The sequence below is a fragment of the Sphingobium sp. CFD-1 genome (assembly GCF_024611115.1).
Lineage (GTDB): Bacteria > Pseudomonadota > Alphaproteobacteria > Sphingomonadales > Sphingomonadaceae > Sphingobium > Sphingobium baderi_A.
In genome coordinates this window covers 890,699-999,984 of record NZ_CP084398.1, presented here as the reverse complement: position 1 = coordinate 999,984, position 109,286 = coordinate 890,699, and the positions used below count along the sequence as shown (strand labels likewise).

General features: G+C 61.4%; 133 protein-coding genes, 2 tRNA genes and 2 pseudogenes (2 of these 137 running past the window's edge). 39 read left to right on the top strand and 98 right to left on the bottom strand.

Annotated features, from left to right (window positions below; genetic code table 11):
• From LDB26_RS05150 to LDB26_RS05135, 4 genes are all read right to left on the bottom strand, one after another.
• Positions 1–23, bottom strand: partial view of a 4-oxalocrotonate tautomerase family protein gene (locus LDB26_RS05150; RefSeq protein WP_257540777.1) — the 5' portion only. It extends 229 nt beyond the left edge of the window; 23 of the gene's 252 nt are visible here — the first part of the coding sequence; its start codon is at positions 21–23; its stop codon lies beyond the left edge, outside the window.
• 6 nt (positions 24–29) lie between these two features.
• A complete protein-coding gene (gene nusA / locus LDB26_RS05145; protein WP_257540775.1) occupies positions 30–1,601 on the bottom strand; it encodes a transcription termination factor NusA in 1,572 nt (523 codons plus the stop codon).
• Between the two features lie 13 nt (positions 1,602–1,614).
• Entirely contained in the window at positions 1,615–2,139 is a 525-nt protein-coding gene (gene rimP / locus LDB26_RS05140) for a ribosome maturation protein RimP (RefSeq protein WP_062068675.1), read from the bottom strand.
• 137 nt (positions 2,140–2,276) lie between these two features.
• Positions 2,277–4,010: an acyl-CoA dehydrogenase gene (locus LDB26_RS05135; protein ID WP_257540773.1), complete on the bottom strand. Its 1,734-nt coding sequence runs from the start codon at positions 4,008–4,010 to the stop codon at positions 2,277–2,279.
• A 170-nt stretch (positions 4,011–4,180) separates the two neighbouring features.
• On the opposite strand from LDB26_RS05135, the gene LDB26_RS05130 reads away from it, so the two are divergent.
• Entirely contained in the window at positions 4,181–4,363 is a 183-nt protein-coding gene (locus LDB26_RS05130) for a hypothetical protein (RefSeq protein ID WP_062064513.1), read from the top strand.
• On the opposite strand, the gene LDB26_RS05125 is transcribed toward LDB26_RS05130, so the two are convergent.
• The 5 genes from LDB26_RS05125 to LDB26_RS05105 form a co-directional block, all read right to left on the bottom strand.
• Positions 4,329–5,831 carry a glycosyltransferase family 39 protein gene (locus LDB26_RS05125; protein ID WP_257540771.1) on the bottom strand — a complete coding sequence of 501 codons (1,503 nt, stop codon included), beginning with the start codon at positions 5,829–5,831 and terminating at the stop codon, positions 4,329–4,331. The two genes, LDB26_RS05130 and LDB26_RS05125, sit on opposite strands and share 35 nt — an antisense overlap.
• A 154-nt stretch (positions 5,832–5,985) precedes the next feature.
• Positions 5,986–6,996, bottom strand: a complete 1,011-nt coding sequence (gene epsC, locus LDB26_RS05120) for a serine O-acetyltransferase EpsC (RefSeq protein ID WP_062064509.1) — start codon at positions 6,994–6,996, stop codon at positions 5,986–5,988.
• Positions 6,997–7,104: 108 nt separating this feature from the next.
• Positions 7,105–7,278, bottom strand: coding sequence for a hypothetical protein (locus tag LDB26_RS05115; protein ID WP_257540768.1), 174 nt, complete (start codon positions 7,276–7,278; stop codon positions 7,105–7,107).
• Between the two features lie 3 nt (positions 7,279–7,281).
• The gene (locus tag LDB26_RS05110; protein WP_062064508.1) at positions 7,282–7,524 is read right to left on the bottom strand and encodes a hypothetical protein; all 243 of its coding nucleotides are present in this window, start codon (positions 7,522–7,524) and stop codon (positions 7,282–7,284) included.
• Complete coding sequence (locus LDB26_RS05105) at positions 7,521–7,736, bottom strand: hypothetical protein (protein ID WP_062064506.1); 216 nt, start codon at positions 7,734–7,736, stop codon at positions 7,521–7,523. Before LDB26_RS05105 ends, LDB26_RS05110 begins: the two co-directional genes overlap by 4 nt.
• Before the next feature lie 417 nt (positions 7,737–8,153).
• Between LDB26_RS05105 and LDB26_RS05100 the strand changes: the two genes are divergently transcribed.
• Positions 8,154–8,837 (top strand): CDP-alcohol phosphatidyltransferase family protein, encoded by a 684-nt coding sequence (locus LDB26_RS05100; protein WP_062064504.1) that lies wholly within the window; start codon positions 8,154–8,156, stop codon positions 8,835–8,837.
• 60 nt (positions 8,838–8,897) lie between these two features.
• Positions 8,898–9,080: a hypothetical protein gene (locus LDB26_RS05095; protein ID WP_257540765.1), complete on the top strand. Its 183-nt coding sequence runs from the start codon at positions 8,898–8,900 to the stop codon at positions 9,078–9,080.
• Between the two features lie 61 nt (positions 9,081–9,141).
• Here the strand turns inward: LDB26_RS05095 and LDB26_RS05090 are convergent, their stop codons facing one another.
• The 8 genes from LDB26_RS05090 to LDB26_RS05055 form a co-directional block, all read right to left on the bottom strand.
• Positions 9,142–9,375: a hypothetical protein gene (locus LDB26_RS05090; RefSeq protein WP_257540763.1), complete on the bottom strand. Its 234-nt coding sequence runs from the start codon at positions 9,373–9,375 to the stop codon at positions 9,142–9,144.
• Positions 9,368–9,574: a hypothetical protein gene (locus tag LDB26_RS05085; protein ID WP_062064499.1), complete on the bottom strand. Its 207-nt coding sequence runs from the start codon at positions 9,572–9,574 to the stop codon at positions 9,368–9,370. The genes LDB26_RS05090 and LDB26_RS05085 overlap by 8 nt, the downstream gene beginning before the upstream one ends.
• A gap of 590 nt (positions 9,575–10,164) precedes the next feature.
• The gene (locus LDB26_RS05080; RefSeq protein WP_062064497.1) at positions 10,165–10,371 is read right to left on the bottom strand and encodes a cold-shock protein; all 207 of its coding nucleotides are present in this window, start codon (positions 10,369–10,371) and stop codon (positions 10,165–10,167) included.
• A gap of 147 nt (positions 10,372–10,518) precedes the next feature.
• The gene (locus tag LDB26_RS05075; RefSeq protein ID WP_062064495.1) at positions 10,519–11,046 is read right to left on the bottom strand and encodes a hypothetical protein; all 528 of its coding nucleotides are present in this window, start codon (positions 11,044–11,046) and stop codon (positions 10,519–10,521) included.
• A gap of 297 nt (positions 11,047–11,343) precedes the next feature.
• Entirely contained in the window at positions 11,344–11,703 is a 360-nt protein-coding gene (locus LDB26_RS05070) for a glycine zipper 2TM domain-containing protein (protein WP_231746259.1), read from the bottom strand.
• 691 nt (positions 11,704–12,394) lie between these two features.
• Positions 12,395–12,655, bottom strand: coding sequence for a DJ-1/PfpI family protein (locus tag LDB26_RS05065; protein ID WP_197413580.1), 261 nt, complete (start codon positions 12,653–12,655; stop codon positions 12,395–12,397).
• Positions 12,649–12,951, bottom strand: coding sequence for a hypothetical protein (locus tag LDB26_RS05060; protein WP_197413579.1), 303 nt, complete (start codon positions 12,949–12,951; stop codon positions 12,649–12,651). Before LDB26_RS05060 ends, LDB26_RS05065 begins: the two co-directional genes overlap by 7 nt.
• A gap of 90 nt (positions 12,952–13,041) precedes the next feature.
• Entirely contained in the window at positions 13,042–13,815 is a 774-nt protein-coding gene (locus LDB26_RS05055) for an SDR family oxidoreductase (protein ID WP_062064489.1), read from the bottom strand.
• Positions 13,816–13,951: 136 nt separating this feature from the next.
• Here LDB26_RS05055 and LDB26_RS05050 point away from each other — a divergent pair, with 136 nt between their 5' ends.
• From LDB26_RS05050 to LDB26_RS04960, 18 genes and pseudogenes are all read left to right on the top strand, one after another.
• Positions 13,952–14,854 (top strand): LysR family transcriptional regulator, encoded by a 903-nt coding sequence (locus LDB26_RS05050; protein WP_062064487.1) that lies wholly within the window; start codon positions 13,952–13,954, stop codon positions 14,852–14,854.
• Positions 14,855–15,213: 359 nt separating this feature from the next.
• Positions 15,214–16,278: a site-specific integrase gene (locus LDB26_RS05045; protein ID WP_231746255.1), complete on the top strand. Its 1,065-nt coding sequence runs from the start codon at positions 15,214–15,216 to the stop codon at positions 16,276–16,278.
• The gene (locus LDB26_RS05040) at positions 16,266–17,597 is read left to right on the top strand and encodes an EAL domain-containing protein (protein WP_062064484.1); all 1,332 of its coding nucleotides are present in this window, start codon (positions 16,266–16,268) and stop codon (positions 17,595–17,597) included. The genes LDB26_RS05045 and LDB26_RS05040 overlap by 13 nt, the downstream gene beginning before the upstream one ends.
• A complete protein-coding gene (locus tag LDB26_RS05035; protein WP_139181285.1) occupies positions 17,594–18,004 on the top strand; it encodes a hypothetical protein in 411 nt (136 codons plus the stop codon). Before LDB26_RS05040 ends, LDB26_RS05035 begins: the two co-directional genes overlap by 4 nt.
• A gap of 775 nt (positions 18,005–18,779) precedes the next feature.
• Positions 18,780–19,082: pseudogene (locus LDB26_RS21600) on the top strand (BapA prefix-like domain-containing protein); the annotation flags it as partial.
• Between the two features lie 115 nt (positions 19,083–19,197).
• A complete protein-coding gene (locus LDB26_RS05025; protein WP_257540761.1) occupies positions 19,198–20,883 on the top strand; it encodes a hypothetical protein in 1,686 nt (561 codons plus the stop codon).
• A gap of 47 nt (positions 20,884–20,930) precedes the next feature.
• Positions 20,931–22,682 (top strand): cadherin-like domain-containing protein, encoded by a 1,752-nt coding sequence (locus LDB26_RS05020; RefSeq protein ID WP_257540758.1) that lies wholly within the window; start codon positions 20,931–20,933, stop codon positions 22,680–22,682.
• A gap of 148 nt (positions 22,683–22,830) precedes the next feature.
• Positions 22,831–24,126, top strand: a complete 1,296-nt coding sequence (locus LDB26_RS05015) for a TolC family protein (RefSeq protein WP_062064482.1) — start codon at positions 22,831–22,833, stop codon at positions 24,124–24,126.
• Complete coding sequence (locus LDB26_RS05010; RefSeq protein WP_092957170.1) at positions 24,123–26,339, top strand: type I secretion system permease/ATPase; 2,217 nt, start codon at positions 24,123–24,125, stop codon at positions 26,337–26,339. The genes LDB26_RS05015 and LDB26_RS05010 overlap by 4 nt, the downstream gene beginning before the upstream one ends.
• 3 nt (positions 26,340–26,342) lie before the next feature.
• Positions 26,343–27,602 carry an HlyD family type I secretion periplasmic adaptor subunit gene (locus LDB26_RS05005; RefSeq protein ID WP_021244340.1) on the top strand — a complete coding sequence of 420 codons (1,260 nt, stop codon included), beginning with the start codon at positions 26,343–26,345 and terminating at the stop codon, positions 27,600–27,602.
• A gap of 62 nt (positions 27,603–27,664) precedes the next feature.
• Positions 27,665–32,443 (top strand): CapA family protein, encoded by a 4,779-nt coding sequence (locus LDB26_RS05000; protein ID WP_062064481.1) that lies wholly within the window; start codon positions 27,665–27,667, stop codon positions 32,441–32,443.
• 14 nt (positions 32,444–32,457) lie between these two features.
• Complete coding sequence (locus LDB26_RS21515; RefSeq protein ID WP_306812050.1) at positions 32,458–35,481, top strand: hypothetical protein; 3,024 nt, start codon at positions 32,458–32,460, stop codon at positions 35,479–35,481.
• A gap of 3 nt (positions 35,482–35,484) precedes the next feature.
• Positions 35,485–36,390: an alpha/beta fold hydrolase gene (locus tag LDB26_RS04985; protein WP_062064477.1), complete on the top strand. Its 906-nt coding sequence runs from the start codon at positions 35,485–35,487 to the stop codon at positions 36,388–36,390.
• Positions 36,387–38,255, top strand: coding sequence for a hypothetical protein (locus tag LDB26_RS04980; RefSeq protein ID WP_257540756.1), 1,869 nt, complete (start codon positions 36,387–36,389; stop codon positions 38,253–38,255). The genes LDB26_RS04985 and LDB26_RS04980 overlap by 4 nt, the downstream gene beginning before the upstream one ends.
• Positions 38,230–38,772 (top strand): hypothetical protein, encoded by a 543-nt coding sequence (locus tag LDB26_RS04975; RefSeq protein ID WP_062064472.1) that lies wholly within the window; start codon positions 38,230–38,232, stop codon positions 38,770–38,772. Before LDB26_RS04980 ends, LDB26_RS04975 begins: the two co-directional genes overlap by 26 nt.
• A gap of 336 nt (positions 38,773–39,108) precedes the next feature.
• Positions 39,109–39,185, top strand: a tRNA-Asp gene (locus LDB26_RS04970).
• A 431-nt stretch (positions 39,186–39,616) separates the two neighbouring features.
• Positions 39,617–40,528 (top strand): LysR family transcriptional regulator, encoded by a 912-nt coding sequence (locus LDB26_RS04965; RefSeq protein WP_082635177.1) that lies wholly within the window; start codon positions 39,617–39,619, stop codon positions 40,526–40,528.
• 91 nt (positions 40,529–40,619) lie between these two features.
• On the top strand, positions 40,620–40,925 hold the full coding sequence (locus LDB26_RS04960; protein ID WP_062064470.1) for a hypothetical protein: 306 nt from the start codon (positions 40,620–40,622) through the stop codon (positions 40,923–40,925).
• A gap of 18 nt (positions 40,926–40,943) precedes the next feature.
• Here LDB26_RS04960 and LDB26_RS04955 read toward each other — a convergent pair whose 3' ends face one another.
• Genes LDB26_RS04955 through trbB form a run of 11 tightly spaced genes read right to left on the bottom strand, consistent with a single transcriptional unit; the run spans position 40,944 to position 50,593 of the window.
• The gene (locus LDB26_RS04955) at positions 40,944–41,168 is read right to left on the bottom strand and encodes a DUF2274 domain-containing protein (protein WP_062064469.1); all 225 of its coding nucleotides are present in this window, start codon (positions 41,166–41,168) and stop codon (positions 40,944–40,946) included.
• Positions 41,165–42,406 (bottom strand): TrbI/VirB10 family protein, encoded by a 1,242-nt coding sequence (locus LDB26_RS04950; protein ID WP_062064468.1) that lies wholly within the window; start codon positions 42,404–42,406, stop codon positions 41,165–41,167. The genes LDB26_RS04955 and LDB26_RS04950 overlap by 4 nt, the downstream gene beginning before the upstream one ends.
• On the bottom strand, positions 42,403–43,407 hold the full coding sequence (trbG, locus tag LDB26_RS04945) for a P-type conjugative transfer protein TrbG (protein ID WP_062064466.1): 1,005 nt from the start codon (positions 43,405–43,407) through the stop codon (positions 42,403–42,405). Before trbG ends, LDB26_RS04950 begins: the two co-directional genes overlap by 4 nt.
• Positions 43,404–44,087: a conjugal transfer protein TrbF gene (gene trbF / locus LDB26_RS04940; protein ID WP_062064464.1), complete on the bottom strand. Its 684-nt coding sequence runs from the start codon at positions 44,085–44,087 to the stop codon at positions 43,404–43,406. The genes trbG and trbF overlap by 4 nt, the downstream gene beginning before the upstream one ends.
• A 6-nt stretch (positions 44,088–44,093) precedes the next feature.
• On the bottom strand, positions 44,094–45,431 hold the full coding sequence (trbL, locus tag LDB26_RS04935) for a P-type conjugative transfer protein TrbL (RefSeq protein ID WP_062064462.1): 1,338 nt from the start codon (positions 45,429–45,431) through the stop codon (positions 44,094–44,096).
• Positions 45,428–45,823 carry a putative entry exclusion protein TrbK-alt gene (trbK-alt, locus tag LDB26_RS04930; RefSeq protein ID WP_231746250.1) on the bottom strand — a complete coding sequence of 132 codons (396 nt, stop codon included), beginning with the start codon at positions 45,821–45,823 and terminating at the stop codon, positions 45,428–45,430. The genes trbL and trbK-alt overlap by 4 nt, the downstream gene beginning before the upstream one ends.
• 1 nt (position 45,824) lies before the next feature.
• A complete protein-coding gene (trbJ, locus tag LDB26_RS04925) occupies positions 45,825–46,544 on the bottom strand; it encodes a P-type conjugative transfer protein TrbJ (protein WP_062064460.1) in 720 nt (239 codons plus the stop codon).
• The gene (gene trbE, locus LDB26_RS04920; RefSeq protein ID WP_062064457.1) at positions 46,541–49,012 is read right to left on the bottom strand and encodes a conjugal transfer protein TrbE; all 2,472 of its coding nucleotides are present in this window, start codon (positions 49,010–49,012) and stop codon (positions 46,541–46,543) included. Before trbE ends, trbJ begins: the two co-directional genes overlap by 4 nt.
• Positions 49,009–49,278: a VirB3 family type IV secretion system protein gene (locus tag LDB26_RS04915; RefSeq protein ID WP_062064456.1), complete on the bottom strand. Its 270-nt coding sequence runs from the start codon at positions 49,276–49,278 to the stop codon at positions 49,009–49,011. Before LDB26_RS04915 ends, trbE begins: the two co-directional genes overlap by 4 nt.
• Entirely contained in the window at positions 49,278–49,610 is a 333-nt protein-coding gene (locus LDB26_RS04910; protein ID WP_062064454.1) for a TrbC/VirB2 family protein, read from the bottom strand. Before LDB26_RS04910 ends, LDB26_RS04915 begins: the two co-directional genes overlap by 1 nt.
• On the bottom strand, positions 49,607–50,593 hold the full coding sequence (gene trbB / locus LDB26_RS04905; protein WP_062064452.1) for a P-type conjugative transfer ATPase TrbB: 987 nt from the start codon (positions 50,591–50,593) through the stop codon (positions 49,607–49,609). Before trbB ends, LDB26_RS04910 begins: the two co-directional genes overlap by 4 nt.
• A gap of 252 nt (positions 50,594–50,845) precedes the next feature.
• Between trbB and LDB26_RS04900 the strand changes: the two genes are divergently transcribed.
• Positions 50,846–51,211, top strand: a complete 366-nt coding sequence (locus LDB26_RS04900) for a type II toxin-antitoxin system HigA family antitoxin (protein ID WP_062064450.1) — start codon at positions 50,846–50,848, stop codon at positions 51,209–51,211.
• 69 nt (positions 51,212–51,280) lie between these two features.
• Here LDB26_RS04900 and LDB26_RS04895 read toward each other — a convergent pair whose 3' ends face one another.
• From LDB26_RS04895 to LDB26_RS04885, 3 genes are all read right to left on the bottom strand, one after another.
• Positions 51,281–51,538, bottom strand: a complete 258-nt coding sequence (locus LDB26_RS04895) for a type II toxin-antitoxin system ParD family antitoxin (protein WP_257541981.1) — start codon at positions 51,536–51,538, stop codon at positions 51,281–51,283.
• Positions 51,539–51,651: 113 nt separating this feature from the next.
• Positions 51,652–52,074: a CopG family transcriptional regulator gene (locus LDB26_RS04890; RefSeq protein WP_062064448.1), complete on the bottom strand. Its 423-nt coding sequence runs from the start codon at positions 52,072–52,074 to the stop codon at positions 51,652–51,654.
• An 8-nt stretch (positions 52,075–52,082) separates the two neighbouring features.
• Positions 52,083–54,068, bottom strand: coding sequence for a conjugal transfer protein TraG (locus LDB26_RS04885; protein ID WP_062064447.1), 1,986 nt, complete (start codon positions 54,066–54,068; stop codon positions 52,083–52,085).
• An 82-nt stretch (positions 54,069–54,150) separates the two neighbouring features.
• Here LDB26_RS04885 and LDB26_RS04880 point away from each other — a divergent pair, with 82 nt between their 5' ends.
• A complete protein-coding gene (locus LDB26_RS04880) occupies positions 54,151–54,459 on the top strand; it encodes a DUF1778 domain-containing protein (protein WP_062064445.1) in 309 nt (102 codons plus the stop codon).
• A 15-nt stretch (positions 54,460–54,474) separates the two neighbouring features.
• On the top strand, positions 54,475–54,990 hold the full coding sequence (locus LDB26_RS04875) for a GNAT family N-acetyltransferase (protein ID WP_062064438.1): 516 nt from the start codon (positions 54,475–54,477) through the stop codon (positions 54,988–54,990).
• Between the two features lie 14 nt (positions 54,991–55,004).
• Here the strand turns inward: LDB26_RS04875 and LDB26_RS04870 are convergent, their stop codons facing one another.
• From LDB26_RS04870 to LDB26_RS04800, 15 genes and pseudogenes are all read right to left on the bottom strand, one after another.
• Complete coding sequence (locus tag LDB26_RS04870) at positions 55,005–56,780, bottom strand: DUF3363 domain-containing protein (protein WP_062064436.1); 1,776 nt, start codon at positions 56,778–56,780, stop codon at positions 55,005–55,007.
• A 238-nt stretch (positions 56,781–57,018) separates the two neighbouring features.
• A complete protein-coding gene (locus LDB26_RS04865; protein ID WP_062064435.1) occupies positions 57,019–57,600 on the bottom strand; it encodes a hypothetical protein in 582 nt (193 codons plus the stop codon).
• Complete coding sequence (locus LDB26_RS04860; RefSeq protein ID WP_062064433.1) at positions 57,597–58,304, bottom strand: lytic transglycosylase domain-containing protein; 708 nt, start codon at positions 58,302–58,304, stop codon at positions 57,597–57,599. The genes LDB26_RS04865 and LDB26_RS04860 overlap by 4 nt, the downstream gene beginning before the upstream one ends.
• A 4-nt stretch (positions 58,305–58,308) precedes the next feature.
• Positions 58,309–58,653 carry a DUF736 domain-containing protein gene (locus LDB26_RS04855; RefSeq protein ID WP_062064431.1) on the bottom strand — a complete coding sequence of 115 codons (345 nt, stop codon included), beginning with the start codon at positions 58,651–58,653 and terminating at the stop codon, positions 58,309–58,311.
• Between the two features lie 35 nt (positions 58,654–58,688).
• The gene (locus LDB26_RS04850; RefSeq protein ID WP_062064429.1) at positions 58,689–59,036 is read right to left on the bottom strand and encodes a DUF736 domain-containing protein; all 348 of its coding nucleotides are present in this window, start codon (positions 59,034–59,036) and stop codon (positions 58,689–58,691) included.
• Positions 59,017–59,595: a S26 family signal peptidase gene (locus tag LDB26_RS04845; protein WP_062064427.1), complete on the bottom strand. Its 579-nt coding sequence runs from the start codon at positions 59,593–59,595 to the stop codon at positions 59,017–59,019. Before LDB26_RS04845 ends, LDB26_RS04850 begins: the two co-directional genes overlap by 20 nt.
• On the bottom strand, positions 59,592–60,179 hold the full coding sequence (locus LDB26_RS04840; protein WP_082635175.1) for a DUF2840 domain-containing protein: 588 nt from the start codon (positions 60,177–60,179) through the stop codon (positions 59,592–59,594). The genes LDB26_RS04845 and LDB26_RS04840 overlap by 4 nt, the downstream gene beginning before the upstream one ends.
• A gap of 130 nt (positions 60,180–60,309) precedes the next feature.
• The gene (locus tag LDB26_RS04835; protein ID WP_257540754.1) at positions 60,310–61,092 is read right to left on the bottom strand and encodes a hypothetical protein; all 783 of its coding nucleotides are present in this window, start codon (positions 61,090–61,092) and stop codon (positions 60,310–60,312) included.
• 136 nt (positions 61,093–61,228) lie between these two features.
• A pseudogene (locus LDB26_RS21595) lies at positions 61,229–61,672 on the bottom strand (DNA cytosine methyltransferase); the annotation flags it as partial.
• A complete protein-coding gene (locus LDB26_RS04825; RefSeq protein WP_062064424.1) occupies positions 61,672–62,820 on the bottom strand; it encodes a phosphoadenosine phosphosulfate reductase family protein in 1,149 nt (382 codons plus the stop codon). The pseudogene LDB26_RS21595 and the gene LDB26_RS04825, both read right to left, overlap by 1 nt.
• 304 nt (positions 62,821–63,124) lie before the next feature.
• Positions 63,125–64,009 (bottom strand): replication initiator protein A, encoded by an 885-nt coding sequence (locus tag LDB26_RS04820; RefSeq protein ID WP_062064422.1) that lies wholly within the window; start codon positions 64,007–64,009, stop codon positions 63,125–63,127.
• Complete coding sequence (locus tag LDB26_RS04815; RefSeq protein WP_062064420.1) at positions 64,006–64,272, bottom strand: AlpA family transcriptional regulator; 267 nt, start codon at positions 64,270–64,272, stop codon at positions 64,006–64,008. The genes LDB26_RS04820 and LDB26_RS04815 overlap by 4 nt, the downstream gene beginning before the upstream one ends.
• A 130-nt stretch (positions 64,273–64,402) precedes the next feature.
• Entirely contained in the window at positions 64,403–64,918 is a 516-nt protein-coding gene (locus LDB26_RS04810; RefSeq protein ID WP_231746246.1) for a DUF2285 domain-containing protein, read from the bottom strand.
• Positions 64,919–64,964: 46 nt separating this feature from the next.
• Positions 64,965–65,165, bottom strand: a complete 201-nt coding sequence (locus LDB26_RS04805) for a transcriptional regulator domain-containing protein (protein WP_139181289.1) — start codon at positions 65,163–65,165, stop codon at positions 64,965–64,967.
• Positions 65,166–65,308: 143 nt separating this feature from the next.
• On the bottom strand, positions 65,309–65,575 hold the full coding sequence (locus tag LDB26_RS04800) for a hypothetical protein (protein ID WP_062064418.1): 267 nt from the start codon (positions 65,573–65,575) through the stop codon (positions 65,309–65,311).
• Positions 65,576–65,745: 170 nt separating this feature from the next.
• Between LDB26_RS04800 and LDB26_RS04795 the strand changes: the two genes are divergently transcribed.
• Complete coding sequence (locus tag LDB26_RS04795) at positions 65,746–65,973, top strand: helix-turn-helix domain-containing protein (RefSeq protein ID WP_062064415.1); 228 nt, start codon at positions 65,746–65,748, stop codon at positions 65,971–65,973.
• Between the two features lie 209 nt (positions 65,974–66,182).
• Here the strand turns inward: LDB26_RS04795 and LDB26_RS04790 are convergent, their stop codons facing one another.
• The 5 genes from LDB26_RS04790 to LDB26_RS04770 all read right to left on the bottom strand — a co-directional run bounded on the left by LDB26_RS04790 (position 66,183) and on the right by LDB26_RS04770 (position 68,860).
• Positions 66,183–66,407 carry a hypothetical protein gene (locus LDB26_RS04790; RefSeq protein ID WP_062064413.1) on the bottom strand — a complete coding sequence of 75 codons (225 nt, stop codon included), beginning with the start codon at positions 66,405–66,407 and terminating at the stop codon, positions 66,183–66,185.
• 36 nt (positions 66,408–66,443) lie between these two features.
• Positions 66,444–67,115, bottom strand: a complete 672-nt coding sequence (locus LDB26_RS04785; protein WP_062064411.1) for a DNA methyltransferase — start codon at positions 67,113–67,115, stop codon at positions 66,444–66,446.
• Positions 67,116–67,395: 280 nt separating this feature from the next.
• Entirely contained in the window at positions 67,396–67,788 is a 393-nt protein-coding gene (locus LDB26_RS04780) for a hypothetical protein (RefSeq protein WP_062064409.1), read from the bottom strand.
• 167 nt (positions 67,789–67,955) lie between these two features.
• Positions 67,956–68,273, bottom strand: coding sequence for a DUF736 domain-containing protein (locus LDB26_RS04775; RefSeq protein ID WP_062064407.1), 318 nt, complete (start codon positions 68,271–68,273; stop codon positions 67,956–67,958).
• Between the two features lie 347 nt (positions 68,274–68,620).
• Positions 68,621–68,860: a DUF6429 family protein gene (locus LDB26_RS04770; RefSeq protein WP_062068658.1), complete on the bottom strand. Its 240-nt coding sequence runs from the start codon at positions 68,858–68,860 to the stop codon at positions 68,621–68,623.
• 198 nt (positions 68,861–69,058) lie between these two features.
• On the opposite strand from LDB26_RS04770, the gene LDB26_RS04765 reads away from it, so the two are divergent.
• The 4 genes from LDB26_RS04765 to LDB26_RS04750 all read left to right on the top strand — a co-directional run bounded on the left by LDB26_RS04765 (position 69,059) and on the right by LDB26_RS04750 (position 71,946).
• Positions 69,059–69,304, top strand: coding sequence for a hypothetical protein (locus tag LDB26_RS04765; RefSeq protein WP_139181290.1), 246 nt, complete (start codon positions 69,059–69,061; stop codon positions 69,302–69,304).
• A gap of 116 nt (positions 69,305–69,420) precedes the next feature.
• Positions 69,421–69,711: a DUF1778 domain-containing protein gene (locus LDB26_RS04760; protein ID WP_062064405.1), complete on the top strand. Its 291-nt coding sequence runs from the start codon at positions 69,421–69,423 to the stop codon at positions 69,709–69,711.
• A gap of 3 nt (positions 69,712–69,714) precedes the next feature.
• Complete coding sequence (locus LDB26_RS04755) at positions 69,715–70,224, top strand: GNAT family N-acetyltransferase (protein WP_062064403.1); 510 nt, start codon at positions 69,715–69,717, stop codon at positions 70,222–70,224.
• 39 nt (positions 70,225–70,263) lie between these two features.
• Positions 70,264–71,946: a recombinase family protein gene (locus LDB26_RS04750; protein WP_082635171.1), complete on the top strand. Its 1,683-nt coding sequence runs from the start codon at positions 70,264–70,266 to the stop codon at positions 71,944–71,946.
• 184 nt (positions 71,947–72,130) lie between these two features.
• Here the strand turns inward: LDB26_RS04750 and LDB26_RS04745 are convergent, their stop codons facing one another.
• From LDB26_RS04745 to LDB26_RS04715, 7 genes are all read right to left on the bottom strand, one after another.
• Complete coding sequence (locus LDB26_RS04745) at positions 72,131–72,664, bottom strand: hypothetical protein (protein ID WP_257540750.1); 534 nt, start codon at positions 72,662–72,664, stop codon at positions 72,131–72,133.
• Between the two features lie 69 nt (positions 72,665–72,733).
• A complete protein-coding gene (locus tag LDB26_RS04740) occupies positions 72,734–73,156 on the bottom strand; it encodes a hypothetical protein (protein WP_373886189.1) in 423 nt (140 codons plus the stop codon).
• Between the two features lie 8 nt (positions 73,157–73,164).
• Complete coding sequence (locus LDB26_RS04735; protein ID WP_257540746.1) at positions 73,165–73,839, bottom strand: hypothetical protein; 675 nt, start codon at positions 73,837–73,839, stop codon at positions 73,165–73,167.
• Positions 73,840–73,842: 3 nt separating this feature from the next.
• Positions 73,843–75,207, bottom strand: a complete 1,365-nt coding sequence (locus LDB26_RS04730; protein ID WP_257540744.1) for a hypothetical protein — start codon at positions 75,205–75,207, stop codon at positions 73,843–73,845.
• Positions 75,204–76,001, bottom strand: a complete 798-nt coding sequence (locus LDB26_RS04725) for a hypothetical protein (RefSeq protein ID WP_257540741.1) — start codon at positions 75,999–76,001, stop codon at positions 75,204–75,206. The genes LDB26_RS04730 and LDB26_RS04725 overlap by 4 nt, the downstream gene beginning before the upstream one ends.
• Entirely contained in the window at positions 76,001–77,455 is a 1,455-nt protein-coding gene (locus tag LDB26_RS04720) for a hypothetical protein (RefSeq protein ID WP_257540739.1), read from the bottom strand. The genes LDB26_RS04725 and LDB26_RS04720 overlap by 1 nt, the downstream gene beginning before the upstream one ends.
• Positions 77,456–77,585: 130 nt before the next feature.
• Positions 77,586–77,912: an excalibur calcium-binding domain-containing protein gene (locus LDB26_RS04715; RefSeq protein ID WP_257541979.1), complete on the bottom strand. Its 327-nt coding sequence runs from the start codon at positions 77,910–77,912 to the stop codon at positions 77,586–77,588.
• Positions 77,913–78,179: 267 nt separating this feature from the next.
• Here LDB26_RS04715 and LDB26_RS04710 point away from each other — a divergent pair, with 267 nt between their 5' ends.
• The 3 genes from LDB26_RS04710 (at position 78,180) to LDB26_RS04700 (ending at position 79,261) form a co-directional block, all read left to right on the top strand.
• Positions 78,180–78,800: a hypothetical protein gene (locus LDB26_RS04710; RefSeq protein WP_257540737.1), complete on the top strand. Its 621-nt coding sequence runs from the start codon at positions 78,180–78,182 to the stop codon at positions 78,798–78,800.
• A gap of 90 nt (positions 78,801–78,890) precedes the next feature.
• Entirely contained in the window at positions 78,891–79,091 is a 201-nt protein-coding gene (locus LDB26_RS04705; protein WP_257540734.1) for a DUF5818 domain-containing protein, read from the top strand.
• Complete coding sequence (locus LDB26_RS04700) at positions 79,088–79,261, top strand: hypothetical protein (RefSeq protein ID WP_257540732.1); 174 nt, start codon at positions 79,088–79,090, stop codon at positions 79,259–79,261. Before LDB26_RS04705 ends, LDB26_RS04700 begins: the two co-directional genes overlap by 4 nt.
• An 18-nt stretch (positions 79,262–79,279) precedes the next feature.
• Here the strand turns inward: LDB26_RS04700 and LDB26_RS04695 are convergent, their stop codons facing one another.
• From LDB26_RS04695 to LDB26_RS04680, 4 genes are all read right to left on the bottom strand, one after another.
• Complete coding sequence (locus LDB26_RS04695) at positions 79,280–79,627, bottom strand: thermonuclease family protein (protein ID WP_373886166.1); 348 nt, start codon at positions 79,625–79,627, stop codon at positions 79,280–79,282.
• Between the two features lie 173 nt (positions 79,628–79,800).
• Positions 79,801–80,400: an SOS response-associated peptidase gene (locus tag LDB26_RS04690; RefSeq protein ID WP_257540730.1), complete on the bottom strand. Its 600-nt coding sequence runs from the start codon at positions 80,398–80,400 to the stop codon at positions 79,801–79,803.
• 9 nt (positions 80,401–80,409) lie between these two features.
• Positions 80,410–80,772, bottom strand: a complete 363-nt coding sequence (locus LDB26_RS04685) for a hypothetical protein (RefSeq protein ID WP_257540728.1) — start codon at positions 80,770–80,772, stop codon at positions 80,410–80,412.
• A gap of 331 nt (positions 80,773–81,103) precedes the next feature.
• A complete protein-coding gene (locus LDB26_RS04680) occupies positions 81,104–81,295 on the bottom strand; it encodes a hypothetical protein (protein WP_257540726.1) in 192 nt (63 codons plus the stop codon).
• A 200-nt stretch (positions 81,296–81,495) separates the two neighbouring features.
• Here LDB26_RS04680 and LDB26_RS04675 point away from each other — a divergent pair, with 200 nt between their 5' ends.
• Positions 81,496–81,678 carry a hypothetical protein gene (locus tag LDB26_RS04675; RefSeq protein WP_257540724.1) on the top strand — a complete coding sequence of 61 codons (183 nt, stop codon included), beginning with the start codon at positions 81,496–81,498 and terminating at the stop codon, positions 81,676–81,678.
• Positions 81,679–81,747: 69 nt separating this feature from the next.
• Here LDB26_RS04675 and LDB26_RS04670 read toward each other — a convergent pair whose 3' ends face one another.
• The 7 genes from LDB26_RS04670 to LDB26_RS04640 form a co-directional block, all read right to left on the bottom strand.
• Positions 81,748–82,053, bottom strand: a complete 306-nt coding sequence (locus tag LDB26_RS04670; RefSeq protein WP_257540721.1) for a hypothetical protein — start codon at positions 82,051–82,053, stop codon at positions 81,748–81,750.
• Positions 82,054–82,137: 84 nt separating this feature from the next.
• A complete protein-coding gene (locus tag LDB26_RS04665) occupies positions 82,138–83,313 on the bottom strand; it encodes a site-specific integrase (protein ID WP_257540719.1) in 1,176 nt (391 codons plus the stop codon).
• 266 nt (positions 83,314–83,579) lie between these two features.
• Positions 83,580–84,920: a virulence-associated E family protein gene (locus tag LDB26_RS04660; RefSeq protein ID WP_257540717.1), complete on the bottom strand. Its 1,341-nt coding sequence runs from the start codon at positions 84,918–84,920 to the stop codon at positions 83,580–83,582.
• Between the two features lie 364 nt (positions 84,921–85,284).
• A complete protein-coding gene (locus LDB26_RS04655; protein WP_257540715.1) occupies positions 85,285–85,683 on the bottom strand; it encodes a hypothetical protein in 399 nt (132 codons plus the stop codon).
• A 70-nt stretch (positions 85,684–85,753) separates the two neighbouring features.
• The gene (locus LDB26_RS04650; RefSeq protein ID WP_257540713.1) at positions 85,754–86,098 is read right to left on the bottom strand and encodes a hypothetical protein; all 345 of its coding nucleotides are present in this window, start codon (positions 86,096–86,098) and stop codon (positions 85,754–85,756) included.
• Positions 86,099–86,304: 206 nt separating this feature from the next.
• The gene (locus LDB26_RS04645) at positions 86,305–86,544 is read right to left on the bottom strand and encodes a hypothetical protein (protein ID WP_257540710.1); all 240 of its coding nucleotides are present in this window, start codon (positions 86,542–86,544) and stop codon (positions 86,305–86,307) included.
• 8 nt (positions 86,545–86,552) lie between these two features.
• A complete protein-coding gene (locus LDB26_RS04640) occupies positions 86,553–87,080 on the bottom strand; it encodes a DUF4352 domain-containing protein (protein WP_257540707.1) in 528 nt (175 codons plus the stop codon).
• A 482-nt stretch (positions 87,081–87,562) separates the two neighbouring features.
• On the opposite strand from LDB26_RS04640, the gene LDB26_RS04635 reads away from it, so the two are divergent.
• Positions 87,563–87,931 carry a PH domain-containing protein gene (locus tag LDB26_RS04635; protein ID WP_257540705.1) on the top strand — a complete coding sequence of 123 codons (369 nt, stop codon included), beginning with the start codon at positions 87,563–87,565 and terminating at the stop codon, positions 87,929–87,931.
• Positions 87,932–87,948: 17 nt separating this feature from the next.
• On the top strand, positions 87,949–88,308 hold the full coding sequence (locus tag LDB26_RS04630; protein WP_257540703.1) for a hypothetical protein: 360 nt from the start codon (positions 87,949–87,951) through the stop codon (positions 88,306–88,308).
• A gap of 206 nt (positions 88,309–88,514) precedes the next feature.
• Here LDB26_RS04630 and LDB26_RS04625 read toward each other — a convergent pair.
• Positions 88,515–88,593 (bottom strand) — tRNA-Ser (locus tag LDB26_RS04625).
• A 254-nt stretch (positions 88,594–88,847) separates the two neighbouring features.
• Between LDB26_RS04625 and LDB26_RS04620 the strand changes: the two genes are divergently transcribed.
• A complete protein-coding gene (locus LDB26_RS04620) occupies positions 88,848–89,057 on the top strand; it encodes a hypothetical protein (RefSeq protein ID WP_257540701.1) in 210 nt (69 codons plus the stop codon).
• A 64-nt stretch (positions 89,058–89,121) separates the two neighbouring features.
• On the top strand, positions 89,122–89,781 hold the full coding sequence (locus LDB26_RS04615; RefSeq protein WP_257540699.1) for a hypothetical protein: 660 nt from the start codon (positions 89,122–89,124) through the stop codon (positions 89,779–89,781).
• Here the strand turns inward: LDB26_RS04615 and LDB26_RS04610 are convergent.
• The 14 genes from LDB26_RS04610 to LDB26_RS21590 all read right to left on the bottom strand — a co-directional run bounded on the left by LDB26_RS04610 (position 89,774) and on the right by LDB26_RS21590 (position 99,609).
• A complete protein-coding gene (locus LDB26_RS04610) occupies positions 89,774–90,316 on the bottom strand; it encodes a hypothetical protein (RefSeq protein ID WP_257540697.1) in 543 nt (180 codons plus the stop codon). The genes LDB26_RS04615 and LDB26_RS04610 overlap by 8 nt on opposite strands.
• Before the next feature lie 100 nt (positions 90,317–90,416).
• Positions 90,417–90,602, bottom strand: coding sequence for a hypothetical protein (locus LDB26_RS04605; RefSeq protein WP_257540694.1), 186 nt, complete (start codon positions 90,600–90,602; stop codon positions 90,417–90,419).
• Complete coding sequence (locus LDB26_RS04600) at positions 90,595–90,783, bottom strand: hypothetical protein (RefSeq protein ID WP_257540692.1); 189 nt, start codon at positions 90,781–90,783, stop codon at positions 90,595–90,597. Before LDB26_RS04600 ends, LDB26_RS04605 begins: the two co-directional genes overlap by 8 nt.
• Positions 90,780–91,466, bottom strand: a complete 687-nt coding sequence (locus LDB26_RS04595; protein WP_257540689.1) for an N-acetylmuramidase family protein — start codon at positions 91,464–91,466, stop codon at positions 90,780–90,782. Before LDB26_RS04595 ends, LDB26_RS04600 begins: the two co-directional genes overlap by 4 nt.
• Positions 91,467–91,531: 65 nt before the next feature.
• Complete coding sequence (locus LDB26_RS04590) at positions 91,532–91,966, bottom strand: hypothetical protein (RefSeq protein ID WP_257540687.1); 435 nt, start codon at positions 91,964–91,966, stop codon at positions 91,532–91,534.
• Between the two features lie 23 nt (positions 91,967–91,989).
• Positions 91,990–92,190: a hypothetical protein gene (locus LDB26_RS04585; RefSeq protein WP_257540685.1), complete on the bottom strand. Its 201-nt coding sequence runs from the start codon at positions 92,188–92,190 to the stop codon at positions 91,990–91,992.
• A gap of 32 nt (positions 92,191–92,222) precedes the next feature.
• Complete coding sequence (locus tag LDB26_RS04580) at positions 92,223–92,468, bottom strand: glycosyl hydrolase 108 family protein (RefSeq protein ID WP_257540683.1); 246 nt, start codon at positions 92,466–92,468, stop codon at positions 92,223–92,225.
• A gap of 6 nt (positions 92,469–92,474) precedes the next feature.
• Positions 92,475–92,666: a hypothetical protein gene (locus LDB26_RS04575; protein WP_257540681.1), complete on the bottom strand. Its 192-nt coding sequence runs from the start codon at positions 92,664–92,666 to the stop codon at positions 92,475–92,477.
• A gap of 44 nt (positions 92,667–92,710) precedes the next feature.
• Positions 92,711–93,067, bottom strand: coding sequence for a hypothetical protein (locus tag LDB26_RS04570; protein ID WP_257540678.1), 357 nt, complete (start codon positions 93,065–93,067; stop codon positions 92,711–92,713).
• Positions 93,068–93,069: 2 nt separating this feature from the next.
• Positions 93,070–93,903 (bottom strand): hypothetical protein, encoded by an 834-nt coding sequence (locus LDB26_RS04565; RefSeq protein ID WP_257542234.1) that lies wholly within the window; start codon positions 93,901–93,903, stop codon positions 93,070–93,072.
• A complete protein-coding gene (locus tag LDB26_RS04560; protein WP_257540676.1) occupies positions 93,903–94,703 on the bottom strand; it encodes a hypothetical protein in 801 nt (266 codons plus the stop codon). Before LDB26_RS04560 ends, LDB26_RS04565 begins: the two co-directional genes overlap by 1 nt.
• Positions 94,703–95,743: a hypothetical protein gene (locus LDB26_RS04555; RefSeq protein WP_257540673.1), complete on the bottom strand. Its 1,041-nt coding sequence runs from the start codon at positions 95,741–95,743 to the stop codon at positions 94,703–94,705. Before LDB26_RS04555 ends, LDB26_RS04560 begins: the two co-directional genes overlap by 1 nt.
• Complete coding sequence (locus LDB26_RS04550; protein WP_257540671.1) at positions 95,740–99,156, bottom strand: hypothetical protein; 3,417 nt, start codon at positions 99,154–99,156, stop codon at positions 95,740–95,742. The genes LDB26_RS04555 and LDB26_RS04550 overlap by 4 nt, the downstream gene beginning before the upstream one ends.
• Before the next feature lie 90 nt (positions 99,157–99,246).
• Positions 99,247–99,609 carry an HIRAN domain-containing protein gene (locus LDB26_RS21590; RefSeq protein ID WP_373886165.1) on the bottom strand — a complete coding sequence of 121 codons (363 nt, stop codon included), beginning with the start codon at positions 99,607–99,609 and terminating at the stop codon, positions 99,247–99,249.
• A 468-nt stretch (positions 99,610–100,077) separates the two neighbouring features.
• Here LDB26_RS21590 and LDB26_RS04545 point away from each other — a divergent pair, with 468 nt between their 5' ends.
• Both LDB26_RS04545 and LDB26_RS04540 read left to right on the top strand, forming a co-directional pair.
• Positions 100,078–100,368, top strand: coding sequence for a type II toxin-antitoxin system RelE/ParE family toxin (locus tag LDB26_RS04545; RefSeq protein ID WP_257540668.1), 291 nt, complete (start codon positions 100,078–100,080; stop codon positions 100,366–100,368).
• Positions 100,368–100,649: an addiction module antidote protein gene (locus LDB26_RS04540; RefSeq protein ID WP_257540666.1), complete on the top strand. Its 282-nt coding sequence runs from the start codon at positions 100,368–100,370 to the stop codon at positions 100,647–100,649. The genes LDB26_RS04545 and LDB26_RS04540 overlap by 1 nt, the downstream gene beginning before the upstream one ends.
• 25 nt (positions 100,650–100,674) lie before the next feature.
• Here the strand turns inward: LDB26_RS04540 and LDB26_RS04535 are convergent, their stop codons facing one another.
• The 14 genes from LDB26_RS04535 to LDB26_RS04470 all read right to left on the bottom strand — a co-directional run.
• Positions 100,675–101,241 (bottom strand): NUMOD4 motif-containing HNH endonuclease, encoded by a 567-nt coding sequence (locus tag LDB26_RS04535; protein ID WP_257540664.1) that lies wholly within the window; start codon positions 101,239–101,241, stop codon positions 100,675–100,677.
• A 94-nt stretch (positions 101,242–101,335) separates the two neighbouring features.
• Positions 101,336–101,686: a hypothetical protein gene (locus LDB26_RS04530; RefSeq protein ID WP_257540662.1), complete on the bottom strand. Its 351-nt coding sequence runs from the start codon at positions 101,684–101,686 to the stop codon at positions 101,336–101,338.
• A 59-nt stretch (positions 101,687–101,745) separates the two neighbouring features.
• On the bottom strand, positions 101,746–102,198 hold the full coding sequence (locus LDB26_RS04525) for a hypothetical protein (protein WP_257540659.1): 453 nt from the start codon (positions 102,196–102,198) through the stop codon (positions 101,746–101,748).
• Between the two features lie 77 nt (positions 102,199–102,275).
• The gene (locus tag LDB26_RS04520) at positions 102,276–102,743 is read right to left on the bottom strand and encodes a hypothetical protein (protein WP_257540657.1); all 468 of its coding nucleotides are present in this window, start codon (positions 102,741–102,743) and stop codon (positions 102,276–102,278) included.
• Positions 102,744–102,811: 68 nt separating this feature from the next.
• Positions 102,812–102,979 carry a hypothetical protein gene (locus LDB26_RS04515; RefSeq protein ID WP_257540655.1) on the bottom strand — a complete coding sequence of 56 codons (168 nt, stop codon included), beginning with the start codon at positions 102,977–102,979 and terminating at the stop codon, positions 102,812–102,814.
• A 1-nt stretch (position 102,980) separates the two neighbouring features.
• Positions 102,981–103,388 carry a DUF3168 domain-containing protein gene (locus tag LDB26_RS04510; RefSeq protein WP_257540653.1) on the bottom strand — a complete coding sequence of 136 codons (408 nt, stop codon included), beginning with the start codon at positions 103,386–103,388 and terminating at the stop codon, positions 102,981–102,983.
• Positions 103,388–103,948, bottom strand: coding sequence for an HK97-gp10 family putative phage morphogenesis protein (locus LDB26_RS04505; RefSeq protein ID WP_257540650.1), 561 nt, complete (start codon positions 103,946–103,948; stop codon positions 103,388–103,390). Before LDB26_RS04505 ends, LDB26_RS04510 begins: the two co-directional genes overlap by 1 nt.
• Positions 103,945–104,295, bottom strand: a complete 351-nt coding sequence (locus LDB26_RS04500; protein WP_257540649.1) for a phage head closure protein — start codon at positions 104,293–104,295, stop codon at positions 103,945–103,947. The genes LDB26_RS04505 and LDB26_RS04500 overlap by 4 nt, the downstream gene beginning before the upstream one ends.
• Positions 104,289–104,861, bottom strand: a complete 573-nt coding sequence (locus LDB26_RS04495) for a head-tail connector protein (RefSeq protein ID WP_257540646.1) — start codon at positions 104,859–104,861, stop codon at positions 104,289–104,291. The genes LDB26_RS04500 and LDB26_RS04495 overlap by 7 nt, the downstream gene beginning before the upstream one ends.
• Positions 104,861–105,040: a hypothetical protein gene (locus LDB26_RS04490; protein WP_257540644.1), complete on the bottom strand. Its 180-nt coding sequence runs from the start codon at positions 105,038–105,040 to the stop codon at positions 104,861–104,863. The genes LDB26_RS04495 and LDB26_RS04490 overlap by 1 nt, the downstream gene beginning before the upstream one ends.
• Positions 105,041–105,114: 74 nt before the next feature.
• The gene (locus tag LDB26_RS04485) at positions 105,115–106,377 is read right to left on the bottom strand and encodes a phage major capsid protein (RefSeq protein WP_257540642.1); all 1,263 of its coding nucleotides are present in this window, start codon (positions 106,375–106,377) and stop codon (positions 105,115–105,117) included.
• Positions 106,378–106,446: 69 nt separating this feature from the next.
• A complete protein-coding gene (locus tag LDB26_RS04480) occupies positions 106,447–107,028 on the bottom strand; it encodes an HK97 family phage prohead protease (RefSeq protein ID WP_257540640.1) in 582 nt (193 codons plus the stop codon).
• Positions 107,012–108,259, bottom strand: a complete 1,248-nt coding sequence (locus LDB26_RS04475; RefSeq protein ID WP_257540637.1) for a phage portal protein — start codon at positions 108,257–108,259, stop codon at positions 107,012–107,014. The genes LDB26_RS04480 and LDB26_RS04475 overlap by 17 nt, the downstream gene beginning before the upstream one ends.
• Positions 108,256–109,286, bottom strand: partial view of a terminase large subunit gene (locus tag LDB26_RS04470; protein WP_257540635.1) — the 3' portion only. Its footprint extends 475 nt past the window's final position; 1,031 of the gene's 1,506 nt are visible here — the last part of the coding sequence; the start codon falls outside the window, past its right edge — the gene reads right to left on this strand; the stop codon is at positions 108,256–108,258. Before LDB26_RS04470 ends, LDB26_RS04475 begins: the two co-directional genes overlap by 4 nt.

The window sequence follows — 109,286 nt, the reverse complement described above, 5'->3', positions numbered from 1 at the left end:
AGACGGATATCGACAAAGGGCATCAGGCTTTACGCTTCCTCACCCTCGAACCAGTGGGCGCGGGCGGCCATGATGGTCTCATTACCCTGCTCTTCGGAGAGGCCATATTCGGCCAGGATGCCGCCCTTGTCCTCCGATGTTTCGCTCCGGCGGCGGCGCTGGTCGACGCGCTTCTTGGCGATCAGCTCGTCGGTGGCGAGATCGGCCAGATCGTCAAGCGTCTTGATGCCCGCCTTGCCCAGCGTCACCAGCATGGCTTCGGTCAGGTGCGGCATTTCGGCCAGCGCGTCCTCGACGCCCAGAGCGCGACGTTCCTCACGAGCTGCTGCCTCGCGGCGGTCAAGCGCCTCCTGCGCGCGGCTTTGAAGTTCTGCGGCGAGATCCTCGTCGAACCCTTCGATCGCGGCCAGTTCGTCAACGCCGACATAGGCCACTTCTTCCAGTTCGCCGAAGCCTTCGGCCACCAGAAGCTGCGAAAGCGTCTCGTCCACGTCCAGTTCGTTCTGGAACAGTTCGGAGCGGGTGACGAATTCCTTCTGCCGCTTTTCGGACGCGTCAGCCTCGGTCATGATGTCGATGGCCTTGCCGGTCAACTGGCTGGCAAGGCGGACATTCTGGCCGCGGCGGCCGATGGCGAGCGACAACTGATCGTCGGGGACAACGACTTCGATGCGTTCTTCTTCCTCGTCGATGACGACGCGGGCGACCTGCGCGGGCTGGAGCGCGTTGACGACGAAGGTCGCGGTGTCCTCGCTCCAAGGGATGATGTCGATCTTCTCGCCCTGCATTTCCTGCACGACGGCCTGCACGCGGCTGCCCTTCATGCCGACGCAGGCGCCGACCGGGTCGATGCTCGAATCGCGGCTGATGACGCCGATCTTGGCGCGACTGCCCGGATCGCGGGCGGCGGCCTTGATCTCGATCACGCCGTCATAGATTTCGGGCACTTCCTGCGCGAACAGCTTCTTCATGAACTCGGGGTGGGCGCGGCTGAGGAAAATCTGCGGCCCGCGATTTTCCCGGCGCACGTTCAGGATTACCGAGCGGATACGGTCGCCGACGCGGACGACTTCGCGCGGTATCTGCTGATCGCGGCGGATGACACCCTCGGCGCGGCCCAGGTTCACGACGACATGGCCGAACTCGACGGACTTGACGACGCCGGTGATTATCTCACCCACGCGGTCCTTGAATTCCTCGTGCTGACGCTCGCGCTCGGCGTCGCGGACCTTCTGGAAGATCACCTGCTTGGCGGACTGCGCGTCGATGCGGCCTAGGTCGATCGGGGGCAGCGGATCGACGATGAAGTCGCCGATCACGGCGTCCTTCTTCAGCTTCTGCGCCTGCTTGAGGTCGACCTGCTTGAAATAATCGTCCACCGCTTCGACCACTTCGACGACACGCCACAGGCGCAGGTCGCCGCTTTCCGGGTCCAGCTTTGCGCGAATGTCGTTTTCAGCGCCGTAACGGGCACGGGCGGCACGCTGAATCGCGTCCTCCATCGCTTCGATGACGATCGCCTTGTCGATCATCTTTTCGGAAGCGACGCTGTTCGCGATGGCGAGCAGTTCGGCCTTGTTGGCGGAAATGGCGTTGGCCATGGCTAGTGAACCTTTACTCTTCGGTTTCGAACTCGTCCGCCCCATCGGAGGAGAGCGGCATGGTAGCAGAAAGGAGCGCGTCGGTCAGCAGCAGCTTCGCGTCGCCCACCAGCGCAAAGGGGATAGAAACCTCTCCCGCTTTTGCGTCCTTGAACTGGATATTATCGCCTTCAATGCCCTGGAGCAGGCCACGAAAGCTCTTGCGTCCCGCGACGGTTTCGGTCGCCGATATCTTCGCTTCATGCCCGGTCCATTCGAGGAAATCGTGCAGGCGGGTCAGCGGGCGATCGATGCCCGGCGAGCTGACTTCCAGGCGATAGGCCTCCTCGATCGGGTCGGCTTCGTCCAGCACATCCGACAGGCGGCGGGAAAGGGCGGCGCAATCCTCGATGACCAACTGCTTCGTTTCGGGCCGTTCGGCCATGATCTGAAGCGTATGTTCGTCCCCGGAGCCGAACAGCCTGATTCGCACGAGGTCGAAGCCGAGGGCCTTCACCTCCGGTTCGATCAATGCTGTCAGTTCGGCGATGTCCGCCATGGAGTCTCCAAAAACAATATGTGCGGCTTCCACGCCGCGAGCGTTCCCGCCCGCGACCCCGACATGTTTGACGATGTAAGGAAGCAAGCGCGATATAGGCATATCGCGACGCGCCTGCAACAAGTTTCGTTCAATGTTCAGAAGGCGTCGTCGGGCAAGGCCATGATCGACTGCGCGCCTGCGGATAGCGCGGCGGTCAGCCCCTTCACCTGCGGCAACATGCGCCGGGCGAAGAAGTCGGCCACGGCGATCTTGGCGCTGTGGAGCGGCGTGCCCCCCTTCGTCGCAGCGTCGGCCATGCGCGCCCACATCCAGCCCATCGCAACAAGCGCGAAGAGTCGCAGATAATCGACCGCCGCCGCGCCCAGCGCATCCGCATCGGCTCCGCGCAAGGCAGCGGTGGCGTCGCGCAGCAATTGCAGGGCGTCCCGCGTGGCTGCGGCGATAGGCGCGCCCTGCCCTTCCAGATCGGCGGCGATCAGATCGAAGAAGCCCTGCGCCACCGCGCCGCCCTCCAGCGCCAGCTTGCGGCCCACCAGGTCCATGGCCTGCACGCCGTTGGTGCCTTCGTAAATCTGGGCGATGCGGGCGTCGCGGACATATTGTTCCATGCCCCATTCGCGGATGTAGCCATGGCCGCCGAATACCTGCTGCGCCTGCACCGCGCTTTCGAAGCCAAAGTCGGTAAAGGCCGCCTTCACGACCGGCGTAAGCAGCGCGACAAAGGCATCCGCCTTCCCCCGCTCCGCCGCGTCCGGGTGACGGTGGGCGCGATCCAGTTGCAGCGCGGTCCAGCCCGCAAGCGCCCGACCCGCTTCGACAAAGGCGCGTACACTGAGCAGCATCCGCCGCACGTCGGCATGTTCGATGATCGGCACCGGCCCGCGCGTCCCATCCGCGCTACGGCCCTGCAGGCGCTCGCGGGCATAAGCGGCGGCCTGCTGATAAGCGCCACCCGCAATGCCCAGCCCCTGAATGCCGACCATCAACCGCTCCGCATTCATCATCGTGAACATGGCGGCAAGTCCCTTGTGCGGCTCGCCCACCAGCCATCCGGTCGCGCCATCATAGTTCATGACGCAAGTGGGCTGCGCGTGGATGCCCATCTTCCTTTCCAGCGCACCGACCGACATCGCGTTGCGGACGGTGAAGGCGCCGGACGCGTCGGGGAGGAATTTGGGGACGAGGAACAGGCTGATCCCCCTCACCCCTGCTGGCGCATCGGGCAGGCGGGCAAGCACCAGATGGACGATATTGCCGCCAATATCGTGATCGCCCGATGAGATGAATATCTTGGTCCCGCTCACTGCATAGTTGTCGCCGTCCTTTGGCGTCGCCTTGGTCTTGAGCAAGGCAAGGTCGGTGCCAGCGCCGCTTTCCGTCAGCGCCATGGCGCCGGTCCACTCACCACGCACCATGGGCGGCAGGTAGACGGCCTTCAGTGGATCGCTCGCATGGGCCTTGATCGCCTCGCACGCGCCGCGCGTCAGGCCGGGGATAAGGCCAAAGGACAGGTTGGTCGCCGACAGCATCTCGTCCAGCCAGAGTTGCAGGACGAACGGCAGCCCCTGCCCGCCATGTTCCGGGTCGGATGAAAGCGAAGCCCAGCCCGCCTCGGCAAATTCGCGATAGGCATCCGCAAAGCCTTGCGGCAGTTGCACCGCGCCGTCGATCAGGCGGCTGCCCTCCTCGTCGCCCGTGCGGTTGAGCGGCTGGAGCCTTTGCGCGCACATGCGCCCCGCTTCCTCCAAAATCGTCGCGGCGAGATCGCCATCGACCTCCATGCCGATGTCCGCCATCGCCCGGTCGAAATCCAGCACCTGCGTCATCAGGAAGCGATAATCGTCAATAGGCGGGACATAGGTCTGCATGGGCCATCCTTTCTCAAGGCTTTGCTATACCAGATGGCGGTCGTTTTCCCAGAGCGGCACCGAAACGAAACGGCTGCCGCCCGTTTACCGGCTCTTCACCATCGCTCGCTAGATTTCCGCGCAACATTTCCATGCCGAAAACTTCAGGCGCGCACGGACAAAAGGAAGCCATGACCAACGCCGGACATTGCAGGCTCTGCGGAACAGCCGCGTCTCCCGCCAGCAGGGCGTGCGTCCAGTGCGGCTATGAATTTGGCGCGGGCGAGGTGCATATCCGCGGCCCCCGCCGCAAGATCGCGGTGCTGATCGGCCTCTGCCTCAGCCTGTGGGCGACGATCGAGGCGCTGAGCTGACGTCCGGCACTTCGGCCAGCATAAGGTCGCGCCGGGGACGCAATTTGCCATAGACCTTCTGCGGAACGACGACTGCCCAGAACCGGTCCAGCCATGAAGGACGCGCCGACACCGGCCTGAAGCCCGAAACCCCCTTCTCCGACCAGCTTTCGACTTGATCGCTCGATGTCAGGAAAAGGCCAGCTGGCGGTCGGAGGCCTTCGCCGATGATCGTCACGCGGCCCGCCATGCCCCGCTGCTCCAGGAAAAACCGCGCCTTGCCAAGGTCGCTCGTCATCGGGCCATCGCGGCTTGCGGCGAAGGCCGCCAATTGCCGTTCCGCCTCCATCGGGTCTTTCCGGGCGCTGACCAGCGCGGCGTCGCTGACGATGAGGATCGCCAACAAGGCGAAGGCGGGAAGCCGTCCTTTTTCCCGAAGAACATGCCGCAATCCCATCGCCGCCAGGATGCAGGCGCACCATGTCGCGGGCAGGAAATAACGGGGCTGCGGGCGCAGGTTGAGCACATAGATAGTGACGAAAATCCAGAGCAACGCCAGCGCGATCATGATCCATGCGAATTGCCGGATCTCCGGCTGCAACCGCCGGTCGCGCAGCAGCAGAAAGGCCGCGATGATCGCGGCGCTGTAGAGCAGTCCGAAACTCGGGCTGGTCAGAAAATCGATATAGGGGTTCACCAGCCAGTGCACGTCGACCATGCTGTTGGGCACCCATTTCGCCATCAGTTCGGCGTTGAAGGGAGGCCGAAGCCCATGCGCCACGCCGCCCATCATATGCGCGGTCGGTATCTCCAGACTGTGCATATCCACGGCGAAACGGTAGAAGGGGTCGCCCGCGCGGAGGTAATAATAAAGCCACTCCGCCAATATCGGCGGCGCGAACCCGATGCCCATTGCCAGATAACGCGAACGCGGCACGCGGTAGCCGATCAGGAACAGCAGGCCATAGAGCAGGATAAAGGGGGCGCAGCTTGGTCGGATCAGCCAGGCAAAGGCCATGGCGAGACCGGACAGGACGAACCAGCGATAGCGGGACGTTTCCAGCCCCTTCCACAGCAGGGCGAAGGACAGGACGCCATAGAAAAGCTCGCCAACGTCCGGATAGGGAATCTTCGCATAGAGGACGAAAGCGGGTGTGGCCGCGACCAGCAGCCCGGCGAACACCGCCGTCCAGTCGTCCGCCACACGGCGGACCAGCCAGACCGTGAGCGTGATGACGCCCAGGAAAGCCACGACCGTGGGCAATATCATGGCCCCTTCATTGCGCCCGAACAGCGTGAAGGACGCGGCGATCGCCAGCACATGGGGATGCCGCAAATGCCAGTGATTGACGCCCAGGAACCACTGGCCGGACCGCCAGGCGTCCGCCGCGAAAAGATAATGCGCGTCGTCCTCCCCCGTATATCCGGCCTGAGCCAGCATCAGCAGCGCAAGGGCGAGCAAAAGCGCGGGTAGCGCAAGCAGCGGCAATGCAGGCCGCGAAAACGCAGGTGCACGCGCCGGGGCACCGGCATCGGAAACATCCGGCGAAATCAAGGGAGCAGAAAAGGCCAATCCGAAATTTCCCAGTGCGAGAGGAACAGCCTTCCTAGACAGGATTTCCTAAAAAACACTGTCCGCCTCCTTAGCCAGCCAGTCCCCGACTCTCCCCTTCACTGGAAGGAATAATCCGCCGAACCCGATGGGAAGGCATGTCGTCGATCCGGCTGGTGATCTGATTTTCCGCCTTGGCCTGCTGTACATTGCTGCCTGCCGGGACGCTTTGGGTCAGCCAGACATTGCCCCCGATCACCGATCCGCTGCCGATGATGATCCGGCCCAGAACGGTCGCCCCGGCATAGATCACCACATCGTCCTCGATCACCGGATGGCGCGGCTGGGCCTTTTCCAGCACGCCCTGTTCGTCGACGGTGAAGCTCCGCGCGCCCAACGTCACGCCCTGATAGAGCCGCACATGATTGCCGATGATCGCGGTTTCGCCGACCACCACGCCGGTCCCATGGTCGATGAAGAAATGATGGCCGATGGTCGCGCCGGGATGAATGTCTATGCCGGTCTTGGAATGGGCGACTTCCGATATGATCCGCGCCACCAGCGGCGCGCCCAGCCCATGTAGTTCATGCGCCAGCCGGTGATGGATGATCGCGAGGATGGAGGGGTAGCAGATCAGCACCTCGTCCACGCTGCGCGCCGCCGGATCGCCGGCAAAGGCGGCCTCGACATCGGTGTCGAGCAGCACGCGCAGTTCGGGCAGACGGCTTGCAAAGGCGCTGATGATGCGCGCGGCCTCTGCATCCACCTGCGCTGCCGAGCCATCCGGATAGACATAATAAAGTTCCAGCCGGATCTGCCCATAAAGTCTGCTGAGCGATGTCTGAAGCGTTTCGGCGACGAACGCATCCTCATTGTCGATCCGCACGAAGCTCGGCCCCAGCCGCAGGGGAAAGAGCGCGCCGCACAGCGACATCATGATCTTGGAAATATCGCCGCGCGAGGGGAAACCCGCGCCGCCATATTCGGTATGATGCCGCTGTTCCTGTCGCCAGCGCGCCCGCGCCGCCGCCAGATCGCGGACCAGCCCGTCAATATTCCAATATTGACCGTCATCATGCGGGGGTATCGTGTCTTCGCTCATATCCTGCGGCTTCCGCTTGTGGGTTTCCCCATCCGTAACGCCGCCGCCGGTGCATCCTAAACGAGTTTTCCTTGATCGCCCCGCAAGTCAGCTTTGCACCGGCCCGCTTCAGGATCGCTGGGACATCGACAATTCTCGTTTCTTCCGGCTCACCGCATCAATGATCTTCGCATAGGCGCGGGCCTGCTCTTCATGCTGCCCCCTTTTTTGAGGGCAGTTCACAAGAAGCGCCTCGCTCAACTCCTCCGTTCGACGCCGCTTGAGGGCATTATGTTTTTCCACGCCTCATCTCCAACGGGTCGAAGGCGGCAATTGCCGCGCGATGTGGGAAGAGGATCGCGTCACCGTGCCATCGATCAGTTTCGTCTTCATCAAGACGCGAAATGCCTCGGCATCCCTGGGGTCAAGCAACACGACCCTCGAACCGCCAGAAATGAGCGGCTCCACCGTCGACAGCCGGAAAGCATGTTTCACGCAGAGCGCCTCAATCTTCTCGGGCGTTTCCTGCACATTGACGGCCCGGCTCATGCCACGGCGCTTTCGGCGCCGAAGGGGTAGGGATTGAACGACATGCTGCCATCGGCTCTTTTCGTTCGATAGGGATGGCGATGATCCCGGATCCGGCGTGCATATCCTTCGGCAAGCCCCTGATGGGCGGCGCGCGCCGCTGGACCGGGAGCGGTCTGGGAACGCAGCAGTTCTTCCTGCTCGCGTTGCAACAGATAGTTCAGATCTTCCATGAAATGCTCCTGGCTCGGCAAGCGGGAGCACAATGGTCTCTCAGTCACGGCGAATGCTTGCAGCAAGGTTCGCGCAATGGAAACCGTATAGCACACATAGTCGTCATCGTCGCGCTAAAAGACCCGCATATCCGAAAACCCTGTCCAGGGGCGCATCCCGATGATAGGGGGAAACGCATCGGGTTCCCGTTTCGCATGATCCGACAGAGAGACCTATGTGCTCCCGCAAAATGGGAGTTGGGCATGAAAATGGATGATCTCTCTTTTCAGGCCACTGTCGCAGCGGCAATCATCCTATTCGTTTTTTTGAGCTGGCGCATTTTTCGCCCCAGCCATCGGCAAGAGGGCGATTGAAAACGATCCATGTCCGCCGCGACAGGTTCGTATATTGCCCGCCCAACAACCACAGGAAGGATCATGACAATCCAGCCCCAACCGGTCAAATCGCTTTCAAGGATTCAGCAGAACTGGCTTGCCGCGAACGAACGACGCCTGCTCAACTGGCTGTGCAGTCACATGCCGTCATGGGTCACGCCCGATCGCCTGACCGCGACGGGCATGGTTGGCGCCGTCATGATTTTTGCCGGATATGTCGCGAGCAATTTCGCGGCCGCCTGGCTGCTGCTCGCCATTGGGGGCTATTTCGTCCAGTGGTTCGGGGATTCGATGGATGGCAGCCTTGCGCGCTATCGGCATATCGAACGGCCGTCCTACGGATATTTCATCGATCATAGCTGCGACGGGCTTGCGACGCTTCTGATCCTGGCTGGCATCGGCCTCAGTCCGTTCGTGACGATGGATGTCGCGCTGGTTGCGCTTGCCGGCTATTTCCTGCTGTCGATCCACGCCTATCTGTCCGCCCGTGTGCTGGGGGAATTCAAGCTCTCCTATCTTTCCGCGGGACCGACGGAACTCAGGATCATATTGATTACGCTGACCGTCATGATGATGATCCTGGGGTCGGGACCGGGGCTTTTCGGGCGCTGGTCAGGGTTCGACATATTCGTGGGATCGGTAGGAACCATCCTGATCATCCTGTTCATCGGCCAGACTCTGGTGACGGGACGGCGGCTTGCCCGGGCGGACGCCATCGAGACATGACCTCTCCGTAACGCGCATATCTTCCGGTCGCGCAGGCGATCCTATCATATTGGAAATGTCATGACCGGTGCCCTTGCCCACTTCGCCATCGAACGGGATGGCGAAAATTATCGGCTTCAGCTGGTGCTGGAGGACGGCGCCGTTCTGAACATCATCGCGACATTCGAACAGCTTGATCTGCTGGGTGAAGAAATCGACCGCCGCCTGGACGCCGATCAGGATTTGCCAACGCCCGAATTCTGACAGCGGCCAGACTTTTCATCCCGGAAGAAGCCAGAGCGACTCTCCGCAATGGAGAGCGCCTTCATGCTTCCATGCGATGGAGCAGCGCGCGTTCGACGGCAATCAGCCCCTCGGCGCTTTCGATGGCCAGGTCCAGCGGCCGCCCGCCCAGAAGCGCATCATGCCCGTTCAGGAACGCAATCGCGCCCGGAGCGCCCAGCCCTGCGATGGCAGCTTTCGTTATGCTTCCCTGCCTTGCCGCCTGTTGGGGCGAAAGCTTGGCGATATGTGCGTGCTTGCCGAACTGCCTAGCCATCGAACTGCTCCTGAAGGGCGGCTTTGTCCGCCGCATGCTGCATGCGATCCGCTTCGCCTTTCAAGACCCGGTCGGCCATGGCCTGCCACGCAGCCCCGGCCCGCAGGCAGCGTTCGCGCACGTTGATGAGGTCGGTCTCGCCAGCTTCTCGTTCGCATTGGGCAGCGCGGGCCAGATAAAAATCACTGGTAACAGACATGGCGGTCTCCGAGCGGCGCCGAGCGGCGCTATGAAAGCATCGTGCGGAAAAGTGGGAACCGCTTTTCCGCCAAAGCGATACGGCAACAAGCAACTAAGAGCGCGCACCCCGCCCGTTGGAGCGCAGCGCGCTCTAGCCCAGCATTTCCGCTACGATACGGCGCAGATCCCGGGTCGACAAAATGCCTGCGACTGGCGGACATTTGGGACGGAACGGCTTGCGGTTTATAGCGACATTGACTGGATGAGAGGATGTAAAATGTGTCTTGAAATTCATGGTTATCCTTGCGCGAACATTCGCGCATAAATTATTCTTGAAAAATGGGCGCGCCTCGCGGGCGCGGTCTCTTATGCCTGATACAGAAAAGTCAGGCCAGGCATGTGCCTGTCGCCTACCCTGCATCGGCCAAGGGCTCGGAAGGGAGCGAAAGTCGGCCGCGACAAGAAGGTCGCGGATTTCTGAAACGTCCTCCGCATCCCTGTCAGCCGTACAGACATGAACGCGGAGAACGCAATCCGGCAAAGGAGAACCCCTACCGGGCAACATGTTCGATATTATGATATCGGGGACCAAAGTCCCGAAACATGGACTCAGACGGTCTCGAGATTGACCGCGGACTGCTTGCCGCGACGGTCGGTTTCGACCTCGTAGCTCAGCCGCTGATCCTTCTGCAGCGTCGCCATGCCCGCGCGTTCCACGGCGGAGATATGGACGAAGCTGTCATTGCCGCCATCTTCGGGCGCAATGAAGCCATAGCCTTTGTCAGCATTGAAAAATTTAACGGTGCCGATGGGCATGAGATGTTTCCTTTCACGAAAACAGATTACCCGCCCGCAAATGCACGAGCGGAGCTGGTAGCGCGAGAAAGGAAGGAGAACCCAATGGGCCAAATTCCGTCGCAGGCGACGTTAGCGGCTTTTATATCGGCTCAATTCCCGAAAAAGTCAATGCCGGGCTTTTGCAGGCAGCGTGCCGTGCATCAGCCTGTCGCCAAGATCGCGGTAGAAACGGCAGATGGCAATAATGGAATCCGGGGAAAGCAGGAGCCGCTCCTCGGCATGGCCGATGTCACCGCTGGCAGGATCGGACCCTGCCGCAAGGTGGAGATCATTCCTCAACCCGGATGAATGGATCGCACCGGAACAATGATGCAAGCAGGCGGACACCCGCCCGATGGCGCGCAGGCGAAGGTCCGACAGACAGGTCACGCCGATCATCCTCTCCACCGCATATAGCTTGCGGGACGTATTGCGCTGGCGGGCGAAGGCGGAGCCATCATGATCGGGCCCGCCATGACGAAGCGCGATCTCATCCAGAAGGATGGAAAGGAAACGATCCAGTTCCCGCAGGCGATTTCCGGACAGCCGCGTGAACGGTACGCCTTCGCGCTCCCCGATGGGTGAGCCGCCCGATGAAGCCTGCCGTTCCCAGAATGCACAGCCGGACAGCAATGTCACATGGGCATGCGTCAATGAATCCGCGACCGCCCCTGCCCTCGCCCGAGATATTCCCGACTGGCATGATTTCCCGGACTCGCTGACGATCTGCTCCCGTAAAAGATGCGAAGCGGGGGGCTAGATTTCAAGCATGCAGCCGCTTGCATGACTGGCGCATCATCACCCCGAAATCCGATATTTCCTCCATCCGTGCCACCCGGATTTGTGCCATCATCCCGCGCCAGTGGCAAGGGCGCCCCCTTCCGCCTCTTCTACTCTCTTTTCGTGGATAACGCTCCCTCCGGCACCGGCGGGAGCGTCTCCCTTAGCTTATCAGCGGCACTGGACATTGCCGCGATCGATCTCGCGGCCCAACGCTCCGCCCACGCCCGCACCAAGGACGGTGGCCAGCAATGCGGAATCGCCATCGCCCAGGAAATTGCCCAGGATGCCGCCAATGGCAACGCCTGCGATCAAGCCCGTGGTGCCATCGGAACGGCGGCAATAATAACGCCCGTTGCTGCCCCGATATATGCGCGTGTTCCGGGTGATCTTGGTCGGCTTATAATGCGTCCCTTCACGATAGAATTTATCCGCGAAATATTTCCTGTCGCCTGATCCGGGGCGGTTGTAGTCATAATTGCCGAAATTTTGCCAATTGCTTCCATTTGGCCGCGGCTTTTGCTGATGCATGTTTGGATTTGAAGGGACTGGCCGGGAAGGTGCCGGCATGGGCCGGCTTTGATGAGGCCGCTCCTGTCCGGGGCGGTTCTGATGGGAGGAATGTTGACCGGGTCTGGAGGGCTGAGGCCTGTGCTGATCCGGGCGCGCCTGTTGCGGACGGTTGCTTCCTTGCGGATGCCCCTGCCCCGGATGCTGTTGTGCGGTCGCCACGGACGGCAGAAGCATGGCGCCCAGCGCCAGTCCAATCGCAAGTTTCCTCATCTGATCCTCCATTCAAGGCGCGATGCGCGACCTCAGGCCGCGTTTAACTCCGATGTTGCTGAATGTTTCCGGAATGAAACGCTGATGATGGCCCAAGCAGGACATAGGCTCCAGCGCCATCGCGCAGATCCGCACCAAATCGGGAAAGGAATGGCTTTCAGCGCAAACGCACGGCTCCACGCCCGGCGATGCGACACAGCGCAGCAGGCAAGCCGCAAAAAGCACCGACTTCGCATCTTCTAAAGGATTTCAGGGGGATGTGGTGCCCCAATGCGGACGAAAGCGATGAATATGAATCGCCGCTTCTACTACGATAGGGCCGCATTTCTCCGCATCGATCCACCTATTGCCGCCGTTGAATACCTCAGGGCGCTATGACTTAAATTCAGGTCGCAGCCTCACTGTAAGATTTGAAAACTGCTGCATGGGTAGATGCTCGTCAAGGATGCTCTCTTGATGGACAACTCCCCGCCGACATTTCGGCGATTCGTAGCAACAATGGAGGCGGGTCCACAAAAAGCAGCGATGAGCCGTAGCAGATCAGAGTCACGATCTTGCTTTTCTCATAGAAAGCTGCGATCAACGCATGCAGCGCGGTGTCATCCTTGAAGGTGAGAAGCGGACCGCCACCACCGGCGACCCAGACCGCGTCATAATCATCCACATTCACCGCGCTGATCGGCAGCGTGTCCTTCAGCATCGCACCGAACTTGGCGTGATGGGCGAGCCAAGGCTGATGAGATCGTCGGCATGGGCGCCGTCCGGCGTGCGCGGATCGCTGTGGGTATCGAACATCACCTCGCCGCCTTGGGGAGAAGCGAGATCCACGCGTTGCCCGGCTTCCGTGAACATCAGGAAGGCCCGCACCATCTCCTCGGCGAAGAAGCCGACCGGGCAACCCTTCAACTCGGCCGTGTTCGACATGATGGAGAGGATGCGGCGCGGCTTGCGGCGCACGCCGATGCGGGTTTCGACCTTCAGGTCAGATGCGGGCATGGTGTATGAGCCTTGTGTTCAATAGGCTGCGGTTGAGTGCCCGATAAAAGCAGGGCGGCCTGCCGTGGTAGCGGACCGCCCTCTCAGCCCTTACTTGGTGGTGTAACCGCCGTTCACGAGAATGGTCTGCCCGGTCATCCACCAGCCGTCCGACACCATGAAGCGGATATAGGGTACGATATCTTCAATGTCTGTCAGGCCGGTTTTTGAGAACGCCGACAGAGCGGCGGCGGTCTTGTGATAGGCGACCGCATCTTCGCCCTCGGCCGGATAGAAGAACGGCGTGTCCATCGGACCCGGCCCGATCGCCGTCACCGAGATCCCACGTTCGCCGAACTCCTTCGAGGCGGCGCGCGTGAAATGCTCGACCGGGGCCTTGGTCCCGGCATAGCTTGCATAGAAGGGCGTATAGGCGCCGAGCAGCGAGGTGACGAGTGTCACCAGCTTGCCGTTGTCGTTCAGATGCCGGCCTGCTTCCTTGATGAAGAAGAAGGCGCTCTTGGCGTTGACCGCGCTCATCTCGTCATATTCGGCTTCGGTGATTTCAAGGATCGGCTTCTTCAGCACCCTGCCCACGGTGTTGATCGCGATATCCGGCCGTCCGATGGCGGCGACCGCATCGGCGAACAGCTTCTCGACAGCACCCGCACTGGTCAGATCGCCCTGAAGCGCGACAGCTTCGGCGCCCGCGGCCCTGACCGCTGCCACCGTCTCGTCGGCCTCTGCCTTCGATGCGGGGCTGTTAAAGTGGATGGCGATCGCCTTCGCGCCATGGGCGGCGAGATCGCGGGCAATCAATCCGCCAAGATTCTTGCCCCCGCCGGCGATGATGACGGTTTTTCCCTGAATGCTGTGATCGGTCATGAAACGGGTTCCTTTGCCGGAGTGCGACCACCGCGTCGGTCGCTGTCGTCAAAGATCATAACGCCTGCTATTGCACGATAAAGACGACCATTCTGACATCACCTGTCAGAAATTACGCACAATTGAGGACTCCTGGATGGATCGCATCGACCTGTTCCGCATTTTTACGCGCGTCGTCGAATGTTCGAACTTCACGCGCGCGGCCGATACGCTTGGCATGCCGCGTTCCTCCGTGTCGGCGGCGGTGCAGGAGCTGGAACGGCGCGTAGGCGCGCGACTGCTCCATCGGACGACGCGCAAGGTCGCGCCGACACAGGATGGCGCCGCCTTCTACGAGCGTTGCCAGAGCGTGATCGCGGAGGTCGAGAGCACGGAAAACCTGTTCCGGCATGCCGCAGCGCAGCCGTCGGGCAGGTTGCGTGTCGATGTTCCGGGACGGATCGGACGGCTGATTGTCGCCCCGGCATTGCCCGCCTTTCTCGATCTCTATCCGCAGATCGACATTGATCTGGGTGTCACCGATCGCGCAGTGAATCTGGTGGAGGACAGCGTCGATTGTGTTGTGCGTGTGGGCCCCCTCAGCGATTCCGGTCTGATCGCGCGGTCGATCGGCAAACTGCCGCTCATCAACGTCGCCAGCCCTGACTATCTGGAACGTCATGGAATGCCCCGCCTGCCGGGCGAGCTCGAAAACCACTGGGCCGTCAATTACGCTTCCCCTTCCAGCGGGCGGGTTGAGGATTGGGAGTGGGTCGAACATGGAATTCTGCGTACCATGCCCCTGCGCGGGCGCGTGACGGTGAACAGCGCGGAGGCCTATATCGCCTGCTGCCTTGCCGGTCTGGGGCTGATCCAGATTCCGGCGTATGATGTGCGGATCCACCTTGCAGCCGGCGAACTGATCGAGGTCATGCCCGGTTACCGCGCGGAGCCCATGCCGATGACGCTGCTCTATCCGCACAGGGAACATCTCACGCCTCGACTACAGGCGTTTACAGACTGGCTCGAGACGCTGTTGAAGCAACACATGCTGGTTTAATCGTCGATGCTCGCCGACAGAGCGGTCGTTGGAGGTTTCGAAGCCGCTCCCTGAAAGCTGCCGCTCAAGCGCTTCGCGTCCCGCGCGGAGACGACAGGCTTGAACCTAATGGGGGCGGGGCAATCTATGATTGGCGAGGGCTCTAGCTAAACCGGGCGATCAACCGAGAAGCGTTTACGACTGACGAACCTTTCGCCAGCAGCAAAATGATGCGTCTCCGGGCATAGTAACATCTCGCTCCGTCCTTCAGGCGGACCACCGGGCAAGCCGCCCGACGCAACGCAAAGAGTGCCTCGTTTAGGGCGATCCAGGCATTGTGTCACGGCAGGAAGGTGATTTTATCGAACAGGAGAAATTCAATGCCAAATCATGCGCGATACGCTTTAGCCAAAAGTGTATCAATCCAGCGAAATCAGGAGCTTAACGGCCATTCTGGCGCTAGGACCACCTCCACGAAAAAAACGGAGGAATGTCAGCAGATGCTCTGGACGATGTATAACCGCGAGGGTCAGAGAAAATATCTTACGCAGTCGGAGAGGGCAGCTTTCCTTGCTGCTACAAAAAGCCGGTCCGAACGGGTCAGAACCTTCTGCTGTTTTATTGCGGCCACAGGTTGCCGCATCTCCGAAGCCTTGGCGCTGACTGACAGGAACCTCGATTTCGAAGCAGGACAAGCCATCATCGAATGCCTGAAGAAGCGAGGAAAGCAGGTCTTTCGCGCCATTCCGTTGCCGGATGAGTTACTCCAGAGCCTGAAGTTGCTTGTAGGCAAAGTCCAGCGCTCGGGGGATCGTTTGTGGCCGTGGTCGCGCATGACAGGCTATCGGCGGATTCGGGAGGTCATGGAGCAGGCCGGTGTGAAAGGCGCTCAAGCCACACCAAAGGGCTTGCGCCACAGCTTCGGGATATGCGCGATCCAATCGAACGTGCCGTTGAATCTCGTGCAGCGCTGGTTGGGGCATGCCGATATCAAAACTACGTCAATATATACCAGCGCTATGGGCCCCGAAGAAAGACAGATCGCTTCGCGCATGTGGGATGAGGGCTTCTCAGATAATCGTGAGAATACAGAAAACGATGAATATGGCTACGAAAGTGATGCGGGTGTGCGAGAAAACAAAGAAGACCGGAATTTTCACTGCACCGATAAATCGGATCTCTCGGAGCTTATTTTGGCGTTATGTAGCGAATTCATACAGAACTTTTCGGTCAAAAAGTCACCTTTTCGAAAAATTAACAATCATGCCCATGCCGAAGGGCATTGCCATTTGATACACTTTTGGCTAGACCGTCGCATGTTGGTGGGTTCCGCCCATTGCGTTACGGGGGGTGTCAAATGGTTCCAGGGGGTTGGAACGATGAAGGGAGCGGGAGTGCGAATATTCACTTCCTGCATCGGCGTCCGTCGTCCTTGGCTTCCGTAGCGGTTCATTTCATTTTTCGGATCGACAACTACCCGCATCTCCTGCGGGCTTACGGGGCTGAGGTGGCGCGATCGGCACTTGCCGAACTTTACCAGATTTTTGCAGACAGTATCCGCGATGACGGCCTCGTCACGACCGAGTCTGACGGTCGGCTGGAAGTGCTCCTCTGGAACCACACTTTGCTCGGCGAACAGCCGCTTGCAAAGGCCTGCGACAATTGGATTCATTCCTTCTGCTCCGCGATCGCAATGGTGCCTCTCGATTGCTCTGGCGAACGTTTGCTACTCTCCGTATCAGGGGCGTGGGCCGGAGCCGACCTTGGCAAACATGACGAACCTGGCGCACCGGCGTCCAGCGCCCTGCACGCACTTGAGCGTATCCGTTTTCCCGGCGATGCGCCCGGCCACGGCGAAGCGTGGAAAGAGCACTATCGCGCAGATATGGAAGCGGCCGCCGAACTGTTCGGCGCGATTGAAGCTGACGAATCGACCGATGCCTCCATCTCGATAGAGGCTTCGATTCGCTTTTCGCCGGCTCGGCATGATAGCCGTGAGGTCGCCCTCGCATGGCAGCCGGTGAGCGGTGTCGGTGGGGCGGTCGGTATCCTCTACCACGAATGCCTGATCCGTCTGATCAGTTCCGATGGGAAGAGTCATCCGCCCGGTGGTCTGCCAGAAGCGCTGGAACGCCTGGGTCTCGTCCGCGCTCTCGACCATTATGTCATAAAGGCGGTCATCGCCGAGCTTGAGCAGCAGCCAGACGTTACCCTTGGCGTCAACATCTCCGCGCATAGCACGAGGTTTGATGGCTGGTGGCAGGATATTGCGCAGCGTCTGGCCCGGAACCGCCGGGTCGCGCAACGGCTGGTCATCGAAATCACCGAGACGACCCCCATCCCCAGCATTTCTGAGGCAACGACATTTGCATCCCGAATGCGTTCGCTAGGCTGCATGATCGCGATCGACGATTTCGGCACCGGATTCGCGTCAATCCGTCAACTTCTCGCCCTTAAGCCCGATATCGCGAAGATAGACCGCCTCTTCGTCGCCCGTGCAGCACGGTCTGTGCAAGATCGCACCGCCTTCATGCATCTGGTGGGGTTAGCCAATGCTCTCGTCCCGCTCGTCATCGTCGAAGGTATTGAGAATGATGACCAATGCCAGCTGGCGCTCGAAGCTGGCGCTCAATGGCAGCAGGGCTATCATCATGGTGACCCTGGTCTGACGCGGAGGTGGCGATGGGGCGCCGAGAGCACCGGTTTCAGCGGCAGCCTTAACGAACTGCTCACAAACGCCAGCGTCGTGGGCTGGTCATCATGATGACATCCGACGATCTCTCGGCGTGCCCCCGACATGATGACGGCGAGCATCTGCCGGACAGGCGGGCGCTCAAGCATGCGCTGGCAACACTTAAGATTGCGCAGCGCCTGCTCGCGGGCCGCGGTACGGATCTCGCCGGCGAACATGTGCAACTCGCCATCGACCTGATTGCCCCCCTCGCGCGGCATCAACACAGCCTTTCCCTCGCGAGCGATCAGCGATCAAACAGGGGATGCACGGCCCTTGTCCGAAGCCGAGAGCAACATGGCGATTGTCTCCAAGTCCGGACACCTCATCATGGTCATCGGGAAGCATCCGTATCTACGTTTCCGGCGTTGCGGGCGAGCAGTTCGACACTCGCTGCCACGCCTGAATCTGACACTTCAACGCGGATCCTGACGGCATGACGGAGTGGGTCAGCCAAGGAACGAAATGGAGTCAGCGCTCCGTCGCGACGGCGGATGAAGCGGACCTGCCGGCGCTCGACGACCGCAGATTCACGAAGGGTTGCCTCATCGCTGTGCCGCTGAGCCCGATCCTCTGGTGGCTGATCCTCCGGACCGCGAGTGCTATGACATGAATCGTACACACGATTCATCCTCCACAATCGACAATAGAGCCGCTGCCACCGGCGCGCGGGAGCCATCCAATGATGGCGCCTACGCGTGCTGGTCGATACCGGCTCTTCCGGCTCAGGCGCCACTTGTCAGAAATTCATCGTCCACCTGCCACCTGCCAGCGGACGAGGGACCGAGCCCGATCGTCAGGTGGGTCGTGTTCATGATCCCCGCCGTCATTCCTTTCTGGGTCGCGGTCGGATGGGCCGCGTGGCAACTCCTCAAATGAATAACTCTGATCCGATGGCCTCGGCGTTAGCGACGCTGAAATGGTTGCACGCAGGCCTCAACGCCTCGTTGAACTCTGACGTCCTTGCACTTCTTTCCGATTCCCTCGGGTCGCCCCCAGGGAAGGCGAGGCGCAATACCAAACAGCGCAAAAGCGCGTCCCCCATGGTGCTGCGTCTCGCCACCTCCATTTCATGTGCCGGAAATTCACCGGCTTGTTTGGGCAGTGAAATCCATCGGCTTCGCCCTGGTTTTACTTCCCCCTGTGCTGCGTCGAGGGAGCGCAGTCATAAAAAAATAATCCTTCACCAAATAGCATGGAGGAACATATCCAATCATGGCTACTAAAATAATAAGTAGGGCAGATCGATCTGCCACTACTTTGGACCTCAAAGAGGCTGGCAACGTCATCTCCCTTGACCAGGCGAGCGTTGTCGAGCTTCCTTATCATCCAAGGGATGTCCAGTCCTACGCAAAGGAAGGCCAGGATCTCATCCTGACTTTGCAGTCGGGCGAAACAATCCGTATCCGGAATTTCTACGTCCAGGCTTCCAATGGCGACGAGAGCGAACTCGTCCTGGAGGACGATGACGGCAATCTTTGGTGGGGCCGCCATAGTCCTGGATATAGCAACTTCCAGTTCTCCGAGATCAATTCCCTCGATGTCATCTTGGGTTCCGCCGCATCGACCGAGGCGGCCAGCGTTTTTCCAGTTGCGGGCGCATTGGCCGGTCTGGCCGCCTTGGGCGGTGTGATTGCTCTGGCCGGCGACGACGATCACCATAGCCGACCCGACAGCGATGCTGACGCTGACAGCGACGCCGATGCTGACGCCGATGCTGACGCTGATGCCGACGCCGATGCGGACGCGGACGCCGATGCTGACGCTGATGCGGATGCCGACGCCGATGCGGACGCCGACGCTGACGCCGATGCTGACGCTGACGCTGATGCCGATGCGGATGCCGACGCTGATGCCGACGCTGATGCGGATGCTGACGCAGATGCGGACGCTGACGCTGATGCCGACGCCGATGCTGACGCGGATGCGGATGCCGACGCTGATGCGGATGCCGACGCTGATGCTGATGCGGATGCGGATGCCGACGCCGATGCGGATGCCGACGCTGATGCTGATGCGGATGCGGATGCCGACGCCGATGCGGATGCCGACGCTGATGCGGATGCGGATGCGGATGCGGATGCTGACGCCGATGCGGATGCGGATGCGGATGCTGACGCCGATGCGGATGCCGATGCGGACGCGGACGCTGATGCCGACGCCGATGCCGACGCCGATGCTGACGCGGACGCCGATGCCGACGCTGACGCTGACGCTGATGCGGACGCCGATGCAGATGCGGATGCGGACGCTGACGCTGACGCCGACGCTGATGCGGATGCGGATGCTGACGCCGATGCGGATGCCGACGCCGATGCTGACGCGGACGCCGATGCTGACGCTGATGCCGACGCCGATGCCGACGCCGATGCCGACGCCGATGCTGACGCGGACGCCGACGCTGACGCTGACGCCGACGCTGATGCGGATGCGGATGCGGATGCTGACGCCGATGCGGATGCCGACGCCGATGCGGACGCGGACGCCGATGCTGATGCCGACGCCGATGCGGATGCCGACGCTGACGCCGATGCGGACGCCGATGCGGACGCTGACGCTGATGCCGATGCGGATGCCGACGCCGATGCGGATGCGGACGCGGATGCCGATGCGGACGCTGACGCGGATGCGGACGCGGATGCCGACGCCGATGCGGATGCTGATGCGGATGCCGACGCTGATGCCGATGCCGATGCCGACGCTGATGCGGATGCGGATGCGGATGCTGACGCAGATGCGGACGCTGACGCCGACGCTGATGCGGATGCCGACGCTGATGCGGATGCGGATGCCGACGCAGATGCCGACGCGGATGCGGATGCGGATGCCGATGCCGACGCTGATGCCGATGCGGACGCCGATGCGGATGCCGACGCTGATGCCGATGCCGACGCTGATGCGGATGCCGACGCTGATGCCGATGCCGACGCTGATGCGGATGCCGACGCCGATGCTGACGCGGATGCGGATGCCGACGCCGATGCGGATGCTGATGCGGATGCCGACGCTGATGCGGATGCTGATGCGGATGCTGACGCCGATGCGGATGCCGACGCCGATGCGGACGCGGACGCCGACGCTGATGCGGATGCTGATGCGGATGCCGACGCCGATGCTGACGCGGACGCCGACGCTGACGCTGATGCGGATGCGGATGCTGACGCCGATGCGGACGCGGACGCCGATGCCGACGCTGACGCTGACGCTGATGCCGACGCCGATGCGGACGCCGATGCGGATGCCGACGCTGACGCTGACGCCGATGCCGACGCTGATGCCGACGCCGACGCTCAGGATGACTATGCACGTGCTGAGCTGAACATCGAACCAGCGCTGTCAGGACATGATGACAAGTCGGACACTGCTTTGATTCTTCTCGACCTTGGTGGATTGACTCAGGCGATCTTTGACAGTGCGCCGCGCGTCAGTTTCACAGTGCAGGAGAACCATTCAGCTGACGCTACATTTGAAGTGTCAACGAACGGATTGCTGGGCCTGTTCAATGGCGCGGAGGCGCTTGTCCAGGTCAAGGATGCTTCAGGCAATTGGACCAACATGACCTCTATCGGTCAGAATGGTCTTATCGACCTGGTGTATCTTGGCGGGGAAAAGGCAAGTATCACCTTTAATGATCTGCCTGCCGGCGAATATCGCATCATGGGTGCGGCCACTGGCATTACCGGGCTCACCTTGGTCAACGTCAAGGCTGCGATTGACTATTTCGATCATACCACCGTTGGTGGCTATGATGCTGAGTCCGTCAGCGGCAATGTCACCGACAATGATGCACCGGGAACGACCGTAACGGAAGTGAACGGTGTCACGGTCCCGGACGGTGGCAGTGAAACCATCCACGGCGCTTATGGTGACCTCATCATCAATTCCGATGGCAGCTACACCTACACGCCGAATGACACGAGCGGTTCGGGCATTGGTCAGGTCGACCAGTTCACCTACACCGTCCAGGATGGTTCCGGCCAAACCGGCACCGCGACGCTGTATGTGCAGATCGACAGTGATGGTCAGGGCCTGATCTGGTCGGAAGATCTGACGCAGTCGGCAACTCTCGAGATGAACGCAACTGACAATGGCGGCAACGCTGTTATCGACAGCGCTTACCTCGTGGAGTCTGGTGGTCCGAGCGGGTCCGGTACGGCTTCCGTTGCTGGCGGCTTTGGCAGTACCAGTGCTACGGTCACAAGGACCTTCACCGTTGGGGAAAATGAACAGGCAAGCATAAAATTCACTGCCAGTTCCCCCGATGTTGGTCAGGTTGCTGGCGGTATTGATACCGTCAATGATAAGCTGACCGTGACAATTGATGGGCCTGATGGTTATCATCAAGTTCTGACAGGTGCGGGTGGTGCACTCCTTGGCATTGGTGGCTTGGGTATCGATCAGATACTTAGTGACTTGGGTGCAGGCAGCTATACTGTCACTGCATCGTACACCACGCCTACACGGCCAACGTTCGGCGGCACACTGTCCCTCTCGTTCGCGGGGCAATCTGTCACCCATCTTGACGAGTTCGTCACCAACGGCACCCATCCGGCGACGGGGAATGTGCTGGCGGATGACACGCTCGGTTCCTCCTACACCAAGTTCCTGGTGGACGATGGCACCGGCACTTTCGTCAAGGTGGACAATGGTACAACGATCGAAGGCGACCATGGGACGCTGACCATTAATTCCGATGGCAGCTACTCGTACCAGCCGCATTCGGATCTCGGGGATATCAACGGGGTGGATGAATTCGCCTACCGCCTCGAACATCCGAATGGGACGGTCGAGGAGGCATCCCTGGATATCTCGATCGGCCATGGCGATGGGCCGTATGATCCGCCCGTCGCAATGCTGTTGGCGGACTCGATCGAGTTCGACGACGGCCACGCCGACGATGGTCAGTCCGACCATCCGACGCACCATGATGACGATGGTGGCAGCGACGTCGATTATCTGCTCGAAAGCAATGATGGCGATGTCGATCTGGATGCTCTGGGTGTGCCGCAAGGCCATGACACCTCGATCATTCCGGATGCCGACACGGGAAGCGACGATCCGCTCCACTATGCGGATACGGTCACGCTCCCCGAGGATGATGTCGACAGCCACATCTAGGCTCTCGGTCTTTTGACCGAAACTTTGGGAGTGCCGGGTCGACGCCCGGCACTCCTTTTCTCCCAAAAACAAGCAGTTTCAAGGACGCCTGGTGACAAGGCACAAACCCGCAATTCATTTACCGATGGTCCGCAGGATGTCGTTAATCATGAGCGCCGCCCTGGTGTCATTCCCAGGGTTCGCCGTCGTCAACGCCCAGGATACAGCGCCTCTACCGACGGGGCAGCAAACAGTTCTCACATTGGAATCGGCCGTGCGAAGCGCGGTCAAATGGTATCCTTCCATTGATCAGGCCATCGCCGCGCTGTCGGCAAGCGGTCAGGACATCAAGGAAGCCCAGGCAGGATATCGTCCGCAGATCAGCGCTGGCATCGGACCGAGCATGTCGATCACCGGCGGAACAAGCTGGCGACCACGCGCGACACTGTCAGCCTCGCAAATGCTCTACGATTTCGGCAAGGTCGGCAGTTCAGTCGAAAGGGCAAGAGCTGCGGAACGGGTCAGCCGGGCTGAACTACTGCTCGCGGTCGACAATCTCTCCCGTAACACTTCTTTCTCGGTCATCGAAGCGCAGCGCTATCGCGCGCTTCTGGCCATCGCCCGGGAACAATTGACAAGCCTCGAGGAGATCAACGGGCTGGTGCAGTTGCGCGTCCGGCGCGGCGCCAGTACTCGTTCCGATGGATCCCAGGCGGAAGCGCGCATTGAGGCGGCACGCGCGACTATATTGCAGATCACCGCCGAAGTGCAGCGCTGGGAGAGCAATCTGCGCTATCTCGTCGGCTGGGAAGGACGCCTGGACGTTGCTCCCGAAGTGCCAGACTGGCTGGAACGGACATGTCGGGTTCGTGAACCCGATTGGAACCAGCTTCCTTCGGTCATGCAATCGGTCGCCAAACGCGATGAAGCGCAGGCCGCCTATCGCGGCGCCCGCGCCGCCAGCCTCCCTACCGTGTCCATGGGCGCAGATATCGACACCAATCTGCGCGATCCATTTGCCCAACGCAACGACGTGACCGTCGGCATCACGGTTTCAAGCAGCCTTTATCAGGGCGGCGCACGTAAAGCGCGGGAGAGCGCCTCTTTTCACATGCTGGAATCGGCCGATGCGGCGCTCAAGGCCGCGCGCCTCGAGGCCGACCGGACACTGGCCGAAAACCGCGAACAGATCGACAGCCTGACCGAGCGTTTCAACACGCTCGGCAAGCGCCGGGCCGATATGGAAGAAACCGGCACGCTCTATCGACTGCAATATTTCCAGCTGGGAACCAGGACTTTGCTGGACCTGCTCAATGCCCAACAGGAATATCACCAGACACGCTTCGATGAAGTGAATGCGGTGCATGACATGCGCCGCCTCAATGTCGATTGTCTCTATTACAGCGGCGCCTTGCGCGATGCTTACGCGCTGACCGGCACCGTAGTGCGGGGGGTAACTCTATGACCGAAATGTCTGCATCCATCGCATTGCCAAAACAAGGGGACACGTCGTCGCCCTCACCGCTTGCGCGTTCAATCCCTGTCGAGAACTGGGTCTCGGCCCTACGGGTCGTGGCCGACTATTATGGCCTTTCCATGTCAACCCAGGCAGCAACGCTCTCGGGTCAATGGGATGTCAATGAGAACGAGACGGAACGGCTCCGCAATGTCGCGCGCAGGCTTGGGTTAAGAGTCCGGTTCGACGATCCTCACGGCTTCGACCTGACGGCATCCAGCTGGCGCTTGCCTCTCGTATTGGAATTGCGGGACTGCCAGATCGTCGTCGTGCGCTCGCTGGACGAACGCGGCGGCGCACATTGTGTTCTCGTCGGTGATCAGGGCCTCGAAACCACGCTTCCGATCATGGAAATGCTCGATGGCCTGCGTCGGGTTCTCATTCTGAGGCCCGCTCGCCAGGCTGCGGACGCCCGGGTCGATGCCTATATCGAACCTTTTGACAGCCAGTGGCTTCGTAAGATCGTGGTCCGGGATCTGCGACCCTATGGTCATGTGCTGTTGGGGTCGCTGATCGCCAATATTCTGACGCTGTCGGGCATTCTGTTTTCCATGCAGGTTTACGACCGGGTGGTGCCGTCCGGCTCTTTTCCGACGCTCTACATCCTGTTCAGCGGCGTGGTGCTGGCGATCGCGCTCGGGTTCCTGTTGCGGCGGGCACGCACCAGCATCATCGACAAGCTGGGCAAGCGCGCTGACATTCGCCTGTCCGATCAGGTCTTCGGCCATGCGCTCAGAGTTCGCAATCAGGCGCGGCCCACCTCGACCGGTTCCTTCATCTCCCAATTGCGCGAGCTCGAACAGGTACGCGAAATGCTGACCTCGACCACGGTCGGGGCGCTCGCGGACATTCCTTTCTTCCTCATCTTCCTTGTGATCTTCTGGTATCTCGGAGGTATTATGGTGCTGGTCCCGATCGGCGCCTTCATCCTGCTCGTCGTACCTGGGCTGTTGGCCCAGAGGAAACTGCGCACCTATGCGCGAGAGGCGATGCGGGAGTCCTCGCTGCGGAATGCCCTGCTGATCGAGACGATCCAGGGCATTGAAGATATCAAGATGCTGCAGGCCGAAGAACGCTTCCAGCGTCAATGGAATCACTATAATGCAGTGACCGGCGAGGCGCAGCTGAAGCTGCGGGAAGTGACGAATAATCTGACGACCTGGTCCGCTAAAGTGCGCGGTGGGACCTACGCATCCACCGTGTTCTTTGGCGCTCCGCTCGTGATGGCGGGCGATATCACAACGGGAACTCTGGTCGGTTTGTCCATGCTGGGCGCACGCATGATGTCTCCCATGGCACGCGTCACCTCGATCATGAGCCGCCTTCAACAAGCCCGCGTGGGCATTAACAGCCTCAACGCCATCATGAAATTGCCGGTCGACCATCCCGAACGGGAAAGTCGGATTCACAGACCCGTGATCAACGGGAATTACCAGCTCAACGATGCAGTCCTCCGCTACGGTGATGACACCTCTCCCATTGCATTCGAAGCACGCAAGCTACGTATCGCACCTGGCGAGAAAGTCGCCCTGCTCGGCCGCAACGGTGCCGGCAAGTCGACACTGATCCAGGCGCTTTCCGGTTTGTTGGAACCTTCGGCCGGGGAAGTCCTGCTCGATGACGTCGCGCTCGCCCATATCGATCCGGCGGACGTCAGGCGCAACGTGGGCATGCTGACCCAGACGGCCCGTCTGTTCCATGGCACCGTCCGAGAAAATCTCCTGCTCGGCGCGCCACAGGCTTCGGGCGACGACATTCTTGCGGCGCTGACGATGGTCGGCGCGGAGGGTTTCATCCGCCGCCTGCCCAAGGGGCTCGATCATGTCATTCTCGAAGGTGGTAATGGGCTGTCGGGCGGGCAGAAGCAGGCCCTTTTACTCGCGCGACTCATCATCCGCAATCCCTCCGTGGTCCTGCTCGATGAGCCCACGGCCGCAATGGACGAGGCGACCGAGCGTCAATTCATCGCACACTTCGGCGCATGGTGTCGCGGGCGAACCCTGGTTGTCGCAACCCATCGCACACGAGTGCTCGATCTGGTTGATCGCCTGATCGTGATCGATGGCGGAAAAGTCCTGCGGGACGGTCCGCGCGATCAGGTCCTCAAAGGTGGAGGCACCCCGCGCAAAGCTGCTCCCGCAGCGCAGACCGGGATGAACTGAAGTATGATGGACAAACAAAATGACGGCGGCTGGCGCAGGTTGCTTGCCCGGACCGGAATATCCGACCGTTTCAAGATCACCGCCGGAAACCATGATGCAAGTCTAGTTTTTGGGGAAGAAGATGATGTTGGCCTCAGCCGATCAAAGCGCGTCGTGGCGCTTATCTGCGTCGGCCTCGCGGCCTTCCTTGTATGGGCGTGGTTTGCCGATCTCGACGAAGTGGCCACCGGGTCGGGCCGCGTGGTGCCCACCATGCGCGAACAGATCATCCAGTCGCTGGAAGGCGGCATTCTTGCCGACCTCAGGGTCCGGCAGGACGATATCGTTCAGCCAGGCCAGATACTGGCCCGGCTCGATCCGACCTTGACCGAATCCAATGTCGATGAGTCCACTGCCAAATATCGTGCTGCGTTGGCGAGTTCGGCGCGGCTCACCGCGGAGGTCAATGGTACGGCTCTTACCTTCCCCAAGGATTTGAAGGGTAATCTCGACCTGATCTCTCAGGAAACCCGGCTTTATCAGAGCCGGCGAGACAGCGTCGCCGAATCCGTCCGCTGGCTCCAGGAAGCCCTGGCCCAGACCCGTTCCGAGCTCAAGATCACGGAATCGCTGGTCCCCGTCGGCGCCGCAAGCAATGTCGAGGTCTTGCGGCTTCGGCAGAAGGTCGCGGACCTTGAGCTTCGAAAATCCGATCTGCAGTCCCAATACATGGTCGCCGCGCGCGAGGAACTCGCCAAAGCGAATGCTGACATCGAAACGCTCTCGGCGACCATCAAGGGACGTACCGATTCCCTTTCCCGCCTGACATTGCGTTCGCCCGTGCGGGGTATCGTCAAGAATATCGAGGTATCCACCAAAGGCGGCGTGATACCGCCAGGCGGGCAGTTGATGCAAATCATCCCGCTCGATGACCAATTATTGATCGAGGCGCGAATGTCGCCGCGGGACATTGCATTCATTCATCCCGGCCAGAGGGCGACTGTCAAGATAACCGCCTATGATTATGCTATTTATGGCGGTCTCGATGGGAAAGTGTCCAGCATCTCCCCCGACACGATCCAGGATGAAGTAAAACGAGACGAATATTATTATCGTGTCTTTGTCCGCACGCAGACCAACGCGCTCATCAATAAAAACGGCAAGCGTTTTCCGATCGTCCCCGGAATGGTTGCCACTGTTGATGTGCATACCGGTAGCAAGACGGTCCTCGACTACCTTCTCAAGCCGATGAACCGCGCCCGAGAGGCGCTTCGCGAACGATGACCCGGATCATACCCCCTTCAGTGCACGGGCATGCTCCCCGCGCAAAATCCGATGAGATTGACATGACCGATAATCCGATTTCCCTGCTGATGCAGTCCGTTTACGATCGACTGAAGGAGGCTGCCGTTCCCGTGGGCCAGGCGGGGTCAGAATATATTCTCTTCTTTTCTTTTACCGACACCCACAAGCGAGCCCGCGTTGAGACCTATCGCGGATCGACCTTTGACGACGCCTGGCGAAGGGGCGTCTCACGATTGGACCGGATAACGCGGAAGAATCCAAACACGATCCGCTGGCTGCGCGTCGATCTCATTGACGGCATCCGACACAACGATTGGGGAACGCTCAAACAGCAACTCACTCAGGTGAAGCGGAACTATTGTCGGCAGGGAATTTCGCTCGATCCCAATTGCCGCCATGCTTTCCTCGAAACTGAAATCAACGCAAACGCCATGTTCTATGGCGGCCCCAAATATCCGCATTGCGTGGTGAACGAGAAGAATTTCCAGCGCTATGCACGGTTGCGCCACGGCCTTGCCGGCGTGGACTTCAGCGATGCGACATCAGTCTGGATGTTCTCCTCGCGCGGCTTCTTCATTGATCTGGAGAAACGCGATGCAGTGCATGAGATTGCGGGACCAGGCAGGTCGGCTGGCCGACGTATTATCGATACACTGGATGAGGATATCCTAACTGAACTGCTCCAAAGCAGCAGCTCGTTCCTCGCGGGACAGGTTGGGGAGGATGGTCGCTTCATCTATGGCTGGCATCCCTGTTTCGACCGGGAAATCCCGGCCTACAACGCCCTTCGCCATGCGAGCACCACCTATGCCATGATAGAGGCATGGGAAGTGACGCGGGATGCAAGGCTGTGGGCGGCGATAGACCGGTCGCTAGGCTGGCTATGCCACGAAGCGATCCGTACCGCTACGCTCCCTAACGGCACCGAAGCGGCGTTCCTTGTTGATGTTGGCAATGAAATCAAGCTTGGTGCCAATGCAGTGGCTATCCTCGCCTTCACGCGTCATGCTGCCGTGACCGGCTGCATCGATAATCTTCCTTTGCTCGAAAAGCTCGCCCTTGGCGTCCAGTATATGCAGCGGAGCCGTGACGGCTCCTTTGTCCATGTTCTCAACTTCCCGGATCTCACGCTCAAGGAATCTTTTCGAACCATCTACTATGAAGGCGAAGCTGCGTTCGGCCTGATGCGTCTTTACAGCCTCACAAAGGATGAGCGCTGGCTAACGACGGTGGAGAAGGCCTTCGAGCATTTCATCGCAAAGGAGCATTGGCGGCATAATGACCATTGGCTGAGTTACTGCGTCAACGAACTCACCCGCTACCGTCCCGATGAGCGCTATTTTCGGTTCGGCATCCAGAATGTGAAGGATTATCTGGATTTTATTCTTAATCGGATCACAACGTTCCCGACCTTGCTCGAATTGATGATGGCCGCCCAGGCGATGCTGGACCGCATCGAGACGATGCCGGAGATGCGGCATCTGCTGGATGAAATCGATTTGCCCAAGTTCCAACGGGCTCTCCATTACCGTGCGCGCTACCTTCTGAATGGCCATTTCTGGCCGGAATTGGCGATGTTCTTCGCCAATCCGCAACGCATTGTCGGCTCCTTCTTCATCCGTCACCACGCTTTCCGTGTCCGTATCGATGATGTTGAACATTATCTTTCAGGCTTGGTCGCCTACCGGTACTATCTATTAAGCAAATCAGCGAAGGCACAGGAACTGATAGCCGCTCCCCAGAAAAAGGGGCCGGTGTTGGCTTGGGGTGGAGACGTCAATCTCGGCCGCCGGCAGCATTACCGTACCGCTGATCTGGAGGCAGCAAATATCGTGCGCGTTCCCGCGCTGGCGGCCGCTGACATAGCGGTGGTCAACCTAGAATGCGTGGTCACCACCAAGGGTGAGCAGGGCACGAAAAAGGGGGAGAATGGTCCCTACTACTATCGTGCCAGGCCGGAGATGGCTTGTCTGCTCTCGCAGGCGGGCGTCGATGTCGTCGCAACGGCGAACAATCATAGCGGAGATTATGGAGCGGACGCGGTGGTCGATCAGGGCGAATGGCTCGATAGGGCCGGTATCGGCCATGTCGGCACAGGACGCACCGTCGATGAGGCGTTCGCACCACTATTCCGCCAAGCCGGTGATCTTACCGTAGCGATCTTCTCGATCGATTCTACCCAGCACCGATTTGCCGCTACCGACGATCGGCCAGGCTCGGCCTATCTGCCTCCCGAAGCCCCCGGCCTGTGGTGCGAGACAATGACACGTCATATCGCAGCGGCGCGTGAGAAAGCCAATGTAGTCGTCGTAGCCGTGCATTGGGGCACGAATCTCGTCGAAGAGCCCGACGCCGATGAAATTGCAGTCGGCCACGCTTTGATCGAGGCAGGAGCCGATGCCGTTCTGGGGGCTTCCGCCCATGTGCTCCAGGGCGTCGAGATCTATCAGCAGCGACCGATCATTCACGACGCCGGAGATTTATTGTTTGATTCCATCCGCAGCACCGCTTTCGACGCGGGGCTGTTCTCCCTCGAATTGAGCAACAATGGCGTCGAGCGGGTTGTGTTCACGCCGCTGGCCGGAGGCTTTGGCTTCACCAGGCAGTTGGAAGGGCCAGATGCGATCGAGGCGATACGGAAGTTTGGCCAGAAATGCGAAACCATGGGTACGCATTTGCAGTGCGCAGTTAACGGAACGGGCATCATCGAGCTGTCTCCGCCGGTTCGGCGCAGAAAGCCACGCCGTTCCACGAAACCGGCCTCGAATGGCTTGATGACTTCGCCGATTTTGATGGAGTCCGCCTATACGCTGGATGACAGGTGGCTAGTCGATGATGTGCCCGAAGATGCACGTATCGATCCTGTGCAGTTGGGGCCTTTAACTTTGCTCGGCGTGCGGGTGAAACCAAAGCAGATCCAGCGTCGCCGGATGCTGTGGGTCGAAACATTCTGGCGCGCCGATGCACCGGTCGCGGAGGATATCAGACTCGATATTCGCGGCGTGCCCGTGGCCACGACGACCATGAAACCCTGGGGCCTGGGCATGGACCATGACCCATGCGACTGGCTCATGCCGACGACCCGCTGGAAACCGGGGCAGATTTACCGCGACTATTATGGCTTGCGGCCACCCTATATAAAAGACTGGGACAATATCGACCTGCAACTGACAGTCGGTGCGGTTTCCGGGCGAGAAGCAATCATGCCTGTAGCGCTGCCGCTCCGGATCAAGCTGGACGCTCCAACGGGTTCACCCGCCGATGTGACCCGCATGACGCGCAACTACCGAACCGATTTTCCTGCGGACGTCCTCAGGCCCAAGGCGGGGCAGACCTGGACCGCCGAGCAGATCGAGTTGGTGACAGGCGGGAAATGGCTGGTCCGGCCTCCGGCAGGCTGGTTCGTCCGTTCAATCATTCGCGGTTTCGGCCATGTCGACCATGTCGATGATCCGGTTCTCTATGTGGCTTCCCACTATGACGCACTCGCTTTTCACGAGCAGTTCAGTTCAGCGGCCAAGAGTTGGGACACGCATCATGTGCTCGCGCGTCATGCGGGACGTCTTGCGGGCGCTATAGTGGCGCGACCGGTCCCGGGTCTGCCCAAGGGTTTTCCTCTGTTGCAGGTCGATGATCCAATTAGGGCGCTCATCGAACTGGGTTTTGCGGCGCGGCAGCGGTTCGAGGGCGACGTCATCGCGATTACCGGCACGGCCGGAAAGTCGACGACCGTCGGCATGCTAAAGCATCTGCTGGGCAAGGAAACGAGAGCACTGGCGAGTTTCGGTAATTACAACTCGCGTGTGGGCGCGCCAGCGCTGCTCGCTAATCTCGCGGGCTATCATTCCGCGGCCATCGTGGAAATTGCCCAAAGCGCTCTCTGGATGCGGCGGGGACCGATCACGCGCCAGATCAAGCCGACGGTGGCGTTGATAACAGAACTCGGGATATCGCAGGCGCGCAGCGAGCGGATCGCTTCGGTTAAAGATACCGCCAAGTTCAAGTCGCGGATATTCGATGGCCTGACGGGGCCTGCGGTCGCGGTCGTCGGCGAGCATCTTGCCTGCTTCGATACCGTGCTTACGGCAGCACAGGAGCATGCAAAGCGGGTCGTGACTTTCGGCGACAGCCCAAAGGCAACATTGCGCGTACTTGACCGCAAGCACACCGACACGGGCAGTCAGGTGCAATTGGTCACGCCCGAAGGGGAGCTCATAGACCTTCACGTGCCGTTGCCCGGAAGCGGAATGATGAACAACGCGCTGGCGGCGATGAGCGTGCTCTACGCGACGGGGTACGATCTACAGGCCGCTGCGCGGCAACTTGCGGGCTTTGAGCCTGAAGAAGGCCGGCTGCGTCGCCTCGAGTTGCCGATGCGTGACGGTGGTACGGTTGATGTGATCGACGACAGCTGGAACGCGACGGTGAGTTCCATGCTCAACGCTATTTCCGTTCTCAAAGAGGCGCCGACGCGAAGCGATGGACGCAAGATCGCCATATTGGGGCGGATCGTTCACCTGGGCGACCTCAGCCAATCCTTGCACGAAAGCCTCGCCACGCCTCTCCTCGATGCCGCGCCCGACCTGATCTTGACGCACGGTGAAGAGATGCAGTTCCTGCGGGCCGTTCTGCCCCATGGGTTGATGGGACCCCATTTCTCATCAGCTTCGGCACTTGCCGAATATCTCCATCGTGAACTGCGATCAGGCGACCTCTTGCTGATCAAGGGCTCGCGGCGCGATTCCGACTTCGGGGAAGTCTGCGAACGATTGACGCAGCTCGTCCAGAGCCGCGTGGAAACATCGGTCGCGGCGGAATGATGATCGATAAAGAGATGACCGCAGAACCCATTAACTATCCGTTCAAGTTCAGGTGGACCTCAGCGATCGAGGAGTTTTTCCTCAGTCATAATATCTACCTGCTGCACCCGTTCAAAACGCGCGGCATTTATCGCGAAGGCGAAGAGATAACACTGAAAGGTCCGATCTCTCTTGAGCCCTTTGCATCCATGTCGGGCAGGAAAGGCTTCAGCAATTGCGGGGCCTTTTCCTATCTGCATTCGGCCCTTGGCAGCGGGGCTAACGTCGGACGCTATTGCAGCATCGCGCCTTACTCTCGGTTGATCGGCAATGAGCACCCGCTCGACAGGATCAGCACCCATCCTTTTGCATGCCGCGAATATTATACACGCTGGATGGGACGGACATTTGAGGTGGAGGCTGAGGTTCCGCCCTTTGAGAACACCATAAGAGGGCCGCTCGTCATCCAGGACGATGCATGGATCGGGAACGCTACGCTGCTCAGGGGTGGCGTGACTATCGGCTATGGCGCCGTCGTCGCTGCGGGCGCTGTTGTCGTCAGGGATGTGCCGCCCTTCGCCATAGTGGGTGGCTCGCCCGCGAAGGTCATCAAATACAGGTTCGATGAAGCGACGATCGCCCGCATCCTCGACATGGCCTGGTGGCGTTACCATGTGCGCGATCTAGTGGGTCTGGACGTCACCGACATTCATGCGTTTCTCGATGGTCTCCAAAAGCGCATCGAAAGCGGTGAGATCGAGGAATATCGTCCGGCCAGGATCGACCTGGCCACCGCCATCCGTGAAATTTCCGGCAGCGAGTCTCAGCGTTCGCGCGCAACACGGACTGCGATGGCAGCTCCCAAGATGAGGCAGGATTTCGATCCGAGCTCCAATAATCGGATTCTTGAAGGGATCATGGCTGAAGGCGCCAATGATTTTTCCGCGGTGGATGGTCTTGGCGAGGAGCGGAATATCGCTCGCACGCTCATCAGCGATGTGGCTCTGTCGCAAGGATTTGCGGTCGAGACCGTTCGAGGGCTGATTTACCGCGTCTCCAAGGATGGTTATGAAATTTTCTTCCGGCAGAACGCCCCTGAAGTTGCAATAGCTTCGAGTCGGATTACCGCAAACAGGGCTGCGACCAGGGCGCTCCTCACGGATCATGGAATCCCTGTGCCGAGAGGTCGCATTTTTGCCGATCGCAAAAGGGCGCTTACCCATTTCCGTCAATGCATGTACGCGCAGGTTGTAAAGCCCGTCCGGGGTGTTGGAAATGTTGATGCGACCACTGGCCTCGCCAATGAAGCAGCTTTCCTCACCGCCTGGAAGAAAGCCGCATCCAAAGGGCAACGGGTCCTTGTCGAGGACCATGTCGCCGGCACTGAAGTCGAGATGGTATTCGTGGCCGGCAAGCTGGCCGCCGCCGTGTGTCGAGCAGCCCACGACAAATGCATTAGCATCATCGGTCATCTGCATCCCTCGATTGTCGCCCTGGTCGAACGTGCCGCAAACACTCTCTCACATTCTATCCTGCTGGGTCTCAACCTGAGGGTGAAGGATTTCTCCTTGCCCGCGGATCATGACGAGAATGTCTCGGTCATCAGGGTCGATTCCAATCCGGCCATCGCAGTGCCCTGCTTTGCGGACTATGGCCAACCGGCGACCGAACTGCCCCGCATGTTGCTCGACGAGAGCTTCCGGATCGTCAAGGAGCGTGCAACCGGGCTTGATTCCCATGCGCCTCCGGTTATTGATCCAGCTCCCTCTCATGGCGCTACGTGCGGGGGCGATTCGTTCAAACGCGACTATTCGACACAGATGCGCCTCCTCAGGCAGGCGGCGTATGCCCGCAACCTTGAAGTGACGGCACTGACCCCGGAAATCACGCTCCTTTCGGACGGTGAGCGGCAGGTCAGGTTCTTCCAGGGCATGTCCGATGGAACCCTTGCCGTCTCGCGTGCCGCCACCGGCAGCAAGGATTGGACCAAGCGATTGCTGCAGGATGCCGGCGTGCACGTCCCGCAAGGCGATCTTTTTCCCGCAGAACAGATCAAGCAGGCCTGGGCATTCGCTCAGTCACTCGGCATGCCCGCCGTCATCAAACCGGCAAGCGGATCGGGCGGCGCTGGTGTCACCACAGATATCACGACCTTCCCGCACTTCGAGCAGGCTTGGACAGAAGCACTGGAAACCGGATCTCGCACGGTGATCGTGGAAGAATATCATACGGGCAGGGATTACCGGGTTTTGGTCATCGGCAATGTGATCCGCGCTGCCACACAGCGCGTGCCGGCCCATCTGATCGGCGATGGCAGGCACAATATCGACGAACTGATCGCGCTCAAGAATGAACGCCGCAAGAGCAATCCGCATGACGGCTCGAAGCCCGTTAGGCTGACCCCGATGATGCTTCGCAATCTGGCCGAGGAAGGCATGGACGGGCGGACGGTGCTGGAAAGCGGCCATTATCTGCAATTGCATTCCGTGGCAAACATCGGCTCCGGCGGCGAAAGCGTGGATGTATCCGATACCGCCCACCCAGATTGGGCGGAGATTGCCGTTCAAACGCGAAAGGCCGTCTTCAATCCCCTCCATATTGGGTTCGACCTGCTCGCGGAGGATATCGCCCGGTCCCCGAATGACCAGCGCTGGGTGGTGATTGAGGTGAACGCCAATCCGGATATGGGATTGCATCATTTCGTGACCAACGGGCAGGCCCGCGATACGGCGGGCACCCTGATCGAAGCCCTGTTCCCGGATGCCGAGCGGCCGACCGGCGGAAAGCGCAAGGCGGTGCGCATGGTCGCCAGTTGCCGGGGAAAGGTCGATGCCTTCATCCGGCATGTCTGGCGTCATGCCCACTTGCGAGCCCTGGACGGATATGTGCGTGCATTGCCCCTAGGGGGATTTGAACTGGTTTACGCCGGAGCGCAGAACGCCGTCGACGATATGACCGAGACTTGCGCAGTTGGATCCGCCACACTGCCTTTGATATCTGCACAGCATTTTGATCATGATGGCAACGTGCCCGCGGGCTTCATCATGATGCGGAGCTGAGCCATGTTTGCCGGCCACTTGCGGGCGCGACTGGGCCGTGTCCTGTTTCCTGCCCTGGCGCTGCTGGGATGCGGGGCGGCCACGCCCGTCGATCAGTCGTCCGTTCCGCTTGTCTGGGGCGCGCCAGCGGACAAGGCGCAGTGTCCGGTTTCGGATGCGGTCTGGGCCGAATATCCGTCGGGTGAGGACTGCATCCGGTATTTTGTGGGCGGCGCGGTCGATGGCGCAGAACGCGTGATCGTGTTCTTTAGGGCCGACCGGCATCGTCTTGCGCGACGCCCGCCGGCGGATATTCCCGAAAATACGGCTCGACAACAGCAGGCGATCGCGGATCGCATGGCCCGCCGCTATGGCCATCCCGTCATCCTCGTAGAACGGCCGGGAACCTATGGTTCCAGCGGGAACCATCTACGCACCCGGTATAGCGCCGAATTTCTCGCGCTGAATGCGACTCTTGACAGACTTCGGGAACGGTACAAGCTCAAGAGCTTCGTGCTCTATGGTCATAGCGGTGGCGCCACGGCAGCCGCGGCCCTTCTGACCATGGGACGTCGCGACATATCCTGCGCTGTGCTGACATCCGGGGCTTTTTCGCTTCTGGAGCGCGCTCGCTATATGGATGCTCGCGCCGGGAAAACTCCCCGCGCGTCGCTGGCCGCCCACGTCTACGATCCACTCGTCCACGTCGATGGTATCGTACCGGATTCCTCGCGCCGCATCATCATGATCGGGAACGAGCACGACCAGATCACGCCCTTTGCCCTCCAGCGCAAATTTGCCGATGTCGTGCGGAAGAAAGGGCACAGGATCGATCTCATCAATCATGCCGCGATAGGCCCTGATTTTCATAATCTGACCGCGTCCGTCGGAATGAGAACCGCTGCTTCCTGCGCGGGGGGCAAGGCTTGATCATGTTTGACCGATCTTCAGCCGGACAGCCGCTATCCGCGAACCACGCAGGGAATCGCACGAAGCCACGGCATGACTTGCTCCTTGCCTATCGGACCCTGATTGAAGAGACACCTGGCCATGTCCTGATTTTTGCCATCGCCTTCATAGCTTCGCAGGCGGGCTTGCTGGTATCTCTGCTATTGCCGTGGAAGATATTGATAATCCTTGGCTCAGGCCGGATATCACAACTTCTCCCCTCGTTTCTCCGGCACTATGAGCGCGATGAGCTTGTCGCGCTCCTGGGCGGGGCCGCGCTGGGCTTTTTTCTGTTCCATCTGGGGATGGAAACGCTGATCAGGCGAATCTATCGCAGCGGCGCGGATCATATTTGTCGCCAGCACCGGAAAGTCGGTCTGTTCGACCGCCATCACGATCACGCTGTTCGCTATTATCGGTATCTCCTCCACCTGCTTGGATTGATACTATGCATCGTTCTAGTGATCATCTGGCTTGCCCACACATATCCCTTGCTGCTTCTTGCTCTGCTGACCTTTTGTGGTGCGGGTTCGATAGCGGTGCGGTACGGAGCATCTTCCGAACTTGGATCGCAACGGTCGCTTTCTCCCGAAATCGCGAGCAAACTCTGGTCGGGTGGCGCGTTTCTTTATGTCATCAGCTGGGTCGCAATCGATCTGTGGCGCGGCACCGTACCGCACCTGACGATTATTTTCATCTCGGTCCTGCTGGCGCGACAGGCATTGATCTTTTGTGCTGTAGCTTATCGACTACTCGATACGCTGACTTCCCAGAGCGAACGGCTCCGGGTCCTCTTCGACTCAGAAGCCCCCTGGTATCCCAAGGTCAAGAGCGCTGACGGTTTTCACGCTCTGCTGATCAATGTCGAGATCCGGCGATGGCTCGCGCCTCTTTCAAAACAATATGATCCCGCCTTTCCCGCCGCCGTCAACCCGGAGTTCCGCGCCGTTGAAAATGGGAAACTCATATATGCGACAGTGAGATCAGCCCCAGAGGGGGAACAGCGACCCTTTCTTGTGAAACTGTTCCACCATTCCCTTCAGAGCCTTGCAGAACATGAGCGGGAGCTGCTGGCAGTTTCAGCCGATCATTGGCCCGCTCCGCCATTTCTGGGCATGCATGATGTTGATCGGCATCGTGCGACGATGTTCCGTCTGGAACAGGATTTTCGATGGCTCGAGCCCAAAGAAAAAGCGGCCATCCTGCCGACGTTGCGGCAACAATTGCTGGCCTGCGACCTGCCTGCCGACCTTATCGAGCGATATGATCGTGGTAGCCCGCGCCTCGCGGAGAGGCTGGCGATCATTGACTGGCGATATCTGCGACTTTTCATCACGGAAGGGGAGGCAAGCCGATCGATCGACAAAATCCATGAATATTGGCCTTCGATTTTGGACGGGGTAGACCGGCTTCCGCGGCAACTGGTCTTGCCGGGACTCGAGAAGCGCCTGGTCGGTGTCGCCCAGGAGAGCCCAGTCATCTGCAATTGGGCGCGCTGGCGATGGGAGCCGGTTGGAGCTGGATGGCCACAAGGCAGAAATTCGGAGCAACGGATTAAAGCAGCGCTGTCCTTCGCCGGCGAAATCCGGCCGGAGATCAGGGCGATCGCGCCCGAACGCGCCTGTTATGCAGCGCTGCTCTATGAACTGGAACGGTTCTATGCGGTCCGGGATGGATCGGGCGCCCAAAGCCTGATCCCACATATCGCCAATGGGGCGGAGCACTTCTGCAACAAAGCGAGCCGTTGTCTCAATACCGTCGATGTATCGAATGCAGCCTCCGACGATTCAAATGTCGTTATATTTCCTGTGGAGCAATGGAATGTACCATCGCGATCGCAACATTGATCGAACAACGCTGGAGTTTCCCGGACGTGAGGGTCAGGGCAATTGCTTCAACGCCGACGATTTTGCTGAACTCGTCAACACCCTGACGCAGCTCGTGCAAACGCTGCGGCAGTTCATCGAACGGGCGGGAGCACTCGATCGGTCGTTGGAGGCGCTCAAACTCCCTACCCCTTCGGTTTCTGTAGAGAATATCCGCCAGTTTCTCCAGATCGACAGCCCCGGCCCAGCTAGGTTTGTTCAGATCTTGATGGAGATGCAGGGACAAGCGGTTTCAGAAAGGAAAATGACTCAGCTTATGGGGTGCAAGGCGGCATCGATTAAGATGCTGGCAGACAGGGCGCGAGCCGGATTGCGCGAATGTGGCTTCGAACTCGGCATCGCTCGTGGAGGCGGTAGCGGCTATTTTATGGATAAGCTTGAAGCCTGGCACATGGCCAGGCTCTGCAAGGTGGTCGAAATTTACGGCGCCCAATCACCTCGATGTCCTCCAGATCATCGTGAGCGTAAAACGACCTGATAGCAACCATTACGGTTAGCCGTAGGATACGAACGCAGTCGGAAGTCATCGCCAATCAGGAATTTTCGCTTCCGGTAAGACCTGCGTTTGATAAGATTATGTCTCGCCATAGAAACAATGACTGCGAAAGGTAAATAAGTACGAAAAACCAGTACTGAGTAATTGTGCCTGATAATGCAAGGTATATCCGTTTAATATTTAGCAATGCAACCCGATCGCTTCATCTGTTCGGGAATTTTTTCTGTATCTCATAGAATTATGATTGCAGATTATAAATATTAATTATGTTTTTTATTGACGAGACGATCTGTCGGAACTATTCAATCCTGACACATTGCGGGTGTAGCTCAGTTGGTTAGAGCGCCGGCCTGTCACGCCGGAGGTCGCGGGTTCGAGCCCCGTCACTCGCGCCATCAGCAATAGCGGACGGCACGTCACCTCTATTTTTAACAAACTGCGCTGGAGGGGCGATGGGGAAAATTGGACGGTAGACTTTGGCCAGGCCTCGTTTTCGGCGAACGCTGTAACAGCGCCTCAATGTTCTGAAAAGCTTTCCCGATCCGGTCATGTCCACTGTGGCGCGATTGCTCCCATTCATAGGACTTGCACAGCGATCCCTGCTAGTCGCAAATCCACGTGCCAGCGTGACATTCCTTGGAATATCGTCCTTTGCATGCATGACGTTGCGAAGTCGGACTTGCAAGGCGCTTTTTCCAATCATCAAAGCTGATCCTGCCCGGGAGTTCGTACCCGTGATGGACACATCTGTGGCGGAGGCAAAAGATTGCTCGTTCGCGGAGGCTCGGCAAACAACAAATAAGGCGCTAAGAACAAAGGGAAAAGGATGCCATTCGATATCCGACAGCTTCGCTACGCCATTGCGGCGGCCGATCATGGCAGTTTTTATCGGGCGGCCCGTGTGCTGGGGGTGGAGCAGTCTACGCTGAGCAGGAACATCCTCAAGCTAGAGCGTGTGGTAAACGGCGAGATTTTCAACCGTTCCCGCGCCGGCGTCACCACAACCATCGCTGGCACCCACTTCATCCATAGCGCCCGCGCGATGATCGCGAGCGCCGACAAGATGGTGAGGGCTATGCGCGCGGCCGGGCAAGGCCGCGCCGGCGGGTTGACGGTGGGGCACAATAACGCCATCTCGGCCGGCCATCTGCGGGCGACGATGCTGGGTTGGCGCAACGCCCATCCCGATGTTGAACTGGACGGGGTCGAGGCCGGTCGAAGCGCACTGTTCGCTGGCCTCGATACGGGCGAGATCGACATCGCCATCCTGGTCGGCGACGCCAGTTTTGACGGTTTCCGGCATGAGGCACTCTGGAGCGAGCGAGTGATGGTCGCTTTGCCGGCCCATCACCCTTTGGCTGATCACAATCCGCTTTATTGGACGGATTTGCGCCGCGAGCGTTTCCTGTTGCCGGCCGCCGACCCCGGCCCGGAAATCCGCGATATGCTGACAGGCCGTTTGTCGGTTGCCGGCGTCCAGCCCGACGTCAGGATGCACCATGTCAGCCGCGAGGGTATATTGAGCACGTTGGGCGGTGGGATCGGGCTTTCGATCATATGTGAGGGCGGAACCGGCGCGCGCTACCCCGATGTGGTCTATCGGCCTGTGCATGGCGAGCAGGGCGCCGCATTGATCGTCTTTTCGGGCTATTGGCGAACGGATAATGGCAACCCCGCATTGCGGCGGTTCCTGGCCTTTGTGCGCGATCGCTACGCGCTCGCCTTCGATATTCCCTGAGCCACAGCGCTGGGAGAGACATACGACGTTAACCGGCCCGATCGCAACCAACGGGCCGCCTCATTTGACACACTTGGGAAAGGAAATCGTCGTGACACAAGGCAGAACACTCATCATCGTTCTGGTCGCGCTGATCATCGGGTTCGGCGCGGGCTTCGTGCTGCGGCCTCTGATCGCGCCGGTCGAACAGACGGCTATCGTTGCCGGCCCACCCGCCTCGCCGGTTCCGGCCGAACCGCGCGGCAAGCAGTATTTTGCGGCGCATCTCGACGAGGCGCGGCAAGTCATGGCACAATGCGCGGAAGGGACGGTGCGCGGCGACGAGTGTTTCAACGCGGACATGGCTGTAACAGAGGCAGATGCCCAGGCACGGCACAAGCGGTTCTTCGGCAAATAAGACAGGCCGTCGACACCATCAGTTCCCCTGCGCGCGCCGTGCTTTGGCGAACGCCCGATCTGTCGCCATGAACCGGACGAGCATCGGTACGACGAGCTTCTCCGGTGGGACTGGCTGTTGCCCGGTCTCTGCGGCCAGCGCATCGGCATACAAGATGAGATCACGGTGCACGGCAGCGGGCAGTTCGACCGACAGCTTGACGGGCCGATCATCGGCCAGCGGTCCCAGCTTGAGTTTCGTCATCGGCTGCCTCCAATGGGGTCGAGCACAAGATCGCGAGTCAGAACAATCCTGAGCGGATGCCCCGGCCGGATGGTGAGCGTCGGCTGGACATTCAGTTGCCGCCGCACGATCTGCTGGCCCGTCTGGTTGACGGTGTCCTGCGAGCCGCGCCGCAGCGCACGGATCAGATCGTCGTCGCTGTCCGCGCCCAGTTCGGCCCCGACGCCGAGCAGCGTCGAGACGGCGGCGGCTTTGAGCAGGTTGCCCCAATGCTGGTTCACGCGGTCCTGTAAGCCGGCGTAGCCCGCGGCATCGGCGCCGGGCTGGCGTTCGAGGATGATCGAGCGGCCATCCGGCATGATCAGCCGATCCCAGGCTAGCAGCACGCGATTCTGCCCGGCTGCCACTTCGCTGTCATATTCGCCGATCAGCCGCGCGCCCTGCGGAATGAGCAGGATGCGCCCGGTGATGCTGTCATAGACGTTCTGCGTCACCTGCGCGGTGATCTGCCCCGGAAGATCGGAACGGATGCCTGTGATCAGCGCGGCGGGGATGATGCTCCCGGCCTGGATGATGTTGGGCGAGGCCGGCGCGGTCAGCCGCTCGGCGCTCACCGTGCGCTGGCTGGATGCCTGCGCCATGAAGACCCGCTTCGCGCTTTGGTCGGTCTGTGCGGCTTCGGCTGGCGGCGGGGTGGCTGCATCAGCCGTGGCGAGGCCGGGAAGCGCGGGCATGATCGGCATCCCGGCTGCCCCGACGCCACCACCGCCGAGGAATACCGTGCTGGTGCGAGCGGCGTCGCGCTCCTGGGCGATGCGCTGGCGGGCAGCTTCCTCGGCCTGCGCGCGCGGATCGGGCTGTCCGGCTCCCATGGATGGAACAGGCACATTCTCCCCACGCTGCTGTGCAGACAGGATCGGGCGCCCGAGATCGCCGGGGAGCGGCTCGCCGAGTTTGGGCGCCCGGCTATAATCCTTCGGCCCCGAGGTGATGGTCTCCGAGGCGGCGCGGCTGTCGGTGTTGTAGAGTTCCGTTGCCGCCTTTTCTCCCCTGGGTGCGAGCGCATACCAGAGCGATCCGCCGATCCCGAGCCCCGCGACGACGCCAAGCGTGGCCAGCGCCTTTCTCGACAGGCGCATGACACGCGGCGTCGGGCCGCGAAGCTGGAAGGCGGCGGGATTGGTGGGTCCGGGCTGTGGCTGTGGCGCTGCCGGTGCGGTGGCCGGCCCTGCGGGTGCCGTGATGGCGGGATCGCTCACGGCCGCCCCCTTCGCGCATCTTCGCGCAGGATGCGCACGCGCCGCGCGGTGCGCTTGTCGCCGAGCCGCAGTTCGGCGGCGGCGAACAGGCGGTCCACGACCATATAGCGGCCCTGCACGCGGTAATTGACCAGTTCGGCGTCCCCGGCGGCGCCGGTCACGAACAGCGGCGGCATCTCGCCCTGCGCGATCTGGTGAGGAAACTCGATGAACACCTGCTGCCCATCGTCGAACGCACGGGCGGGCTTCCATGACACGCGGTCGCCCTCGATCCGGTAGCGGAAATCGAGCGCGGAGAGATCGAGGCCCGCCGTGACCGGCGCGGCTGTTGCCGCTGCCGCATTCGCGCGGCGTAGCGCGATCAACTGGTCATGGGGATAGGTCCACGACACCGACGCCATGTATGTCGAAGGCGTGGCGCGTAGTTCCAGATGGTAGGTGCGCCGGTCGGTATTGATGACGAGGTTAGTGGAAATGTCCGGCCGGCTCGGCTTCACGAGGATGTGGACACGCGCCGTTGGACCGGCGCCGCTCACCGTATCGCCGATGATCCAGCGCACGGTATCGCCCGCAGCGACCGGCCCCGGCCCGACGAGCTGCTCGCCTTCCTGAAGCGCGATGTCCGTCACCTGGCCGGGCGCGGCATAGACCTGATAGAGCGCGCCTTCGGCCCAGGGATATTGCTGGATCGCGTTCACATAGCCATCGCGGGTGGGCTGGATGCGGGCGGCGGCATTGGCCGCGCCGATGCGCTGGCGTGGATCGGCGGACTCGGGACGCCGCGCGCTGGCCGTAACCGGCTTCAACTGGCCGGGCAGCGGCAGCGGCTCGGGGATCGCCACCACCTCGACCGCGCGCGGCGGCTCGGGCGCGGGGGACGCGGCGATCTCGATCTGCCCGGTATCGGCCGTCTTCGCCGATGTGGTGGCGCAGGCGCCGAGCATGGATGCGGAGAGGAGCAAGGCGGGCATGGCGGCCTTGCACAAGCACGGATTTCTCATTGGGTCAGTTCCTTCGACCAGTTGAGAGCATTGACGAAGACGCCCAGCGGATTCTTGCGCAGCGCGTCGGGGGTGCGCGGCGGCTGCACGACGACGGTGAGGATCGCCGACCAGCGTGTCGTCGCGGCCAGATTGCCGTCCTGATAGCGCCGCTCGGTCCATGCGACGCGGAAAGACTCGGGCGATGCCCGGATCACGCTCGACACATCCACCGCGACCTGGACCCGTCCGACATTGGCGAACGGATCGTTAGCGCGCGCATAGTCGTTGAGCGCCAATGTCCCCTTGTCTGTGGTGAAGTCGTAGGCGCGCAGCCAGTTCTGGCGGATGATGACCGGATCGGCCGGGATCGCGCGCACTTGTTCGATAAAGCGCGCGAGATGGAACGCGATCTGCGGATCGGTCGGCCGGTAGCCCGCTTCGGCCGGGGCGACCGCTTGCGCTTCGCCGAGCCGGTCGACCTCGACCACCCACGGCACGATATGCCCGCGCGCGGATTGCCAGACCAACCCGCCCGCAAGGCCCCCGGACAGGGCAAGGCATCCGAAGAAGGCAAGCCGCCAGTTCCGCGCCTGCACGCGGGCGGAACCGATGCGGTCGTCCCACACTTGCGCGGCGCGCTGATACGGCGTCACAGCTTCGAGCATCTGGCTGTAGCGGATGGAAGGTCTGCGGAACATCGGCGATCACTCCTTTTCCCTGATGTCGGGAGCACCGCCGCCGCCCTGGCTGTCGCCCGCCTTCATGGTGTGGGCGAGGACGGTCGCGCCGTGCGCGGCGGACTGGCGGTTCTTCATGCGCGCGGCCCATGCGGGCTGCGCGGCCGCGGATGGCGATGCGGCCGAAGTCGCGGCTGCCGTTGCCTGTGAGGCCGCCCCCATCCCCGCCCGGGCGCCCGAACGATAATTGTCCTTCATCGATGCGGCCGCCTTGCGTAGCGGCGACATCGCGGCGCTGGCGACCGCACCCGCCGCCTTCTGCCCGACAGCGGCCATGCCGCCCGCCACCGCGCCCGCGCCGCTCTTGCCGAGCGCGCCGACGCTGTAGGCGCCCGCAGCGCCGCCAGCCATCCGGGCGCCGCCGCGTGCCGCCGCAGCGCCCATCCTGCCGCCGGCCGCCATGGTCGAACCGGCAGCACCAACACCCAGCTTTGCCGCCGCCGCGCCACCGGCCAGCGCGCCGCCCACCGCCAGCGCGGTTCCGGCGGCGGCGCCCGCGCCGAGCTGCGGCCCGCCCGAGACGATGCCGTTGGCGATACCGGGACCGAAGATCGCAAGGCCGAGCAGAGACAGCGCGCCGAGCGCGATCGACAGCACGTCCCGCGCCGTGGGATCAGCACCGACCGCGACCGTGAACGTGCTGAACAGCGCGGTTCCGATCCCGGTGATGACCGCGAGCACCAGCACCTTGATGCCGGAAGAAACGATATGGCCGAGCACCTTTTCGGCCATGAACGCGGTGCGGTTCCAGAAGGCGAAGGGCAGCAGGACGAACCCGGCCAGCGTCACCAGCTTGAACTCGATCACCGCGATGAAGACCTGAATGGCGATGATGAAGAAGGCGAGGACGACGACCAGATAGGAAAGCAGCAGCACGGCGATGATCGCGAGATTGGCGAACACCGCCCAGAGGCTGTTGAACGCCTCGGTCGCATCGATCAGCGGCTGCGCCGCATCCAGTCCCTTGGCGGCGATGGTGCCGGGTTTCATGAACTCGGCGAGACTGAGCTTGTCACCGCTGGCCTTGAGGCCCAGATTGGCGAAGCTGTCGAAGACGATGGTGGCGAGCGTCTGGAAATTGCCGATGATGAAAGCAAAGGCGCCGATATAGAGCGTCTTCTTCACCAGACGCTGGATCACGTCCTCGTCGGTGCCCCAGGCCCAGAACAGTCCGGCAATGGTCACGTCGATCGCGATCAGGGTGGACGACAGGAAGCCGACCTCGCCGCCGAGCAGGCCGAACCCTGAATCGATATAGGTGCTGAAGGTGTCGAGGAAGGTATCGACAATCCCTGTATCGCTCATGGCGCGGCGGTCCCGGCCCGATCGGCGGGGACATAATTGCCGGGTAGGTCCGGCCGGATCGCCTCGTTCGCCCGGCTGTCATCGCTCGCCGCGCTATTGTCGGCGGCGGAAACCGGGCCAGCCTCGGCCGGCGCGGGGACGGCGCTATCCCTTCCGAAGAAGCGCCGGCGGTTTTCCGCCCATGCCGTCTCGCAATCCTTGTCGGGCATGGTGAGCGCGGCGCAGCGTTCGAGTTCGCGCGCCAGCAGCGTCCGCGCCTCGCCTTCGTCGAGCAGCGGCAGGACCGCGTCGAGCGGCATGTCGCCCGGTTCGCGGAAGGTCTCGACCGCCACGACGAACATGATGCCCGCGAGCGCGGCTATCCCGGCGATCTTCGCGTTGCGCGAGATCATGTCAGTTCCGCCCGAAGAAGCGGCGGAAGCGTTCGCGCCCCTCCGCCTCGATCGCGGTCTGACGCGCGGCGTCGAGCGCCTGCGCCCGGCCCTGCGCGGCGACCGCGGCGGTGAGGTCGGCGAGCTGCTGCGATTGCAGGGCGAGAAGCTGGTTGCCCGCCTGCGCCGCCTGGAGCGCGCCGGTCGCCGACTGGCTGGCCGTGACCAGACTGTTCATCGTCGTGCGTGCGCCGTCGATATTGCCGACCACGCCGGCCTGCACTTTCAGCGCATCCTGAAACGCGCCGACGCTGTCCTCCCAGCGGGCATCGGCGTTGGCGATCATCTGCGCATTGGTGCCGGTGAGACCCGCGCCCCTATATCGTCCGTTGAACGTCTGCTGGATGTCCTGCACGTCCCAGGCGATACGCTGCGCCTCGCCGAGCAACTGCTGGGTCTGCCGGACCTGCTGCTGAAGCGTGTCCACCGTCGAGAGCGGCAGGTTGGCAAGGTTGCGCGCCTCGTTGATCAGGCTCGACGCTTGGCTCTGGATTTGCGTGATCTGGTTGTTGATCTGTTGCAGCGACCGCGCGGCGGTCAGCACGTTCTGCGCGTAGTTGGTGGGATCATAGACGACCCCGCCGAACTGCGCGTGCGCGGGTGTGGTCGCGGCGATGCCGATTACGGCCGACGTGGTGAGAACGCCGATCATAAGGGCGCGGCGGATGGGAGGCAGTTTCATGATGAAATCTCCATGTCGGACGTGAGAGGAAATTCGGGCTGGCGGCCGGATGCCGGTTCGGGCAGCAGTTCGACGGCCCAGGCGCAGCCGCGATGCCGCAGCCATTGCGCGGCGAACGCGGATGCCCCGTGGGTCTCGATGATGTCGGCAATGGCGAGTTGATCGGTCTTCGACGACGCGGCGGTGAAGGCGAGCGCGACCTCGCCCAGCCCCAGCTCGAACAGGCGGTTTCCCCGCCGCGACTGGCAATAATAATCCCGCTTGGGCGTCGCGTGCCCAAGGATTTCGATCTGGCGGGCGTTAAGCCCGAACCGCTCGTAGATCGCCGCGATCTGCGGCTCGGCCGCGCGCTCGTTGGGCAGGAAGATGCGCGTCGGGCAGGATTCGATGATGGCCGGCGCGATGGCCGAGGTTTCGATGTCGGCGAGACTCTGCGTGGCAAAGATGACGCTGGCGTTCTTCTTGCGCAGCGTCTTCAGCCATTCGCGCAGCTGCGCGGCGAAGGCGGGGCTGTCGAGCACCAGCCAGCCCTCGTCGATGATGATCAGCGTCGGCGAGCCGTCCAGCCGCCCTTCGATCCGGTGGAACAGGTAGGAGAGCACGGCGGCGGCCGCTCCCGCGCCGACCAGCCCCTCGGTCTCGAACGCCTGAACCGATGCGTCACCCAGCCGTTCGTCTTCGGCATCGAGCAGCCGGCCCCATGGCCCGCCGATGCAGTATGGGGCCAGCGCCTGCTTGAGCTGCTGGCTCTGGAGCAGCACGGCAAGGCCGGTCAGCGTGCGTTCGGATTGGGGCGCGGAGGCGAGCGACCCCAGCGCCGACCAGATATGCTCCTTGGCCTGCGGATCGACCGCAACGCCTTCGCTGGCGAGGATCGCTGCCAGCCATTCGGCCGCCCATGCCCGTTCGGCAGGATCGTCGATCCGCGCGAGCGGCTGCAACTGGACGCCGGTATCGGCATCGTCGGACAGACCGCCGCCCAAATCCTGCCAGTCGCCGCCCATGGCGAGCGCGGCGGCGCGGATCGAGCCGCCGAAGTCGAAGGCGAAGACCTGGGCATTCGCGTAGCGGCGGAACTGCATCGCCATCAACGCCAGCAGCACCGACTTGCCCGCGCCCGTGGGACCGACGATGAGAGTATGGCCGACATCGCCGACATGAAGGGAAAACCGGAACGGGGTCGAGCCTTCGGTCCTTGCGTAGAGCAAAGGGGGCTGTCCGAAATGCTCGTCCCGTTCCGGCCCCGCCCATACCGCTGACAGGGGGATCAGGTGGGCGAGATTGAAAGTGGAGATGGGAGGCTGGCGGACGTTGGCGTAAGTGTGACCGGGCAGGCTCCCCAGCCATGCCTCGATTGCGTTCATCCCCTCGGGGATCACGGTGAAGTCGCGGCCCTGGATGACCTTCTCGACCAGCCGCAGCTTCTCGGCGGCGATGGCGGGATTACGGTCCCATACCGTCACCGTCGCGGTGACGTAGGCCATGCCGGCATAATCGGCGCCCAGCTCCTGCAGGGCAGTGTCCGCGTCGGCGGCCTTGTTCGAGGCGTCGCTGTCGAGCAGTGTGCTCGCCTCGTTGGTCATCACCTCTTTCAGGATCGCCGCGACCGATTTGCGCTTGGCGAACCACTGGCGACGGATGCGGGTGAGCAGCCTGGTCGCGTCGGTCTTGTCGAGCATAATCGCGCGGGTCGACCAGCGATACTCGAAGGCGAGCCGGTTCAGCTCGTCGAGCAGGCCGGGGAACGTCACGCTCGGGAAGCCGACGATGGTGAGCGTGCGCAGATGATGCTCGCCGAGCTTCGGTTCGAGTCCGCCGGTCAGCGGCTCGTCGGCGAGCAGCGCATCGAGGTGCATCGGGGTCTCGGGCACGCGCACGCGCTGGCGGCGGGTCGAGATCGTGCTGTGCAGGTAGGTCAGCGTCTCTTGCGTCTGGAGCCAGCGAACTTCCGGGACGAAGCCATCGATCAGATTGAGCAGACGGTCGCTGCGATCCTTGAAGCCCGCGAGCGATTCCCATGGATCGACGCCCGCGCCGGAACGGCCTTCATAGAGCCAGGTTTCGGCGCGGGCGGCGTCCTCCGCTGGCGGCATCCACAGCAGCGTCAGATAATAGCCGCTCTCGAAATGCGCGCCTTCCTCGCGGAACTGTTCTCGGCGCTCCATATCGACCAGCGCCGAGACGGGATCGGGGAAATCGGAATCGGGATAGTCGAGCGCGGGGGTGCGCTGCGCCTCGACGAAGATCGCCCATCCCGAGCCCAGACGGCGCAGCGCATTGTTGAGCCGTGCGGTCGTCGCGACCAGCTCGGCGGGGGTGGCGCTGTCGAGATCGGGACCGCGAAACCGCGCCGTGCGCTGGAACGACCCGTCCTTGTTGAGCACAACGCCTTCGCCGACCAGCGCGGCCCAGGGCAGGAAGTCGGCCAGATGCGCCGCATGCCCACGGTATTCGCGCAGGCTCATCATGGCTGCATCCACGCCGGATATTTGAGATGGCGCCGGGCCACGTCCACAAATTGTGGATCGCGCCGCGCGGCCCATACCGACAGCGCGTGGCCGATGGCCCAGAGGACGAGGCCCGCGATCCAGAGGCGCAGGCCCAACCCGATCGCGCCCGCCAACGTTCCGTTGACGATGGCCAGCGAGCGTGGAGCGCCGCCGAACAATATCGGTTCGGTCAGCGCCCGGTGGACGGGAGCATAGAAACCCGCGATCGGTTCACCGGCTTCCATCAGACCAGCGCCCCGCCGCCGAACGAGAAGAAGCTGAGGAAGAAGGAACTGGCAGCGAACGCGATGCTGAGGCCGAAGACGATCTGGATCAGCCGGCGGAAGCCGCCGTTGGTGTCGCCGAAGGCGAGGGTGAGCCCCGTCACGATAATGATGATGACCGCAACGATCTTCGCCACCGGCCCCTCGATGCTTTCGAGGATGGATTGCAGCGGCGCTTCCCACGGCATCGATGATCCGCCCGCATGGGCGGGCGCCGAGATGGTGAGCGCGATGACGCTGGCGGTGGCGGCGAGCATGGCGCGGCGTGCGCCATGCCGGATGGCATGGATCATGGTTCATCTCCGGGTTGGGTGGTGGAAAGCGGCGTGAGGCGGTAGTCGCCGGTGGCAGCGTCGAGCCCTTCGACACGGGCCAGTTCGGCGAGGCGCCGGCCGTGTCCGTCGCGCACCAGCACGGCGATCAGGTCGATCGTCTCGGCGAGCAGCGCGCGGGGCACCGTGATCACGGCCTCCTGGATAAGCTGCTCCATGCGCCGCAGCGCCCCGAGCGCGGTCCCGGCGTGGATCGTGCCGATGCCGCCGGGGTGGCCGGTCCCCCAGGCTTTGAGCAGGTCGAGCGCCTCGGCGCCGCGCACCTCGCCGATCGGGATGCGATCGGGCCGCAGGCGCAGCGACGAGCGGACAAGATCGGACAGTGAGGCGACGCCATCCTTGGTCCGCATGGCGACGAGGTTGGGCGCGGCGCATTGCAGTTCGCGCGTATCTTCGATCAGCACGATGCGGTCGGCGGTCTTCGCCACCTCGGCGAGCAGCGCGTTGACCAGCGTGGTTTTCCCGCTGCCGGTTCCACCCGCCACGAGAATGTTGGCGCGGGCCGGAACAGCCTGCCGGAGCGTGTCCGCCTGGGCGGACGACATGATCCCGGCGGTCACATAGTCGTCCAATGTGAACACCGCGACGGCGGGCTTGCGGATCGCGAAGGCCGGCGCGGCCACCACGGGCGGCAGCAGCCCCTCGAACCGCTCGCCGCCCTCGGGCAGTTCGGCTGAGACGCGCGGAGACCGGGCATGAACCTCGACGCCGACATGGTGGGCGACCAGGCGCACGATGCGCTCCCCGTCCGCGGCGGCCAGCGTCATGCCGGTGTCGCTGATCCCTTCGCCGAGCCGGTCGACCCACAACCGGCCGTCCGGGTTCAGCATCACCTCGATCACCTGGCTGTCATCGAGCCAGGCCGCGATCGACGGTCCCAGCGCCGTGCGCAGCATTCGCGCGCCGCGTGTCTTCGCCTCGGAACGGATCGGGTGGACGGTCAAGACGAAGCCCCTGCATCGGGCCGGGCGAACCGCCGCCCGGCGTCAGGGGTCGATCAAGAGAGACAGGAAATCACGCGAAGCAACACTTAAGTCAGGGCGTAGTATAGGGGGCGGCAGATACGTACGCGTTGCGGGGCGGCGCTCTGCGTGCTGTGTATGTCAGGCTCCTTTCGGGATCGCGATCGACCGAGTCGCGGCCTGTGTGGCGCGCATCGACGGCGAAGCCGTCGATCAATTCTGAAGGACAGGCACATGGAAATCAGACCAATCAAGAACGATGACGACCATCGCGCGGCGGTCGATGAAATCCGGGCGTTCTGGAACGCGGAAGCGGGCAGCGCCGATGAGGACCGCCTCGATGTGCTGGCGACGCTGGTCGATGAATATGAGCGCAAGCGTTGGCCGGTAGACAAGCTCGACCCGGTGGAAGCGATCGAGGCGGCGATGGAAGCGGAAGGGCGCACCCGCGCCGATCTGGCGACCCTGATCGGCCAGTCCCGTGCGACGGAGGTTCTGGCTCGCAAGCGGGCGCTCTCGCTCCAGATGATCCGCAAGATCGAGCGGGCCTGGCATGTCCCTGCGTCGATTCTGGTCCGCGAATACCAACTATCGCGGTGAGGCCTGGCTGTCTGGTTGCGCGACAGCAGGCTTCTTCCCGGTGATTGGTCCCGACCGGATCGCGGGTCGTCAGACGCTCGGGAGCGCCAGGATGGGAGAAATTCTCCGCGATGCTGCCGCCTGCTCGCCCAATGCGCCGATGAAGTCGCCGAGTCCCTCCTCAGTGATATCCGCATAGCGGCCTGCCGCTATGTCATCCCAACCTGCTGCGACTGCCTTCTTCAAGGCTTCAAGCCTGGCCGCATCTTCCGCGGTGCGTTGTTCCACCAGCCGCAAGCCTTCCCGCAGCACCTCGCTGGCGTTCTGATAGCGGCCTGAGCGAACCAGCGTATCGACCGGCCTGATGGTCGGTCAGAACGACATTGCGGGTCGGCATTGCGCGAAGCTCCATAACGAGCAGGGCATCATAAAGCTTATTGGCAGAATATGCCAATCTGTTGTCATGGTTGATCTGGCGCCTTCGGCTCGACATCCTCCGGTATTTCGTCGAGCAGGCTCTTGCCGCTTGCATAGCGCCGGCCGAGCGTCTCGACAAAACCCTCATAGCGCTTGCGCCCCTTGACCTGGGCGGCCGTCTGATCCTCATCGGGCAGCGGGGGCGTGACCGCCAGCCAGAAACGCACGAACAGCGCCAGCGCCTCGGTGGTGAGGCCGGTGTTGCGTTCGAGCCGCTGGACCTGGCGCGAAAGCCGGTCGAGACGGCGCGCGAACGCGGCCTCCATCCGGTCGGCGCCGTCCGGCGACATCCAGGAGGCGACGGCCGCTTCCACGATCGCCGAGCGCGAGATGCGGCGGCGGATCGCTAGCTCGCTCACCTGTTTCGCCAGCTCGGGCGGAAAATAGACGTTGAGACGGACGCGCATGGAACCTCCTACAATTCGATGCCGTCGTGGGGATCGAGCGACGCCTGACGTGCGACGCCCTGCATCCGTCGCCGCGCCGCAGCCTGGCGCGCGACGTCCTCGGGTTCGTCCTCGACAATGGAAAATTCCTGCGCTGGCGGTGCGGGCGCTGTCTCCTTCACGATGGCGACATGATCGGGAAGCTCGGGCTCGCGGCGCAGACCGCTGTTGGCGGCATCCTCCTGGCGCCGGATGATCGCCGCGATCTCGGCGGGATCGGCCGTGGCGGCGAGCCCCGTCCAGTCGTCGGGACGGACCTCCCGCGGTGGTGATGCGGCCGGATCGGGCGGCGGCATGATCCGCGCGGCGAGACGGGGATCGGCATAATAGGCCGCCTTCTTCGCACGGATCGGCTGAATGCCCGACATCATGACGATTTCCTCGTCGGACGGAAGCTGCATGACCTCGCCCTGGGTCAGAAGCTGGCGCGCGGTCTCCGAACGCGAGACCATCAGATGGCCGAGCCAGGGCGAGAGCCTGTGTCCGGCATAATTCTTCATCGCCTTCATTTCGGTCCTGGTGCCGAGCGCCTTCGACACGCGCTCTCCCGTCTTCTCGTTGTTGGTCGCGAAACTCACCCGGACGTGGCAATTGTCGAGGACCGAATTGTCCTGCCCGTAGGCTTTCTCGATCTGGTTCAACGACTGCGCGATCAGAAAGGATTTCAGGCCATAGCCGGCCATGAACGCCAGCGCGGACTCGAAGAAATCGAGCCGGCCCAGCGCCGGGAACTCATCGAGCATCAGCAGCAGGCGATGACGCCTCGCGCCGCTGGCCAGTTCCTCGGTCAATCGCCGCCCGATCTGATTGAGCATGAGGCGAATGAGCGGCTTGGTCCGTGAGATGTCGCTGGGCGGAATGACGAGGTAGAGCGTCGCCGGCTGCTCGCCCGCGACCAGATCCATGACGCGCCAGTGGCAGGCGCGCGTGACCTGCGCGACGACGGGATCGCGGTAAAGCCCGAGAAACGACATGGCGGTGCTGAGCACGCCCGACCGCTCGTTGTCGCTCTTGTTGAGCAGTTCGCGCGCGGCCGAGGCCACCACCGGATGCACGCCCGCTTCGCCGAGATGCGGTGTCGCCATCATCGCGGCCAGCGTCTGCTCGATCGTGCGCGCCGGATCGGACAGGAAGGCGGCGACTCCGGCCAGCGTCTTGTCCGGTTCGGCGTAGAGCACATGGAGTATCGCGCCCACCAGCAGCGAGTGCGAGGTCTTTTCCCAGTGGTTGCGTTTCTCCAACGAGCCTTCCGGGTCCACCAGCACATCGGCCACATTCTGCACGTCGCGCACTTCCCACTGGCCGCGCCGCACCTCCAGCAGCGGATTGTAAGCGTCCGACGCCGCGTTAGTCGGATCGAACAGCAGGACGCGGCCATGTTGCGCGCGAAAGCCCGCGGTCAGCGTCCAGTTCTCGCCCTTGATGTCGTGGACGATCGCCGAGGCGGACCAGGTCAGGAGCGAGGGCACCACCAGGCCGACGCCCTTGCCCGAACGGGTCGGCGCATAGCACAGAACATGCTCGGGACCGTCGTGGCGCAGATAGGCGCGGCCGAGCTTGCCGAGCACCACGCCATCATTGCCGAGCAGCCCGGCCGCACGCACCTCGTCCTCACTCGCCCAGCGCGCGGAGCCGTAGGTCTCGGCGTTCTTCGCCTCTCGCGCCCGCCAGACCGACATCGCGATGGCGACCGCGATTGACACGAACCCGCCCGACGCGGCGATCCAGGCGCCGGTCTGGAAAATGTCGGGCGCATAGGCGTCGAAGCTGAACCACCACCAGAAAAAGGCGTAAGGCGGATAGACCGGCCAGCCCAGCGCCATGAGCCAGGGTTCGCCAAGTTCGGGCTGATACGCCAGCGCCGCCGCCGTCCATTGTGTTGCGCTCCAGATCGCGGTCAGCACGATCAGGAAGACGGTGGTGATCTGGCCCCAGAGAATTTTCGTTGCGGACATGGGACGTCTCCTGCGAAAGTGATTGTATTGACATTGTCGTTGCAAAACCCCAGATACGCCCGGCAACCGGAGGATCGCGACAATGGCGCAGACGACACCTGCACATCCGAACGGGCGGGCTTCCGCCCGCAAGGACGATGTCATCCAGATCAGGGCGTCGGCGGGTATGAAGGCCATTCTCACCCGTGCCGCCGCGCTGCGCGGTCAGAAGCTGTCCGAGTTCATGCTCGACAGCGCGCGGCGCGAAGCGGAGGACGCCATTCTCGATCAGCGCACCTTCTTCCTCGACGCGGAGCAGCATGAGCAATTCCTCGCCATGCTCGATGCCCCGCCCGCGCCGTCCGACGCTCTGCAGACCCTCATGCGGCGCAAGCCGATCTGGGAACGCTGACGGGCTTTCGGTTCCGTGGCGGACATCCGCATCACGCCACCCGCGCGTCTGACCGCCGATCACGATGTCGCGGGCTTCGCCAATGGCGTGCATGCCTCGCTCGATGACTGGCTGCGGGACCGCGCGCTGGCGAGCGAGGGGAGTTCGGCGCGCACCTATGTCGTCTGCAATGCCGCCGAGCCGCGCCGGGTGGTCGGCTACTATACGATCACGACCGCGATGGAGCAGCGGGCTGCTCTGCCGTCCGCGAAGCTGCGGCGCGGCATGCCCGACCGGGTGCCGCTGCTCCTGATCGGCCGGCTCGCCGTTGATGCCGGGTTCCAGGGCATCGGCCTTGGCGCCGATCTTCTGGCCGATGCGCTCCGGCGCTGCGCCGCGGCAGCCGAGATTGCCGGTGCGCGCGCGGTGATCGTTCATGCGATCGACGAAAAGGCGGCGGCGTTTTATGCGCGGCACGGGTTTATCCCTACCTCGCTCGGCGAACTGGTCATGCTGCTGCCGATCGAGGCAATCCGCTCGCGGCCGAACTGAGACGCGCCGACACATCACAATCCCAGCCCCCGCTTGCGGCCCAATGACCAGCCGATCCCGCCGCCGTCGCGCATGATGCCGGAGACCTGGCGGCCAAGCTGGCGCTCAAGGTCGTTCGACCAGGGGACGAGCCGGAAGCTCAGGCCCCCATCTCCGCTCAGGCTCTCGATCATGGCGAAGCGGCCGGAGGAGAGCGCGAGGCGCTGGCGGCAGGTGCCGGCGATCCTGTCGCCGGGACTGGTGGGCCGGTAGGCGAGCCCCGTCCGGCCCGCGATCTCGGCGCCGGTCGCGTCCAGTTCACGGCGGCGCAGCGTATCGAGAAGTCCCCGCTGGAAGACGACGCGCTCGCCATAGCGCCGCGCCAGTCCCTCGCGCACGAGACGATCGGTGCGCTCGTCCATCGCCCGGCGCACGTCCGCGCCGAAGCCTCCCTCGGCAACGCCGGTCCCGCGCTCGATCAGCCGATGGTCGAGCCAGGTGGCGCCCGGCGCCTTCACCTGTGCGGCGAGATCGAGATCGGAGCGGGTGGCAAGGAACAGGGTCGGTTTCTGTTCGCCGGCCCGGCCGATGACGCGCAGTTCGACGATGCCGCCTATGGCGGGACCGCGCTCCAGGGCCTCGATGCCTGGAAGCCGGACATGGTGGGTGCGTCCGTCCGTGCCGTCGATCACCGCATAGGCCGAGCCGCGCAGTTCGTCGTGCAGCCCCTTGTCGATCAGCCGCCCGACGATGGGCTTTTCGGGCGGCGCGCTCACGATCGCATAGCTGTCGAGCGCCCGGTCCTGGCCGTGATCCTTCAACGCCTGGCCGATGGTGCGGATGATGTCGCCGCGTGCGCCCAGATCGCGCAGCTTCGCTTGCGCGCCTTCGGCCATGATCCATTGGCCGGGTTCGGTTTCGGCGGCGAGCCCCATCGTTTCGAGATGCTGTAGCCGTCCGATCATGAGGCGACGCACGCGCGGATCGTCGGGTCCGGGCTGCTGGGGCCGCAAGTCGATGACGCCAAGCTCATCGGCCGTGCGGCTGATCTCGGCATCCAGCCTCGTCCAGCGTTCGGCCGTCACTTCCCGGTCGAGCGCCTGGCTGATTTCATGTTCGGGCTTCGGGCCGAGTTCGGCCCAGGCCAGTTCCTCGGCGCGCGAACGCAGACCGTGGCTGATATAATCGCGGCTCATGACGAGATCGGCGCCCTGGTCATCGACACCGCGCACCAGAAGATGGACATGCGGGTTGTCGGTGTTCCAGTGATCGACCGCGATCCATTCGAGACGGGTGCCGAGGTCCGCTTCCATCTGGCGGACGAGATCGCGGGTGTATTCGCGAAGGTCCGAAAGGTCCGCCGCATCCTCGGGCGAGACGATGATACGAAAATGATGCCGGTCATCCTTGGCAAGCGCGGTAAAGGCGCGGTCATCGGCGCCGTCGCCATTCGCATCGAACATCCGCGCGGGCGAGCCATCGCGGGTGACGCCCTCGCGTTTGAGATAGGCGATGTGCGCGGACAGCGGTGCCCTGGGCCGTCCGCCTCGGCCGATACGGGTGACGGGCACCATCTTGACCAGCACGCGCCGGCCCGATCCGAACAGGCGGCTGCGGGCGAAGGCCGTGCGGCCCCGGCCGAAGTTCGATTGCCCGCGCGGGCGCGATCCGCCCCAGCCGCGCGACCTGCCTCCACCGCTACGCGCGGCCACACGAAGCACCTGGGCGACAAACCCGCGCGCCTTGCCGCCCGGACGGCCTCTGTCCCTGACCTTGCCGGGCCGGATGCGGAAATCGCCATCCTCGCTCATGGCTGGCGCGCTTTCCGCCGAAAACGGCCCTTGGTGCCGTTCGGCGCGTTGATATTGCTGCCTTTTTCCTTCCGCGCGGCACGCGCGCCGACCGACGCCCCCGCGTGAAGCCACGGAAAAGCCTCGGCTTTTCGGCGAAACGGGGTGCGGCTTATATCTTGCCGTCCCTTCCTTCGGCTTTTTCCTGCCCTTCCAGGCACTTCCACCTTCCAACCGGGCAATCTGAAAACGGGGGCGGTCATGGTGCGCCGGCCTGCCGCCGGCTTGCGGACGGCGCGCTGCCGAGCCGCGGCGATGCTGCAACGGGATCGCCCGGCAGCGCGAATTTGAGGCGCCAGGTGCGCCACGCTTCGGCGACGGCTCCGGTGCCGGGAAACAGGTCGTCGAGCGTGTCGTCGGGACGCGCGGCGACCGTCTCGAAGCACCAATGGCAGACTGCTTCGGGCTTGGCCCCGGTAAGACCGCGGCGCAGCGTGATCGGGCATTCGATCCAGTCGCGCAGGACCAGCCGCTTGCTGACCACCGGCTTGCGCGCGGCCTTCACGATGACGGGTTCCCACGCATAAGCGACCGGCACGTTGCGCTTGAACGCGGCAAAGCCCTTGACCCACGCCATCCACCGCGCGCCGGTTTCACGGACCGGCGGCGCGAGGACGGCGATCGATTCCGGCGTCGCGGCGGCGTGCAATATCCAGCCGTCATAGTCGCGCTGGAGTCGCTCGATCAGCGCGGCGTGATCGACCTCCCCCGCATAGTCGGGATGGTCGCGATAGAGATGCGCGCAGCCAATATAGGGCGGATCGGCATAGGCGATCTTCACGGCTGCCTCCGCCCCGACAGCGCAACGAACAGGCTGTTCGCGGGCGGATCGGCTGAAACGGGACGGTCGTCCTGGTGTCCATCCAGGGCGGCATCCGGCGCAGGCGGATTGTCGTCGGCCCGCGCGGCGAACAATGCGGCCCGGCGCCATGCATGGGGATCGGATGGCGCGGCAGCGGCAAGCTGGATATCGCCCGCGCTGCCGGCGACCGACGCCAGCTTCGCGAGATAAGCGCGCGTCTCTCGCGGAAGCGGGCGGCCACGCGACAGATATTCGTCGTAGCGCCCCGGTCCCGCATTATAGGCGGCCAGCATGGCGGTCGGGTTGCCGTAGCGGTCGTGCATCGCGCGCAGATAAGCGGTGCCCGCCATGATGTTGTCGCGCACGTTATAGGGATCGCGTCCCAGCCCATGACGGACGCGCAGGGTCGCCCAGGTGCCGGGCATGATCTGCATCAGGCCGATCGCGCCCGCCGCCGACACCGCGCGGGAATCGCCGTTGCTTTCGATGCGCATGACGGCCCATATCCATGCCTCGGGAATGCCGAAGCGGCGCGCGGCATCTGCGACATGGAGGGCATAGGGGTGGCTCACCGTCCCCCGTTCCGCCGGCAAGGTTTGCGCGGCGGCGATGACGGGAAGCTGCGCGGCGGCGAACACCGCGATCAGCGCCAGGGTGAACGGATGACGGAGAGGCCGGCGCATCCGTTCAACCTCCGCTGGCCGGTTCGGGCGGGCGGTTCCAGACCAGATAATGAACGTCGCCATGTCCGGCGGTGAGCAGCATGGCGTCGATCGGTCGCGGAAAGAGCGGGCCGTCGATGCGCACCGCAATGTGGAATCCGCCCGGTCCACCGGGGCGATGCCGCGCCTCGCCGATCGGGAATCCCTCGGCATTCTCGCCGAGATAGACACGCATGTCGGGACATTTGCCCTCGTTCTCGCGGGGATCGACCTCGGCGAGATAGATCGGCGCGTCGAGACCGAGCGTCTGGATGCGGCCCTTCCAGGAGCCGTTGTCGCGGCGGAACGTGCCGATGGTGATCTGGTTCATGAGTCTACCTTTCGTTTGCGGGGGAAGAGAGAGCGTCAGCGCCGCGGCTGATCGGCGCGATCATCGCGCGACCGCAGGCGCGTCCACGACAGCCGGAACGTCCGGCCCTTGTCGTCGGCGCGGAACAGCACCGGACGGAACGGCGAGAGAAAAATCGGGCTGTCGATCTCGAGGGCGATGTAGTCGCCCGCGCGTTCGCCGACCCGTTTCCACGCAGCGCCGACCTCGGGACCACCCTCGTCATCGAGATGGATGCGGTAATCGGGCGCATTCTCGATGTCGGTCGAATCGAGCACGACAAGCACGATCGTCTCGTCGATTCCGAACAGCCGGATGCGCCCGGCATAGCCGTCGCCGGAGGGTTCAAAGATATTGGTCGGCATGGCCGATCTCCTTTTCGCTGGGGGGTGAAGTTGTCGGGGACGGCGCGCGCAGGTGCACCGGCGTTGCCGTTCCGATGACGGTCGATGTCGGGAGCGGCCCAAAATAGCGGCCGTCCAGACTGTCGGGGACGGTGGGATTGAGCAGGAACATCTCGTCGGGTCCGAGTGTCCGGCAGCCCCGCCAGACAGGCAGCGGGCGGCCCTGACCATCGCGTTGCCGCGCCACGGCGACCGACTGCCCATCGACGCTCACGACGACATCGATCCGGCAAATCCGCTGCCCGGCTTTCGCCGCGACATGCTTCAGGAGCGGCACGCCCTCGGGCAGATAGCCGCGCCCCGCCAACCAGCGGGCGAGGTGTTCGGGCGGCGTGACGGCGACCAATGCCCCAGTGGGCGGATCGCGGTCGGGATGGATGCGATAGAGGCCGATGGGCGCGCTGGCGCTGGCGTTCCAGATGATGCGCGGGCGCGGATCGGCGACCGCGATGGCAACAAACGAGGCCGCGAAGGCGGATGCCGTGATAGCCGTCGTCATGACATAGCGGCGGCGCTTCATCCCTCGACCTCCCGGCGCTTGAGCCAGGCGCGATGGCGCTCCATCGTATAGGGACGCGGTGGGAGGCCGGCGGCGATGCGGTTGTGGACATGGCGCCAATGATCGGGCGCAGCGTCGCAGGGATCGACGCCCGCCGTCTCCACCGCGTCGATCGCGGCGAGCACCTGCTGGACCTTCGGCCAGCCCTCGATATGCAGGAGAATTTCGCCGCCCGGCCGCACGAAGGGCAACGTGGTGTATGGCTCGCCCGTGGCCACCGCGCGCATGATGTCGATGCGCGAACTGATCGTGCCGTAATCGTTCGCGGACCAGCGGACGAAGGCGAAGATCGCGCCCGGCCGGAAGCTCACGACGCGGGTCTTGCGCGTCAGGATGCGATCCTGGGCGATGCGGCCGAAGCGCATCCAGTGCTCCAGCTTTTTCTCGATCCAGGTGAGTTCCACCTCGGTCAGCCGTGAGCTGGATGCGATCGCGGATGGTATGGCCGGGTTATGGTGGGGCGTTTCCCGCTCCGCCGGCTGCCGGCGCAGCCCGGCCTCGAACGCGCTGAAGTCTATGCGCTCCGGGCGCGCGGGATCGCTCATCGTTCGTCTCCGGGCATGGGGATGGATGTGCGCCCGAGCGCGAGGTCGAGCGCGGCTTCGGTGCGCAGGATCGCGCGGCCGATGGCTTCGGGGATTTGCGGGAGCACGGCGTCGCCGAAGGCTTCGACGATCAGACTGGCCGCAGAAGTCCCTTTGCGAGAGCCGAGCGCAATGCGCGTGCCAGCCACCCAGGCGGATATCCCATCATCCACCCATAGGTGACGGGCAAGGCCGCCGTTCCAGTCAGCCCATGGCTCCTGAGCATCGCCGCCAGTGCGCGGGCGCCCGCCCATTTGTCCGGCGCGCGATCCGTCATCGCGCCGTCCATCACCGCATCCATCGTCGGGGATTTCCTGCGGTCGTAGGCTGGACTCCAGCCGTCCATCCGGCTGTCCCGTTTCGTCGGGGTGGGGAGGATTTCCGCCGCATGGCGCAGCAGGTTCGGCGTGTCGATCTGCGCTTTCGCGCCGTTCGCCCGTTTGCCGGTCTCGATTTCCTGTGCGCTCAACCGGCGCCCGCCGTTCGGTTTCACTGGCGTCGGCATCATGCCGTAAGGTGGCTCCAGGCTGTCGAAATGCAGCACCTCGCCGATCGTCGGCGTCCGGTCGAAATCGTCCTGGTCCGAAGTCATCCGGCCCTTGTGCTTGCGCAGGACACTGCCGCGCGGAGCCGGGTTCGCGGTCGGTGTTCCCATCATCCCGGCATGACGGCTGGCATGGCCCTGCAACTGGCTCAATATGTCGCCGCGTCCGCCCCGATCCGCATCCGACTTGCGCGGCGTCGCCAGGATCATCCGCAGCGGATATGTCGATCCCGCCCCGCCGCCCGCGCCGTCCGTCATCCCGTCCGTCGCCATCGGGGTCGGCAGCATCCGGTCCTGCGCCGCGGGATGCATCATCGTCGGCAGGTTCATGCCGGTTGTCTTCTCGCCGCGCACCTTGCACATTTCCGGCCCATGCGCCGCATCGCTGGATCGCGGCGTGGGCAAGCTGTCCTGGATCGTAGCCGATAAGCCAGGAGCGCTTGCGGACATGGTTGGCACCGACATTGTCAGCACCCACCACGCACGGTTCGCAGGCGTAGCCGAGCGCTTCCAGCGCATCGAGCAGCCGGTCAGCGCCGCGAGTTCTGAGGTTAGCGCTGTTCTCAAAAGCGAACCAGCGAGGGCGGCAATCTCCGACCAGGCGGACGGCTTCGAGATAGAGACCCGACCGTTCGCCCTCGATTCCCTTGCCTTTGGTGTTGGCGCTGGAGATGTCCTGGCACGGCGGGCTGCCGACGATGATGTCGGGGAGGAATCCGAGATCGGAAACAAGGCGAGCTGCCGTGAGTCCGCGGACGTCTTCGTAGAGCCGGACATGAGGATTGTTCTCCGCGTAGAGGATGCGGCGCCACTCGACGATCTCGCAGGCCGCGACGGTGACGAAGCCCGCGCGATGCAGGCCGAGCGACCATCCGCCCGCCGCCGCGCTGAACAGGTCGAGCGCGCGCATCATTCGCACAGCCCGTATTCGCTGTCGCAGCGCAGGCCGTGCTCGTCGGCCTCGCGTTGCTCCTGGTCGATGAACAGGTCGTAGTTGCGGCCGCCCCGGCTGGTGCGCGACCATGCAATCGCCCGGTCGATGGTGGCGCGGCCGTGGTCGGCGGGATCGCCGGGGACGGTCGGCGCGGGCAGCAGCGAGGCCGGGGTGCCGGCTACGGCGCTACGGCGGGAGACGAGGCTGACCAGCCGTTCCCATTCCCGCACGCGATCGACTTCGGCGGGAAAGCGCATGGCCCATGCGCGCAGTTCGCGCTTCCTGACCATGATGCAGGTCGAGCAGCCGACCCGGCTCATGCCCATCGTGTAGAGCGGATTGTGGCGCAGGCCGTGCCGTTCCGAAATCGCGAAGGCATCGGCTGCCGACCAGCGGAAGATCGGCCGGTAGAGCACTTGTCGGGCGCCGGAGGGATAGCGCTTCGACTGGATCGGCGGCTTCTTCGCCCGCGCCGGGCTTTCGTCAGCCCGCTCGCCGATCCAGTCGATGACCGGCACGCCCGCGTCGAGCAGCGGGCGCTTGCGGTGCATCATCGGGATCAGCTTCGTCTCGTCGGTGCAGTAGCGGGTTTTGGTGCCGGGAAACCGGCCGTGCAGCATCGCCATGTCGAGGAACGGGATGCCGGTGGGATGCAGCAGCGCGATCGCGCGGTCGATCAGAGGGTCGGGGACAGGCGGCGAGACCAGGACGGGGCAATCGCACCCGGCGAGCCATTCCGCTCTGGTGAGCAAACCCGCCCGCCATGCGGCGCGGCGCTGGTTGCACGCGCCCTTGTGGCGGGTTCGCCGCTTCTCCTTCGACCATTCCTCGCGCAGCATCCCGCGCTTGCGGGCAGAGGCCGCCTCGTCGGTGAGGCCGGGCACATCGTTCGCCGAGCATATCTCGATCGACAAACCAACGCGCTGCCGGAGCCAGTCGTCGAGATAGGCAATATGATCGAGCGTGATCGGGTTCTCGTGCCCGTTGTCGGCACAGAGGAAGCGCGGGGCGCGGTTGCCGAACGCTGCCAGCCCCTTGCGCTCGATCCGCTCGACCATCAGGCACAGGACGGCCTGGCTGTCCTTGCCGCCCGAGATGCTGCCGAAGTGCTGGACGGCGATCATGGCCGCCCACCGGCAACAGTTGCTCCTACACCCGCGCGGCATTGATAAACGTCACGAAATGGCGTAGTGGTGTAGCGTAGTAGATATGGCGGGTTTTCTGCTGGATATTTGCTCGGACTTGGCGAATTATCCACAACGCGCCGCCGCGTTAGAAAGAATACGAAGTATTCTTTATTGTTAGCATAGTTATAGGGAAGCCGATTCCGCCTTTCGTTCCAATGGGTTACGAGGCGATGCGGTTTTTTATAGGCCGAGTCAGCGGTTTTTAATCGGCCGAGTCCGGCGGTTTTCAATAGGCCGAGTCTCATGGCCTGTTATCCACAAGCGCGGCGCCCAGCCGGCGCATGGCGGCATCGAGCGGATCGACGGGGATCGGCACGAAGGTCAGCCGTTCGCGGCCGAGGGCGCGGTCGATGGTCAGCGCATATCCCGGCAGGGGCTGGCGCCGGACGATGGCGCGCAGCTCGAACGCGAATTGCTTCAATGGCGAGAGCGCGCCGGATTTGAGGTGAAGGTGCTGGACGTCGAAGCTCCAGCCACCTTCCTGCTGGCCGCCATGCTTGCGCACGATCCGGTAGAGCCAGCGTTCCAGCCCTCCGGTCAGATTGAAATAGGCCCGGTCGATGGTGAGCACGAACGTGCGATCGACCACGCCGGCATAGAACCAGTCGGGCAGGATCAGCTCCAGCCCAAGCGGACGCCCGTCGCCGTCCAGCCGCTCCTGCCATTCGTTGATCCACGAGAAGCGATGGCGGCGGCGCTGGTGCTGCTGGCGGATCGAGGTGGCGACCGTCGTCGATTGCAGCCGGTCGAGCGCAGCCTTCAGCCGGTCGTAGTGATCCTTGCCGGTGCCGCGCCCGGTAAAGGTGAGGATTTCGTGGGGGGTGGCGGCCATCAGCCGCGAGGTCGGCTTGCCCGCGTCGCGCGCGGCGACGATCTGGCTCGCCGCCCATATCAGGACATCGGCATCCCAGATGGTCGCCATGCCATGTTCGGGCACGGCCTCGACCGAGATCCATGTGGCGCCCATGCGAAAGTCGATCGGGGTCACACGCCTGCGCTTGGCGAGACTGAAAAACGGCCAGGCCATGAGGTCCTGGGAATCGCGGGGCGCAAGATCGCCGCCGAGCGACGGGAACAGCGTAAGCTGCGCGCGCTCGCTCGAAAGAGAGGCACGGCGGGGCTTCATCGCCGGCTCTGCGCGATGGCCGCATCCCGCCGCGGCATGAGATCGTCCTGACCGGGATCGGACGTGGAATATTTGGTGCCGAGGTCGGCCCAGGCGCGCAGGTCGTCCACGCAATAGACCACCCGTCCGCCGATCCGGCGATAGGCCGGGCCGCTCCCGAAATAGCGGTGCTTCTCAAGGGTGCGGCCGGAGAGGCCGAGGAAGCGCGCCGCCTCGGGGGTCCGCAGGAAGCGCGGGGGAAGGTTGACGGGTGTTCTGGACAAGGGGCGTCTCCTGCGGCGCGGGGTGGCAGGAGGCGATCATGGCGAAGTGCTGACGGCGGGGTGGGGAACGAAGATTCGCAACCTCGCCGATGTGACCACCCCCCCGGGCGCGGACATGCGCCCGGCGCGATCAGCGGATGCGCAACAGCTTGCGGTAGCCGCCTTTCATCATGGCGGTGGCGTCGCGCACGAGGCGGTAGACGAAGGACCGGGAATCCGAGTTCTTGAAGTCGGATGCCGAAAGGTGCGCGGCTTCCTCCCTGTCGAGCGCGATCGCGATTTCGCGGTAGGTTGCCCCGGCGAGCCGCAGATCGAGCGCGCGCAGCATCAGTTCGAGCCGGGATACCCGGATTGCAGTGAGCGGCCAGCCGCGCGGCAACGGGCCAGTCCGCCTGCCCGCAATGAGCCGGTGGAAACGCAGCAGGCTGGCGATGCGGGTGACGAAATCCTTGTCGAGCGGGACGATCGCGGCGAGCGGCCGGCCGGGCGTCGGATCACGCAGCCACAGCCGATGTTCGCCGGCCGCATCCGCGACGACGACATGACGGCCATCGATCCCGGCCCGGTCGGCGAGCAGCGCGCCGAGCGTCAGCGGATCGACCGCCTTTGCGCCGTCATATCCTTCCGGCGCGGCATCGAGGATCACGGTGACGGCGGTCAGTTCGGGCCGCCAGAAGACCGTGCCCGACAGGTCATCCGCCCTGTAGGCGAAAGGATAACCCCCATTTACGGGCTAGCGCGGATCGCGCGCCCGTCGTGGGATTCTGCCCGAGGCTCTCGTGGGCGGCGCGATACTGGCGATTGCGTTGCAGGAACGCGGCGGCGAACTCCGACCGGCCGGGCGTGTCTGGTTTCGGCCCGGAGCGTCGGGCCTGTGACGGCGGTTTTGTCATGGGCATCCTCCCGGTCGCGTCCGGCGCGACTTCTGGAACCTTGAGGATGCAAGGCCGGAGTTTTTGCCGACAGCGCGAAGAACGCGCCGATGCATGCCGGAGCCGCACGGTGAAATAAGTCGATTTTGCTCAGCGCGTTAACGTTATCTGGTGGCGCGCGGGCCGAGCAGATATGCATAGCCGACTTCGGTCATCCACCGCGCGCGGGCGAGATGGCTGGCGTGCATCGCCTTCGCCCGATCCGGTTCGGCGGCGGGGACGATACCGAAGATTTGCGCTGCCGCCTCGGACCAGGGGACACCTTCATCGTCGGCGTCTAGCAGCCGGATATAGTCGGCAAGGTGGTTCTCGTCATAGGCAGTAAGCTGCGGCGCATCAGGCGCGCGATCCGCGAATTGGCTGCTACTCATGGCGCCCCCCATCATGTTGCCCGTTAACTGTTTTACCGCGAATTACGGCGCCGGATACGCGCGTGTCACGCATCATCAGATGCATCTTCTGCCAGCCGGGACTGCGGGTTCCCGTCGATACACCTTATATGGGATAAACCGGATGAGTTGTATCGTCCAGCTTTGCGGCCATGGACATGCGCCGCCTCGTAGGATTGAACTTTGTCAGGCTCAGAAAGGACAAAGGCTTGACCCAGGAGCGCCTGGCCGAAATGTCCGGCTTTACCCAACAGTATATCAGTGATCTGGAAAGAGGACGCCGCAATCCATCTGTTGTGACCTTGTTCCATCTGGCTTCGGCCCTGAACGTCACCCCTGCCGATCTTGTTGCTGAAATCGAGCCGCCCGCGGCCGAGTAGCTTCACAGACGTTGAGCACGAGCCGGGCCATGCCCGGCGACCGCGAAAAATCCGGCCGCATGGACCTGCGGGACATGCGGCCGGATTTCGCGGCTGCGCTGATCGCACATGGCGTGGGAGTGGCGGCCTGCGGCGAACCGTGACTTTCGATCGGTGCCGTCGCCAGCCATGCCCGCCCCCTGTGAGCCGGGCATGGCCTGGGGATGGCTTCATTCAAGCCAGAATTGCGTCGGACTGATTGCGTAAAGACGCCTGCTATCGTCGCCCGGACGAATCCAGTATTCGTAGGTCGTCCATCCCGGTTCGATCCCGTGTCGCCGCGCCCCTTCGATGGTCTCGCCGGTATGTCCAGTGCGATAGTAAGTCACCCCTTCCGGCGTGGTGATGGTCTTGGGCATCCGCTCGGGGCGGAAGGTTCTGATGATATCCGTCATGATCTTGCCTCCGGCTTGTGGGGAGAGATGGGCGACCTATGCGGCCGCCCGGTGATGGCGCTGCGAGGCAAGCCGCCTGCGCGCGGTGTGATAGTGGCCGTTGTCCAGTTCGATGCCGGTCCAGTCGCGGCCTAGCTGCTGCGCTGCCGCCAGGGTTGAACCGCTGCCGCTGAACGGGTCCAGCACAAGGTCGCCCGGCTGCGTGAACGCCTCGATCAACGGCACCAGCGCCTCAATCGGCTTCTGGGTGGGGTGCAGACGGTTGCCGGTATAGGGGAAGTCCAGCACATCGGGGATAGGCCGCGCCGGACGGATGGGATTGCCCTTAGCCAGCAAATAAGCCTGTTCATGTTCATAGCGAAGGAAACGGGCCGATGATGCATAACGCTTGCGAAAAACAAGGTGTCCGACAACACGGAAGCCCGCCGCCTTCCATGCGTCCATGAAAAGGTCGATCTTGTTCCAGCCATAGAAAGAGACGCAAAAGCCTCCGTCCTTCAAGACGCGGTGCATCTCGGCAAAGGCCGGGCGGAGCCAGCGGCCGTTATCGTCGTTCGCCACCTTGCGGCCCTGGCGGTCCCGGTAGCGGGTCACATAGGGCGGATCGGTCAGGATGAAATCCACCGTGCCGTCATCAAAGCTGCGCATCACGTCGATGCAATCGCCGTTGAAGATCACATTGCGGGGAGCCTGTGCATTGCTGGTCATGTCTCAAATCCTCTGGGTCTGAAGTTCAGCGAAGCGGAACGCCGCGCCTGAACTTCTGCCCGTCGGCGAGACCAGGGTAGCAACTGGCAAGGGCGGCCGGGGTGGAGGGGAATCACCCGCCTGCACAAGGCTTGCCGCGGAAGGTGGGGATACCGCCCCGGACGGTTCCACTTCCCTTGACCGGCGCGAGGACGGAGTCCTTAGCAACGATCGCGCCGCCCTGGCGGCGCAGGACGACACGCCGGCCATGCCGGCACACTCAATGTTCAGAAGATGAATTTCAGGCTGCGAGGCGTGCGACTGGCGTGCTGATAGTCCGCGCCGACAGGATGCGCAGCGACTTCACCGCGCAATCGAGCGAACTGGCCAGTCCGCTTTTACCCGATGAAAAGCCGGTGCCCTCGAACAGACCGATCAGACGATGCTCGTCTTCGGAGAGATGCGTGCCCTTACCGACGGCGATCCGCCTGCCGGATACCGCTTCGGCCAGAGTCAGGAAGCTGTCGAACACGGGCGCCAGCATATCGTGACCATCGCGGGACAACAGCGAGAACAGACCGGGTTGGACCGGCTGCCGATTGTCCCACGCTTCCCGCCAGCAACGCGCCGCGGCGATCAGCATCGCGGGCACGATGCCCGCATCATGCGATGGCGGCAAGAAATGGCGGGTCATCGTCGGTCCTTTCGGTTTTGCCCCTCGCTCTCTTTTTGAGAATTGTTCGCAGCGGTAGCGGCAACTCATGACTGGCACAAGACAGCGCGGCTGATTGTATCGCCCCTGGCGCCCGACCGGGCGTCCGAAGGAAGCGCCCCGCCATTGCTGGCGGGGCATGGCGCTGGTCAGCGGGACCAGAGCAGGATGTATTCGCCGGGGTGCTCGTTGCTCTCGACCAGGCTTGCGTAGAGCGGCGCAGGGAAACAGGGATCGTCGATCTTGACCGAAAGGTAGTCGCGCTCGTTGCGGCTGGTCTTGATCCAGGCGGCGCCGACCTCGACCTCGATGTGATCCGCGTTGGCGAAGGTCAGCCGGTAGTCGGGCGCCCGGTCGCTATCCTTCTCCACGGGCACGAACCTCGCGCGGGTGTTGAGTGTGAGGGTGGCGACCTTGCCCTCGATGACGCCGTCCTTGCCCCTGGTGAAAGTGCCGATGGTGCTCATGATGATACTCCGTTCGCTTGTCCGGGCCGCGCCCATCGCGGCCTCGTGGCGATCGGGGATCGGGGACGTTCGGCAGCGCACCGCTGCCCGGAGTTCCGGGCTTGCGGCCCGTGGACGGCCAAAGGACCACTTTTTTGTTTCGCGCTGCAAAGCCGAAGGCGGCGGAAAAAAGTGGTCCGGCGCCGTTGCGCCGACAGGCGGACCCGATCAGATCCAGCCATGAGGAAGGCCGTGAGGGTCGGCCAGGCAGGCAGGACAGAGGACAATGATGCGCCCGGCGTTTCATCGCAGGGCGAGACGGGTCGGTAGCAATGGTCGGTTACGCCCTCAATGTCACCGTGACGGAATCAGCGCGGGGAGAACAGCTCGAAGAACAGGCGCTCGGCCTCGGCCATGCCTTCATCGGTCAGCCAGACGGACTTCGCCTTGCGCACCGGATCGGAAATTAGCCCGCGTTCATGCAGCCGATTCATCGCGCTCCAGTCGAAACCCTTCCAGGCCGTGCCGGTGGCGTCGAGATTGAGCCACAACAGAGCAAGCACCGCCTCGTCGATTCTGCCGGTATCGATCTCTGTCCGCGAATCCATGGACCGAAGGATAGCAAACCGGGAGATATGGCGCATCCGCGATCCCGCCGTCAGCACGTATCTCTGCTACGCTTCGCTTCGCTATTTCCGCCTCGCGCCGCCGTGCGCCGAATCCCACCACCGCCGCCATGGTCCGGCAGACGTTTGTGAAATGGCGATTTTGCTGGATTCCCGCGGGACGTGCGGCAGCTTGGGTGCATGGTACTCTCTCGAAAACGCCGCCGTCGCGCTCCCCGAGGCTGGTCGCAAGGGCTGGAAGACCTGCACGATTACTACATGCAGCCGCCGCCGACGCGCGCGTCAAAGCGCGGCAACACCGCCAACGCGCCGATCATCGTCACCGACGACTGGCCCGAGCAGGTTCCCATCGGCGATGCCGAACTGCGCGTCATCGAAGGCGGCTTGCGCGAGGAACTGGACGCGCTGTTCGGGACGCTGCCGTGATGCAAATCGGGTCTCGCGTCCTGCGTCTTTGCGCTCGGGTGATACGGCCGGCAAACCCTGGTGATATTGACCGGCACGGTATTATGCCGTACATCTTTCTCCAAAGGAGATCAGCTATGTCGGCCCTTCAAAAACGCCGGAAACCGGAGCGCGAGATGAAGCGCGAACGGATCGAACTGCGCGTCAGCGCATCGGCCAAAGACCTGATTCAGCAGGCGACGGCCGTCACCGGCCTGACGGCAGGAGACCTCGCCTATGAAGGCGCGCGTCGCGTGCTCGACGAGCATCAACGCCTGGTGCTGTCCGGCGCGGATCGGGATGCCTTCTTCGAGGCGCTGATGAATCCGCCGGAGCCGTCCGAGCGGCTGATCGCCGCCATGCGCCGTCATCGCGATCTTGTGGGCTGACGATTGGCGATCGTCTTCGAAGCCCTCGGCAAGCACCATGATCGGTCGCGCTTCTCTTGCGGGCAGGCCGATCTGGATGGCTGGTTCCGGCGACGCGCCGGTCAGGATGACCGCCGTCACGTCGCGCGCGTCTTCGTCGCCACGGATTCGGAGATGGGCATTGTCGGTTTTTACAGCCTGAGCGCCTTCAAGCTGGAGCTGGGCGAGCTTCCTGACGAAATCGCCCGCAAGCTGCCGCGCTATGAAAGTGGTTATCCAGCGGCGCTGATCGGACGCCTTGCGCGGGACGTTCGGATGCGCGGCAAGGGCTTCGGTGAAGTCCTGGCGGTGGATGCGATCCGGCGCATTCTCGGCGCCGCCGAGACGCTGGCGGTGCTGGCCATTGTCGTCGATGCCAAGGATGAACGCGCGGCGGCCTTTTACGAGGGACTTGGCTTTACGCCTTTCCCGCGGCAGCCGAACCGGCTGTTCCTGCTGGCGTCGTCGGCGGTGCGGGGACTGGAGAAGATGTAATCGCGGTCGTGGGCCGCTGGTTGATGAAAGGATGTTGTCATGGCGACTGTCGCTCACGCCGAAACCGAAACGCCGCCGCTCGTGGCCACGGCCCGCGCCGCGCTCTACCTGCGCGTTTCCACCCCACGTCAGGCGGAGCATGATCTGTCGATTCCCGACCAGCGCCGCCAGCTTGAGGGCTATTGCCTCTCGAAAGGCTGGGAGGTCGCGGCCGAGTTCGTCGAGCCGGGCAACACGGCTACCGACGATCGTCGCCCATCGTTCCAGGCGATGATCGACGCGGCGATGGAAAAGCCTCCCGCGTTCGACGTGATCGTCGTCCATAGCTTCTCGCGCTTCTTCCGCGACCAGTTCCAGTTCGAGTTCTACGTCCGCAAGCTGGCGAAGAATGGTGTGCAGCTTGTCTCGATCACGCAGGTTCTCGGCGATGATCCGGCGAGCGAGATGATGCGCAGGATCATGACGCTGTTCGACGAATATCAGTCGAAGGAAACCGCCAAGCATACGCTGCGCGCGATGAACGAGAATGCGAGGCAGGGTTTCTGGAACGGCGCCCGCCCGCCGATCGGCTACCGCGTGGTCGAAGCCGAGAGGCGCGGCGCGAAGATCAAGAAGAAGCTGGAAATCGACCCGATCCATGCCGAGACCGTGCGCCGGATTTTCCGTCTGGCGCTGGAAGGCGTCGATGGACGCGGGCCGATCGGGGTCATGGCGATCGCCTGCTGGCTCAATGAGAACAATATCCGCACCCGCTATGGCGGGCGCTGGGGCAAGGGCATGGTGCATCAGGTGCTCACCCGGACGACTTATATCGGCCAGCACCGCTTCAATACCTATGATGCAAAGAAAGGGCGTCGGAAGCCCGAGGCCGAGCACGCGATCATGGAGACGCCGCCGATCGTCACGGTGGCAGAGTTCGAGGCCGTGCAGCGCTCCTTGAAGGCGCGCAGCCCGAAGATGATGCCGCCGCGTGCAGTGGGCGGCACGACGCTATTGACGGGCATCTGCTTCTGCGCGTGCTGCGGGGCCGCGATGACATTGCGCACCGGCACCAGCCGGAGCGGGCTGGAATATCGCTATTACACCTGCGCCACCAAGGCCACGAAAGGGAAGACCGGATGCCCAGGCGTGTCTCTCCCGATGGACCAGTTGAACGAGGCGGTGATCGAGCATCTCGAAAAGCGCCTGCTCGATCCTGCGCGGCTTGAGGTGTTGATGGACCAGCTTATCGCGCGGCGGGAGGAATGGGTGACCGAACGCCGCCAGCACGTCGCCGAGATGGAACGGCGGGCGACCGAGGCCGAAACCAAACTCTCCCGGCTCTACGAGGCGATCGAGAATGGACTGGTCGATATGGGCGATCCGTCGCTCAAGGGGCGCATCGCGGAACTGACCGCCATCCGCGACCAGGCGAGAGGCGATGCCGAGCGCGCGGTCGCGCACATCGAGCGGATCAGCCCGGAGATCACGGTCGAAAGCCTTCATGCCTTCGCGTTGGCTGCGAAGCGGAAGCTCCGGTATGATGATGGTTCCTATGCCCGAAATCATGTGCGGGCCGTGGCTCAGCGTGTCGAAGTCCATAGCAAGACGGACGTGCGAATCCTTGGCACCCGCACCGAATTGCTGCGGACCCTCACCGCCGCCTCTGGCGTAGAGGCGGCGGTGCTAGGGACTCGCGGTTTTGGACCGAAATGGTGCCGCTTACGTGACTCGAACACGTGACCCTCGCATTACGAAGGCCTCTGACGCATTTCTGAAATAGTCAGGTTTTCTGACAAATTTTGGGTGAAACCGGGAGGTAATTCCGCCTTATCCCACGGCAGACCCAAACGCAGCAGAAATCCGGTTTGGGCAGCTTCCTAGTGAAGGCACTTTGGTAGGAAGCGATGTCGAAATTCGACCTGCGCTATACCTGCGGCTCCGGCTGTAATGCGCCGAACAAGCGATGCAATACCGCGTCGAGCGTGGCAAGCCTCTCAAACTTCCTTCGTGGGACAACACGGTGCCCAGGTCGCTCAAACTTCACCCCGTCGGCATTCCCCTTAGTGTGTTTCACTGCCGCAAAATCGCTAATATCAGGCAAGGGGTGCCCCGGCAGGCCGCCGAACCAGAGAAAGGAGTCCATGTCCAACGCTGGTGTAACCACTATCCAAATGACGCAGCCGCTTGGCTTCTGAAGCAGCTTCAGGCTGACACTTGTGCGAGCAGCCTTACCATCAACCATGACCGATTTGAACTGAATGTGCCTTGTAACCTTGCCTCGGCTCATCACCAAGTCGTAACCGCCCGCGTCAAATTCAGATCGCAGAACTTCCACATCGGTTATGCCGCGCTGCCAAAGCCGCCGAAGCACCTCCCCAACAAACACATGCTCCACGATCCGTTCACGCAAAACCGAATGGATGTACTGCTGACTGGCGATGGCCGTCAGATCATCCATCCGATTTTTCCACCGTATCTGTGCATATAATTCGGCATGGACAATGCGATGGTAGTTTGCACAGACGCATCAACATCGGTGGCTTAACCAGTACCGAGGCCATTTCAACACGGCCCCCGATTCCACCATACGACACGACAAATCTCCAACTGTTGGAGAAACACACCATGCCGCTGTCCGATTGCCGCCAGCTCCTCCTACCGAGTTACACCGCATGGTTGGTCCGCGAATCAATACGTGCCCTTCAGGGGCTACGCCAACCGGCCTCCCAAGCAAGCCAACAAGAACATCGCGGGCTGCTGCTGCCGATGCTCTCGGACAAGGCTGGTTAGATCGGCACGTACCATCACTTTCTCGCGCCGCGATCCCGGATAGGCGCAATCGAGGCCCCTCCGCGCACCAAACAGGACCGTCTCCATCCCACACCCGCGTAGGAGTACAGCGAAAAGTCTGACCAGACGGAACAACGCTAACCGAAGCGGCAATAAGCAGAAAAAGGCTCAATGCCGTATCCTCAGGTAAAAAATCTGACCGGCGGCATCTCGGGCGTCTACCATCCGCGTGGTTTCGCGAAATTCGATCGTATATCGACAGTCAGGATACTTCTTTAAAACTCGTGAAAATGTCTGCGTGAACTGCCGAAAGCTCAAGCTTTGAACTTGGCTATAACTCAAATCCACTTCAGATAAGAGGGTGATTAGCTGTGGGGTGGCACCTGTGAAACTGATGGAATTTCCAGAGCCAACTGCCGACGCGAGAGTCTTCGCCCGTCTCTCTCCACCAGCAGATTCGAGTAGGCATGATGGCTTCCCACTGCCCTTCTCAAGTTTCGCCAATCGAGAAAGCGCGTCAGATGTGCCCTTGGCGCCGCCGGATCGATCAATCGCAGCGACCATAGCTTCCACGTCCTTTGCGGAAGAGTCTTTACCCAATACCTGACTCAATCCCTTAAGCCGAACGGGCGCGAGCCTGCTGAGTTCATCAGTCAGCTCGGTCAAATTCGATACGCCGGCCATCTCGATTGCTTGATCGACTTGCTTACGATCGTAAGCTTCCGCATTCGCCTTCCTCGTGACCTGATAAACGACAAAGACAAACAAGCCGAAAAATATGACCTGAACGAGAAAATCGACCAACGTCAGCAGAAAGACGTTATCACTGCCTTTTCGTTGCACAGCTTAGCTTCCGGCTATCACATTTAAGGTGAGTTCATCCGCGTTTGCAGGCACTGCGTTTACAGGCGCTGCCTTTTGCTCAGCGGCCAGAAAGAACCTTTGTGCCGAAAGCTCGATCGATTCCGCTGCCTCAGAAAGCGAATCTTTCAATCCGCCGGTTGAAACAATTAGAGCGGCGTTAAGATTTTCGAGATTGGCATAGAGTTCCGCGACTCTCTCCCGCATCAATTCGAGACCGGCTGTGGACTCTGAGGCGCCCGATTCCAAAGCGGCAAGAGATTGAGCCGCCGCCCTCACACGATCAGCGATGGACGATACGCCGTCCAAGCCTGCGGCAATTTCGCCCAGTCCCGCACTTATTTCAACAGATCGTTTCTCGACGCTTTGAAGTGCCGTAAAAGCGGAAGAAGACTTGTCGGACATACCGGTGATCGAGGCAGATGCCACATCCGCACACATCGCCAGTTCGCGTGTTTTTGCTATTCCAGCTGTGAGCGCTTCATCAAACTTTGCAACAGTCCCGTCGACCTTACCAAGCCTCTCAAGGTTTGCAGCAGCAGCGGTTGCATGTTGATTGACGGCACCAAGAGAGCCAGCAAATTCACCGACACTCCCAGCTCCTGCACGGGTTGAGGTTTGCAATTGCTCCAGCCCATTGGAAAGCGAAGCTACTGTTTTTATCATTGATGTGACGCTTTTCCGGAGTTCGTCACGCTCCCCCCCAAAAGTCACGTCTGTAACAGCACCACGGAGGTCTGCGAGCGCAAGCTTGGCTTCTTCAGCCATTGCGCCAACCGCAAGGCCAAATGCCTTTGTTGCCTCCTCAATAGAGTTTTTCGTTTGGCTCTCAACGCGCGCAGCGAATGATGAGGATTTTTCAATTAGAGTTTGTGCGAAACTTGCGAACTCGGCGGAAGCCATCGAAACATTAGTCACCAGTTGACGTGACTCCTCGATGTACTTGTTCATTATCTCCGCCAATTCCTCCTGGTCCAGGAGCTTAGCAGACGCTGTAAGATGCACTCGCGCCCAGACGGCATAACCAGTTGCTAGAAGCCCAAGACCAAATTGAAATGCGACTACAGCAAAGTCGCCCCCAAAGCCGTTAATCGATAAGTCTAAGGTAGTGGCCCCCAACGCCCCAACCGTCACTAGGAAGCCGTAATAATAGACGCTATCTATTGCTGCTGGCCCCAGCCCGTCTCCCGCCTTCGGCCGGAGGTAAAACAAGTGATACCAGATCAACGGCCCCAATGCCGCGCAGAATGACAGCAGCGAAGGGATAGGGAAAAAAACGCCTCCCATCAGGGCCAAGGCGGAAATCGCCATGCACCGAGTCAGGACACGAGCATAGTTGAATTCGGTCACTTTACTCGTGCTCCCCCTGGCAAATATTTGGTTTCAAGACCGGCATGTGGCCCCGAATTGTCGCCGAAAAACCACATCCAAAATCTGTCTCTGCACGCGACCGCTGCTTTCCCTAAACCTTCCCGTGGAATGATATTGAGTTGGATCGACGTGTTTTTGAAGGTAGGCCGCTCTACAGCACCAGCACGCTTTTCTCGAAAATTTCCAATAACATCCTCATCAGAAAGGCAACCATAAATAGAAGTATTTTCACTATTTTGCATCAAATCTGAAAATATTATCAGCTTATTGGATTTTGCGTCCAGAAACTTGCTCACTGATAGATCAATCACTGCTTCAGCGATCGGCGACATTTCAGAAATAGATGCTTTTCTATTTAACGCCTTTTCAAGAGGATTTTGGAATTTATCTTTATAGAATCTTTGAATAGCGCGCCTATTTTCATAGAGGTCATTTCCATCTTTTTGAGGAGTGCATGCCTCAAATACAGGAGTAAGCCCGGTCCGGCTCGCTTGAGAAATCTCGAATATCGAGACCAACTCATTCGTCTTAGCACCATCATTAACATAACCGCTGATTCGACTTAGTATCTCGTCAATGGTTTGTTTTGGAGTGTCGTCACTTCGATCAAGAATTATTGCAGTTTTATCGACGATAGGTGAAATACAATTTCGCTCATCAGGCTTTGGCTTATTACTGAGGCGATAATTGCCGGCAAAAGCGACCGCCATTAATACGACGACCCCTACAATTATCCACAACCCCTGCTGATCTTTTTTGGACAAATTTTTCATTACTTTTGTGCAGGCATAATTTGAATGTCTTGCTGGACAAGCTGTTGAGCTTCTTTACGCACTGCCTCCACAAACTTTTCGTATGTGTCCGAAAGGATCTGAGAAGCACGCTCCTGAAGCAGCTTGAGCTTTTCATTTAGAGCGTCGCGGTACGTACCCTGCAACGTTTCCACCTCTGCCAACGCTTGACGAAGTTCAACGTGTGCATTCTCAGCCGAATTGGCATTGATTTTCGCGGCCAAATCCGGCTTCCGCGCAAAATACTCCGGCGGTTCAGTTCCTCGCACGGCGAGATTGGCATGGCGGTAGCTATCTAAGACCAAGTGATGATCGCGTTCAATTGCTTCCGCCCGCGATACCAACCCCTGCTGCGCGTGCGACACATCGGCTATCCGTCGGGATAGCAATGCAATCTGGGTTCCGGGCTGAGCCGCCAACCCCTGCACGCGACTCCGATGGGAGAAAAGCGAATCCTTGAGTTTCTGCTTAATGCGTTCTTGGGCCTGCTCTTCGTTCATTTTGGCAGCCTTCAGCCTGCGATCACGGTCGCTATAGCCAGGATAGGGATCGTCTGAAGTATAGCCTTTCCAAAAGGCAATCCCACTCAAGATAATTCCCGACATAAATAGGAGAAAGCTAGAGAAATCACCGAAATGAAAGTCGAATACGAATATTCCAGCAGCTTCTTCCCATGCAGAACGAAAAGCTACTGCCATTTCACCAGTATCACTAGGGTCGATGACGCTCTCATAGGCTGAACGAAAAGCAGAGAATAAGGCATTACAAAATACAGTGAGCAAAAAGAATATCGGCAAACATGCCCATCCAAAATATTTTTGAACGGGGTCCGCAAGATTCTTACGCCTAAATAAAGTACCTAGTATTGCGGCTGAACCCATGTTGACGGAAGCAACAGCAGCAGCAACAATAAATCCGCCTATTAGGCCGTTATTATTCTGATAGAAGAACGCGTTTACTAAAGTCTCTATAAATACAAAAGCAACAATCAAGGACCAGTGCCAGATTTGGCTTTCAGGATAGCGAGGCGAATCCGTGATGCTGTTAGCTGCGCGAAAGCCGCGCCATTCAACCTCGGCGGTTATCCGACTAGCCGTCGCTTGAACGAGTGAATTTCGATCGTTAGACAAATCCGCCTCGACCTGAGAATCGAGCGTGTCATCGGTCAAGGCCTGATCGATTTCAGAACGAAGTTCAATGACCTTCCCGGTGGCCTCGTGCGCTACGCGCATAGCTTCGGTTATAGAAGTGTCAAAAAGCAATTGCTCGTTCGCAATCAGCGATTCGGCCTGTGACTTGAGGGTGATCTCATGGTTGTCCGGATGCGCCGCATTGGTAGCCGGACGATGCTTGGTCGCCTCTTTTTGACCGTGCCCACGGTATTCTTCGATCCGCAACGATAATTGCCCCGCATAGGCGGAAATCGTCTGCATCATGCCCCCCAAGATTGCAGATAAACGTAAACTGAGAACGGTTTAAGTCTATCTGCCTCCAACCGCAACCCGTCGGAACAGAGCTTTTCTCTGGCGATTGTCCACTTTTCTTGAGCTAAGGGAGAACCGGTTGCTAGCGCCCACGATACGGCTCACAGGCAATCCCATCGTTATCTCGGTCCAAATGTGATCCATATCCTGGCTGCCCTCGATACAGCGGCGCTGCTCCAGCGGCCCTCGCCTGAGAACAGGTGCGATATGACCAGTCCGAACCTTCCACCGATGCTGACAAAGATTGGGGTGTCGAAAAGGCTTCGTCGGTCGCCAACCCGCTCGGCCGCTGTGAAGCCAATGCAGCGGGACTGATAGCTGCCTGACTATCCAAAGGATCGTTCGGCGCTCTGCTTTGATCAGAGGCCGATGACGGCAACGGTGCTTCTGGGGCGCGCTTGCTTTCCATGCCACCGACCAAGCCTAATATCACCGCGCCCCCAAAAACAAGACCAGAGAGCCGACTGACTCCAAGCTTATTCGATCTGTAGCGGCGAGGCTTCCTGGGCATCATGCTCTACTTCTTGAATTTCGCGAGTAATGAGAGCCTTTCCCTTATCCCGTCAAGGTTCTCGCTATGACGAGCCTGATTTTCTCGAACAGATATAGACCGTTAACCCTCACTGTGCTTTGAAGCCACCGGGGTCGCAAAAGCGAAATTTCATTTGGGGGTTACATGATTCGAGCATTGATTTGCGCGGCTGCGTTGACCGCGCCTGTTGCCGCGTTTGCACAAAATCCAGTCACTATCGCCGCACCAGTCGATGGCAATGTACTGCGCGCTGGCGTCAAGGTGCCCGTCCGCACCCTTCAGGAACTGACGACGAAGAAGAAGGCGCTGAAGGCTGGCGACCGGATCAACGTCGAGGTCGCTGAGGCTGTCATGTCCGGCACAAACGTCATCATCCCGGCTGGCACGCCCGGCATGGCGGAGATCACCACCGTCCGGAACAAGGGCATGTGGGGGAAGTCGGGCTATATTGAAGGCCGGGTTCTTTATCTTCGCCTTGGTGGCCGACAGGTCCGCCTCACCGGCACGTTCAATGACAAGGGCGTTACTGGAACGGCCGGTGTGGTAGGGGCAATCGCATTCGTCCCCGTCGCTGGTTTCTTTACCACTGGCACCAGCGCATTGATCCCGAATGGCACCATCCTGCCCGCCTTCCTCGACGAAGATTTGGCTTTTACGGTGGCCCCTACACCAGCCGTAGAGCCGATCCGGGCAACGATTGCTGCACCGGCCGAAACCAAGCCTGTCGCGATGGTTGATCCTTCGCTTGAGGTGAAGGTGAAGTAATAGCCGTCCAGCATGGCAACGGCTTTGCCCCGCTTCCATAAACCGGAGCGGGGCTTTGTATCGATTTCGTAATGATCAAAGGCAGGAAATATGCACCGCCCGACACGCCATGAACTGGAGGGCATTCTGCTGGAGAACGGCATTTATCCTATCCTGCGTATGCCCGGTGGCGGCGAGTGGCGACTGGAAATCCTGAAGCGTCACAGACATCTAGTTGGCACTCGGGTCAAAGTGATTGGCACCCGCAGCGGATTTGACCTGCTGGCTGTTGATCGTATCGAACCAGCGTGACCCGCGATCAGGAACTATGGGGCATGGCCTCGATGATGCTGCGTCAACATGGCGAGCTTGCCCCATTGAAGGTTGCTGAGCGTATAGGCGAATTGGCTGCCGTGGGCGAAATGGGCGGCGTCACCCTTTGGCGAGAGGTTGCCCAGCGGCTGGATGCACTAATGGCCTAAGCCCACCGGGCCTGACCCTCAGCACCACGGCTCCCGCTTGCCTGTCCAGGTCCGGGCTAACCCCTCGTTTACCAGCACGTCTCCGAGCGATTGCCCGCCACGGGTCAAGACGCGCAGCTTTCTTCCATATTTGTCGGCATCCCGATCCAGCGTGGTTACGGCGAACGGCCCTGCATTGACCAACTCTTGCAGGCGATGGGTCGCCCGCGTGCCAAGGTCAGCTTCGAGCGCGCAGCGGGACGGATGGGTTTCCGGAGCGTCTATATCAGCGACGCGGATCTTTTGGCCATCGAGCCAGATGGTATCGCCATCCACCACGCAGTTGGTGCCGCCGCCTGTATGACAAAGCGTGAAGGTGCGAGACACCTCGTCCCTAGCGGTAGCGCGATCAGGGACCGACAGAGATGCAACTCCCCCAGCGACAGCAAGGATTGCGAGGCTCGCCAGCAGGACAGGCGAACGTGACGCCTTTTTGCGACGGCGGAATTTGACAACGTTAGACATCGCAGCGGCTTAGGGCTGAAGCGTCCGTGGGTAAATCACCCATTCCCAATCGCCATCAGCTGGCTGGGATAGGCGCAGGCTAGTGATAGTGCATCGTCAACGTCAGCGTGCAACCAGCGGTCGTAATCTTCCGGGTGGAGGATGACGGGGCAAGCCTTGGGATGGATCGCCCCCACGGCATGGGCTGCAGGATCACCCTCATAGCCACAGGTGAGGAAGGAATAGACGGGCACACCCTCGGTGGGTCGCCATATGCCCGCAAAGGCAAAGATCGGCTGGCTGGGGACACGGAACCAGAAGGGCTTTTTCTTCCCAGTGTCGGGCATCGGCTCGACTGACCATTCCTGAAATTCGGTGACGGGCACAAGACAGCGCCGGGAGGGGTTCGTCAGTGCCGATTTCCAGAAAGGGCTGCTGTAGTTGCGGACGTTGGTGACGGGCCTGCCCTGAAAGGGAAAGCCCCAGCTCATAGCAGACAAGATGCGCTGATTGTCCTGCTCCCGCACGACATAGCCCGGCTTGCCGGGGGCAACATAATCCTTCTCCACCGCGATCTGAGCGGCCGGATCAGGGTGGGCACCGAACAGGCGCGCAATCTCTTCCGCGCTGCTCCGGGCCTTATAGAGATTGCACATGATGCCCCTCTAGTTGAGCTTCGTTCGACTCACCCCCAGCATATCCAGCAATTGGTCGCCTGTCGTGTCGTTGCCGTTCTGCAGGATAGCCGCAAAGCCGCCGATCAGCTTGCCGAAATGCTCGCCCGCCATCCGAATGTCGCGCGGCGTCTTGATGCTCTCGTCTGCCGTGATCAGCATGGCCACCCCCATGGCGAGCGCCTCAGCCAACATCGGCATGGCGATCGAAGCATGTGCCTCCTTCACCTCGCGTGAACCCATGGCATAAGTGACAGCCTGAATCGCTACCTGAGCGCAGACATGGCGATATTCGCCGGGCGAGAGATTGTCGGGAATGTCGAAAAGTTCTTCGGGCACCGCTTTGTAGCTCATTGTCCTATCCTCTGAATCGGCTCACCGCTCGTTTCCATTCCCGCTCATCAGGAAGCGGAAAGCAATGGCGCGGTGGCTTGTTGCTTGTCTCTATGATGACCGGGCGCACCTTCCGGCCGTGTCGCTGCGAACAGGCCTTGCAGTAAAAGCGCCGCCGGGCATCCCTGAAATCATCGCTCCAGCCCTTCCGCTCGAATTTCCACCACAGGCCATGGGCCTCGAACAATCCTTCCTGTCGGCATCGGCATTGAACCCGGACAGAATAGTGCCACGCAGCTGCCTCAAAGATGCAGGTTGCCACCCTCAGGCCATCCCGATAGCGGGCCATGGGTCACAACAATGCGCCCTGCTCAACCGGCTGAAAATAGCGGGCTGCGGCAACGGCATTACGATAGTGGATGGTCTGAAGGCGCTCGGCTTCATCAAACGGCACCGGGGTCCATTCTTCCGACGGATAAACCGTATCGTAAATCGCTCGGGCGGCGCTGCGGAGCGGCGTTTGCTGGGGGGTCTGCTTCGTCATCGCAGAATCACCTTTCCTACATGAGAACAAATGTGGAACATGCCTCACGGGAAAGGAGTCGGCAATGGTCATTATCGACGGTGCATTCTTAGTCGGGGTCGCGGCGGTCCTGACAAGCATGGCGACGCTATGGCGCACGGCGCGAGGGGAACCTTGGCGCGAACCGATCGCTTCTCCGCGACAAATTGGAGAACAGCAGCATGAAAAACCTGATCGGAACGGCAGTGGGCGCGGCGATTGATCGGCGCGACGGCGACAGCGGCATCAAAGGAGGCATCCTGGGCTATTTCGCGTCCGGGGCCATCAAGACGGTGGCGAAGCTGGGCATCCTTGCCGCCATTGGCGCGGGCGCTGTTGGACTGGTGAAGCGCGCCAACAGGTAAAAAAAAAGCGGTGTAATAAGTCCCCGCCTATGCGCCAGCCACGAGGCCAGAACATAGGCGGGGAAAGATTCAGGCAGGCAGGCTGTAGATGCCATCCGCATCCTTGCGCCACCGGCACGCAAATGGCGTGTCGCCCTTCAAAACGATCGCGATATGGCGGGGATTGAAACCCAACCTTTTGAGCGCGCCGATAATCGCGGGTCCGGTATTCAACCCTTCCATAATGCACGCTTCGATGAGCATGATCGCCTTCTCGTGCATGTTTCCTTCTGACCCATAGCCGTCCAACAAGCGTTGCAGCCGCTCCATCGGATCGGTCGGCACAGCGATCTTGATATTGGCCACAGATCGCGGCGGCGGTGATTGATCGGTCATGATGATCTCCAAAAAATGATAGCGGAAGGCCGTCGCCCGCCCACACACCAGCCGCAAGGCAGCGCATGAGCGGGGATCGGATCGTCAACGCAGGGCGGGACTGCCCCGCATTTTCTTCGCCCCGGCCTCGACGGCGGCTAGGAGCGTGTCGTGGGCCAGATGTGAATAGCGCATCGTGCTTTTGTGATCGGCATGCCCCAGCACCCTGCCCACCGCGAACAAATCGATGCCCGCGTTGATCATGAAACTGGCGGCGCTGTGGCGAAGGTCATGAATCCGCAAATCCGGCAGAACCGCTTCTTTCCGCGCTGTCTGCCAAGCATGCTTGACGGTGACGAACGGCTTCTTGGTATCCGGGTTGGGCAGGACATAGGGACAGTTGTTGAACCGAGGCACCTGCGCCAGAATATCCCGCGCTGCTTGGGAAAGCGGCACGTGACGCGCCTTCCCCGTTTTCGACATGGGGATCAGCCACACCCCCCGATCAAGGTCAACGTGCTGCCATTGTGCCTGGAGCAGTTCGGACACCCGCGCCCCGGTCAGGAGCAATAGGCCGACGATATGCTTCAGTTGCGGGTTCATCGAAGCTTCCGCAGCGCTCATCAACCGCTTGACCTCTGCGGCATTAAGGAAGCGTTCGCGGGCGTTCTGGAAGGGTTTGCGCGGGATGCCCCTTACGGGATTCTTGTCGCCGCCGGGAATGCCCCACTGCTTCGCCAGTTCGAAGGACCGGCCGAAGATCATGCGAATTTTCTCGACTGTGGCGGGAGCAAGGCCTTCCTGCCCCTTCTCCGCTAGCCATTTCGCCACGTCCTGTTGCTTGATGCTGGTCAGCTTCGCCTTGCCCCACCGGGGAATAATGTGCCGGCGCATGTAGCCATCGATGGTGGTAAAGCTGCGGGCATGAAGCTTGGCATGCTCGAGATGTTGTTCAGCCAGCACCGAATAAAGCGGTACGGCCCTTTTTTCATCGCGCTCCCCCGCAGGGTCGCCGCCGAGAACGACTAGCGAACGAAGGTGCTGCGCTTCCTTGCGGACCTGATCCACCGTGATGTCACCGTAGGCAGCAATCCTTTTCGCCCTCTGCACTCCGTCGGCGTCCTTATATCGGAGCCAGAATGTCTTTCCACCAGATGGCCGCGTTTCAAGAACGAAGCCCGTGATGGCGGAGTCATAATAATCCATGTGGCCGCGCGCCTTCAGGCATTCTGCGTCACGGCAGAAAGCGGCATCCAGTTTGTAGGTCTTTTTCGCTCGCATATTCGTTCCAATCAATGTTTGACGATCCAAGCGGCTCGCACAGCGCCGCCACGGTCGGTTGAAGGGTGAGGGTGCCGGACGCCCGGCGCGGGCCTCCTGGCTTTGGCAAAATGGCTGGTTGGCAAGAGCGCGCCCCTGGAGGGACACACTGCTGGAGCATCCAAGTCGCCGGTGGTGGGGGGAGGGGAGCAACGAACCGAACTTTCGGAGGCATCGGTGCCGCCTGCGGGTCCGATCCACCTTCCCTCCCGATCGCCCAGGAATTATTAGAAAATGGGCTTGCGGTTGGGTCGATCCGCTACGTCCGGCGGAGGATGGTGGATGCCTCCTTCATCAAGGAACGGGACGCGCCATTTCTCTCTGCCCTTGATCCTTTTCGGCTCCCCGAACAGTCTGCGGAGGATCGTTCCCGCTTCTCTGGCTTGTGCATTTGTGGGCCGTTCAATGCCGATCGCAATGAGGACGCCGGATGCCGTGAATGCACCTGCTTTCTCCCCATCGGCCTCAGTGTCGATCGCATTCATCATGAGGTCTTCGACCACACTGGCCATGCGGTGCTGCTGATTTTCCTTTTCCAGCGCCCGTTCAAGGACGCTATCCAGCCACCACTCCGCCCCGCTTTCGAGTTCAACGGCAAGCTGCGCGAAGACCTGCTGCATGTCGATGTCATGCATGTAGTTGATGGCCTTGCACCGGATGGTCCACCAGCGGGTGTTGCCGGTGGGATCGACAAGGAAGTTGGCTTCATTGACGCTCGCCATGAACACTGTCCGACGAGCATATTCAGCTTCACGCCGCGCATAAGGCCTGCGTATCTTGTCCTTGTCGGCGGTGATGAAGCCCTTCAGGCGAGCGATATCCTTCTTGAACGCGGAATCGACTTCACCCAGTTCCACGATGGTGTGGCGGATCGCACCGAGCACCGAATCCTTGTTGCTGGGGTCGAGGTGATGATCCACCTTGATGGCGGAATCACGCAGCAGGGGATCGCTGACAATGCGGCGCAACCAACTCGTTTTGCCGATCCCTTGGGCACCCTGAAGCGTCAAGACACCCCGGCCGTGGAAGCCGCCTGGCAACAGGACCGCCGCGACGACGCTGAGTAGCCACTTGCGAATCAGCTCATCACGGAGAGGCACAGGATAGTCATCGGCAACCTCGATCGTGGCACAAATGTCATCGATCCGCTCGACACCATCCCATGCCTTGCCGCGTATCCAATCCGCAAAGGGATGGTAGGCGTTTTCGTCGGCAATGGCGTCCATATACATCGCCACATTCGCGGTCGACATACCATAGCTTGTGGCCAAGCTCATGACCTGAGCAAGCGAGGTTTCGGCCATGTTGTCGATCGTTCCCTTATGGCTTGGGATACGAACTTCGACCTCCTTCTTCATCATATTATATTTGACGTCTATACCATGACCATCAAGCATGGCTCTCACATTGGCGATAGTGCAGGGAATGAAGCCATCCTTAATCTGCTCGTCTGGAAATGTGAGAACTTTACGCGGCTCAACCTTGGTTGTTTCTTCAAGTGGTTCATTATTCAATGATTGGCGCTGTGCTGCATTGAGCTTTGGCGCTGACTTCTTGACTTCATTCATGCGGAACTCCTGACTTTGAGAGTTCACCGAAACGAGAGGACCTCCCGTCAGGCGATCAAGCGTAGTCAGTCCAGGAACAGGCGATGAAGCACGACAAATGGCCCCGACAAAGCAGGGCTACAGCCGATTATAGCAAGGGAATGGGATAAGGCCCGGCACACTATAAGATACACTTCTTCCGTCAGTTCACTTGGACTGGACCGGAACCCGCTTGGGTGTCGAAGAAGTAGTATGCACTAGGCCCGATGACGATGCCGGTTGTGCTGAAAGCTCACCGCCACAAAGCAGGCGGCAGATAGGTCAGCAGAACACAGACATCAAGAGGGCAGATCAATTTTTCCGCCCCCGGCCGCGAAAGTTGCGTTCACTGCCCCCCTCCCCCCACCTCCCGGCGGCATGCGTCCCGCAGCTCCGGCCAGACGCTCCCCGGCCCGTCCTGCACCAGCAGGACAAAGGCAAAGCCATCATTGCCGACGCAGAAGATCAGCTCGAACCAGCCGCCGTGGTCATGCAGAATATCCCAGCGCGGGATGAAGCCGGGCGAGCCGTGGCGGACGCCTTCGACCTCCAGTGGGCTGAAGCCGATTTCCTTCTGCACCATGGTTTCCGTGTCGCACGGTTCGATCACCAGCAGATGTGTCAGGTCCGCCAGCCCGTCATCGAAGATTTGATCAATGCGCTTGCGCAGCAGCCCCTTGAGGTCGGCCTGCCAAGGAAGGGTCAAGGCGTGGCGCAGCGATGGGCGGTCATAGAAAGAAAGCATGTTGATCTCCTGAAGGCAAAAAAAAATAGCGCCCCGAAGGACGCCGCTTGCGATTGATGATGTTGGTAGGTCAGGTGTGTTCGCGGCAGAGGGCCAACAGCCTTGAATCAATGCCTTCCTGAGCAGGGATGAGGATGATATGGCCTGCGCCATCGTCCGTGAGCACGAAGCATAGCTCCCAACCGCCTGGGTGTTTCTCAATCCACTCCCAAGAGGGCGTGAAATCTGGTTCGCCATAGCGGAGTCCATCAACAAGATTGACGGTGGGGTCAGGTTGGACGTCTTCCGGTCGGTCTCCCGGCTCCACGATGATGAAGGTGGCAAGATCGCTGTATTCGCCCAGCTGATCCAGCCGGGCATTCCGCACATCCGCCAAAACGCCGTGATAGGCGTCAGCATGTTGAACAATGATCATAGCATGTATCCTTTATGGATAGAAAAAAGGCCCCCACGGAGCATGTCCGCAGGGGCCGAATCTTAGTTGACTATCTTCGCTTTAGGAGAAGATATAGCTTATCAGTGAAAATCCGTACGTGAGAATGATGTAGATCATCCCAAGGTTGATCGCCAATATCAGACCTACATACAATCCGACGTACAACGCATATATTAACGCGTCTCTCACTGTTGATTTATTGATTTCAACTCTTCATTCAGCTCTCTTATTTTCTGAATGTTTTTGGCATGCACGTCAGGAGGCACTCCATCGAAGTTTTCCTGAAATAGCTTGTTGATCTGAGCGTGGATCGCCCTCTGCTTGTTGACGCTCTTCTCAAGCTTGCTTGTCGCCGACAGAAGGCTGCCGAACAGCTTGAACTCGCTGAACGGAAGCAGACGGGTGATGATTTTGCCCTTTGGCATGGCTCACCTCAGTTGAGCGAGAAGGTATGCTGCGGACTGGTGTCGGCAACGATCTTCCATGTCGCCTTGTCGAAACCGTTTTTGGCGATCTTCCAGACCATGATTGCCTTGGTCCCGACGCCGGGGTTCAATTCGGTCGACATGGCGGAGTCTGCGGTAGCCATAGCTGCGGCCATCGCCGTTGCCGTGTCGTCGGCGACATAGGTTGCCCCTTCGGCGTCCATGAGATTGAGCTTGGGCCATTCAAAAATGCCGAGCGGTTCCTTGGACGTGTTCTTCAGATGGTAGTTGGCCACCACGTAGGTTTCGCCCTCGCCCAGTTTCGGGCCTACGCCAGCCATGCCAATCTGATTGGTGATCTTCACGGCATTGAGCGTCAGTTCGACGCCCTCAGCCTTGGCGATGTCGCCAATGGCTAGAGGTTTGGCCGGTTCCACGTCACTAATGACGGTCCCTGGGTTATCGAGTTGTGGCGTCGGGGCTTGGTCGCAAGCAGACAGGAACGCCAGACACAGCACGGGTACGATCTTCTTCATGAGATTTCCTTCAAAGATGAGGGATTGAACCGACCCCGGACGGGCACGGCTGAACAGGCGATCGCTATTGCTGCTGATGATCCACGTCTCGCCCCCGCTTGAAAGGCGACGTTCGGCTTCAACCTCGTGCCACCCCTATGTACCTCTCGGAGCGACGGCCGAAGCCGGATGTTGGAAACCTACTTAGCATAGGCGCATGCGCCTTTACCGGCGAACCGGCTGGACATGCGCGCATGCCACCCGGCCTCCGTATTCTGGCGACCGAGTCATGCTAAGAGGGGTTTCCACGCCCCACCTTCCGGCTTTCACGGAAGGCAGAGCTTTTCTGACGGGATTAGAGCAGCTTCGCAATAGGCGTTTGTATCCGCCTCTTCATATAAGATACTGAAATTGCCGCGCGATGGTTGCTCGACCGGAACAAAATCATCTTGCTCTGCGCCAACAGCTGGACAATTAATCCCGTCTGGATTCAGGGGGATGGGATGATTGATTTCAAGAGCGGCGCGCTTTTCAAGTTGAAGGCGAATGAAGAATATCGCCACACTGTAGATAGGCTTTTGGTTCAGGGCGAAACGGTCGTCGGTTCGTTCAAGGGAATCCGTGATGGCGTCGTTTTCACCGACAAGCGCATCATCGCGGTCAATGTGCAGGGCATAACCGGCAAGAAACGGGATTTTTCTTCTCTTCCCTACAGCAAGGTTGTCGCCTTCTCCGTCGAAACAGCAGGCACCTTCGACCTCGACGCCGAGTTAGAACTTTGGTTTTCCGGCCTTGGTAAGGTGAAGTTCGAATTCACCGGTCAGACGGACATTGCCGAAATTTCTCGCTTGATCGCTGGCTACGTTCTTTGACTGTCAGGGAGGCAATAATGAAGAAGGCTTTTATCGTTGTAGCGGCCATCGCGGTTGCCAGCGCCGGAACTGGCAGCGCGCATGAAATCACGGAAACGATGGCAACCCCCGTCCGCGCCACTCTTTCAAGCGCGAAAAGGCCCGCTGACCTGGAACTGTGCGTTGCAGACGCCATTACCCAAATTGGGGGCGCGGTGCCTGTCGCCATCCGTGACGGGGACAACAAAGTTCAGATGCTAGGCTATGGCCACACGCCCAAAATCATCGTGTCATTGATTGGCTCCGATCGGGGGACCACCATCGAATTGCGCACGAAAAGCGGCGACATGGATGACAAGATGGTCAAACATCTGAAAGACGCCTGCCAGATTTCTTGAGGCAGGCCCCACGCTGTTCGGCCTCGGGTCGGAAATGAGATGTCCCAGCAGCAATGACCGGGATCGCGACAATCCCATTTCCGCCCCACGCTTCACCCATTGGGAACCTATTGGATCAAGCCAAAGGCACATAAACAAGGCGACCTCTCCGCCATAAGCCGAAAGGCACTTTCGCTAGGTTTTTCAGAAAGTTCCTACAGAAGGAATGGTGCCGCTTACGTGACTCGAACACGTGACCCTCGCATTACGAATGCGATTTCGACCATGTTTTTCACGGGAAACTGCGCCAAATATGCGCGGTTTTCCGTGAACAAGGCAGGAACGAATGGCAATTTGTGATCCCGGCGCGATCCCAGAAAAGGCAATGCGCGTCGGTGAAAGCGCCCTCCTGCGCGGAGGAACGGAGTGCAAATGTTTATTTACATCTCATCGTCACTATGTAGGCTATCATAGGGAACCCTTTAGGGCTCAGATGAGTCTGTGAATTGACTTGACGGGAGCAGTTTTAGCCGTAAAGGGCCAGCGCACGGAGAATGGGCATGGATAGATTGCAAAGCGCACTTCACCAGCTCGCAGATAATGTGGGCGGTTTCGACAACATCAAATTTCTGCTCTGCGGCAGCGAAGACATGTCGCGCGACCATGTGACGGATCATATCGAGGCGATTCACAATGGCCTTTCGGACGGCAGCATCCGCCCCGCTAGCTTGGGGGAGAGCAGCTTGGATGAAGCTGTTTTTCCGCTGTAAATATTTACAGTTGACGAATATATTAGAACACCGTTAGGCCCCCAGACTTCCGTTTGGGGGCCTTATGTTCAATTACGCGGCCGTGATTAAGCCGATACTTATCGAACTTGACGAAGCGCGTGCCCTTCACCAGCCCGTTCGCGTTGAGGCGGATTTGATTCCGCTTTTTACGAAGCACTCTTCGTTCAAAACCATTGATCTGTATCCTATCCCTCAGGGGCCTATCTGTGGAATGCACCTCAGTAACGCAAAATCCGGTGTTGCACAGATATTCTACCGACGCTGCGAATCTCATTTCGCGAAAGATTTGGTCGCAAGCTGTCCCGAATGCCAACTCGCGCGAGTAACCGTGGCAAAGGAACTGGTTCATGTGCTTGATAGTAATGGCGCCAGAACATCCATCGAAGCGGCGCCGGACCTATTGATAGACCTGTTGTTGAAAGGCGCCCTAGCAGAAAATTCACATGTCCAAGCCGATTCGACGGCGGTATTCTGGGCGATAGAGATGCTTGCCCGTTTTCAGCATCGACTCGTGCAGCTCGGTGGTCCGCTCGGTTCGACCAGCGCCCTGACGAATGCGAAGACCACTGATAATTGGGGGTTGTATGCGACGGGCTATGCCATCCCGACAGGCGTAGCGAGAATAGCCTACAGCGACAATTTTATGAATCTGGCAAAGACATTTCGTGATGCGGTGGGATTGCCGACCATTTGCGTCATTTAGCAAGCGTTTCAGCCGCCAGCGGCTCCACAACCACGCCAGCCTGTTTCACCGCCCATTCCCGCAGCCCTACCAGATTCCATGCCTGCCGCTCTGCTATGGCGAGCTTGGCAAGAAGTCCGTCACAATCGGTCCCTGCATAAGCTCTACAGGTGGCATCGCTGGCGATGGACACTGGAGCGATCTCGGAACTGCTGAGATCGGTTCGGGTGGCGAGTTCCGCGCGCACGCGCTCATAGCGAGCATCAACAGCGGCAAGGCGAGCCTGATAGTCATGGACGGTCCTTTCGGTGATTTGAGCCTGCTCCGCCTTCACGCGCTCGACATTGGCGACGGCTGCGCGCTGGGCTTCCGCGCTGGCGGCGCGATAGTTGGCGACGGTCTGGTCATAGGCCTGCTTTTCAGCCGACGCCTGCGTCTGCCAGCGGTCCCGCTCTGCCGTGCGGGCCTCCAGCTTCAGGATGGTGACGGTCAGGGCGGCAATGAGCGCGGCCATGGGAATGGCCCACCAGAAGCGGCGGATGAGGTTCCATGTCATTGCATGTCCTCCCGCCATATCCGATAGGCCCAGCCCGCGAGCAGGGCGAGGAAGCCTACGACGCCGCAAAACATCCCGGCGACGAACCCGGCGACCCAGCTCATTTCTGAGCCAGCTTGCGGGTGCGGACCTGTCCCCAGATGAAGGGCACGGCGATAACCGCGACGGTGATGATGGCCGTCAGGGTATCCTCTTCCAGCCACCCCCGGCCGATGGCATAGCCGCCCACGGCAAGCGCGATCTGGCGCACCGCAGCGGCAAGCTGCGTCGCATTGACGTCATTCATGGATGTTTCCTTTCTTCGGTGGAGGCGCGATCAGTATCCATTCGCGGGCATTGGTAAGGTCGGCCGTCAGAACAGCGGTCACGCGGTCGCCATAGTTGGACGTGACAACATAAGCGTCAGCCCCTCCGGCGTGCCGCACGATGTCCCCGCGTTGCAGGGAGCGAAATTCCTCGTCGGTCATGCCGCCCTCCGCTTCGCATAGGCGGCCGCCAGCCGCGTGTCGTATTGGTTTTCGCGGTAGGCCGTGCCGTTGTAGCCCTTGGCGAAAGCGGCCCAGTCGCCGCGCTGGAGTGCACCTTGCAGCCGGTTGCCGATCACGAAGCGGACAAAGGCATCCAACTGGTCGCCCTCGGTGCGGGACTGCCGCCATGCGAAGGCCCAAGGATCATGCGCGTCGCAGACTGCATAGTTCTCGCCGAGAATCTGGAAGCCGCCATAGCTGGCCGACATGAACCCGGCATCCACGTCCAGCGAAACGGCTGCCAGCAACTGATCCCACCGGCCTTTCTGGCTGGCCGGATACAGCTTACGGTTCCATGTCCGCGATGAAATGGCGGGATGGCTGTTGTCGTATCGGTGGCCCGTCGATTTGCTGAAGCGGTGCGGCTCGAACAGGATCGTCGGTCGCCCCTCAATGAAAGGCTTGCCGGTCGATTCCACGTCGTAGACCGCCCAGACCTTGGCCGGGTCCACGCCCAGATCGCGCGCTGCCTCCGCCACATCGCTATCGGTAATGGGATAATCCGGCCCATCGGTCAGGCAGGCGAGGATTGCCGCCTTGCTGACCGGCCCGATCTGACCGTCAATCGCGCCCTGATAATAGTCGAGCGAAGCCAGCCGCCGTTGCAGCGCTGCTTGATCCATCTCATTTCCCCATGAAAAAAGGCGCCCCGAAGCGCCTTGCATCCGTTTGATCGTGTCAGGTCGGCTCAGCCGTCCAGCGACCGCTTCCCGCTCGCAATGTCGTGCACGACGCGTTCCGCGCTCATCTCGGTTTGCACCTCTTCACGGATCGCGGCCTTGTGCTGGACCACGCTTTCCATCAGCGCCGCGTCGACCTGGCGAAGGAAGCGGTCGGTATAGAGTTTCACCACCCTATCAGCCCCGACCGTGGCCGCCGCTGTCATCAATGCCGCGCCTTCGCCATGCACGCCCGCCTGACTGACAAGCCAGAAGGCGATCAGGGCCACCATCGGCAGCAACAGAAGGTCCGCCAGCACAAGGACCGGCTTGATCTTCACCCCACGCTTGATCAGCAGCGCATATTTCGCGGCCAGCCCGAACGTCAGGCCCAGCCATATCCAACCATATTTGGCGATCAACGCCTCAGTCCATGGCGTCATCGCCGCATTTCCTTGTGCCATATGCGGTCCCCCGCGATGCTGCGTTATTCTTCGGTTGGTTCAGGCTCGACTAGCGCCTCGATCCGCGAAATCTCGCCATCGACGAGACCCCGCACGTTACGCATGACGCTGATGACATTGCGCGCCTGCTGAGCGGCGACGCTTTCATTGGAGAGGCCGGGCAGAAGCGCCTCAAGGTCATCAGCCAGCGTGGCGACCTTGCCAGCCACAAGGGCGGCCTTCACCGCCTCCTCGCCCACGGCGGGCGAAAGCGCGATCAGCCGGTCGAAGCCAGGCTTGAGGATATAATCCTCGAAAAAACCTGCTGTGCGAGTTCCTTGGGGAAATCCCGCATGTCGCCCTGATAGCCATGCTCACGGGCGACGGCCTGCGTCACGCCATGATGGGTCGGCCCGCCCGGATCGTTCGGATTGTTCACATAGCCGCCTTCCACATGGAAGATGGCCGCAATGATCGCCAGCGCCGCGGCGCTGGCCCCGGCGAGCAGTTTCACCTTGTTCATGAATAGTCAGTCCTTTCGGCCGGTCAGCCGCTTGGCCGTGTCGGTTTCCCATATCCGGATCGCGGTCCAGATGATGGTGAGCGCCGCGGCGATCGAGGGGAGGATGTTGGCCAGCGTGCCGACCATCACGCCGATCGACAGCCCGTCGGCGGCATGCTTCAGTCCCTCATGATCGGTCAGGTTGATTCGTGGCTCCATGGCCCCCGGATGGGCGGCATGTGGGGATAAGAAAAAGGCGGCTCTCAGGCCGCCGGTTCTTCATCGGATTCCTGTGGCGCCGTCTCCCAGGGCGGCGTCAGTATCGCGGTCGGGGGATCGATCATCTCCGCGATCCGCGCATCCAGCATCGCCTTGAGCTTGTCCGCCTCGCTGCCGAGTTGCCCCTCGACCCAAGCCTGCACCTGTTCGGGCGTCAGGCTGTCGAAATCGGTGAAACTGCCCGCGTCCGGGTCCGCGATGCCGACGCGGCCTGTCAGGACGGCGCTATGGCCTTCATCGTCCGTCGCGCTCAGCCGCCAGTCCACGTCCGTCACGACATTGCTCAGCCCGTCCGCATGGCGCGCGACGTGAAAGGCGGGGAAGGTCCATTCATAGATCATGCTCAATACTCCAGGATGATGAGGCCGGGGCCGCCTGTGCCTGCTGCGCCGCCGATGGTGCCGCCGCCACCGCCGCCACCGCCATAGGAGCCGCCCGCGCCGCCTGCGCCGCTGATGCCACCGGTTCCGCCGCCGCCGCCCGGACCATAGGGAACGCCGCCAGTCGTGACGTGCATGGCCGCCATGCCTCCGTCGCCGCCTTTTGTGCCGGAGGTGCCATTGACGCCGCCGCCGCCGCCATTCGTGCCGTTGCCGCCATTGCCGCCCGTGCCCCCGCCTACGCCGGCACCTGTGCCATAGGGGCCGTTGCCGCCATCGCTCGCGCCGCCAGCCGTGGACGCGCCGCCGCCAGATCCACCGCCGCCTCCCGCACCGCCATTCTTTCCTGCGCCGAGAGGCCCCGCCGCTCCACCGCCGCCTCCACCGCTGGAAGACCCACCCGCGCCACCCGAATATTTCACATCGCCCACGCTGGATGCCGCAGACCCGCCCGCCCCGGCTGTGCCCCCGGACGCATTGCCGCCCGCCTTCGCCAGAACGGTCCCGGCCGAAGAAAACCATGTATCCGTAGGCGAGCCGCCCGGCGCGCCGATCTGATAGGTGACGGAGCCGCCCGGCGTCACGGTCAGGCTGGATTTGAACGCATAGGCGCCGCCACCGCCACCGGAGATACCGCTGCCGCCACCGCTCCCCGCGACAGAGCCAGCGCCCCCCGGCCCATAGCAATGGACATCGACCTTCGTGACGCCGGACGGCACGGTCCAGCTTGTGCCGGACGTGAGCGCGACGATCCTCTTGCCGCCGCTGCCCAGCAGCATTTGCCCCACGCCGGACATCAGCTGACCCCCGTGCCGGAAATAAACCACTTGTCGGCCGCGACCTTGACCAGCGTGGCCACGCTGCCGGGGATCATGGTGCGCGATCCCGTCGTCGCCGTGCCAGCCAGCCGCAGCGTGACGCCGCCCGATGGACTGACCGTGATATTGTTCGTCCCGTCGTTGACGATGCTGATCGTCGCCCCGACCGGAAAAGCCGCGCTGGCGTTCGTCGGCAGCGTGATCGTCTGCGCGCCTGTATTGGCCGAATAGACATGACTGCCCTGATCGGCGAGCGCGAGCGTATAGGCCGTGCTCTTTACATTCTGGGGCACGCCCTTGAAGGGCGCGAGGGCTGTCAGGTCGGATTGCAGGGCCGCTATGGCCAGGTTGATCGCATCCAGCAGCGCCGGATTGACCGCCAGCGCAATGACCCAATCTGTTTTCGTGCCCGAACCCGTCACCGCCGTGACGTTCACCACGAGCGCGCCGGTGCCCGCGTCATAGCTGGTGACGGTCCCCAGCATCGCATTGCCGGGGCCGGAAGCGCTGGCGATGGATACGAACTGCCCGGCCTTCAGCAGGCGTCCGGTCGTCGCGGTGAACGATTTGGAGCCGGTGCCGATGACCACGCTGCTGCTGGACGTGGCGTTGTAATTGGTCGCCTGCGCGATCTCCTCCAGCGCCACCACGAAGGCGTTATATTCAGCCACAAGGGTCGGCAGCCAGCCCAGCAGCCCATCGGCGCGCGTGATGAAGGTCGCGGGCGCGTCCGACCGGCTCGGCGGCGTGGGCGGAGGCGTGAGGGGAGGCAAAGCCATCAGGTCAGTCCTTCGATTTCGAGGGTGCAGATGCTCATCGTCGGATAGGCGATCTCGACGTTGAAATCCTTGTAGAAGCCGAACAGCGCGGTTTCGGTTCGCTCCTCAGCGCCGATCCAGACCACCGGCGTGGCGCGGTATTTGACGATCAGGTCCAGAAGGGCCGGGATTTGCATACCACTTGCCCACACCGTGAAGCGCCCGCGCCGGGAGAAGGGGCGTTCGACAATGGTGTAATTGCCGAAATCATCGGCGGCCTTCTTGGAAAAGTCCGTAATGCCGATCTGCGCGCCATATTGAGCGGCCCCCAATTCGCGGGCCATGCCCAGCACCAGATTGCCGATCGACACCTCCGATCCCGGATCGCTCAGCGTCACGGTGACGGTCGGGGAGGCGTAGAGCGGAAGATCGAGCCTGATCGCATTATGCTCGCGGATGACTTCCTCGAAGAAATAGGCGAACCAGTCGGTTATCCCGCTGTCCGACGCGAGGCCTATCGTCTGGTCATAAATCGTCCCGGCCCCGTCAGCGGCCACTTCGATGCGGACGGACGCGCCGGATACGTTCAGAAGGGCGATGCTGTCGATCCGGCCTGCCAGCGCCATGGACACGCTGATGCTGTCCCGCGCCATCGTTTCGGTTCCGTTGACCTGATCGAACATGGCCCAGCGGTTCGACGGGAACGGATACCACCACGCTGCATCTGTGACCGGATGGTTGGTATTCGCCCCCTGAAGGCTCACATATTCGCGATGATTGGCCGCATCCAGAACGCGGTCGCCCTCCGCATAGGTCGTGCCGCTGTTCCATGCGAGGAAGGTTGTGGCGACCGCCCGCCACCAATCTGGGGAGGATGCGGGATCATGGCCCACATTCGCGGCGGCGAGGCTTTCATACACGGCTGCGGCGGACCCGGTGACGACGCTGGCCCGGTCGCCGAGCGCATAGGCCGTCCCACCCGCATAGGCGGCGGGCGCGGTTTCGGGGACGCTGCTGGTGAGCATGGCGGGCGTCACCGTGACGGGGCGGATGATCTTCATGCCGCCTCCACCTGTGTCGCGAGGGCATCGCCCCGGTCGGCGCGGCGCAATATGCGGGCGCTTTCGCCCGTATTGCTGGCGATGGCGATGAGCGCCGATTGCAATTCCGACCGCAGCGCGGCGATTTCCTCTTTCGTGCCTGACTGCGTATCGTTCAGCCGCTCGATGATGCCGTTGATGTCGGTGAGGTTGACATTGACTTCCTGGAGCTGGGGGACCGGATTGGTCAGCTTGTCCATTTCCGCCTGCGCTTCCGCTTCTTCGGCCTGCGCCTTTTCCAGATCGGCAATGGCCTGCCAGACGGTCGTCACATTGTCATTGAGGTCGATGAGCCCCTTCACGCTCGCGGTAAGCTGGTTAAGCTGCCGCTCCGCCATCGATGCGACGCCGTTTGCCCCGGCCTGCGCCTGATCCGCCGCAGCGGCCACGCGGGCCACGTCGCGGGCATAATCCAGCGCGGACCCCGCACGGTCGCGGGCTGCGTCGAGATAGGATTGCGCGTCTCCGGTGAACGCGCTGAGGCTCGCTTCATTGCCCAGCCGGGCCAGATTGGCCGTCTTGTCAAACCGGGAGCGGGCCAGCGCATAGCTGTCCACGCCGGGGACATCGGTGAACAGGCTGGCGCGAAATTCGCTGATCGCCTTGGCGAAGTCGCGGAACTTGTCGGCGGTGGACTGGAGCGACGAGGATTCCCGGCTGTAGGCGGCGGAAAGGGCGTCGCGGGCGTCGCTCACCTTTTGCGCGGCATCCTGATAATACCAGATAGACCGCTGCAACGGCCGCAGGCTTTCATCCATCGCCGCCAGTTCGGCCTGACGCCGCAGGGTCAGCGCCTCGGTTGATTTTCCCATGGCTTCCAGCAGCGTGATTTCCATGGAGCGCCGCTGGGACGCCAGTTCTTCGACCTGCACCTGCTTCATCAGCAGTTTCAGATCGTCCTTGGTCTGGGACAGTTCAATTTCGCGCTGGAGATTGGCAGCCTCCGCCGCTTTCCCCTGTGCCGTCAGCAGCCGCACCTCCAGTTCGCGGCGCTCATTCTCCGCTTGGTCCAGGATGCCTTTGCGCTGGATCGAGAGCAACTGCTCCAGTTGCGTATATTCCTCGGTGGTCGCGCCCGCTTCCGCGAATATCTTCCGCAAGCCGTCAAACTTCTTGGTCAGCTCCTCCAGTTCATACCCAACCGGATCGGTGGCCTGCTTCAGGTCGCTGAACACGCCTTCGAAGGCGAGCGCCTTGCTCAGCTTGGTCTGAAGATCGCCAGACGCCTGTAGCAGAGTTTGGGTGGACTCCCGGATGCCTGTGATGGCTCCGCGCTCGATGGCTACCTGAATGGCATAAGCAATCGCGCCTTCCGCATCGTCGTTGAAATCGGTCGCCCCCTTTTTCACCTTGAGCGATGTGCCGGTGGCGTTGACGCGCCAGTCGCCATGGCGCTGCCCGACGGTGATGTTGCCGAAATCGCCCACGTTACCGCCAAAGGCTTCCGCGATCTGGTTGAGCGACGCCATGATATTGTCACCCACGGAGACAGCCGCCTTTTCCGCCGTGCTGCTGTTCCCGCGCGACGCGGAGACGCCGCTGGATGAAATATCGACCGCGCCCCATTTGACCTTCTTGAACATCCCGCCAATTGCGCCACCAAGGACGCCACCCAGCATGGAGCCAAGTGGGCCGGCCAGCGACCCGAACGCTTCGCCGAACATATCCTTCAGGGGTTTTTCAAGCAGCTTCTCGCCCAGCTTGCCGCCGATGACGCCGCCTGCCGCGCCGCCGAGCTTGCTGCCGCCAGTCACGCTGGCGGCGGTGGAACCAAAGGCGGCGTTGGCGAGGACAGCTTTCAGCCCTCGGAAGAACTCGCCGTTTTCGCGGAACAATTTCGTCAAGTGGTCGGCAATCGTCGTCCCGATGCGTTCCGGATCATTGAGATCATTGCCAGCCGCACCTTTTAGGCTTTCCGCCCAGACGCCGGTGTCAAGGCTGCCGATGGTACCCAGAAGTCCGCCAAGCTTGCCGCCAACACTCATGAAATTGCCCGTCGCCATGCCCTGCACGATGCCGCCAATGATATTGAAAGCGCCGCCCGTCTGGCGGATCGCATCGAGTTGATCGAGATAGACGCCGAGCAGGCGGTATTCGGTTTCTAGCTGGCCTTCGCGGACGCGGGCGGCGGCCTCCAGCGCATCCTTATTCTCTTCGCCCCATGTCTTTTCGCCCTTGCCCCATTCCCGTTGGCGCTTCTCCATTTCTTCGGCCAACTGCCAGACGTTGCCCTGCGCCTCCATGCGGGTGTCAGCGATCCACTTGGCCAGCTTCTCGTATTCCTTGGCCGCCTCACGGGCCAAGCGCACCGTCTCGCTCAACTCCTTGTTATGGGCGCGGGTGGCGGCAGAGGCCGCTTTCTTGGCGTCCGCCGCAGCCTTTTCGGCAGCCTCGGTGGCGACGGTCTGATTGAACCGCTGCTCGCCCAGCCGGACAAGGTTTTGCGAAACGCCCATCTGCTGCTTCAGGAAGTTGAGTTCGCCTTGAAGTTCAGCGACGTTACGAATTAGCGGGGCCGAGCCGCGCCCCCTCGGGTCCACGCGCCTAGAATCATCCAACCGCTTCTGTGCGGCCGAAAGCGCGCCAACCGTCTTGTCCAAGGCAGCGCGATCCGTTTCCAGCTTGATCTTTGCATCTGCGAGCGCTTGGACGCCCGCGATACTCGTCTTGCCCATATTTCCCGCGAGCCGAGCGTAAGCATCAGCCAGACGATCAATCGACGGTTTCGTCTTGTCCGCTGTATCGGCAGTGTTCCACATAGCGGCTGCGAGCGTCCCCAGCACCGTGGTTGCCGCTATGATGATCTGTCCCCAAGGCCCGCCAAGAAAGCCGATGAAGCCCTTACTCCCGGCCGTCATCAACCCAACCGCTCCGACGACCTGAGAAGCCTGCGCCGCAAATATCTGCATGGGGCGGGCGCCCATGGCGAACTGCGTTGAAATGTCGCCGATCTGGTAAGATAGCTGCTGCATTCCAGCCCGCATCGCACCACTCGTTGTAGTGACCGTTCGCCCTGTCCCCCGGTAGACCGACACCGCATTTCGCAACTGATCCACATATTGCTTATGTGTGATCGCGCCTTCCCGAAGCGCCTGCTGGAGCGTTTGAACCTCCTGCTTGTATCGCTGGAGGGACGCCCATGCGGGATCTAGCTGACCTTTCAGCCGGGCCACGTCGCGCGAAAACTGCTGGATACCAGCGCCTGCGTTCCGCCCGATGCCCGCGAGGTTATCGTTCGCCGCGCGAGCGTTCGCCGCGATGTCGCCGCTGGCCGATTTCACCAGACTGCGGACACGGTTCAAATCCTGGGTCAATCTCGCAACCTCCGCGACGATTTCCAAGCTCAAACGGCCTGCGGGGACGGGTCCGGCCATAGAATTTGCTCCACAGAAAAAGGGCCGCCGATGAGGCAGCCCTTGACTGAATTGATGTAATCTCAGGTTTGCAAGACTGCGGATGGTCGGTTAGCGCCGGACCTCTCGCACATTGATCCACAGGCCAACCAAATAAGCATCCGGGGTCGGGTCAAGAGCCGACACGGCCTCTAGCTCCAATCCAGCATCCATCGCTGGCGCAAGGAGGACTGAGTTCTTCTCCTTGACGTAGCCAACCTTGATGCCCCGCACAGAGTGGACAGCGATCGTGTTTTTGTAACGGCGAACGCTTGGCTCGCGGTGGAGGTAAATGCGCTCTCCGAGCGTTATCCTCTTAATCTCAGCCTGCCGGATGTCAGGATCTTCGGATCGTGTGCCAACGATGTGCAATTCACGCCAACCTTCCGCATCCGCCCGAAGCCAACCCCATATCGGATCTTGTATTCTAGCCATCCCGCCCTTCTTAATGATGGAAGCGCGGAGAGCAGCTAGAAACCGTCAACGCTTCTTCCGCCAAGCCCTTAATGTGACCGCTCAACGCTCGCTACGCTGGCTGGCGTCCCGGATTATGTTCCACATAGCGCAGTCGCCGCGAGCCTTCGCGTTCCATTCGTTCGCCTTGTCAAAATGTCTACTATCCGAATAATGCTCGACCAACTTCCGGGCGATCTTGCATTGCTGAGCATGTGCTCCGAGGTCTCTTGATGCAGCTTCATATTGGCCTTCCAGTTGGGAGGCAGTGTTGTCACACCCCGCGAGCGCCAGCAGCCCCATCGCAATCACACCCCGCATTCCCACCTCCCTGAAATTCCAGAGGGATGGATGCCGCAGCGGCGCCCGTTCGGCAAGTCCGACAGATATTTGTGCACTTTACTACACATTTCCCTTGCGTCCTCCTGTGTATTTTGATACACAATCAGCATGAAGACGATCAAGACCACCGCCGTTTATGACAACTGGATCGAAGGCCTCAGGGATCGTCAGGCAGTCGCTCGCATTCGTATTCGCATCGACCGTCTTGCCATGGGCAACCGGGGCGACCACCGCAATCTTAAGGCGGGCGTGGTGGAACTGAAAATCGACTTCGGCCCCGGCTATCGGGTCTACTGCACGGAGCGCGCTGGCGAGATCGTCATCCTTCTCTGCGGCGGCACGAAGAAGGGGCAGGACGCGGACATCGCTCTGGCAGAGAAAATGGCGAAGGAACTGTGATGGCAATCGAACTGAAAAACTATGACGTGGCGGAACACCTCAGCAATGATGAGGAAATTCGCCTCTATCTTGAAGCCGCCTTTGAGGATGGCGATCCGGCGATTATCAAGAACGCTATCTCCAATGTCGTCCGCGCTCGCGGCATGACGGCGATGGCGAAGGAATCGGGCGTCTCCCGTGAAACGCTTTACAAGGCCTTCGCGGAGAACGGGAACCCGACACTGGACACGCTGATGAAGGTGACGAAAGCGCTGGGCGTGAGATTGGCGATAGCGGCGTAAGGAAGCATCAACCCTTCCTCATCGCTTAAGGATATCCGGGGACATTGCGTGTGCGCCCAGATTTTATCATCGAGATTAACGCCTTTGAAACGCCGTATTTATAGGCGAGAACAGTCCCCATCTCTGGTGAGGCGCGGATGTCGGCCACTTCGGATGCACTTAATTTCGCTTGAGGATGCCGTTCCCCGGCGGTCTTGGTGCCGTGCATCTCCCGATCTGCCATATTCTCCCGATGCGTTGCCCACCGCAGGTTGCTTGCGGATGGGTTGCATCGATCCCCATCAATATGTGCAACTTCGTGACCCGGCGGTCGGCGTCCGTGAAAAGCCTCACAGACAATTTGATGCAGCAAGCGCGAGCCTTTCTTACCAATCCCGACCCTGAGATATCCTTTTGGATCAGTATAAGGCTTTAACTGCCTCCCCTGGCAGAGCATAAGATGCGCGCGCTGTCGCCCGCGCCTCTGCACGGTGCGCTCAAGCGATCGAATATTGCCAAGGCTCGAAACCTCATAGAGTCCTTCGCGCCCAACGACCGGCCGCCATTCTTCTTTCACATAATCTGATTGGGCGCTAGATGCACTGTCAGCCATGATGCTACCTCTATAGCTTGTGGTCAGGGCAGCGCGGAGGGCTCAATCTCCGTTGCTGCCCGTCCGTTAAAGCAAATCGTTGGCAACTAAGCAACTATACCCGCGCATTAAACGCTGAAATCAGGCCCTTGAACTGCTCCGCCACTTTGTCCTTGACCTGCGCCTGTTCTTCCGACGCGGTATAGGGCGGCAGACAATGCGGTTTCCGCGCTTCGTGCTGCTGCGACAGAAACTCGCGGGACATGCGCCGGATGGCCCGCGCCTCCCATGGGGCAAGGTCGACGCCCAGCGCCTCCATATCGTTCCTGATCTGCGCGATCGGAAGCGGGGCGTCACCCATCCCGCCGGGTGCTGTCGGGCCTATTTCCAGCCACCAGCCGATCAGGTGACGGTGGGCAACCGGGGGGAGCAAGGGATGCTCGCCCCGGTCCTCCATGGCCTTCAACCGCGTGACTGGCTCCGGCTTTTTGCCCGATCCCTTGTGTTCAACCTCTGGGGCGGTGTTCAGCCAAGCGAGTTGACGGGCGTAGAGGGCAAGGGCTTCGATGCGCTCGTCGAGAAGGCCGACCAGTCGTTTCCCGCCGCACTCAACTGGTCGCGGATATAGCCGATGCCGTCATCCGCATAGGTCGCCCGGAACATGTCGCGCTGCGAGGGGAAATCGCCGGGATAGACCCAGCCGTTGAAACTGACCGTGATCGCGACGAGGAAATCAATCTCGTCGTCGCGGCGATGGTCGATGATCGTGCTGGCGATCTTGCGCGGGTTCTTCTCCGCACGACTGGCCTGCCTGCGGCTGCGTTCAGCGTCGGCCTGCTGCCACGTCTTCGAGCCGGGGCCGCAAAGCGTGACCGACAGGCGGTTGCCATCATCGTCCAGCAGGGGCGCGCCGTCGCCATCGGTGAGATCAATCTTTGCCGTGTCGGCAACGCGCCGCTTCGTAATATCGAACATCATTCTTGCCTTTCAGGGAAGGTTGCCCGGCCCGCCGCCCTGACGGCGGAGCCGGACGCAGTGGTCTATGCTCAGGGAGATTATGCAGGGGCGACGAAAACCACGCCATCGGTCGTGCTGTTGGCGCTGGTATATTCGAGCGTCACCTGACGGGTCGCGATGGTATTCACGTCGCCATAATTCTTGGGGCCGCCCATCACCAGCGCGCGGGCGTAGATCGTCCCAAGCTGCGGATGGCCAATCTTGACCGAGGCCGGGTCATCCGAATTGGTCAATGTGTCGATCAGCGTTTGGCCTGCGTCATCAGGGTCGATGCCGACCGTGATCGTCTGGCTACCCAAATTATAGCCGCCCTTCGATTTGCGGGTGCCGCGTTCAGCAATCGCGTTCCAGTTCACCAGCTCATAGACGCGGCTGGGGATGTCGCCCAGGTCGCTGACCTCGCCAGCGGTGGTGAAGGTCAGGGCTGCATAACCCGCTGCATCGTATGTCGCGGGCGCCGCCGCAGAAAAGCCGAGCGTCGTCCCGGCAGAAGTGTGGACCGTCATTTCATTTCTCCATGAGAAAAGGGCCGCAAAAGCAGCCCTGCTTTATCGCCGGGATCGGCAATGGGGTGTCAGCCAGCTTTCGCGGGCTTGGGTTCGGCCTTCTCGACAGGCGCACGTTCGACCATGCCGGTCGGCTCAAGGTCGTTGAACTGCTGCAAGGGCATCTGCACCTTGTCGCCTTTCTGATAGGTCTTGCCGTTCAACGTCATGCGGCGCTTTGCAATAGTGTCGATCATGTCAGCGTTCCTCACTGTATTTTACGCGCAGATCCTGCGAACCCCGCCAGCCGGAATAGTCCTGATCGAAGAAATCCGGCCCCGCGCTATCGGTGTGGATCGTGACGCCGGAAATGCCCGCGACTGCCGGGTTGATCTTGTCGGCGGCGGCGTGGCGCACGGCGCGCTGCAACTGCTTCTGCTGCGGATAATTCTGCGCCACCCATGTGACCTGCACGCGCTCCGTCACGAACCGCTGTGCGCCGGGGGACGGGATATTCCGGTCAACGATGGAGATGCTTTCCAGCATGACGAACGGCAGCACCGTGCCCAGCGGAGCCGGCCCAGCGAAGATGCGCGTGGCGGGGACCAGCGCCAGCAGATCGCCATCCTCCGCCAGCACGGACCTGACAGCCGCCACGCCGTCCATCAGGCGGCCTCATCCAGAGGCGCGGCAAAGCCCGTCTTGCCTTCCAGATAGCTCCTGATCTTCGCGGCGAACGCCTGCACGGCTTCATCTGCCTTTGCGTCCAGCGCCGGGCGCATGAAGGGATGCGCGGCGTGGCCGGGATGCAGAATCTGACCCGATATGAAATTGTCGCCGATCTTGAGCGCCCCCGTTTCTACGTCGGAACTGCCTTCCCGACGAACCGCTTGCGTCAGCTTTCGCGCGGAAAGGTCGCTATCGCCCGCCGCGATGTAGTGCGGTCGGACGCCATATTCGTGGAACAAGCCAAGGAAGGAATGTTCACCCTCCAGCCGGATCGAAATCGAGAACGTGCCGTCTGGGTTCTGACGCGGCGATCCGGTCTTGATCGCCTTCGCCATCTTGCCACTTTCCTTCGGCGCGAGATTGCGCGCCTCGTCGCGAACCGGCTTCGCAGCGGCAGTTAGCGCCTGCCTATAGGCCGCCTTCTGCATATTCATCGGCAGCGCCGCGAGAAATCCGTCCAGTTCCTTCAGGCCGGGAAGGGGCTTATCCCTGCTCATGGCTCTTGCCCCTCTGTCGAAAGCTCTTCGACCATAATCTCCAGCGCCTCGCGCCGACCGAGTTCCGCAGGCCCGGAAACAATCCGCATCGCGCGGTCGCCATACTTGATCCGCATGTCGCTGGTGATGTCGCCCCGATACCGAATGCGAATGCGCGCCGGACGGCGGGAAATGCTTACGCTGTCGTCAAGGCTTTCAGCGCGGGACGGCAGCACGTCCCGAACCTGCGCCCAGACTTCGGCATGTGTCGCCCAGCCGTAGACCGGCGTTCCATAGGTCGGGTCGGTGCCCGTGACGGCCCGCGCCTCGATGATGATGCGGCGGTCCAGATCGCCCGCGCTCAGCATGAATACACCCGATGATTGCAGAGCAAGGCGTTGACGCCGTGCGGGATTTCCTGCGCCTCGCCATTGCCCGTTTCGCGCGCGCCGGCCTCCCGGTATTTGTGCCAGTGGCCGACGAGAAGCAGGATCGCCAGCTTAATGTCATCGGGAACAGCGGCGTATCCGACATTCGCCGTCACAGTGATGCGCGAACCCGACTGGATGGCGGGCCACGTTGCGCCATAGGCGAGCGCAATGGCTGCGGTCAGGCCATCCGCGCGAAGTTCGTAGACGCTGGCGTCAAGGATCTGAGTCTCACCTTCCGCATCGACATAACCGATGGCCGAAACAGCAGAGACCGGCACGACCGGAAACTGCGCGAAGTCACCGAAACCATCGCACTTCACTGAAATCGTGCGGCTCACAAAGGGTGTGCCGCAATATGCTTCAGCATGAGCGCGTGCGCCCGCGATATACGCCGTCAAACTCGCGTCATCGTCCGCTCCGTCCACCCGCGTCTGCGCTTTCGCTTCGTCGAGCGTGATAGGCTCATCGTCTGGCGCGACTGTAACGACGGACGGATACCACATCAGCGCGTCTCTTTGGCCGGGGTCTTTTTGGTGGCGGTCTCGCGCTTTTCCGCTGCGACCGGGACGGCGTAGCCCGCCTCGATCAAGCTCACAGCCTCATCCTGCGGAAAATCGCGCTCATCGCCGTTCGACAGGCAATATGCCGGTCCCGACAGGCTGGTCAGCATCCTGATTTTCATGGGAGTCTCCTTTTCTGGAAAGGCGTGCACGCCGTTCAAGAAAAGGGCGGGACCGTTAGCCCCGCCCTCCGGTATCACGATGCCTTGGTAATCATGTGCTTGATGGCGGCGGTGTCGCCCAATTCGCCATCGAAGCGGATCAGGCCCGCAATGCCCATATCGGGCCAGAAACGTTCGCGCAGCACGCCGATGATCGGCGATCCGACCTTGCGGACGAAATATTTGCTGAAATCGCCGAATAGCGCGACCTTGGTAGCTGCGGCGACAGCGGGCACGGACGCAACCGACTGATTGATGTGGTAGCGATAGCCCAGCAGTGTGCCGGGGACGCCCTGCTGAACATTGCCCATCTGCCAGAGATAGTTGCCTTCGCCGTCCTTGAGTTTGCGGATCAGCTTGAGCGTATTGTCGTTGAACATGAACCCGACCTTGGGGCCGGTGCGATAGGCCGGGTCGACCGAGTGGATAAGGTCGATCAACTCATCTGCCACAATCGCCGTCCCCGACGCCGTGGTGACGCCCGCCGAAGATGCGGTAACGATGCCGTTCGGATCGCCCGTGCCATCACCGATCGTCAGTTCCTGGTTGGCGATGCGGCCAAGGCGTTCGCCCAGCAACTGACCAAGCAACGCTTCCATGTTGAAGATGCTGTCCTGATCCAGTTCCCACGACCAGCGCACGAACTCGGTGTCATAGGCATAGGCGTCGAGCGACTTCTGCCCGAAGGTAACATCCTTGCCGCCGTCGTCGGTGAGTGCGGTTGCCTCGGTGTGCTTCCCCGCCGTCACCGCCGTGTCATCCACGGTCGGGATTTTGATCGGATTGCCGCTGGACGTCACCATTTCGGTCGTAACGCCGGGATCATACATCGGCCCATAAGCGAGCATGGAAACAATGATTTGATTGGCCAGTTCGGTCGGGACGGTGAAACCGCCCGCCGTGGTCGTTCCAGCGGTCTGCGCGCGAAACTCCGCCCGCCCCTGTTGCAGGACGGCGCGCTCTTCCGGCGTCAGGTCTTCCAGCGGGCCGCACAGCGCCTTGGCGAAGGCCATGCGATATTCGACCGTCTCGCCATCATCGGCTCCACGCACTTCGGTGTTCGGCTGATGCGGGCGCTGGCGTTCACGGTTTTCGGCGGCGCGGGCCTCAGCGGCAGCGGTGCGTTCTTCCCGCGCGATATTCGCCTCGACCTGATCGAACTCCGCCATAATCGTGTCATGGCGCTGCTCCAGTTCGGCGGCGCGGCTCTCGTCGGTGTTGCTCTTGATTTCCTCAAGGGCGGCGCGAGCCTCGGTGACAAGGCGACCGCGCGTTTCCTGCAAAGCTGCAAGGGACATAATTATTCACTCCTTATGTGATGACGAGGTTTTCAGCCCCTCATGGCCTCCGGCGGTCACCGGGGAATCTCAGATGCCGCGGAACTTCTGTTCCATGGTAGCGCGGCGCGCATCGATGCGGCGCTTGGCTGGATGATCCCGACGTTCCTGACGAGCCTCATCAAGCGAGCGCAGGCCGACGCTTGTATCTGGATAGGCCGGGAAGGCAGTTACGGTCACTTCAAGCAGGGCGGCCTCTGAAATCGTGCGCTTCGGAGGGTTCGCCGTGTCGTCCCACATTTGCCGGGTAGCGGTGAAACCGAACGACATGCCGGTAATGTCGCCGCGCTCCACCGAAACGGCAAGGTCGCGACCATCCGTCGTATCGGGAAGGTCGATCTCATAGCGCAGGCCGTGGCTGTCTTCCGACAGCCGCAGAGTGCCCGCGCCGACCCGCCCCAGAACCCGCGAGCGGTCGTGCGCGATCAGCGCGCAAATCGAATCGTTGAATGACCGGTGGAAGGCGCCGGGCAGGAATACCTCTGTCCATGCATCCCCAATATCCGTCGGCGAGTTGAACACAGCGGCATAGCCGACCAGGGTCCGTCCCGTGTCGGTAGCGCGCAGTTCGGGACAGCCTGTCAGCAGCCGGGTTTCAGTCTTGACCGTCATTCGGCCCTCCGTTCGCGGCATCCTTGCCATATGTGTTCGTGCCCAGCGGGGCCATCGCGCCCTGCATGTAGAGCCGCGCCCCGTTGCCCGTCGGATCAGCCGGGCGATTATCCAGCGCGCGACCTTCGTCCGGCATCAGAAGTCCGTTCTGCACGCCCATCGCCAGCGCCTGCATTCGGCCAAGGAAGTCACCGCGCATCAGGCCGTCCAGCGAATGTTCGACATAGCGACGGTTGTTTGCCGCCCCGAACAGCTTGAGGTTCAACTCATCCTCAAATGCCTTCGCCCATTGCGCGATCAGGTGCTTGATAAGGTGCAAGTCCTGCTGCTCGACATTGGCGAACGTCCCACGGCTCAGGTCTTGCAGGAAGACCGGAGGAATGTTGTAGACGCGGGCGATCTCCTGAATCTGGAACAGCCGCGCCTCGACCATCTGGCCCTTGGCGGGATCGAAGCCGACCTGTTTCAATTCATGGCCGGGCGGCATCGGGAAAATGGGCTTCTCCGACTGCTTCGCCGCATCGATGGCGCGGTTGATGTCCGCCATCGCCCGCCCCATGGCCTCCTTGCCTTGCGGCAACGGCCCTGACAGAGAGAGCGGCGGCACCCCGCCACCAGCAAAGAAATTGCTACCATAGTCGTTCATGGCGATGGCAAGCTGGATCGCCTTCGCTCCCATGACAATCGGGCTATAGGATGAAAGCTGGTCGCGCTTCAGCAGGAATGGCACGTCGATCACGTCCGACGCCGGATACTGCTTCGCGCCGCTGAAAGTGTAGATGCGGCGACCGTTGACCATCGAAATTACGGTGGAGGCCGGGTCCATGGGCCAGATGCCGAGAACGGTATTGCCCGCCCTTTCGATCCACGAAACGCCGCGTCCGCCAGTGAAAACCTGCGTCCAGAAATATTTGCGCCAGCCGAAGGACGACCATTCATCATTCGGGGCTTCGTTGAGGATACGCTGCAACGAGCCCCCAACGCGCTCCCCACTGTTTTTTGCGGCCCGATAGGCGTGCAGCGGCAGATTGGCGAGGCTGGACGACAGGAACGTCACCGCTGCCGACACAGCCGGAACCGTAAGCGCGCTATCGATCGTCACAGCAGTCAGGTTGCCCGACTGGATGCCGAAGAACGACAGGAAGTTCTCCGCGCTCACCGGCACTGTCGGATTTTCGATGGCCGCGCTGCGCGTTTCAGCGCCGCGCGCAAACTCAAATGCGATCCTCATGCCGACACCAGCGAGAACGCGGGGTCATCCCAAGGCGAATAGGGCACGGCCTCCTGATACATCGCCTCAACCCCTTCAGCCATTGCCAGTGCCACCATGCCGTCGATACGGCCCGTCGCCTTGCTCTTGTCCAGTTTCCGATTGCCAGCGGGATCGGGGATCGCCACCGCATTCGCCGCACACATCGCCAGCACAGGATGCCCGCCGTGTCGGACATTGTTCCGCAACAGGTCTGCCTCCAGCGCATCCAGCGCGGGCGACATGCTCACATATCCTTGCCCGAAAGATTCCAGCGGCAACGCCACGCCAGCCCCGTCGAGAGCGATTTGCATCCGGTCCATGCGCCATCGGTCGAAACCGATCTTCGCGACAGGCAAATCCGCCGTCAGCACTCCGATGTCCCGCGCCACGAATGCGTAGTCGATCACGCGACCCGGCGTCGTCCGCAACAACCCCTGCCGCACCCAAACGTCATAGGGCGCTCGGTCCCGCTTCGCCGCATCGATCACGCTGTCCTGCGGCATCCAGAAATAGGGACGGACATGCAGCGCGCCCTCCCTGTCACGAGCCGTCAACACCAGCGCGGTAAGGTCCGTAGTGGCCGACAGGTCCAGTCCGCCATAGACCGGGCCAGCCAGAAACACTTCATCATCCGGCGTCAGGTTGCCCTCTTTCCAGACGCCCGGCGACACGAACGCCGCGACCATGTTGACGCGCTGATTGAGCGTGAGAACGCGAAATCGCGCTTCATCTGTCGGCATCCGCGAGGCGGAAGCGGCTTGCTCTGCCACGTCCTCCTTCGAACGAAACAGGCCCAAGGCCGGGTTGGCCGCCGCCCATGCGTCCTGATCGTCAAGAGCGCAATCCTTGGGCGCGGAATAAACATGGCTCACGGTCGAAGGTGTCCCGGCTCTCTCCGCATCGTCCAGCCATCGCGAAAAAAGATCGGCGTCCGTTGGCGCCTGTGTCGAAATGGCGATCAGCAGCGGGTCGGAATAAGCGCCCTGCGAAGTGACGATGGCGTCGA

Bases quoted from the DNA above. Each gene is read 5' to 3' on its own strand.
- LDB26_RS04555 (WP_257540673.1), bottom strand. From the start codon at position 95,743: ATGAAGATCATCCGCCCCGTCACGGTGACGCCCGCCATGCTCACCAGC.
- LDB26_RS04660 (WP_257540717.1), bottom strand. From the start codon at position 84,920: ATGAATGAAGTCAAGAAGTCAGCGCCAAAGCTCAATGCAGCACAGCGC.
- LDB26_RS04720 (WP_257540739.1), bottom strand. From the start codon at position 77,455: ATGATGCAGACGATTTCCGCCTATGCGGGGCAATTATCGTTGCGGATC.
- LDB26_RS05065 (WP_197413580.1), bottom strand. From the start codon at position 12,655: ATGCTGAAGGACACGCTGCCGATCAGCGCGGTGAATGTGGATGATTAT.
- LDB26_RS04725 (WP_257540741.1), bottom strand. From the start codon at position 76,001: ATGAAAAATTTGTCCAAAAAAGATCAGCAGGGGTTGTGGATAATTGTA.
- LDB26_RS04520 (WP_257540657.1), bottom strand. From the start codon at position 102,743: ATGACGGTCCACACTTCTGCCGGGACGACGCTCGGCTTTTCTGCGGCG.
- LDB26_RS04490 (WP_257540644.1), bottom strand. From the start codon at position 105,040: ATGAAAATCAGGATGCTGACCAGCCTGTCGGGACCGGCATATTGCCTG.
- LDB26_RS04670 (WP_257540721.1), bottom strand. From the start codon at position 82,053: ATGACCGATCAATCACCGCCGCCGCGATCTGTGGCCAATATCAAGATC.
- LDB26_RS04880 (WP_062064445.1), top strand. From the start codon at position 54,151: ATGGCGCAGACGACACCTGCACATCCGAACGGGCGGGCTTCCGCCCGC.
- LDB26_RS04605 (WP_257540694.1), bottom strand. From the start codon at position 90,602: ATGAATGACGTCAATGCGACGCAGCTTGCCGCTGCGGTGCGCCAGATC.
- LDB26_RS05015 (WP_062064482.1), top strand. From the start codon at position 22,831: ATGAGCGCCGCCCTGGTGTCATTCCCAGGGTTCGCCGTCGTCAACGCC.
- LDB26_RS04550 (WP_257540671.1), bottom strand. From the start codon at position 99,156: ATGGCCGGACCCGTCCCCGCAGGCCGTTTGAGCTTGGAAATCGTCGCG.
- LDB26_RS04840 (WP_082635175.1), bottom strand. From the start codon at position 60,179: ATGAGCGATCCCGCGCGCCCGGAGCGCATAGACTTCAGCGCGTTCGAG.
- LDB26_RS04560 (WP_257540676.1), bottom strand. From the start codon at position 94,703: ATGGCTTTGCCTCCCCTCACGCCTCCGCCCACGCCGCCGAGCCGGTCG.
- LDB26_RS05100 (WP_062064504.1), top strand. From the start codon at position 8,154: ATGACAATCCAGCCCCAACCGGTCAAATCGCTTTCAAGGATTCAGCAG.
- trbL (WP_062064462.1), bottom strand. From the start codon at position 45,431: ATGAGCGATACAGGGATTGTCGATACCTTCCTCGACACCTTCAGCACC.
- LDB26_RS04710 (WP_257540737.1), top strand. From the start codon at position 78,180: ATGATTCGAGCATTGATTTGCGCGGCTGCGTTGACCGCGCCTGTTGCC.
- LDB26_RS04910 (WP_062064454.1), bottom strand. From the start codon at position 49,610: ATGATCCATGCCATCCGGCATGGCGCACGCCGCGCCATGCTCGCCGCC.
- LDB26_RS05070 (WP_231746259.1), bottom strand. From the start codon at position 11,703: ATGCATCAGCAAAAGCCGCGGCCAAATGGAAGCAATTGGCAAAATTTC.
- LDB26_RS04595 (WP_257540689.1), bottom strand. From the start codon at position 91,466: ATGGATCAAGCAGCGCTGCAACGGCGGCTGGCTTCGCTCGACTATTAT.
- LDB26_RS05085 (WP_062064499.1), bottom strand. From the start codon at position 9,574: ATGTCTGTTACCAGTGATTTTTATCTGGCCCGCGCTGCCCAATGCGAA.
- LDB26_RS04860 (WP_062064433.1), bottom strand. From the start codon at position 58,304: ATGCGCCGGCCTCTCCGTCATCCGTTCACCCTGGCGCTGATCGCGGTG.
- trbK-alt (WP_231746250.1), bottom strand. From the start codon at position 45,823: ATGATCTCGCGCAACGCGAAGATCGCCGGGATAGCCGCGCTCGCGGGC.
- LDB26_RS05035 (WP_139181285.1), top strand. From the start codon at position 17,594: ATGATGACATCCGACGATCTCTCGGCGTGCCCCCGACATGATGACGGC.
- LDB26_RS04665 (WP_257540719.1), bottom strand. From the start codon at position 83,313: ATGCGAGCGAAAAAGACCTACAAACTGGATGCCGCTTTCTGCCGTGAC.
- LDB26_RS04780 (WP_062064409.1), bottom strand. From the start codon at position 67,788: ATGACCCGCCATTTCTTGCCGCCATCGCATGATGCGGGCATCGTGCCC.
- LDB26_RS04545 (WP_257540668.1), top strand. From the start codon at position 100,078: ATGAAGACGATCAAGACCACCGCCGTTTATGACAACTGGATCGAAGGC.
- LDB26_RS04760 (WP_062064405.1), top strand. From the start codon at position 69,421: ATGTCGGCCCTTCAAAAACGCCGGAAACCGGAGCGCGAGATGAAGCGC.
- LDB26_RS04750 (WP_082635171.1), top strand. From the start codon at position 70,264: ATGGCGACTGTCGCTCACGCCGAAACCGAAACGCCGCCGCTCGTGGCC.
- LDB26_RS21515 (WP_306812050.1), top strand. From the start codon at position 32,458: ATGACCGCAGAACCCATTAACTATCCGTTCAAGTTCAGGTGGACCTCA.
- epsC (WP_062064509.1), bottom strand. From the start codon at position 6,996: ATGAGCGAAGACACGATACCCCCGCATGATGACGGTCAATATTGGAAT.
- LDB26_RS05060 (WP_197413579.1), bottom strand. From the start codon at position 12,951: ATGCCCGCATCTGACCTGAAGGTCGAAACCCGCATCGGCGTGCGCCGC.
- LDB26_RS04955 (WP_062064469.1), bottom strand. From the start codon at position 41,168: ATGACGAAACTCAAGCTGGGACCGCTGGCCGATGATCGGCCCGTCAAG.
- LDB26_RS04745 (WP_257540750.1), bottom strand. From the start codon at position 72,664: ATGGATGATCTGACGGCCATCGCCAGTCAGCAGTACATCCATTCGGTT.
- LDB26_RS04535 (WP_257540664.1), bottom strand. From the start codon at position 101,241: ATGGCTGACAGTGCATCTAGCGCCCAATCAGATTATGTGAAAGAAGAA.
- LDB26_RS05050 (WP_062064487.1), top strand. From the start codon at position 13,952: ATGGATCGCATCGACCTGTTCCGCATTTTTACGCGCGTCGTCGAATGT.
- LDB26_RS04615 (WP_257540699.1), top strand. From the start codon at position 89,122: ATGTTCAATTACGCGGCCGTGATTAAGCCGATACTTATCGAACTTGAC.
- LDB26_RS04655 (WP_257540715.1), bottom strand. From the start codon at position 85,683: ATGCTTTCTTTCTATGACCGCCCATCGCTGCGCCACGCCTTGACCCTT.
- trbJ (WP_062064460.1), bottom strand. From the start codon at position 46,544: ATGAAACTGCCTCCCATCCGCCGCGCCCTTATGATCGGCGTTCTCACC.
- LDB26_RS04505 (WP_257540650.1), bottom strand. From the start codon at position 103,948: ATGAGCAGGGATAAGCCCCTTCCCGGCCTGAAGGAACTGGACGGATTT.
- LDB26_RS04790 (WP_062064413.1), bottom strand. From the start codon at position 66,407: ATGACGGATATCATCAGAACCTTCCGCCCCGAGCGGATGCCCAAGACC.
- LDB26_RS05010 (WP_092957170.1), top strand. From the start codon at position 24,123: ATGACCGAAATGTCTGCATCCATCGCATTGCCAAAACAAGGGGACACG.
- LDB26_RS04915 (WP_062064456.1), bottom strand. From the start codon at position 49,278: ATGGAAGCCGGTGAACCGATCGCGGGTTTCTATGCTCCCGTCCACCGG.
- LDB26_RS04765 (WP_139181290.1), top strand. From the start codon at position 69,059: ATGGTACTCTCTCGAAAACGCCGCCGTCGCGCTCCCCGAGGCTGGTCG.
- LDB26_RS04485 (WP_257540642.1), bottom strand. From the start codon at position 106,377: ATGTCCCTTGCAGCTTTGCAGGAAACGCGCGGTCGCCTTGTCACCGAG.
- LDB26_RS05045 (WP_231746255.1), top strand. From the start codon at position 15,214: ATGCCAAATCATGCGCGATACGCTTTAGCCAAAAGTGTATCAATCCAG.
- LDB26_RS04825 (WP_062064424.1), bottom strand. From the start codon at position 62,820: ATGATCGCCGTCCAGCACTTCGGCAGCATCTCGGGCGGCAAGGACAGC.
- LDB26_RS04590 (WP_257540687.1), bottom strand. From the start codon at position 91,966: ATGGCACAAGGAAATGCGGCGATGACGCCATGGACTGAGGCGTTGATC.
- LDB26_RS04640 (WP_257540707.1), bottom strand. From the start codon at position 87,080: ATGAAGAAGATCGTACCCGTGCTGTGTCTGGCGTTCCTGTCTGCTTGC.
- LDB26_RS05080 (WP_062064497.1), bottom strand. From the start codon at position 10,371: ATGCCCATCGGCACCGTTAAATTTTTCAATGCTGACAAAGGCTATGGC.
- LDB26_RS04645 (WP_257540710.1), bottom strand. From the start codon at position 86,544: ATGCCAAAGGGCAAAATCATCACCCGTCTGCTTCCGTTCAGCGAGTTC.
- trbF (WP_062064464.1), bottom strand. From the start codon at position 44,087: ATGTTCCGCAGACCTTCCATCCGCTACAGCCAGATGCTCGAAGCTGTG.
- LDB26_RS04800 (WP_062064418.1), bottom strand. From the start codon at position 65,575: ATGAGTAGCAGCCAATTCGCGGATCGCGCGCCTGATGCGCCGCAGCTT.
- LDB26_RS05105 (WP_062064506.1), bottom strand. From the start codon at position 7,736: ATGGAAGATCTGAACTATCTGTTGCAACGCGAGCAGGAAGAACTGCTG.
- LDB26_RS05090 (WP_257540763.1), bottom strand. From the start codon at position 9,375: ATGGCTAGGCAGTTCGGCAAGCACGCACATATCGCCAAGCTTTCGCCC.
- LDB26_RS04510 (WP_257540653.1), bottom strand. From the start codon at position 103,388: ATGGACGGCGTGGCGGCTGTCAGGTCCGTGCTGGCGGAGGATGGCGAT.
- LDB26_RS04525 (WP_257540659.1), bottom strand. From the start codon at position 102,198: ATGATGTTCGATATTACGAAGCGGCGCGTTGCCGACACGGCAAAGATT.
- LDB26_RS04835 (WP_257540754.1), bottom strand. From the start codon at position 61,092: ATGAACCTGCCGACGATGATGCATCCCGCGGCGCAGGACCGGATGCTG.
- LDB26_RS04690 (WP_257540730.1), bottom strand. From the start codon at position 80,400: ATGTGCAATCTCTATAAGGCCCGGAGCAGCGCGGAAGAGATTGCGCGC.
- LDB26_RS04900 (WP_062064450.1), top strand. From the start codon at position 50,846: ATGGAAATCAGACCAATCAAGAACGATGACGACCATCGCGCGGCGGTC.
- LDB26_RS04480 (WP_257540640.1), bottom strand. From the start codon at position 107,028: ATGACGGTCAAGACTGAAACCCGGCTGCTGACAGGCTGTCCCGAACTG.
- LDB26_RS04890 (WP_062064448.1), bottom strand. From the start codon at position 52,074: ATGCGCGTCCGTCTCAACGTCTATTTTCCGCCCGAGCTGGCGAAACAG.
- LDB26_RS04850 (WP_062064429.1), bottom strand. From the start codon at position 59,036: ATGCCGACCAATATCTTTGAACCCTCCGGCGACGGCTATGCCGGGCGC.
- LDB26_RS04885 (WP_062064447.1), bottom strand. From the start codon at position 54,068: ATGTCCGCAACGAAAATTCTCTGGGGCCAGATCACCACCGTCTTCCTG.
- LDB26_RS04475 (WP_257540637.1), bottom strand. From the start codon at position 108,259: ATGAGGATCGCATTTGAGTTTGCGCGCGGCGCTGAAACGCGCAGCGCG.
- LDB26_RS04495 (WP_257540646.1), bottom strand. From the start codon at position 104,861: ATGTGGTATCCGTCCGTCGTTACAGTCGCGCCAGACGATGAGCCTATC.
- LDB26_RS04805 (WP_139181289.1), bottom strand. From the start codon at position 65,165: ATGACAAAACCGCCGTCACAGGCCCGACGCTCCGGGCCGAAACCAGAC.
- trbE (WP_062064457.1), bottom strand. From the start codon at position 49,012: ATGATGAGCCTGCGCGAATACCGTGGGCATGCGGCGCATCTGGCCGAC.
- LDB26_RS04870 (WP_062064436.1), bottom strand. From the start codon at position 56,780: ATGAGCGAGGATGGCGATTTCCGCATCCGGCCCGGCAAGGTCAGGGAC.
- LDB26_RS04985 (WP_062064477.1), top strand. From the start codon at position 35,485: ATGTTTGCCGGCCACTTGCGGGCGCGACTGGGCCGTGTCCTGTTTCCT.
- LDB26_RS04685 (WP_257540728.1), bottom strand. From the start codon at position 80,772: ATGAGCTACAAAGCGGTGCCCGAAGAACTTTTCGACATTCCCGACAAT.
- LDB26_RS04715 (WP_257541979.1), bottom strand. From the start codon at position 77,912: ATGGAAAGCAAGCGCGCCCCAGAAGCACCGTTGCCGTCATCGGCCTCT.
- LDB26_RS05135 (WP_257540773.1), bottom strand. From the start codon at position 4,010: ATGCAGACCTATGTCCCGCCTATTGACGATTATCGCTTCCTGATGACG.
- LDB26_RS04965 (WP_082635177.1), top strand. From the start codon at position 39,617: ATGCCATTCGATATCCGACAGCTTCGCTACGCCATTGCGGCGGCCGAT.
- LDB26_RS05110 (WP_062064508.1), bottom strand. From the start codon at position 7,524: ATGAGCCGGGCCGTCAATGTGCAGGAAACGCCCGAGAAGATTGAGGCG.
- LDB26_RS04975 (WP_062064472.1), top strand. From the start codon at position 38,230: ATGTACCATCGCGATCGCAACATTGATCGAACAACGCTGGAGTTTCCC.
- LDB26_RS04620 (WP_257540701.1), top strand. From the start codon at position 88,848: ATGGATAGATTGCAAAGCGCACTTCACCAGCTCGCAGATAATGTGGGC.
- rimP (WP_062068675.1), bottom strand. From the start codon at position 2,139: ATGGCGGACATCGCCGAACTGACAGCATTGATCGAACCGGAGGTGAAG.
- trbG (WP_062064466.1), bottom strand. From the start codon at position 43,407: ATGAGAAATCCGTGCTTGTGCAAGGCCGCCATGCCCGCCTTGCTCCTC.
- LDB26_RS21590 (WP_373886165.1), bottom strand. From the start codon at position 99,609: ATGGCTAGAATACAAGATCCGATATGGGGTTGGCTTCGGGCGGATGCG.
- LDB26_RS04500 (WP_257540649.1), bottom strand. From the start codon at position 104,295: ATGCTGAGCGCGGGCGATCTGGACCGCCGCATCATCATCGAGGCGCGG.
- LDB26_RS05130 (WP_062064513.1), top strand. From the start codon at position 4,181: ATGACCAACGCCGGACATTGCAGGCTCTGCGGAACAGCCGCGTCTCCC.
- LDB26_RS04775 (WP_062064407.1), bottom strand. From the start codon at position 68,273: ATGAGCACCATCGGCACTTTCACCAGGGGCAAGGACGGCGTCATCGAG.
- LDB26_RS04705 (WP_257540734.1), top strand. From the start codon at position 78,891: ATGCACCGCCCGACACGCCATGAACTGGAGGGCATTCTGCTGGAGAAC.
- LDB26_RS04600 (WP_257540692.1), bottom strand. From the start codon at position 90,783: ATGACCGACGAGGAATTTCGCTCCCTGCAACGCGGGGACATCGTGCGG.
- LDB26_RS04675 (WP_257540724.1), top strand. From the start codon at position 81,496: ATGAAAAACCTGATCGGAACGGCAGTGGGCGCGGCGATTGATCGGCGC.
- LDB26_RS04650 (WP_257540713.1), bottom strand. From the start codon at position 86,098: ATGATCATTGTTCAACATGCTGACGCCTATCACGGCGTTTTGGCGGAT.
- LDB26_RS05005 (WP_021244340.1), top strand. From the start codon at position 26,343: ATGATGGACAAACAAAATGACGGCGGCTGGCGCAGGTTGCTTGCCCGG.
- LDB26_RS04820 (WP_062064422.1), bottom strand. From the start codon at position 64,009: ATGAAGCCCCGCCGTGCCTCTCTTTCGAGCGAGCGCGCGCAGCTTACG.
- LDB26_RS04770 (WP_062068658.1), bottom strand. From the start codon at position 68,860: ATGGATTCGCGGACAGAGATCGATACCGGCAGAATCGACGAGGCGGTG.
- LDB26_RS04855 (WP_062064431.1), bottom strand. From the start codon at position 58,653: ATGAACCAGATCACCATCGGCACGTTCCGCCGCGACAACGGCTCCTGG.
- LDB26_RS04630 (WP_257540703.1), top strand. From the start codon at position 87,949: ATGAAGAAGGCTTTTATCGTTGTAGCGGCCATCGCGGTTGCCAGCGCC.
- LDB26_RS04785 (WP_062064411.1), bottom strand. From the start codon at position 67,115: ATGACCAGCAATGCACAGGCTCCCCGCAATGTGATCTTCAACGGCGAT.
- LDB26_RS05055 (WP_062064489.1), bottom strand. From the start codon at position 13,815: ATGACCGATCACAGCATTCAGGGAAAAACCGTCATCATCGCCGGCGGG.
- LDB26_RS04845 (WP_062064427.1), bottom strand. From the start codon at position 59,595: ATGAAGCGCCGCCGCTATGTCATGACGACGGCTATCACGGCATCCGCC.
- LDB26_RS05095 (WP_257540765.1), top strand. From the start codon at position 8,898: ATGACCGGTGCCCTTGCCCACTTCGCCATCGAACGGGATGGCGAAAAT.
- LDB26_RS04515 (WP_257540655.1), bottom strand. From the start codon at position 102,979: ATGATCGACACTATTGCAAAGCGCCGCATGACGTTGAACGGCAAGACC.
- nusA (WP_257540775.1), bottom strand. From the start codon at position 1,601: ATGGCCAACGCCATTTCCGCCAACAAGGCCGAACTGCTCGCCATCGCG.
- LDB26_RS04570 (WP_257540678.1), bottom strand. From the start codon at position 93,067: ATGATCTATGAATGGACCTTCCCCGCCTTTCACGTCGCGCGCCATGCG.
- LDB26_RS04565 (WP_257542234.1), bottom strand. From the start codon at position 93,903: ATGTCCGGCGTGGGGCAAATGCTGCTGGGCAGCGGCGGCAAGAGGATC.
- LDB26_RS04580 (WP_257540683.1), bottom strand. From the start codon at position 92,468: ATGAACAAGGTGAAACTGCTCGCCGGGGCCAGCGCCGCGGCGCTGGCG.
- LDB26_RS05000 (WP_062064481.1), top strand. From the start codon at position 27,665: ATGACCGATAATCCGATTTCCCTGCTGATGCAGTCCGTTTACGATCGA.
- LDB26_RS04680 (WP_257540726.1), bottom strand. From the start codon at position 81,295: ATGACGAAGCAGACCCCCCAGCAAACGCCGCTCCGCAGCGCCGCCCGA.
- LDB26_RS04575 (WP_257540681.1), bottom strand. From the start codon at position 92,666: ATGGAGCCACGAATCAACCTGACCGATCATGAGGGACTGAAGCATGCC.
- LDB26_RS04635 (WP_257540705.1), top strand. From the start codon at position 87,563: ATGATTGATTTCAAGAGCGGCGCGCTTTTCAAGTTGAAGGCGAATGAA.
- LDB26_RS04610 (WP_257540697.1), bottom strand. From the start codon at position 90,316: ATGACATGGAACCTCATCCGCCGCTTCTGGTGGGCCATTCCCATGGCC.
- LDB26_RS04795 (WP_062064415.1), top strand. From the start codon at position 65,746: ATGGACATGCGCCGCCTCGTAGGATTGAACTTTGTCAGGCTCAGAAAG.
- LDB26_RS04540 (WP_257540666.1), top strand. From the start codon at position 100,368: ATGGCAATCGAACTGAAAAACTATGACGTGGCGGAACACCTCAGCAAT.